This is a genomic window from Streptococcus urinalis 2285-97 (assembly GCF_000188055.2).
In the GTDB taxonomy this organism is placed as follows: Bacteria; Bacillota; Bacilli; order Lactobacillales; family Streptococcaceae; genus Streptococcus; species Streptococcus urinalis.
Genome location: NZ_AEUZ02000001.1, coordinates 1 through 115343 on the forward strand (window position 1 = coordinate 1; position 115343 = coordinate 115343).

Consider the following 115343-nt stretch of genomic DNA (forward strand, 5'->3'; position numbering starts at 1 on the left):
TTTACTGGGGCTTCAATTCATACCTTCGCTTACGCTAAGCACTCCTCTTAACCTTCCAGCACCGGGCAGGCGTCACCCCCTATACATCATCTTACGATTTAGCAGAGAGCTGTGTTTTTGATAAACAGTTGCTTGGGCCTATTCACTGCGGCTGACTTTAAGCCAGCACCCCTTCTCCCGAAGTTACGGGGTCATTTTGCCGAGTTCCTTAACGAGAGTTCTCTCGATCACCTGAGGCTACTCGCCTCGACTACCTGTGTCGGTTTGCGGTACGGGTAGAGTATAATTAACGCTAGAAGCTTTTCTTGGCAGTGTGACATCACTAACTTCGCTACTTAAATTTCGCTCCCCATCACAGCTCAATGTTAAAAAGATAAGCATTTGACTCATCTTACACCTCACTGCTTAGACATGCTCTTCCATTCGCATGCTTTAGTTAGCCTACTGCGTCCCTCCATCACTATATACTCTAGTACAGGAATATCAACCTGTTGGCCATCGGATACACCTTTCGGTCTCTCCTTAGGTCCCGACTAACCCAGGGCGGACGAGCCTTCCCCTGGAAACCTTAGTCTTACGGTGGACAGGATTCTCACCTGTCTTTCGCTACTCATACCGGCATTCTCACTTCTATGCGTTCCAGCGCTCCTCACGGTACACCTTCTTCACACATAGAACGCTCTCCTACCATGACACCTATGTGTCATCCACAGCTTCGGTAAACTGTTTTAGCCCCGGTACATTTTCGGCGCAGGGTCACTCGACTAGTGAGCTATTACGCACTCTTTGAATGAATAGCTGCTTCTAAGCTAACATCCTAGTTGTCTGTGCAACCCCACATCCTTTTCCACTTAACAGTTATTTTGGGACCTTAGCTGGTGGTCTGGGCTGTTTCCCTTTCGACTACGGATCTTAGCACTCGCAGTCTGACTGCCGATCATATCTCGTTGGCATTCGGAGTTTATCTGAGATTGGTAATCCGGGATGGACCCCTCACCCAAACAGTGCTCTACCTCCAAGAGACTTAACATCGACGCTAGCCCTAAAGCTATTTCGGAGAGAACCAGCTATCTCCAAGTTCGTTTGGAATTTCTCCGCTACCCACAAGTCATCCAAGCACTTTTCAACGTGCCCTGGTTCGGTCCTCCAGTGAGTTTTACCTCACCTTCAACCTGCTCATGGGTAGGTCACATGGTTTCGGGTCTACGTCATGATACTCTTTCGCCCTATTAAGACTCGGTTTCCCTACGGCTCCGTCTCTTCAACTTAACCTCGCATCATAACGTAACTCGCCGGTTCATTCTACAAAAGGCACGCTCTCACCCATTAACGGGCTCGAACTTGTTGTAGGCACACGGTTTCAGGTTCTATTTCACTCCCCTCCCGGGGTGCTTTTCACCTTTCCCTCACGGTACTGGTTCACTATCGGTCACTAGAGAGTATTTAGGGTTGGGAGATGGTCCTCCCAGATTCCGACGAGATTTCGCGTGTCTCGCCGTACTCAGGATACTGCTAAGGTTAATCAATCATTTTAAATACGAGGCTGTTACTCTCTTTGGCTTACCTTCCCAGGTAATTCTTCTATAATCATTAATCCTATATCGCAGTCCTACAACCCCGAGGAGTAAACTCCTCGGTTTGCCCTCCTGCCGTTTCGCTCGCCGCTACTCAGGCAATCGCGTTTGCTTTCTCTTCCTGCAGCTACTTAGATGTTTCAGTTCACTGCGTCTTCCTTCTCATAACCTTAACAGTTATGGATGACAACCATTAGTTGCCGGGTTCCCCCATTCGGACATCTCTGGATCAGCGCTTACTTACAGCTCCCCAAAGCATTTCGTCGTTAGTCACGTCCTTCTTCGGCTTCTAGTGCCAAGGCATCCACCGTGCGCCCTTATTAACTTAACCTTATTAACCTAGTTTCTTTAAACTAGAAAACTCATTAATTCACAGCGTTTTCGGTTTATTTTCTTGTTACTTTTCTACAATCTTTTTCAAGATCGTGGAATTTGATATAGATATTCAATTGTCAATGGACTATCCTAGAGTATCGCTACTCTATGGAGCCTAGCGGGATCGAACCGCTGACCTCCTGCGTGCAAAGCAGGCGCTCTCCCAGCTGAGCTAAGGCCCCACAAGACCTCTCAAAACTAAATAAGACGACCAATCGTTTCCATTTCCTTAGAAAGGAGGTGATCCAGCCGCACCTTCCGATACGGCTACCTTGTTACGACTTCACCCCAATCATCTATCCCACCTTAGGCGGCTGGCTCCTAAAAGGTTACCTCACCGACTTCGGGTGTTACAAACTCTCGTGGTGTGACGGGCGGTGTGTACAAGGCCCGGGAACGTATTCACCGCGGCGTGCTGATCCGCGATTACTAGCGATTCCGACTTCATGTAGGCGAGTTGCAGCCTACAATCCGAACTGAGATTGGCTTTAAGAGATTAGCTTGTCGTCACCGACTTGCGACTCGTTGTACCAACCATTGTAGCACGTGTGTAGCCCAGGTCATAAGGGGCATGATGATTTGACGTCATCCCCACCTTCCTCCGGTTTATTACCGGCAGTCTTGCTAGAGTGCCCAACTGAATGATGGCAACTAACAATAGGGGTTGCGCTCGTTGCGGGACTTAACCCAACATCTCACGACACGAGCTGACGACAACCATGCACCACCTGTCTCCGATGTACCGAAGTAAAACTCTATCTCTAGAGCGGGCATCGGGATGTCAAGACCTGGTAAGGTTCTTCGCGTTGCTTCGAATTAAACCACATGCTCCACCGCTTGTGCGGGCCCCCGTCAATTCCTTTGAGTTTCAACCTTGCGGTCGTACTCCCCAGGCGGAGTGCTTAATGCGTTAGCTGCGGCACTAAGCCCCGGAAAGGGCCTAACACCTAGCACTCATCGTTTACGGCGTGGACTACCAGGGTATCTAATCCTGTTTGCTCCCCACGCTTTCGAGCCTCAGCGTCAGTTACAGACCAGAGAGCCGCTTTCGCCACCGGTGTTCCTCCATATATCTACGCATTTCACCGCTACACATGGAATTCCACTCTCCCCTTCTGCACTCAAGTTCTACAGTTTCCAAAGCGAACAATGGTTGAGCCACTGCCTTTAACTTCAGACTTATAGAACCGCCTGCGCTCGCTTTACGCCCAATAATCCGGACAACGCTCGGGACCTACGTATTACCGCGGCTGCTGGCACGTAGTTAGCCGTCCCTTTCTGGTTAGTTACCGTCACGAAGTAGACTTTCCACTCCTACTTCCATTCTTCTCTAACAACAGAGCTTTACGATCCGAAAACCTTCTTCACTCACGCGGCGTTGCTCGGTCAGGGTTGCCCCCATTGCCGAAGATTCCCTACTGCTGCCTCCCGTAGGAGTCTGGGCCGTGTCTCAGTCCCAGTGTGGCCGATCACCCTCTCAGGTCGGCTATGTATCGTCGCCTTGGTGAGCCGTTACCTCACCAACTAGCTAATACAACGCAGGTCCATCTCATAGTGAAGCAGTTGCTCCTTTTAAGTTCCTAACATGTGTTAAAAACTCTCATGCGGTATTAGCTATCGTTTCCAATAGTTATCCCCCGCTATGAGGCAGGTTACCTACGCGTTACTCACCCGTTCGCAACTCCTTGGTCTTGTGCAAGCACATGACCTCAGCGTTCTACTTGCATGTATTAGGCACGCCGCCAGCGTTCGTCCTGAGCCAGGATCAAACTCTCATTAAAAGTTTGAGTATTCCTACTCTTTTCTTTCTGTCGCTGACAGATTTATTTCGTCTTTGACGGGTAATATGTCTCCATATCACCCTCACGTTTGGTTCGTCTTATTCAGTTCTCAAAGGTCTTTCGCCTCTTTCGAGACAACTATTTTATTCTATCAAATCATCACAAGCTTGTCAAGAACTTTTTTTACCTTTTCTTAACTGTCACTCGCCCGCTTCAACAGCCTATTTAGTATACTAAATCTACTTTACCATTGTCAAGGGATTTTTTCAGTTTCTTTTCAAAAAGATGACATTTTTATTTCTTAATTTCTTTTTGTGTCATTTCATTTAAATTTGAATGTTGAAATCCATATAAAAAGTAAATCATAATACCAATTAGAAGAGCAATTATAAAGCTAATCCATGTTTTTAAATTATATTGACTCATAAATGATAGACAAATGATAATTGACAATATAGGCAATATTGGGACTAATGGAGTTTTGAATTGTCCAGTTTCAGGACTTCCTTTTTCCTTCCTTAACACAATCAAAGCGATTGACATAATAATAAGATAAGTCATTGTCGAAATATTAACAAATTGAGCTAGGTAATCTAATGGAAATAAACCAGCACAAATAAGTGAAATACTTCCGACTAAGAGCGTTGCATTTTTGGGTATTTTCGTTTTTATTGAAACCTTTTTTAAAATTTTTGGAAGAAGACCGTCACGACTGATACTGAATACTGTTCTTGAAACAGCAAAAGTCATTGAAATACAAACTGTTATTAGCGTCAATATTGCAACTAAAGATACATAATCTGCTGCCCATGTTAAGTCAACTTGTCGGAGCGCGTAAGAAACAGCATCTGATACATTTAAATGTTGATAATTGATAATTCCAGTTAAAATTAATGTCACTATAATATAGAGAGAAGCTGTTATTCCTAATGATAAAATAATGCTTTTAGGAATTGTTTTTTGAGGATTATGAACTTCATCAACTGTCATTGAAATCGACTCGAATCCTAAAAACGCAAAAAACATAATAGATGCTCCAGCAAAAATTCCAGTTTTCCCAGCATATAATTGTCCCCAACCAAAAGGTGCAAAAGGTATCCAATTTGTAATCTTTATATGAAAAATGCCTACTATAATAAATAAAGCTAGAGCTGAGAATTTTAAAATAACTAATAGAGAATTAAATCTAAGAGCAGTTTTAGCATTTCGCATCACAATAAAAATAACAAAAACCATAACTAGCATAGGTAAGAGATCAATATACGTGCCTTTCTCTATATTAAAGCTTCCATTTAAAAAGTTTGGTAAGCAGATGTTATATTGTTGTAAAATTCCTTTTAAGTAACTACCCCATCCAACTGCTACACTAGATACAGCTGTAATAAATTCAAGAATAATACACCAGCCAACCAACCATGCAGGAAATTCTCCTAAAGTAGCATAGACATAACTATAGGCTCCTCCATTTTGAGGAATTCTTGACGCAAATTCAGCATAAAATAACGCCAATATCCCAATTGCCAAAGCTGATAGTAAAATCGAAACAACTAAAGCTGGACCGGCATAATTAGCTGCACCAATACCTGTAATAGTAAAAATACCTGTGCCAACCATTGATCCTAAGCCTAAAAAGACAAGATCTCTCATTTGTAAGTGTTGGTTAAGCTCATGCCTAAATATAATGTGTTGTTTTCTTCTGAAAATATTCATTTTAATATCTCTATCATTCTATATAATAAGCTTTCTCAGTTTATCACAGTTGATTATAAATGTAAATCTCATTATAAAATTAAAAGAAAATAAAAATGAAGAGCTAACTCTTCATTTTTATTTATCGTCATTTTCTGACATTTTTTCTTTGATTTCATCATATGATAAAGCATGGTTTTCAGAATCTTCATCATTCTCTTCAGGCATTTTTCCTGTTTCATAGATTGATTTAATTTGAGCAGCATCAAGGGTTTCATACTTAAGAAGTGCCTCAGCAATTAATTTGTGTGATTCACGATTACCATTGATAATATCTGCCGCTTTGTTTCTAGCTTCATTTAAAAGACTTCTCACTTCTTCATCAATCATTTGTGACGTTTGTGCAGAGTAAGATTTCTCTGGTGACATTTGACCAGCCATCATAGCATGATTTCCTTCATATTGCACTGGTCCAAGTTTATCACTCATACCATACTCAGTTACCATAGCTCTTGCAATTTGAGTTGCTTGCTCAAAGTCATTTGATGCACCTGAGGTTTGTGAGTTGAAGATAATTTCTTCAGCAACTCGACCACCCATTAAGCCAGCAAGTTGTTCTTTTAAGTCATTTTTAGACAGCAACATTTGATCTTCTTTAGGTAATGAAATCATGTAGCCACCAGCGCGACCACGTGGCACAATCGTTACTTTATGAACATCACGTGCGCTAGATAATACTAAACCAACAATAGTATGTCCTGCTTCATGATAAGCAACCATTTCACGTTCTTTTTGAGAAACTGTTCTATCTTTCTTAGACGGTCCAGCAATAACTCTATCTTCTGCCTCATCAATATCTGAAGCATCAATTTTAGTTTTATTACGTCTTGCAGCTACTAATGCTGCTTCATTCAATACATTTTCTAAATCTGCACCAACAAAGCCAGGTGTTTGTTGAGCAACTACTTTTAGATTGACATCGTCAGATAAAGGTTTGTTTTTAGCATGAACATTTAAAATCGCTTCTCTACCTTTAACATCAGGTCGACCTACAAGAACTTTTCTATCAAAACGTCCTGGTCTCAACAATGCCGGATCTAATACATCACTACGGTTAGTTGCCGCAATAACGATGATACTTTCATTGCCTTCAAAACCATCCATTTCAATTAAGAGTTGGTTAAGGGTTTGTTCACGTTCATCATTACCGCCGCCCATACCGGCTCCACGACGACGACCAACAGCATCTATTTCATCAATAAAGATGATTGCACGTTCTGCTTTTTTTGCATCCTCAAAAAGTGAACGAACTCGACTAGCACCGACACCAACAAACATCTCAACGAAGTCTGAACCTGAAATGCTAAAGAACGGAACACCCGCTTCACCAGCAACAGCTTTTGCTAGCAATGTTTTACCAGTTCCCGGAGGACCCTCTAAGAGAACACCTGATGGAATTCGAGCTCCTAAGGCTTTATATTTTTTAGGATTTTTCAAGAAATCAACAACTTCAACCAGTTCTTGTTTTTCTTCTTCAGCACCTGCAACATCAGTAAAACGAACTTTGACATCACCTTGACTTTGAGTTTTTGCTTTATTCTTAGCAAAACTCATTGCACCACGGGCACCGCCTCCACCTTGATTCATCATCATAATCATGAATCCGGCAAAAATAACTAATGGTAAGAAATTTATCAGATAACTAATCCAAGTACCACTAGAACTTTCTTGTTTTACAGTAATGTCTGTACTTGTTTTTTCAGCAGCTGAGGTAATATCTTTTAATGTTGAATCACTTGGTAATACAATTGCATTGAATTCTTTAACTTTCGTACTGCTAGCATTTCCAAAGAATGACACATTTGCTTTTGTATCAAGTTTTTTAGCAGTTTTATATTTACCTCTAACTTGGATAATACTGCCACTTGGTTGATAAGTTAGAGATTTTACATCGCCACTTTTTATTTGTTTAACTAATTTGGAATAGCTAATTTGTTGACTTTGTACACTAGTCCCTCTTAGATAATATTGAAAACCTGTAATAATAACAACAATCAATATTATATAAATAAAGGAATTTTTTATAAATCCATTATTTTTATTATTTTTCATATAGTTTTGAATAACCTTTTTCTATTTAGAATAGATTTCCTCTTTTAAAACACCAACATATGGTAAATTACGGTAATTTTCAGCATAATCTAAGCCATAACCAACAATAAATTCATTTGGTACGTCATAGCAAACGTAATCTGCATCAATATCTACGACTCTACCTTCAGGTTTGTCAAAAAGTGTTGCAATTTTAACTGACTTAGCCTTACGGTATTTGAACATGTCACGAAGATAAAGAAGAGTTCTACCTGTATCAATGATATCTTCAATAAAGACTACATCTCTTCCTTCAATATTAGTATCAACATCCTTAATAATTTTCACTTCACCACTGCTAGACATTCCACCGTGATAGCTTGATACAACCATAAAGTCCAACTCGACATGAGTATCAATATGTTTTATTAATTCAGCTATAAAAGGAACAGATCCCTTTAAAACACCAACTAATAAAGGATTTTTACCTTGATAATCTTCAGTTATCTGTTTACCAAGTTTCTTTGTTTCTTTAATAATATCTTCTTCAGAGAATAGAATTTTTTCAATATCTTGCTCAAGCATGCTGTCACCTTTTTTCTATTTTTTCAATATACAGTTTAGCTTTCATTATATCATCTTCGTTCGCTTTTCTCAAATAAGTTTTATCACCAATTAGAACAAAAATAATTTTCCCATCTTGTTCGGCAATAATACTTTCTCCTCTTTCTTTATTCGTAAATTTATTATCAATAAATAAACGTCGTAACTTTTTTTGAAAAGAACCAAAATCAATGACATCCCCTGGGCGTCTTGATCTTAATATAATGTCATTAGTGCTGTACAAAGTAATATAGGCATTTTCAGTATTTTTATTAAATGAAAAATGATAATTTTTGAAAAATTGATGACTGTCATATTGTAGCACTTGATTATCATCAACGATATAAGTTTTAGGTTGTATTTTTTCAATTTTGAATGTTTGATAATCAATTATCAATTGATAATTCTCTTTAATCGTTTTATGAAAATTATGTTTTTGATTAATTAACGTTATCAACTGTTCAAATTGAGACTTTTTTATTTGCAAATCTGGAAAATTAGTTAAATACTGCTGAAGCAAGGTATATTGAACAGGATAGGTTTGACTACGAAAAATTGAAAGGTTTAAATAATCAATAGTTTTTGTCAATTGTTCAAGAGCCTGTAAAAGGAGGTCACTTTCTTTTCCAAATTGAATCATGGTTTCTTTAAATTTCGGATTTTCATTTTCAAGCTGTGGAATAACAGTATTTCTAATTCGGTTTCTGAAATAATCATCCGTTTGATTACTATAATCTTCAAAGTGGAAGATATCTGGTAATTCAGATTTTTTAAAAGAAAGAAATGGACGAATTAATTCTCCTTGTCCAAATGGTTGTATGGCTTTGATTCCTGTTAATTGTCTTAACCGGCTTCCTCTAATAAAACGCATCAAGATTGTCTCAGCTTGATCATCCGCATGATGAGCAGTAACAAGTGCTGAATAATGATATTCACTCATAATTCTTTTGAATTCTTGATAACGAAACTCTCTTCCTTTTGCTTCAGTAAACACTCCTTCAAAATAAGATACATAACAAGGAAGCTTATGTTTTTGTGCCCAATCTTTAATGTAAGCCTCTTCTATTTTTGATTCACTTCTTTGTTGGTGATTAATATGAATAATTCCAATAGAAATCGCCAAATCGTTAGAATAAGAATGTAAAAAGTGCAGTAAATTCATAGAATCTACTCCACCTGATACTGCTATTAATACTTTAGAGTGCTTTGAAAAATAACCTTCTTTTTTTATTCTCTTTAAAATTGTTTCATATGTCATTTTAATATCTCATAGACATCATCAGCTATCGCAGTGATATCATCATATTCTGATTTATCCGTAAATACAGTTAAAATATAGGGTTCATTAGCATAAATAATAGCTACATCATGCTTGTAATCATAGGCATCACCAATCTTGTGAGCTACTTTAACATTGATGTTTTTTGAAATTCGTTGACTATCAAACTCTGTATTAGATAAGTAAGAAACAATGTCCCCATTTTGATAATAGATTGCTTCCATCATTTTTGTTGCTGCTGATGCAGGTAATTGCCTTTGCTCCATATCCCAACCAAATCCTGAAATAGCATTTATTTCTGATTGAAATTGGTTGTCATATTGATGTGCAACATAATAGCCTAGCATATTAGTAGCAACATTATCTGAATGTTGCGCAACTGCTTTTAAAAGATCTTCCACACTATATTCTTTGTTATCAGCTTTTTTAGGCATTTTGCCACTACCACTTGGATCGTAGTCGCCATTAAAATGGTTAACAGCATCAACATACTTATAAGTATCTGTTTTCTTGATGCTTCCATTTTGTAGCTGCTCTTGTGCATAGTACAAAATAGCTAGTTTTGCAACACTTGCGGAATACATGACTTTATCTTGATTGATACCAGCCACCGCCTGACTATTTAGTTGTTTTACAGATATGGCATATTGACTTTTATTATATTTCTGATTTAACATTTCTTGCACTTTAGCAATTCGGTTATCTGCAATTGATAAATCTGTTTGGGAAATCCACTGATTGTTTCCAACTTTAAAATAAACGCCATGTGCTGTTGTTGCTTTTTCAGTTACGGTCACTTGATTGTATGACTTCAACTGGGAGTCAACTTTTTTTGTTCCTGTAACATAAGGACTGTCAAATACTGTAAATTGTTTATTTAACCAAAATGTACCTTGTACAGAAATATCTTCTTGGACAACATCATCATAAATATTATATCGGCTAGCTTCAACAAAACTACCATCACTTAATTGGAATACAGGAATACGATTATCGTTGACCATTAGATTCGTGATCTTAAGACCTTGGTCCTTTTCCAATTGGTTCTTAATCATAGTAAGATTAACGTCTTGATAAGCATTAATCTCTTGAGATAAGGTAGGATTTGAAGGGATAATATCAAAGTAAGATGTTGATTTTACAACATCTTTACTTAATTGATATTGTGATGCATTGGTAAATTGAACATCTTTTTCGGTACTAATAACAGAAATAGGAGATATGAAAAAAAACATTAACATCATTGCTAAAACTTTTTTCACGGTTTCTCCTTTCTACTTCTGGTTTTCTTTACCATCATTTTCTCTTAATCTTTGATTTTTTTCACTTAACTCTTCTAACTTTTCATCAGAATATGCTAGAAAAGTTTCAATAGTTTTAATTAAATCTTCCATAATAACACTTTATTTTGGTAATAAACTTGGGATAGGATAGATTGTCTCTCCTTTTTTATAGAGATAATATTTAGCACGCGCATATTTTTTGACATAATCTTCATTTTTTAGACGATTAGCAAATTCCTGCTCACTTTTTGTATTTGAAGTTAAAGTATTATAATCCTTTGTCAATTTAGTAACTTGCTTGTGTTGATCTTGTAAATGAGCGTAACTTTTTATGAGATTGTATGTCGGTAAAATAAACAAAAGCATGATAACAATGAGAATCCAAGCCATAAAACGATTTTTCTTTTGATTTTCTTCTTCCAAAAATCGTTGACGTTGGTTTTCATCCTTTATATATTGATTATTTAATTGAACAATACTAGGCTTCTTCATTTCCATCTATCCTTGATTCACTAATGATCTTATACATTTTAACTGCATCTTCTTTTTTGGTACTATCTTTCATCTCCAAAGCTGAAACTGTTAACAATTTATTTCCAAATCTAATTTCAATTTGATCATTAACTTTGATATCAGTGGAACTTTTTGCTAGCACCCCATTAACTTTTATTCTTCCTTTATCAGCTACTTCTTTTGCAACAGGCCTTCTTTTTATAATTCGCGATACCTTTAAATACTTATCTAATCTCATAAATTACCTCACAGCCCCTTATATTCTATCATTTTTTAAAAAGATTGGATAGAAAAGACCTATGTCAATTTAATGACTGTGATTTTCTTTTCTATCTTTAATTGTTTTTAGCATATTACCAAATAGCATCAATTCTTCTAAGATGTTATAGGCTTTTTGATTTCGAACATCAAAAACAATTTCAATTTTACCTTGAAATTCACCAATTTTAGCTTTTAGATGAGTCTTGGAGAGTGCTTCAAAGTAATCTTGTGTCTTATAATACTGCAACGATACTTTCTCAAATCTCACTGTTACTTTATTCTCTTTTCGTTCAGCTAATTCAACAAAAGCATTATCAAAATAGGCTTTTAGTAATCCAATCTCTAACAAATAAGCTACTTGATCAGGATATTCTCCAAATCGATCAATTAATTCATCTTGTAAATCCTGATAATCTGCCACTTGATCAATTTCGCGAATACGTTTATAAATTTCTATCTTTTGCTTTTCATCATCTATGTAATCTGTAGGAATATATGCATCTATTTGTAACGATATCTCTGCATTTCCCTTTTGTCTAATGGTGGTTTTTCCTTGTTTCATAGCAATAGCTTGCTCTAACATTTGAGAATACATTTCAAAACCAACTGAGTCAATGAAACCACTTTGTGATGCCCCTAAAATATTTCCTGCACCACGAATAGATAAGTCGCGCATTGCTATCTTGAATCCAGAGCCTAATTCGGTGAACCCTTTGATAGCATCTAAACGTTTTTCAGATACTTCTGTTAAAATTTTGTCTGGTCTATACATTAAATAAGCATAAGCAATACGGTTTGAGCGACCTACCCTTCCTCTTAATTGATATAAAGTAGACAAACCCATATGATCAGCATTTTCAATAAAGAGAGTATTCACATTAGAAATATCAACGCCTGTTTCAATAATGGTTGTTGCAACCAAGAGGTCATAGTCGCCGTTGATGAAGTCTAATAGCGTATTTTCTAGTTGGATTTCACTCATCTGTCCATGAACAAAACCGATCGAAGCCTCAGGAACAAGTTCTTGTAATTCAGCAACCTTTTGGTCGATTGTCTCAACCTTATTGTAGACATAAAAGACTTGGCCACCCCTATCCATCTCTCTAATAATGGCTTCTCTGACAACACAAGGATTGACTTCTAGAACATACGTTTGAACGGGATAACGATTTGTCGGTGGAGTCTCTATTACTGAGAGATCTCTAATCCCTAAAATTGACATGTGTAAGGTCCTAGGAATTGGTGTTGCTGTTAGGGTTAATACATCAACTTTTGTCTTTAGCTCTTTCAAAGTTTCCTTATGTTTAACACCAAAACGTTGTTCCTCATCAATAACAATAAGTCCTAAATCAGCAAATGTAACATCTTTAGAAAGCAAACGATGTGTCCCAATAATGATATCAATCTGCCCTTTTTTGAGAGCATCTAGAGTTTCTGTTTGTTCTTTTTTACTTCTGAAACGGCTTAAAACATCTATGTTGACAGGAAAATTCTCAAATCTTTCTTTAAAGTTTGAGTAATGTTGTTGAGCTAAAACAGTTGTCGGTACAAGTATCGCAACTTGTTTGTGATCGTTAACAGCTTTGAAAGCCGCACGCATCGCTACTTCTGTTTTACCAAATCCAACGTCACCAACTAAAAGTCTATCCATCGGATGTGGACTTTCCATGTCTTTTTTAATTTCTTTAATTGATCTCAATTGATCTTCGGTTTCCACATAAGCAAAATCTTCATCAAATTCAGTTTGTAACTGATCATCGGGTGAAAACTCAAATCCTTTTTGCTGACTTCTTTCGGCATATAGCTTTATCAGATCATCTGCAATGTCTTCAACTTGTTGGTGAACTTTTTGTTTTGCTTTTTGAAAACGGCCATCATTTAGTTTGCTTATTCTAGGTTCTTTACCATCTGCTGAAACATACTTCGACAGCATCTCAATTTGTTCCACAGGAATTGAGATACGATCAGCATTTTGATACTGAATACTGACATAATCTCTGTGAACACCATTTATTTCAATCGTTTCAATTCCAATAAATTGTCCTATCCCATGGACATTATGAACAACATAATCTCCCTTAGATAGCTCATTATAATCCTTGAGTCGTTCAGCATTTGAAATATTCTTACGTCTTATTTTTCGCTTAACACGTTTATTAAATATTTCATGTTCTGTAATTAAAACGATTTTTTCATCAGCAAAATAGAACCCATTAGATAAATGTCCAATGATAAATTGTGGTGCTTTTTTAACAATGTCATCACTGTTTGAGATAGTCAACTCTAAATCATACTCATCTAATGTCTTTTTTAACTTATCAAGAGATTTCTGAGAATCCACTTGAACTAAAACAGTCGCTTTTGACTTTGAATACCGGTTGACTTCATCAACCAATAGAGGAAATTGATTGAAGAATTCTTGCATAGGGTATTGGGTAAATTGGTACATGAAATCGAATTTCAAATTTCCTAAACCCTTATGAAAATTTGAAAAGAATGTGACATGCTCACGATTTCTTAATAACTGATAATTTTCAATAAAATAATGTGCCGATGAGATAGATTTCCCGGCTTGTAAATCTGAAGTTAGTAGATTTGCGGTTTCTAATTCAAAATTAGCATTTTTATCCATGATCCGTTGAAAATCATCATAAAAAACTAAGCAGTCTTTATCTAAATAATCAAAAAGTGAGTATTCTTGATCATAAAATAATGATAAAAATTTTCGAATATCTTTATGATAATAACCATGATAACAAGTATCTAACAGTTCATCAACGTAAGCTTTCATATCTCCAGTTGCAATCTTTTGAGCTTTTTCAAAGGAATGAATTGCTCTTTGAAAATCAGCTTCAGTTAAAATCATGTCAGAAACTGGTGTCAATTTAATCATATTGAATGACTGAGTCGATTTTTGAGATTCAACTTCAAACTGTCTAATACCATCAACCTCATCACCAAAAAACTCAAGTCTATATGGATAGTCCTGATTAAAACCAAATACATCTAAAATATCCCCACGACGACTAAATTCTCCAGGCTTCAATACTTGAGATACTTGCTCATAACCTAATTTCCTTATTTGTTTAACCAAATCCAGTAAATCTACTTCATCTCCAACAGATAAATTAATCTGACTTTCCTTAAATATAGAAGGATTTTGTAGATGAATTTTAGTCCCTGCTACACTAACAACAACTATCCCTTTTTCTGCTTTATTTTGTAAAAATTGTAAGGTTTCAAGTCTAGAAATCGTTTTCTCATTTGACGAGAATACAAATTCTGCAGCAGCGACATCATCCGCAAAAAATTGATAGATGCTCTGATCTGGTAAAACTGCTGATAAATCATTTACCAACTTATCAGCTTCGTTTTGACTAGCTGTAACAATTACCAATTTCTGTTCTGTATGATTAAAAGCTGAAGCCATAGCTAACGATTTACTTGAGCCAGAAAATCCCATAACAAGTTGACGTTTGGCAGATTCAAGTTTAGAATACCAATCTTTTAATTTTTTATTCTCACCAAATAATTCAAATATATCCATTATTAACCATTGAATTTCTGCATTGTTTTTTCAAAATCATTTTCTTGTAAATAAAAGTTTACAGCTTTGTCAACTTTATCTAAAGCATTATCAATTGTGATTTTGTCTTCTTGGGAAAATTTTCCAAGTACATGATTGACGACTGTCATTCCTTTAATAGGGCGACCTATTCCAACTTTTATTCGATCAAATTCTTGAGAGCCTATATGAGCAATAATGGATTTAATTCCGTTATGACCACCCGCTGAGCCTTTTTGACGAAATCTTATTTTCCCGACTTCCATATCTAAATCATCATAGATTACGATTAAATCCTTGATGTTAATATTGTAATAAGTTAGGAGGGCTTTTACAGCAATCCCACTATTATTCATGAAAGTTGTTGGTTTAACAAAATAGACCCTCTCTCCATATAAAAAGGTTGAGGCCACCTGTGCTTTGAATGTTTTATCTTCTGTAAACTTGATGTTAAGTTCCTTTACAATAGTGTCAATTGCCATAAATCCAATATTATGTTTTGTTTGATCATATTTAGTACCTATGTTACCAAGTCCTATTATTAATTTAACCATTATTCTCCTTCTTTAGAAACACCAAAAGGACTGGAATTAACTTCCAGTCTATTAATAAAAATTATAATAGCTTACACATTAAATCGGAATTCCATCACGTCACCATCTTGAACAATGTATTCCTTGCCTTCTTCTCTTAGTCTTCCTGCTTCTTTTACTGCTTTTTCACTTCCATAAGAAATCAAATCATCATATGACATTGTCACTGCTCTAATAAAGCCACGTTCAAAATCTGAATGAATAATACCAGCAGCTTGTGGTGCTTTAATTCCTCTTTTAAAAGTCCAAGCTCTAACTTCTTTTTCTCCTGCTGTAAAGTAAGTTCCTAATCCTAACAAATGATATGCAGCACGTGTTAGTTTGTCAACTCCAGATTCTGTTAAACCAATAGCTTCCAAAAATTCCATTTTATCTTCATCATCTAATTCTGAAATTTCTTCTTCGGCACGAGCAGAAATAACAACAACTTCTGCATTTTCAGTACTAGCAAATTCACGAATTTGGTTAACATAATCAATACTATCAGGATCTGACACTTTATCTTCATCAACATTAGCAACATAAAGAACTGGTTTTGTTGTTAATAAAAAGAGACCTTTGACAATTTTTTGTTCTTCTTCATTGAAATCAATAGTACGTGCTGATTTTCCATCTTCAAGTACTGGCTTAATTTTTTGAAGAACATTAAATTCAGCTAGAGAATCTTTATCTTTTTGTGTACGTGCAATCTTTTCGACACGCGCGTAACGTTTGTTAACTGAGTCTAAATCAGCTAAAATCAATTCTAAATTAATCGTATCAATATCAGCAATAGGATCAACAAATGCGTCTTCACGACCTTGTTCACGCATGACATTTTCATCATCAAATGCACGGACCACATGAACAATGGCGTCAACTTGTCTGATATTTGCTAAAAACTGATTACCAAGTCCTTCACCTTTTGAAGCCCCTTTAACAATTCCTGCAATATCTGTAAATTCAAAGGTTGTAGGAACCGTTTTTTTAGGTTTGACCAACTCAGTTAGTTTTGTTAAACGTTCATCAGGAACCTCTACCATTCCAACATTAGGGTCGATTGTTGCAAAAGGATAATTAGCAGCTTCTGCGCCTGCTTTGGTAATAGCGTTAAATAAAGTTGATTTTCCAACATTTGGTAAACCAACAATACCTGCTGTTAAAGCCATGTTTTTATTCTCCGTTCAAAATTTTCAATCATTGTTATTATATCAAAAAATAAATGTAAAAGCTTATTATCTAACAAGCTTTTTCCAAATACTTTATTTAAAAAATAGCCATAAAGCCCAAATTATAGGAATAAGAACCCACCAATATTCTGATATTAAGTCTATAAAAATGGCCATGCCATCTCTTTTTTCATAATGACCAGTTTCTGGATTTATCACGTATTCTCTACTTTTCAATAAATGAAGGTTATCTTCATCTTCTTGATATTTGATCTTGATACTTTTTTTAAGCACTAGCTCATCTAATGAAACCTCTAAAATTTCTGCTAATTTTATCAAATTATCCAAATCAAGGGTGGCATCACCATTTTCCCACTTTGAGATAGCTTGTCTTGAAATATACAGTTTTTGGGCCAATGCCTCTTGAGAAAGATCCTTTTGGATTCTTAATTGTTTTAATTGATTTGAGAATATTGTCATCATTTTTTCCTACCTTCTTTTGATACATTTAATGTAGTCAAATTTTTAAAAATTGGCTAGCAATTTTTAGCGCAACCTACTGTTGCGTTGACCAATCATCGATGGTTTTTAGGACATTATTCTGGTTGCGACAGTACTTTTTTTAACTTTCTTTCAAAATCATGACGACTAAGCATGACAATATGTCGACAATTACAACACTGTATTTTAATATCTGCACCTACACGAAGTATCTTCCATTTATTAGCTTTCTTACCAGTACTTTTTATAATACAAGCATGAGGTTTTTTCATTTCAACTAAACTACCTACTTGATACATTCTTTCTCCTTTACCGATATAACTGTCTTATTTCTTGTTTTAAATGAAATTTTGTTTTAGTTACTATTTCTCCATCTATTTGGACTCTTGTTTTTTCTGGAAAAGTAATTTCAATATCTTGATAACTATCATGAATAATAGTTGTTGTTTCCTTTTGTTTTTTAAAAACTAAAGCTAGGAGATTTTTAATTTTTGTCATTAAACCTGAATTATAAAATAACACAACATCCAACTGTGGCTTCTTAACACTTGCTTCTGGCCAAATACTAATACCGCCACCAAAATATTGATTATTAGCAATTGAACAAAAAAATAAATGATCAAACTGTTTCTTTTCTTTTTGATTTTTAGTGATGATAACTGAAGTTGTTGGGGCAAAAAAGATACCAAGAATCCCAAATAATAAATAAATCAATTTTCCTATATGAAGATGGTTAAACAGTCTTTTTAATTTTGAAATAGATGATTGATAAATCACCCATGAAGCAAACCCAGTATCTAAACTATTTATTAAAAGCCCCGTTTCATGTCTATAAACATAGATGGTTTCTACTCTTTTTTGCTTGATAGCCTCTAAAATGGTATCTAAATCGGACATTTGTAAAGAATGTGCAAAATCATTTCCTGAACCAACAGCATAATAGGCTATTGGTAAGTTTTTTGGAAAATAAAATGCCACTTTAGCTAATGTTCCATCACCTCCAATGATTAATAACTGATCATTTTTTTCTTGGAAATGTTCTAATATTAATGATACCTGATTTTTTTCATCATCTATGCATTCAGTATAGTATGCTTTAACTTCAAATTCAGGATATTCTTTTTCTATTCTAGAGACAACATCTGCTGCCTTATGATTACCAGCATTTGGATTTGCAATAATATATAGTGCCATAATAAAAAATATTATAGCAAAAATAAAAGAGAATTGCTCAATCATTAGAATAAAAAACTACCTGTCATTAACAGGTAGTTCATTCATTTAATAGCTCTTTACGATTCCTAAAAGAATAGCTCCTGCAACAAAGCAAATTATTCCCAAAATTACCCACTTCATTTCTTTCTTTGTCTTTATTTCACCTAAGAAAAGAATACCACCAATAATTGAAATGATAACACCTAATTGTGAAAAACTAAAAGCAATGGCTAAACCAGCTTTTGCAGCAGCAAGCAACATAAAGACATTCCCAATCCCCCACATGAGACCAGTAAGCATATTTTTGACAACTACTGCTTCAAAATTGATATTAAATTTCATGAAACACATGGCACCAAAGCACATTCCCACAGCCATTGGAAAAATAACAGCCATAACATCAAACTTCATGATATTATTAAATAATATAGCATAAGATACATAACCAAGTGTTGAATAACTTATTGCACGAAACCCTTTTGGTAAGTCTAATGTACGCCTTTGATTAAGCATGTCATCAGAATCTTGTTTACTTGAAAAGTAAAAACCAATGATAAGCAATGCAATTGCAATAAAGCCTAATACAAATTGGATTGATTTTGTCCATTCATGAAAGATAAGAACACCTACTAGACTCCCTAAAACCAATTGTGAACCACTAGACAGAGGATTTGCCACAGAAACTCCCATATATTTCATAGATTTAAACTGTCCAGATTGTCCAACTGACCATAAAATACCACCTAAAATACCAAATAACCAAACTTTCCAAGATAAAGTTGGTTGAACGACTAGCCAAACACAAAATGCAAAGAGTAAAGCACCCATTGTCATTCCAAAGGTCTGCTGCTCTGGTCTACCTCCAATTTTATTACTAACAAAACCTATTGAACCCCAAGCAAACATTGGAATTAACGCTAATAAAATACCTTCCACTTTCTCTCCTTTATCAAATCTTATTAGAATAAATTATTGTTTGTGTTAGAAACACACAAAGGTCAATTATACCTAAAAGCTTTGGAAAGTTCAAGCTGATCTTAAATAAAAAAAGAAGATATTAATCTCTTCTTTTTTTAATGTGCTGAATAATTTGGTGCTTCATTTGTAATTTGAACATCATGAGGATGACTTTCAATCAAACCAGCTCCTGACATTTCAATGAATTGTGCTTTTTCATGTAGTTCGTTTATTGTTCCTGCACCAACATAACCCATACCTGAACGAATTCCACCTAGCATTTGGAAGACAATATCTGCTGCAGCTCCTTTATAAGCGACACGACCTTCAATTCCTTCTGGAACAAGTTTATTTGCTTCATTAACAGACCCTTGGAAGTAACGATCACTAGACCCTTTTTTCATGGCTGCAATAGAACCCATACCACGATAAGTTTTAAATTTACGTCCTTGGAAAATTTCTGTTTCTCCTGGTGCTTCATCAGTACCAGCAAACATTGAACCAAGCATGACGGCATTTCCACCAGCAGCTAAAGCCTTGACAATATCACCTGAATATTTAATACCACCATCAGCGATAATTGTTTTTCCATATTCACGCGCAACTGCAGCGGCATCATAAATAGCTGTAATTTGAGGAACACCAACACCTGCAACGACACGCGTTGTACAGATTGATCCAGGTCCAATACCAACTTTAACAATATCAACTCCAGCATCGTACAAAGCACGTGCTCCTTCAGCAGTTGCAATATTTCCTGCAATCAAAGTACGATTTGGAAAATGATTTCGGATTTCAGCAATTTTACGAAGCACACCTGCTGAATGACCATGTGCTGTGTCAATAACGATAGCATCTGCACCAGCTTCAAATAGAGCTTCTGCACGTTCGAAAGTATCAGAAGTTACACCAACTGCTGCTGCTACTAATAAGCGACCAAATTCATCTTTTGCAGCATTTGGAAATTCAATGACTTTCTCGATATCTTTTATTGTAATTAAACCTGAAAGACGTCCACTTTCATCTACAACAGGTAATTTTTCAATTCGGTGCTCATGAAGGATACGTTCTGCTGTGACTAAGTCAGTTCCAACTGGTGCTGTGACTAATTTTTTACTTGTCATATGTTCTGAAATTGGAGCATTATAATCAGAGATAAAACGCATATCACGGTTTGTAATAATCCCAACTAATTTGCGGTTGGCAAGTGTCTCAACGATTGGGACACCACTAATGCGATAGCGTTGCATTAATTCTTCAGCTTCAGAGACTTTATGTTCAGGTGTAAGGAAAAATGGATCAATGATAACCCCGTTTTCAGATCGTTTTACCTTACGAACTTCTTCAGCTTGGTCTTCAATTGACATGTTCTTATGAACAACACCTAATCCACCAGCACGTGCAATAGCGATAGCCATCTTACTATCTGTTACTGTATCCATAGCTGCAGTAATAATTGGAATATTCAGTGTCAAATTTTTGGCTAGTTTCGTTTTCATGCTAACTTCATTTGGCAATACATGACTTTCAGCTGGAATCAATAAAACATCATCAAACGTAAAGCCTTTTTTCAAAAATTTAGTGTCCCAATTTGACATTGAAAATTTCCTCTTTTCTTCTATAAGAATATTAGTAATTTTTATTGATTACTATCATAACAGACGAGACTTATTTGTCAACTAAATAATCAAAAAACATAAGCTTCTAGCTTATGTTTTTCTATTTTTTTGAAAAGAAAAATGGTGGGGTGTAATGACTTAGTTTTTCAAAACAAATTTGAGCCATTTTATCATCTTGACAAATAATAAGGCAAGTATCATCGCCACAAACTGTAGCTAAAATTTCGGGTAATAAAATACTATCCAAAATAGAACCAAAAGATTGAGCCAATCCTGGAAGTGTTTTTAAGACAATTTGATTTTGTACAGGAAAAAGCATAACCAGTGCATCTTCCATATAGAATCGTAATCTTTCTTCCCAGCGTTTTTGTGAAATATTATGAATTTCATAGTAGGTCTCATGAGCATTCTCATTCACTTTGATGAGATTGAGGTCTTTCATATCTCTAGACAAAGTAGCTTGAGTTACAGAGACACCATTTTTATGCAATAACTCACGTAACTCTTGTTGAGTATGAATTTTTGTTTCTGTTACTAATGATCGAATTAATTGGTGTCGCGTTTCTTTCTTGTTCATTCTTAATTTCCTCATTCAATAAATTGATTAAAATAGTTTCTATTAAGATAGACGAGTTTTTTACCTTTAAGTTGAATAATATTTTTTTCACGTAAATTTTTAATAACATGACTTACTGTTTCACGTGTTGTTCCACTCATATTAGCAAGATCAATAGTTGTTAGAGGAAATGGTATTTCCCCATTTCCAGGATTAATTTCTAACAATAAGGTTGCCAAAGACTGGACAACTCTCATACTAGCACTTGATGTCACCATATTTCGTAGTCTAATTTCATGAATTTCAAGTAATTTTGAATATTTTTGACATAAATGTTTCATTTGTTGTAAATTTTGTTGAGAATATTCTTCATACAATGACATAGGAATCATGAAGTATTGAATATCAGTAATAGCGATAGCTGAAAAATGATAGGTTTTATCTAAAAACAAACCACCATAAGGAAAAATAGTATTCTGTCTCACATAATCAGTGTAAATGAATGAGCCTGATAAATCAGATTGTTCTATCTTGACATGACCAGACTGAATTAAAAATAGATGTTCTCTATTATCTTCTTCAAAAAATAATGTGTGATTTTTTAGTGCTGTTCTAAATTTGATTTGGCTGACCAGTTGGTCAAACTGCTCAATAGTGAAATATTTAAAATCTCGGAGATTTCTTAAATACAAATATTGCTCTTTTGTAATCACGAAATGACCTTTCTAAGTTGTCTGTATTTGAATATTATTCAAATACTTATTTCTTTTCAATGGATAATATATAAAAAGTAGATGTCATCATCATTATATCAAAAAAAAGCTGACTTTTAAATTGAATTATGAAAGCGGTTGTGAAAAAATAACTTATAGCTATTATATTTAACTATTCAAAAAATAAGGAGGTCTTTATGAGTCAATTTATTGTTGATTCCTCATTTTGGAATCTATTCCCACAAGCAAAATTAGGTGTTGTTCTATTAAAAGACTATACTTTAAATGATGACTACCAACTTGAATTAACAAATTTATTAAAAGAAAGTAATGAGAAGGCTTTACAACACCTCACAGAAGAGACATTCAGTGAAAATGATGTTATTCAAATTTATCGTAAAGCTTTTCAACAATTTAAAACAAAAAAGGGAGCACGATCTAGTATTGAATCCCTATTAAAAAGAGTTTCAAATGGAAAACCTGTTTCTAACATAAATCCACTAGTAGATATTTATAATGCAGCTAGTCTTCAATTTGCACTTCCAGTAGGAGCAGAAGACAGTGATACTTTCGAAGGTGATTTACAGTTAACCATTACCGAAGGCGGAGACGATTTTTTCCTCATTGGCGAAGATGATAATAAGCCAACCTTACCAGGTGAACTTTGTTATCGAGACGACAATGGAGCAGTATGCCGCTGTCTCAATTGGCGTGATGGTGATCGTACAATGATTACAGAAAAAACTAAAAATGCCTTTCTCATTATTGAAGCTCTAGATCCATCTCAGTTTGAGTCACTTGAAAAAGCATTAAACTTTATCGAAGAAAAAAGTAAGCAATATCTTGGTGCAAAAACACAACAATTTATTTTGGACAAAGAACACACAACTATAACAATTTAAAAAAGAAGGTCATCCTTCTTTTTTTGATATTTTTTCACTTTTTTTGAATTAATAAATATTAATTTTCACTTCTATAACCGTTTTTTCTTTAAGAAAACAGTTACATTTTTATAAAGTTGCAAAATATAGTATAATAACGTGAAATACTTAACAGTAAAATCGTGAAATAAATCTTTTTTTCCGTATCAAAAAAGATAAAATGAAAACGTAAACAATGATAAAATTCTTGAGTAGTGAAAAATTCACTACTATTTGAAAGGAGGAGTCATAAAATGGCTCAAACAAGTCCAATTCATGTATTTTCCGAAATCGGAAAATTAAAAAAAGTCATGTTACATCGCCCAGGTAAAGAAATTGAAAATCTTATGCCTGACTATTTGGAACGTCTTCTCTTTGATGATATTCCATTCTTAGAAGATGCTCAAAAAGAACATGACGCATTCGCACAAGCACTTCGTAACGAAGGTGTTGAAGTTCTTTATTTAGAAGACTTAGCTGCTGAATCACTTACAAGTCAAGAAATTCGTGAACAATTTATTGATGAATATATCAGCGAAGCTAATATTCGTGGTCGTGCAACTAAAAAAGCTATCAGAGAGTTGCTATTAGGTATTGAAGACAACAAAGAACTTGTTGAAAAAACAATGGCTGGTGTTCAAAAATCAGAACTTCCTGAAATTCCAGCAGCTGAGAAAGGATTAACCGATTTAGTAGAATCAGATTATCCATTTGCTATTGATCCAATGCCAAATCTTTATTTCACTCGTGACCCATTTGCAACAATGAGTACAGGTGTTTCATTGAACCACATGTTCTCAGAAACACGTAACCGTGAAACGTTGTATGGTAAATACATCTTTACACACCATCCAGAGTATGGTGGAAAAGTTCCACTTGTATACGATCGTAATGAAACAACTCGTATCGAAGGTGGCGACGAATTAGTTCTTTCTAAAGATGTTCTTGCTGTTGGTATCTCTCAACGTACTGATGCTGCATCAATTGAAAAACTTTTGGTTAACATTTTCAAACAAAACCTTGGATTCAAAAAAGTTTTAGCATTTGAATTTGCAAACAACCGTAAATTCATGCATCTTGACACTGTCTTTACAATGGTTGACTATGATAAATTTACAATTCATCCAGAAATTGAAGGAGACCTTCGTGTTTACTCTGTAACTTATGAAAACGAAGACCTCCATATTGAAGAAGAAAAAGGTGATTTAGCAGAACTTCTAGCTGAAAACCTTGGTGTTGAAAAAGTTGAATTAATCCGTTGTGGTGGTGATAATCTTGTTGCTGCAGGACGTGAACAATGGAACGATGGATCAAACACATTGACAATCGCACCAGGTGTTGTCGTTGTTTACAACCGTAACACAATCACAAATGCTATCTTAGAATCAAAAGGATTGAAATTAATCAAAATCAACGGAAGCGAATTAGTTCGCGGTCGTGGTGGTCCACGTTGTATGTCAATGCCATTTGAACGTGAGGATCTATAAAAAAATAATTCAAAAAAAATCATTAAAGAGGTAACTAACTTATGACACAAGTATTCCAAGGACGTAGTTTCTTAGCAGAAAAAGACTTTACACGCGCTGAATTAGAATATCTTATTGACTTTTCAGCACATTTAAAAGATTTGAAAAAAAGAGGAATTCCTCATCATTATTTAGAAGGTAAAAACATTGCTCTTCTTTTTGAAAAAACATCTACTCGTACGCGTTCTGCATTTACAACTGCAGCAATCGATTTAGGTGCACATCCAGAATATCTTGGTGCTAATGACATTCAATTAGGTAAAAAAGAATCAACTGAAGATACTGCAAAAGTTTTAGGACGTATGTTTGATGGTATTGAATTCCGTGGTTTCAGCCAAAGAATGGTTGAAGAACTCGCTGAATTCTCAGGTGTTCCAGTATGGAATGGTTTAACAGATGAATGGCATCCAACACAAATGTTAGCTGACTTCTTGACAGTTAAAGAAAACTTTGGAAAACTTCAAGGAATTACTTTAGTATATTGTGGTGATGGACGTAATAACATGGCTAATTCTTTATTAGTTACTGGTGCAATCCTAGGTGTTAATGTTCGTATCTTCTCACCAAAAGAACTATTCCCATCAGAAGAAGTTGTTTCACTTGCTGAATCATATGCAAAAGAAAGTGGTGCAAAATTGCTTATCACTGAAGATGCTGATGAAGCTGTAAAAGGTGCTGACGTTCTTTATACAGATGTTTGGGTATCAATGGGTGAAGAAGACAAATTTGAAGAACGTGTTAAATTATTGAAACCATATCAAGTTAACATGGATCTTGTTAAAAAAGCTGATAACGAAAACCTTATTTTCCTACATTGCCTACCTGCATTCCATGATACAAACACTGTTTACGGTAAAGACATCGAAGAAAGATTTGGTGTTAAAGAAATGGAAGTTACTGATGAAGTCTTCCGTAGTAAATATGCTCGTCACTTTGATCAAGCAGAAAACCGTATGCACACAATCAAAGCTGTTATGGCTGCAACTTTAGGAAATCTCTTTATTCCAAAAGTTTAAAATCGAATGACTATAGGGAATTGACTATACGTCAATTCCCTATTTTTTGAAATGAGGTATAAAATGGAAGAAGAAAAAAAATTAGGGCTATTGCCACTAACAATGTTGGTTATTGGTTCTCTCATCGGTGGTGGAATCTTTGACTTGATGCAAAACATGAGTTCTAAAGCTGGTTTAGTTCCAATGCTTATCGCTTGGTTAATTACTGGAATTGGTATGGGAACTTTTGTTTTAAGTTTCCAAAACTTATCTGAAAAACGCCCAGATTTGACTGCTGGTATCTTTAGTTATGCTAAAGAAGGTTTTGGGAACTTTATGGGATTTAACTCTGCTTGGGGTTATTGGTTATCAGCATGGCTTGGAAATGTTGCTTATGCTGCACTACTATTTAGTTCACTAGGTTATTTCTTCAAATTCTTTGGTGATGGTAATAATATTGCTTCAATTCTTGGTGCAAGTATTGTTATTTGGGTTGTTCACTTCTTAATTTTAAGAGGTGTTAATACTGCTGCTTTCATCAACACTATCGTTACTTTTGCAAAATTGGTGCCTGTTGTTATTTTCCTAATTTCAGCATTATTAGCTTTCAAATTTAACATTTTTAGTCTTGATATCTGGGGAAATGGTCTCCATCAATCTGTATTCAATCAAGTAAACTCAACAATGAAAACTGCTGTTTGGGTATTTATTGGTATTGAAGGTGCCGTTGTCTTCTCAGGTCGTGCTAAAAAACATTCTGACATTGGTAAAGCAAGTATTCTAGCATTATTCACGATGATTTCACTCTATGTGTTGATTTCAGTATTATCACTTGGTGTTATGTCTCGTCCAGAACTTGCTAACTTAAAAACACCAGCTATGGCTTATGTTTTAGAAAAAGCTGTTGGTCACTGGGGTGCTATCTTAGTTAATCTTGGTGTTATTATCTCTGTATTTGGTGCCATTCTTGCTTGGACTTTGTTTGCAGCTGAATTACCATATCAAGCTGCTAAAGAAGGTGCATTCCCTAAATTCTTTGCAAAAGAAAATAAAAATAAAGCACCAATTAACTCTCTATTAGTAACTAATCTCTGTGTACAAGCATTCTTAATCACATTCTTATTCACACAAAGTGCTTACCGTTTTGGTTTTGCTTTAGCATCATCAGCTATCTTAATTCCTTATGCATTCACAGCATTGTATCAATTGCAATATACGCTTCGTGAAGATAAATCAACACCAGGTCATCAAAAGAACTTGATAATTGGTATTTTTGCTACAATCTATGCAGTTTATCTTATTTATGCTGGTGGTTTTGATTACTTACTTCTAACAATGATTGCCTATGCTTTAGGTATGATTCTCTACGTCAAAATGAGAAAAGATGATAAACTTCCTGTATTTGTAGGATATGAAAAAATTAGCGCCATTGTTATTCTAGTACTTTGTCTATTATGTATTATTGAAATTATGACTGGACAAATTGATCTTGCTGCTATTTTAGCTGGATAATTCATAGAAAGAGGAAAAAATTGGTAAAAGAACATCAAAAAATCGTAGTTGCCTTAGGTGGTAACGCTATTCTATCAACAGATGCTTCTGCAAAAGCTCAACAAGAAGCATTAATTAGCACATCAAAATCACTTGTTAAACTTATAAAAGAAGGCCATGATGTTATCGTTACTCATGGTAATGGTCCACAAGTTGGTAACTTATTATTACAACAAGCTGCTGCTGATTCTGAAAAAAATCCTGCTATGCCACTTGATACTTGTGTTGCTATGACTGAAGGTAGCATTGGCTTCTGGCTACAAAATGCACTTGATAATGAACTACAAGAACAAGGTATTGAAAAAGAAGTCGCAACTGTTGTTACTCAAGTCATTGTTGACGAAAAAGATCAAGCCTTCACAAACCCAACAAAACCAATTGGTCCATTCTTATCTGAAGAAGACGCTACTAAACAAGCTCAAGAAACAGGTTCAAAATTTAAAGAAGATGCTGGACGTGGTTGGCGTAAAGTGGTTCCTTCACCAAAACCAGTTGGAATCAAAGAAGCATCTGTTATCAGACGTTTAGTAGACTCTGGTGTTGTTGTTATTAGTGCTGGTGGTGGCGGTGTTCCCGTTATTGAAGATGCTAATACAAAAACATTACAAGGTGTTGAAGCTGTTATTGATAAAGACTTTGCTAGTCAAACCCTATCAGAACTAGTTGATGCAGACCTATTCATCGTCTTAACTGGTGTTGACAATGTCTTTGTTAACTTTAATAAACCAAATCAAGAAAAATTAGAAGAAGTTACGGTTTCACAAATGAAACAATACATTTCTGAAGACCAATTTGCGCCAGGAAGTATGTTACCAAAAGTAGAAGCTGCAATTGCTTTTGTTGAAAACAAACCTGAAGCGCGTGCTATCATTACGTCACTTGAAAATATTGATAATGTCTTAGCAGAAAATGCAGGAACACAAATTGTTGCTGGCTAATAAAAAAAGAAGCTGTTTCAGCTTCTTTTTTATTTGTAATAATTTAATCCCATTGCTGATTTCACTTCATCCAGAGTAGAAGAGGCTACAGCTTGAGCTCTCTCACTTCCATTTTTGAGCATTTGATATACCTGTCCCATATCTTTAGCATATTCTAAACGACGCTCTCTAATAGGCGATAACTCCCGTTCTAAGATATCAAGAAGATAACGTTTTGTTTTAACATCTCCAAGACCACCTCTTTGGTAGTGTTCTTTCATAGCATTAATTTCTTTTTGATCTTCAGCTCTTCCAAAAACATCAAGATAATGGAATACCATATTACCTTCAATTTTTCCTGGGTCTTCTACTTTGATATGATTTGGATCAGTATACATGCTCATTACTTTTTTCTTAACGGTATCCATATCATCAGCAAGAAAAATACCATTATTTAATGACTTAGACATTTTGGCATTGCCATCCAAACCAGGTAAACGTCCTGCAGCTTCATTATCTGGATAAATACCTTCTGGCTCAACTAAAACTTGACAATTATAGGCATGATTAAATGAACGAACAATTTCACGTGTTTGTTCAATCATTGGTTTTTGGTCTGTCCCTACAGGTACAAAATTAGCTTTAAATGCTGTAATATCAGCTGCCTGTGCAACTGGATAAACCAAAAAACCTGCTGGAATAGACTCTCCAAAACCTTTTTGAGCAATCTCAGTTTTGACAGTAGGATTGCGTTCTAATCGTGCTAGTGAGACCAAGTTCATATAATACATACTTAGTTCTGCCAATTCTGGAATTTGACTTTGAATAAATAAAGTTGATTTATTTGGATCTAACCCAACAGCTAAATAGTCAAGCGCCACATTTCCAATTGATTCTACAATGGTTTGTGGATCTTTAGCATGATCAGTTAAAGCTTGTTGATCAGCTAAAAAAACAAATAATTGATACTTACCTTCATTCTGTAGTGCAACTCTATTTTTTAAACTACCCACATAATGACCAATATGTAGTTTTCCAGTTGGTCTATCACCGGTTAAAATAATTGGTTTAGTCATCTTTGCTCCTTAATTATTCTTCATTTGCAAACTATATAGTTATATTATCATGTCACTACACTGATTGCAATTGGAATTACTGAAATCAACTGTTCTTAAGGACTAAATATTATGCATTTTCAAATCCTTTTTGACTATTTCGATACCATAATGAACCATAATAATTAACAAGGTCACTGTAACACCTAAAATAGCTTTATAGCCAACAAATTTAAATAATTCAGCTGCTACCAAAGCTCCTACAACAAAAGCTCCTACAACTAAAGAATAATTGATTGCTCTACGTTTTTGTTTTTCTGTTTTTTGTCGACTAACGATATATTCATACCAAAATTGCAACATCTTTCTATAGTTACCTGATGTCATTAAAATAGTATAGGGTTCAGATTCTATGCGACTTCCTGAAAATGTCAACATTAGTATACCAGTACCTAAGGCTAATAAAGCAACCCAAATATTATGATCTACTTTTGAAATAAAAGGAATAGCAATAGTTGAAAGTAATAAAGGAAGTAAAGCATATAAACGCCAATAAGCTGTTATTGCTCTTTCTTTTATCATTATGCCAATTAAAAAGCCAATTGAGAAAAAAGCTACTGAAAACAATTTCGTAATTAAAAAATGAAAATCATCTTGACCTAGATTAGTGACCATTAAAATAATATTCCCTGTTTGAGTTGCTACAAGGGTATGGAATTGCATTTCACTATAGACATCAATAAATCCCCCAATAAATCCCAATAATAATGCCATTGGTCTTCCATCTTGTGGCATTACTCGTTGATTTAATTGCATGAATCAAATTTCCTTTCTTATTTTCTCACGCATTCCATTATATACCAAATAAGCTTTCTTTCAAGAAATAATCTAAAATATAAATTCTTTTTCAAAAGACTTGACTAGTTTGACTTACTATAAGATAATAGATGGTAACGAATTGATATAAACACAAAAGTGTAAGGTTGTCGGTATTTTTACCGACAGCTTTCTCTTTTTTATTGTTGAAAAAAAATCGTATTAGTTAGGAGAAATGATGTCAAAGAAATTTAAAAATTTTTTGCTGTTAAATGTTGGAGCTTTCATAGCTGCTTTTGGTTTTAATGCTTTTTTTGTTCATAACAATATTGTTACTGGTGGTATTGGTGGACTTGCTATTAGCTTTCATCAAATTTTTGGTTGGGATTCTGCTAACTTTATGTTAATTGTAAATATTCCACTTTTACTACTGTGTTACTTTGGTTTAGGTAAACAAACTTTTATTAAAACCATCTATGGTTCTTGGGTTTACCCATTACTCATTAAATTGACACAAAATGTACCTACAATGACAAAAAGCCCTCTCCTTGCTGCAATTTTTGGTGGATTGGTCGTAGGTTTTGGATTAGGAATTATTTTTTGGAGTGATTCTTCAACTGGTGGTACAGGTATTCTTGTTCAATTATTAGGAAAATATACTCCGATCAGTCTTGGTCAAGGGGTTGTCCTTATTGACGGTTTAGTTACATTGATTGGTTTTTTAGCTTTTGATAGTGACACTGTTCTTTATTCTATTATTGGACTAGTTGTGATTAGTTATATTATTAATGCCATTCAAACTGGATTTACAACTTTGACAACAGTTCTTATTGTTTCTAAAAGACATCATCAAATTAAACATTACATTAATACTGTTGCTGATCGCGGTGTTACAGAAATCCCTGTTAAAGGGGGCTATTCAGGTAAAAATCATGTTATGCTCATAACTACAGTAGCAGGCTATGAGTTTGCTAAATTACAAGAAGCAATTGAAAAAATTGATGAAACAGCCTTTATCACTGTAATGCCAACATCACAAGTTAAGGGACGTGGATTTAGTCTTCAAAAGAATCATGCACAGATTGAAGATGACATCCTTATCCCAATGTAATTGATTGAAAATAGAGGCTTTTTCTAGTAAAATAACAGAGAAATTATATACAAGAGGTAACCAAATTTGCTAACTGTTTCAGACGTGTCGCTACGCTTTAGTGACCGTAAATTATTCGATGATGTTAATATAAAATTCAGTGCTGGAAATACTTATGGATTAATTGGTGCTAATGGTGCTGGAAAATCAACATTTTTAAAGATTCTTTCAGGTGATATTGAACCAACAACTGGTCATATTTCACTGGGAACAGATGAACGCCTTTCTGTTTTACGACAAAATCATTTTGATTACGAAGAAGAACGTGTCATTGATGTTGTTATTATGGGAAATGAACAATTATATAGCATTATGAAAGAAAAAGATGCTATTTATATGAAAGCTGACTTTTCTGAAGAAGATGGTGTCCGTGCCGCTGAATTAGAAGGTACATTCGCTGAACTTGGCGGATGGGAAGCTGAAAGTGAAGCTTCACAACTTCTTCAAAATTTAAATATTGCTGAAGAGTTACATTATCAAAATATGAGTGAATTAGCTAATGGTGATAAAGTAAAAGTTTTATTGGCTAAAGCTCTCTTTGGTAAGCCTGATGTTCTCTTACTTGATGAACCTACAAATGGTTTAGACATTCAGTCTATTTCTTGGTTAGAGGATTTCTTAATTGATTTTGAAAATACTGTGATTGTTGTCTCTCACGACCGTCATTTTTTGAATAAAGTATGTACTCACATGGCTGATTTAGATTTTGGTAAAATCAAACTCTATGTAGGTAACTATGATTTTTGGAAACAATCTTCTGAGCTAGCTGCTCGTTTACAAGCTGATCGTAATGCAAAAGCTGAAGAAAAAATAAAAGAATTACAAGAATTCGTTGCACGCTTCTCAGCTAATGCATCTAAATCTAAACAAGCAACATCTCGTAAAAAAATGCTTGATAAAATTGAATTAGAAGAGATTGTTCCATCTAGTCGTAAATACCCATTTATTAATTTTAAAGCTGAACGTGAAATGGGTAATGATCTTCTAACAGTTGAAAATCTTTCTGTCACTATTGAAGGTGAAAAGGTTATTGACAATATCAGCTTTATATTACGTCCTGGAGATAAAACAGCGCTTATTGGACAAAATGATATTCAAACTACAGCTCTAATAAGAGCTTTAATGAATGACATCGAATATGAAGGTACTATTAAATGGGGCGTTACTACAAGTCGTTCTTATCTACCAAAAGATAATTCAAAAGATTTTGCTTCAGGTGAATCTATCCTAGAATGGCTTCGTCAATTTGCTTCCAAAGAAGAAGATGACAATACTTTCTTACGTGGTTTCTTAGGTAGAATGCTCTTTTCTGGAGATGAAGTTAACAAGTCTGTCAACGTCCTATCTGGTGGGGAAAAAGTTCGTGTTATGCTGTCTAAATTAATGCTACTAAAATCCAATGTACTAGTTATGGATGACCCTACTAACCATTTAGATTTAGAATCAATTTCAAGCCTTAATGATGGTTTAAAAGATTTCAAAGAATCTGTTATTTTTGCGAGTCATGATCACGAATTTATTCAAACAATTGCAAATCATATTGTTGTTATTTCAAAAAATGGTGTCATTGATCGTATTGATGAAACATATGATGAATTCCTTGAAAATAATGAGGTCCAAGCAAAAGTTGCTGAACTTTGGAAATAAATAATAAGGCGGCAACGCCTTATTATTTTTAGTATTATCTATATTAAAGAAAGAATCTTATAAATATGAATCAATCCTTTAAAAAAGGGTTTTATTACTCACTTAGTTTTATTATTCCATTTTTCATTATATTTTTTAGCTTGTTAGCCAAAGGAATTAGCTGGGGAAGTCAAACAACAATTTTAGCTAGTGATTGTTTTCATCAATATGTTATTTTTGCACAAGTTCTAAGAAATATTTTACATGGTCAAGACAGTCTATTTTATACATTCACAAGTGGACTTGGTATAAATTTTTATGCTTTAATGAGTTATTATCTCGGCAGCTTTTTGGCACCCTTTTATTTCTTTTTTAAACTTCAAAACATGCCTGATGCCATTTATTTATTTACCTTAATAAAAATTGGATTAATCGGTTTATCAAGTTTTTACAGCATAAAACACCTCTACCTTAAGATACCTTATCTTTTAATACTCTGTCTATCATCTTCATATGCGTTGATGAGTTTTTCAGTTAGTCAACTTGAAATCAATATGTGGTTGGATGTTTTTATACTAATCCCACTAATCATTCTAGGTTTACATCAATTGATTAGCGAAAGACGATTTCTACTTTACTATGTATCGCTAAGTCTTCTTTTTATTCAAAATTATTATTTTGGCTTTATGAGTGCTATCTTTTTAGCAGGCTATTTTTTAGTTCAACTAACAAGATTTTCACACTTCAAATCTATTTGGCGTCCAATTTTAGACTTTACAGTGATGTCAATACTTGCTGGATTAACATCAGCAGTTATGTTACTACCCACTTATTTTGATTTATCAACACATGGTGAAACTTTTACTAGTGTCAAAAGTCTGTTGACAGAAAATACTTGGTATTTAGATTTATTTGCAAAAAATTTAGTTGGAGCTTATGATACAACTAAATTTGGAGCTATTCCTACTATATATGTTGGAATATTACCTCTAATTCTTGCTATTTCCTTCTTTACACTCAAAGAAATTGATTGGAAGATTAGAGTTGCTTATTTTTTATTTTTAGCTTTCATAATAGCTAGTTTTAGTTTACAACAGTTAGATTTACTTTGGCAAGGTATGCATTCCCCAAATATGTTCTTACACCGCTATTCTTGGGTATTTTCGACTCTGATTATTTACCTTGCAGCAGAGAGACTTGACAATAGGTTGACAAGTCAATATATCAAAAATGATTTAATCAGCTTATTGATTATTTCATCGGGATTCTTAGCTACTTATTTCTATAGAGATCATTATTCTTTTTTAAGTCAATTTAATTTCTTACTGACATTAGCATTTTTATCGGCTTATCTTATTTTATTAGTTAATATATCTAATAAAAAAATTCCTTCCTACTTTATTCTAGCTTTCACGTTACTTTTTTCAGTAATTGAACTTAGTTTAAATACCTACTACCAAGTCAACGCATTGGGTGATGAGTGGGTTTTTCCAACTAGAAATGGTTATAATAGTCATTTAAACAGTATTGAAAAATTAGTTAAATATGCTAAATCTGATAATAGTAATAGTTTTTATAGGACAGAAAGAATATTACCTCAAACAGGTAATGATAGTATGAAATACAACTACAATGGTATTTCACAATTTTCTTCAATTAGAAATAGAACTTCTAGTCATATAATGGATAGATTAGGATATAAATCTGATGGTACGAATCTAAATCTAAGATATCAAAATAATACACTACTAGCTGATAGTTTATTTGGTATAAAATATAATTTAAGTGAGTTTACAGTTAGAAAACTTGGATTTACTCTTTCTAACCAGACAAATGATATGAAATTGTATCAAAATCAAAATGCATCATCCTTAGGTATATTGTCAAGTAAGCTTTACAAAGATGTCAATTTCACTGTCAACACACTTGACAATCAAAAAAATCTTGTCAACCAGATTACTGGTTTAAATGAAAATTACTTTTCTCTTATTAATGCAAATCTTGTCAATGGTGCTCAAATACTGAATCAACGTGTTGTTTCAAATAATCAATCTAATGATTCAACTACTATTACTTATCAATTTAGAGTTACAAATAATGCACAAGTATACGTTAATATGTCTAATATTACCTTTTCAAATGACGCTAAAAAAGACATTTTTGCAACTGTCAATGGATTAACCAATCAGTATACTATAGATAATGCTTTTCCATTATTTGATTTAGGTCACTTTAAAGCAAATGATATCGTTACAGTATCATTTAATTTCCCTCAAAATAAACAAATTTCTTTTGATCAACCACAATTTTATGCTTTAGATCAGACCGCTTTTGAAAACGCAACAACTAAACTAAAAAAATCAAGTGTTTCTTCAAAAGTCAATGGGAATAAGATCTATTTTGACTATAAAATATCAAAAAATCGTTCATTATTAATCACTTTACCATATGATCAAGGTTGGTCTGCTAAAGTTAACGGTAAAAAAATAGCAATTACCAAATTCCAAGAAGGCTTTATGAAAGTAAATCTCAAAAAAGGAAAAGGACAGATTGTATTAACTTTCATTCCAAAAGGTTTTATTTTAGGAATGATACTTTCTATAATAGGAGTGTGTCTATTTATCCTTTATAACTTTTTAAGTAAGACTTCAATATTAACCCAAAAATCAAATCAAAAAGAAAAAGCTTACTCTTAAGAATAAGCTTTTTCAATTAAAAAATCCCAGAAACCTAGGAAATTTGTCTTATCACTCCGGCAGTAGGACTCGAACCTACGACATCATGATTAACAGTCATGCGCTACTACCAACTGAGCTATGCCGGAAAAAGAAAAAAATTGCTCATCAGCAATTATAATAGTCCGTACGGGATTCGAACCCGTGTTACCGCCGTGAAAAGGCGGTGTCTTAACCCCTTGACCAACGGACCTAGAAGTAATGGAAAGTATTTCCTTAACACTCTTATTATTATATCAGATTGTATAACTTTGTCTAGCTATTTTTTACTTTTTTATTCACTTTTTAGCATAAAATTTTAGTTTTGAGTGTTTTTTTTAATTTTTATTGCTTTTCTATTCTTATTTTTTATAACATAATATATATTGCATATTTCTTTATTTTTTGTTAAAATAATTAAAGTTGATGGTCTCATAGCTCAGCTGGATAGAGCATTCGCCTTCTAAGCGAACGGTCGCAGGTTCGAATCCTGCTGGGATCAAAAAACCTACCAATTGGTAGGTTTTTTTATTTATGATAAGGACTTCCTTGTTGAATCATAAAAGCACGGTATATTTGTTCTATTAATACTAGTCTCATTAATTGATGTGGTAAAGTTAATTGACCAAAACTCATCAAAAATTGAGCTCTTTTTTTTACTTCTGGTGACAAACCTAGACTTCCACCTATTATAAAAGTAATATCTGAATAACCATTCAAGGTTATTGTTTCTATTTTTTGACTAAACACTTCTGATGGAAATTGTGTTCCCTCAATTGCTAAAGCAATAACAAATTCCCTTTCTGAAATTTTTGAAAGAATACGATTTCCTTCTTTATTTAGAATAGCCTTATTCTCAGCTTGGCTAGCATTATCTGGTGTTTTTTCGTCTGGTAATTCAATTATTTCAGTTTTTGTAAAACGACTAAGCCTTTTTTGATATTCTGCTATACCTTCTTTTAAATACTTCTCTTTCAGTTTACCAACTGCAATTAATTTTATTTTCATATTGCTATTTTAGCATAGCTATACACATTTTATCCACACCCTTTTATATAAAAATACCTGACTTTTCCTTTGATACTATTGTATCTTTAACTATTTTAAAATAGTTTTCCACAGGTTGTGGAAACTTTATTTTTAAAAATTTTTAAGGTATAATTAAGCCAAGTTTTCTATTCTAACAAAAATGACTCATGGAGGTAGGAAAGGCTTGAATAAATTTAAATCAGGTTCGAAAACATTATTAAAATTACTTATTTTAATAATAGCAGGTTTTGTAGGTGGAATGATTGCAACTTTTACACTTAATTCCTCATCAAATTCAATTACAAGTAAAGGAAATGTAACAACAAGTAAAGTTGCTTACGAAAATACAACAAATACAACCAAGGCAGTTAAAAAAGTTCAGAATGCTGTTGTATCTGTTATTAATTATAAAAAACAATCCAGTACTGACAACGCTTATAGTCAATTCTTTGGTAATTCTGATTCTAATTCCAATTCAAATGATAACGAAATGTCAATTTATAGCGAAGGTTCAGGAGTTATTTATAAAAAGGATGGTAACTCAGCTTATTTAGTAACCAATAACCACGTTATCGATGGAGCAGATCGCATTGAGATTCAACTAGCTGATGGCAGTAAAGTTGTTGGTAAGCTCGTTGGTTCTGATACTTATTCTGATATAGCTGTCGTAAAAATTTCTTCATCCAAAGTGAAATCCGTTGCAGAATTTGCTAATTCAACAAAATTAAATGTTGGTGAAAGAGCTATTGCTATTGGTAGTCCTTTAGGAACAGAATATGCAAATTCAGTTACAGAAGGTATTGTTTCAAGTTTAAGTCGTACTGTCACGCTTAAAAATGAATCTGGTGAAACAGTTTCTACTAATGCTATTCAAACCGATGCTGCTATTAATCCTGGTAATTCTGGTGGACCACTTATTAATATTGAAGGTCAAGTTATCGGTATTAATTCAAGTAAAATTTCATCAACTTCATCAACTTCAAGTGGTGATAGTGTCGAAGGTATGGGATTTGCCATTCCATCTAATGATGTCGTGAAGATCATTAATCAACTTGAAAAGAATGGTGAAGTGACGCGTCCAGCTTTAGGTATTTCAATGGCTAGTCTAAGTGATCTTTCAACTAGTGCTTTAAGTCAATTGAATATTCCAAGTAGTGTCACAAATGGTATTGTTGTTGCATCAACTCAATCAGGAATGCCTGCCGATGGAAAACTTAAACAATATGATGTTATTACTGCTATTGATGGTGAATCTGTTTCATCAACTAGTGATTTGCAAAGTGTTCTTTATGGTCATAGTATTAATGACACCATCAAAGTTACTTTCTATCGTAAATCTGAAAAGAAAACTGTTGAAATTAAATTAACAAAGACAACTAAAGACTTATCAAGTAAAGAACAAACTAATCCTTAAAATTAGGCTTGATTGTCATAAAACAGCTATTGAGTAATAGCTGTTTTATGTATGTTTATGAGAGATTTTATGACTGAAACATTAAAAACAATTGCGATAAAAGATATCGTTCCAAATCCTTACCAGCCACGTCAAATCTTTAATGAAAAAGAGCTTTTAGAATTATCAAATTCTATTAAAGAAAATGGACTTATTCAACCTATTATCGTCAGAAAATCTGATGTCTTTGGTTATGAATTGATAGCTGGTGAAAGACGACTTAAAGCTTCTCAATTAGCTGGTTTTTCTGATATTCCCGCTATTATAAAGCCTATTTCAAATCAAGAAAGTATGAAACAGGCTATTATTGAAAATTTACAACGAGAAAATCTCAACTCAATTGAAGAAGCACTTGCTTACCAAAATTTGATTGAAAAAAATCAAATGACTCATGATGAATTAGCAACTTATATGGGAAAATCAAGGCCGTACATTACTAATATAATCCGTCTTCTTAATTTACCAAAAGAACTTAGGGATAGTCTTGAAAAAGGTGAGATTAGTACAGGTCACGCGCGTGCTCTTCTTGCTATTGAAGATCGTAAACAACAAGCTTATTGGCACCATAAAATTATCAATGATTCATTAAGTGTTCGTTCTCTTGAAAAGGCATTAAAACCAGGTAATAAGAAACCAAAACAAACTGAATCCATCTTTGTCAAATCAATCGAAAAAGAAATTTCTCAATCATTAGGTATTTCAAGTAAATTAATTTGTCATCAAAAAGGTAATGGTAAATTAACCTTAACATTTTCAAATATGGAAGAATTAAACAGAATTATCAACAAGTTAAAATAACTTGTTGATTTCTTTTTTTTCAAAAACATTTATTTCCACAGATTACATTTAGCTTTAGAGCCTAAAAATAAAGGTTTTTTCTCTTATCCACAAGTTGTGGATAAGTTTAGCTCACAATGTGAATACGTCATCCACAGCTTGTGGAAATCTTTTTGTTTTCTTTCCAATTTGATGGAAAACATTTCCTATTTATGTTAGAATATGTCTATCATTATCCACAAGAAGGGCAAAAACATGACTGAAAATGAACGCATTTTTTGGAATAGAATTTTAGAGCTTGCTCAAGGTCAATTAACACAAGCTACATATGAATTCTTTGTTTTAGATGCTCGTCTGATAAAAGTAGAAAATCAAGTAGCTACTATCTACTTAGACAATATGAAAGAATTGTTTTGGGAGAAAAATCTTAGAACTGTTATTCTAACTGCTGGATTTGAAGTTTTTAATGCAGAAATCTCAGTAGATTATGTATTTGAAGAAGATCTCTCTTCTTTAAATTCTAATACATCAAATAACGATTCTAATGCAACACTTCAACCTACTACACAGCAACAAACACAAATCTTACCAGTAATTCAGACAGATTTAAATCCAAAATATAGTTTTGATAATTTTATACAAGGTGATGAAAACAAATGGGCAGTTGCAGCTTCTATTGCTGTAGCAAATACACCAGGAACAACATACAATCCCTTATTTATTTGGGGAGGCCCTGGACTTGGGAAAACCCATCTTTTAAATGCTATTGGTAACTCAGTTTTACTTGAAAATCCTCATGCTCGTATCAAATATATCACTGCAGAAAACTTTATCAATGAATTTGTTATCCATATCCGTCTTGACACAATGGATGAACTCAAAGATAAATTTAGAAACCTTGATTTATTGTTAATAGACGATATTCAATCTCTAGCTAAAAAAACCTTATCTGGTACGCAAGAAGAGTTTTTTAATACCTTTAATGCTCTTCACAATAACAACAAACAAATTGTACTGACGTCAGATAGAACTCCTGATCAATTAAATGATTTAGAAGCAAGATTAGTGACACGTTTCAAATGGGGATTAACTGTTAATATAACACCTCCTGATTATGAAACCAGAATTGCCATTTTAACCAATAAAATTCAGGAATATAATTTTGATTTTTCTCAAGATACAATAGAATACTTAGCAGGTCAATTTGATAGTAACGTTAGAGACTTAGAGGGTGCTTTAAAAGATATCAGCTTAGTTGCTAATATTAAACAAATAGATACTATAACAGTAGATGTTGCAGCTGAAGCAATCAGAGCAAGAAAACAAGATAGTCCTAAAATCACTGTTATTCCTATTGAAGATATCCAAACACAAGTTGGAAAATTTTATGGTGTCACCGTGAAAGAAATAAAGGCGACGAAAAGAACCCAAGACATTGTTTTAGCTAGGCAAGTTGCTATGTATCTCTCTCGTGAACTAACCGATAATAGTCTTCCTAAAATTGGTAAAGAATTTGGTGGAAGAGATCATTCAACTGTACTTCACGCATATAATAAAATCAAAAATATGATAGCTCAAGATGATAGTTTAAGAATTGAAATTGAAACCATAAAAAATAAGATTCGTTAAACCCTGTGGAAAAAAGAAATTTTTAATAAAACTTATCCACAACTTGTGAACAAGTCTTGATCCTTATACCATATAAAACAAAGTTACTTTTCCACCTTATCCACAAGACCTACTACTACTACTAAATATTATACTTATAAAATAAAGGAGTTCCCATGATACATTTCTCAATTAATAAAGCACTTTTTCTTCAAGCATTAAATGCAACTAAAAGAGCTATTAGTAGTAAGAATGCTATTCCTATACTCTCTACAATAAAAATCGAAGTAACAACTTCTAGCATTACATTAACTGGTTCAAACGGGCAAATCTCTATTGAAAATACTATTCCAGTTTCAAATGAAAATGCAGGCTTATTAATCACATCAACAGGTTCAATTCTACTAGAAGCTAATTTCTTTATTAATATTGTTTCAAGCTTACCTGACCATACTCTTGACTTCAAAGAAATTGAACAACATCAAGTTTTACTAGTAAGTGGTAAATCAGAAATTACTCTAAAAGGAAAAGACATTGATCAATACCCTAGACTTCAAGAAGTAACAACTACTGATCCACTTATTCTTGAAACAAAATTATTAAAGACAATCATTGCAGAAACAGCATTTGCTGCAAGTTTACAAGAAAGTCGTCCAATCTTAACTGGTGTTCATCTTGTCTTAACAGAAAATAGTGATTTTAAAGCTGTTGCAACTGACTCTCATCGGATGAGTCAACGTAAAATACAGCTAGAACATAAAGCAAATAATTTTGATGTAGTTGTTCCAAGTAAATCTCTTCGTGAATTTTCATCTGTATTCTCAGAAGATATTGAAACAGTAGAGGTTTTCTTCTCCGCAAGCCAAATCCTCTTTAGAAGTGAAAATATTAGCTTCTATACACGTCTTTTGGAAGGTAATTATCCTGATACTGACCGTTTGTTAACAGATCAATTTGAGACAGAAGTTGTTTTCAATACAAGTGAACTCCGTTATGCTATGGAACGTGCACATCTTATTTCAAATGCTACTCAAAATGGTACTGTAAAATTGGAAATCACTTCAGATGTAGTTTCAGCTCATGTTAATTCACCAGAAGTTGGTAAAGTAAATGAAGAAATTGACGTTGTTAGTCAATCTGGAACAGATTTAACTATTAGTTTTAATCCAACCTATTTGATTGAATCACTAAAAGCACTAAAAAGTGAAACCGTTCGTATCCATTTTCTTTCACCAGTTAGACCATTTACCTTGACTCCAGGTGAAGAAAGCGAAAACTTTATTCAACTTATTACACCTGTAAGAACGAATTAAGATAAAAATAAAAAAGAGAATCTTTGATTCTCTTTTTTATTTTTTGTCATCTAATGTCATAATTCCTTTTTTAACATGAAAAAGTTTTATGTCATCTGGTAAGTCATTTAAATGACTTAAACTTGTTGTTGTAATAAATGTTTGGACATGTTCTTCGATAATTGCTTCAAGTAACTTGGTTTGTCGATGATTATCCAATTCACTCATGACATCGTCAAGTAACAATATTGGATTATCGCCTGTAGCTTCTTTGATAAGTGAAATTTCAGCAAGTTTTAGTGATAAAATGACACTACGGTGTTGTCCTTGACTCCCAAAATCAGCATTTATATGATTAATATAAAAAATTAAATCATCTCTATGAGGACCAACACCAGTATTTTTTGAAGATATCTCTTGATCTTTTCTGTTGTAATTGTTGTAAGAATTCTGTTTTAATGTCATTTTTGTCTGTAAAATGAACGGAACTATGATAATCAATAGTGATCTTTTCAAGTTGATTTGAAATTAATTGATGATGTCTATTAGCTTGTTCTTCTAACTTTTGAATAAAATCTAGTCGATGAGTCATGACACGACTTCCAAATTCAACCAACTGTTCATCTAATACATCTAAGAATGTATTGTCGATTTTTTCATTAGATTTAAGATAAGCATTACGTTGTTTTAAAACATGATTGTACTGGGTTAAATCAGATAAATACACCGGTTTTATTTGACCTAAGTCAATATCTAAAAATTTACGTCTGAGACTTGGTGCCCCTTTTATGAGTTGCAAATCTTCTGGTGCAAACAAAACAACAGTCATATGTCCTATATAATCTGATAAGCGAGCTTGTTTGAGATGATTCACCTTTGTAATACGTCCTTTATCAGAAAGTTGTATCTCTAGACTCAAAGAACCATTTTGACGTTCTATTTTTCCAGATAGAGAAACTTGTTTTTCTTTAAAATAAATTAAATCTTTATCTGAACGAGTTCTGTGACTACGTGTTAATGATAAAAAATATATAGCTTCTAAGAAATTTGTTTTTCCCTGTGCATTTTCTCCAATAAAGATGTTAAGACCAGGTGAAAATGTTGCTAAACTTTCTTTATAATTCCGATAATTTTTTAGTGATAATTCTTTAATCCACATAACTATATTCCTGGAAATCTGACAGGTTTTTTTGAATTTTTAGTTTTAGTTTTCTTAGAAGATCTATTATTTTTATTTTCTTGATTAAGTGTTTTAACTAATTTTGTAACTCTTTCTTTTTCTTTGATATCTTCTAGATGGACATGTTTTTCTTCTTGAGTAGGTTCAACAATATCTATTGTAGTTTGATTTTTAGTTAGAAAGATTTCATCACCAATTCTTATTTTTTTACCACGACGTTTTTCATCTTCTCCATTAAAAAGAACAGTATTTTCTGCAAGATAAGATTTTATAGCACCACCACTTTGGATAATACCAAGTTCTTTTAATAAAGATTGTAATGTAATGTATTCATCAAATAACTTATATTTCATATGATTCTCCAAATTATAATTCAAGTCATTATAGCATAATTTTAAAAACAACTTAAAATGGAATCATTAAAATGATATGTTTTTTGCATATCAATCCCTTTATATTACTAAAAATGGTATAATCGATTTTAGCAAATATAGTTAGGATTGTTTATGAAAATTGTAGACGGTGTTCAACTGCATCTTATAAAATCTAATAAATATAAAACAAATCATATTACTTTTCGGTTTTCTGGAGAATATAGTAAAAAAACGATTTCTCGAAGAGTTCTAATTGCTCAAATTTTAGAAACTGCAAATGCAGATTACCCAACAGCTCAACTGTTTAGGGAAAAATTATCTAATTTGTACGGTGCAAGTTTGTCAACATCAGTGTCAACAAAAGGATTAGTCCATATGATTGACATTGATATCACTTTTTTAAGAGATAAATACACATTATCTGGTGAAAAAATATTAGATGAGATCATTTTATTTCTAAAAAGTATGCTATTTGCACCACTTCTATCAGTTGCCCAATATCAACCTAAATTTTTTGATGTTGAAAAAACAAATTTAATAAATTATCTTGATGCAGATAAAGAAGACTCTTTTTATTATAGTAGTTTAGCTTTAAAAAAATATTTTTATTATAATGAATCACTAAAAGTGTCAAAATATAGTAAATCAGATCTTGTACAGCTTGAAAATGCATTTACTGTTTATCAAGAATTTCAAAAAATATTAAGAGAAGATAGAATTGATATTTTTGTACTAGGTGAGTTTGATGAGTATAGAACTTTACAGTTATTTCATCAATTTCCATTTGAACCTAGAAAAAAGGATTTACATTTTTTTTACCAACAAGAAGTTTCTAATATCGTTAATCAAATCATCGAGAAAAAAGACATTAATCAATCTATTATTCAATTAGCCTATCATCATCCAATCATCTATGGAAGTAAAGAACATTTTTCCTTGATTGTCTTGAATGGTATCTTAGGTTCTTTTTCTCATTCAAAATTATTTACAAATGTCAGAGAAAAAGAAGGATTAGCTTATTCTATTGGTAGTCGTTTTGATATTTACACAGGTTTACTTGATATCTATGCTGGAATAGATATCAAAAATCGTTCAAAAATGGTTCAGTTAATTTCTAAAGAAATTAATGATTTAAGAATGGGACGCTTTTCTGCAGATATCTTAAAAAAAACAAAGCAAATGTTAATTACAAATGCTCTTTTAGCAGAAGATCAACCTAAAGTATTGATTGATTTAGCTTATAATGAATCTTATTTACCACATTCAAATACTTTGTCAACTTGGATTGACAAGATTGACAACATATGTAAAATTGATGTTATGCGCGTGGCAAATTTATTAAAATTACAAGTAGTTTACAGTTTAGAAAGTGAAGATGAATGACTTTACAAAACTATTATTTTGAAGAAATTGATGAAACACTTTACACAGCAAAACTTAAAAATGGTTTGACTTTATATATTATTCCTAAAGAGAATTATGTTGAAAAGACAGCAATAATGACAGTATCATTTGGTTCACTTGACAGTAAATTGACAAGTGAACAAAATACAAATGAACTGCCTGAAGGAATAGCACATTTTTTAGAACATAAATTATTTGAAGATAAATATTCAGGTGATTTATCAATCTTATTTACAGAAAATGGAGCTGAAAGTAATGCTTATACAACTTTTGATCGGACAAGTTATTACTTTTCAAGTGCTAATCATTTTTCAAAAAACTTAAAATTATTGCAACGAATGATGGTTGACACTTACTTTACACCAAAATCTATTAATCGTGAAAGAGATATTATAACGCAAGAAATTGATATGTATCAAGACGATGCTGATTATCAAGCCTATCAAGGAATTTTGTCAAATTTATTTCCTGATAGTATTTTGTCAGTTGATATTGCTGGAACAAAACAGACTATATCAATCATTGATCAAAATAATTTAGAGTTTGCTCATCAACGTTATTATCACCCAAGCAATTTAACTTTAGTTTTAGTTGGTGATATTGATCCAATGATTTATTATCATGAAGTTACACAGTATCAAAAACAACTAGCAGAAAATAAACAAAAATTAAAAATTGAGAGAAATATTGAGTACCATCCAGTAATAACTTCAAGAACAATTCAAATGGATGTTGCTATGCCAAAATTAATGGTTGGTTATCGTCAAATAAAAAATCACAATCTAAAAACACCATTGAAAAATAAAATTGCCTTAAGATTACTATTTGCAATGTTATTTGGTTGGACTTCAAAGACCTATCAGGAATGGTACCAAGATAAAAAAATTGACGATTCATTTGATATTGAGATAGAAATTCAAAAAGAATTTCAATTTATTATTATTAGTTCAGATACAATGGAACCAATTGCGTTATCAAGTAGTATTCATAAAAAAATAAAGTTATTTAAAGAATCATCAGATTTATCAGAAGAACACTTAAAAACGGTAAAAAGAGAAATGTATGGTGACTTTTTAAGAAGTTTTGATTCCGTTGAGCAATTAGCTAATCAATTTGTTAATTATCTTTCTGATGAGGAACATTATTTTGATATTCCAAAATATATTAGAGAATTAACATTTGATATGATTATTAATATTGGAGAAGAATATTTTACTGAAGCTGATTCTTCAGACTTTACGGTCTTCCCAAAATAATCGAAAATTAACTAGTAATTTGATATAATAACTAATGTATTATTTTAAAAAAGGGATAAGAGATGAAAGAAAAAAGTTTAGGTCAAATTTTACGTGAAGCACGTATTCGTAATCGCATAAGCTTAGATGATCTTGAGAAAGAGACGGGAATATCTTCTCATTATCTTCTAGCAATTGAATTAGATCAATTCAAAATTGTTCCAGAAGATAAACTAAATCACTATTTTGCTCTTTATGGGCAAATGGTCGGTATTGATTTTCAATCAATTATGAAATTGTATGATCTTCAACAATCTCTGGAAGAAGAAAATCCAAGTTCATCTGTAACAAAGATGGTTGAGGAAAAACTAAGTACAAGACGGAAAACAAATCCCACTTACGAAGTGAAACCTTCAATTGTCGTTTCTGATTTTAGTAATCAAACTAGTGAGAAAAAGGTTTTGACAAAAGGAAAATCACGACACAAAAGACAAAAAGTTGATGCCATTTCAAGGTGGCCAATATATGTTATTTCTTGTCTAGCAGTTTTTATTTTATGTGGTGTTTTTTTTCTCATTTGGCATCAAAGTGGTCTTCATTCAAGTCAATCACAATTAAGTCATTCTAGTTCTAGTAAGAAAGTAACTCAATCAAGTAGTCAGTCTCAACCTACTAGTATTTTTAGTGGGACAAGTGTTGATGAAACTGGAAGTCAATTGACAGCAACAGTAACTAATAAACAAGATCAAGCTGAGATAGAAGTTTCTTTGACAGATGCTGAAAGTAGTTGGATTTCTATTTCAAATACAGATATTGTTCAAGGAGGGATGTTATTATCTCAGACTAATCCTAGTTATAAAACAACTCTTGCTACTGATATACAGTCAGTTGTCATCACTCTTGGTATTACGAAAGGTGTGTCTGTAAAAGTCAATGGTCAAGAGTTAGATTTGTCAGCTTTACAAAGTACTGATCTTACTTATATAACACTCAATTTTCAGAAAGGTGAGTAAACATTAATGTTTAAAATTGATTTTAGTAAAAAAGAAAATATTCCCAATCTCTTAACTGTTGGTCGTATTATCTTAATTCCTGTATTTTTAATATTATCTTCTATTTCAACTAGTATCATTTGGCATATTGTTGCTGCTATTGTATTTGCTATTGCAAGTTTAACTGACTATTTAGATGGTTATTTAGCAAGAAAATGGCATGTTGTTACAAATTTTGGTAAATTTGCTGATCCATTGGCAGATAAAATGCTTGTAATGAGTGCTTTTATCATGTTGGTTGGTTTAAATCTTGCACCAGCTTGGGTTGTTGCCGTCATTATTTGTAGAGAATTAGCAGTTACAGGTTTACGACTTTTATTGGTTGAAACTGGTGGAACTGTTTTGGCAGCAGCAATGCCTGGAAAAATTAAAACAGCTACACAAATGTTTTCAATTATTTTTCTTTTATGTCATTGGATTATTCTTGGTAATATTTTCTTGTATATAGCTTTATTCTTTACACTATACTCAGGTTATGATTACTTTAAAGGAGCAGGTTTCTTGTTTAAAGATACCTTCAAATAGCCTATGACTTCTATCATTGAATTAAAAAATATCTATTTTAAATACGAAGAGAATCAAGAAAACTATACTCTTGAAAATTTATCGTTTCACGTGAAACAAGGAGAATGGTTATCAATAATTGGGCATAATGGATCTGGTAAATCTACAACTGTTAGACTCATTGATGGCTTATTAGAAGCTCAATCAGGAGATATCATTGTAGATAGTCAACATTTAACTGAAGAGAATGTTTGGGAAATTCGTCAGAAGATTGGTATGGTTTTTCAAAATCCTGATAATCAATTTGTTGGTGCTACTGTTGAGGATGATGTTGCTTTTGGTTTAGAAAACAAGGGATTATCGTACAGTGAGATGAAACAACGTGTAATGCAGTCACTTGATCTTGTGGGAATGACTTCTTTTTTGACAAGAGAACCAGCACGCTTATCTGGAGGTCAAAAGCAGAGGGTTGCTATTGCTGGAGCAGTTGCTATGAGACCTAAAATTATCATCTTAGACGAATCGACAAGTATGTTAGATCCTGAAGGTAGATTAGAATTAATAAAAACAATACAATCTATCCGTGAACAATATGACATGACTGTTATCTCAATCACTCATGATTTAGATGAAGTTGCATTGAGTGATCGTGTTATTGTTATGAAAAATGGTCAAATAGAATCAAGTTCTACTCCTGAACAATTATTCAATAGGGGAAATGAGTTACTCACCTTGGGATTAGATATACCATTTACTTCAACTGTTATTCAATCATTAAAATCAAAAGACATTAAAATCAATCAAACTTATCTTACAGAAAAGGAACTAGAAAATAAGTTATGGGAATTACTCTTCAAGGCGTAAATTATACATATCAATTAGGGACACCTTTTGAAGGGCGTGCCCTTTTTGACATTAACCTTGAGATAAAAGATGGCTCTTATACTGCATTTATTGGACATACTGGTTCAGGAAAATCAACAATTATGCAACTATTAAATGGTCTACATATTCCAACAGAAGGAACAGTCAAAGTAGATGATATAGTTATTGAACCTAATGCTAAAAATAAGGATATCAAATCTGTAAGACAAAAAGTTGGCTTAGTATTCCAATTTCCAGAAAGCCAATTATTTGAAGAAACTATCCTAAAAGATGTTGCTTTTGGGCCACAAAATTTTGGTATTTCAAAAGAGGATTCTGAAAAAATTGCAAAAGAAAAATTAGCTTTAGTTGGAATTTCTGAAGATTTATTTGAAAAAAATCCCTTTGAACTATCTGGTGGTCAGATGAGAAGAGTAGCTATTGCAGGCATTTTAGCTATGAATCCAAAAGTATTGGTATTGGACGAACCAACTGCTGGATTGGATCCAAAGGGTAGGAAAGAATTAATGTCTTTATTTCATAAACTTCATCAAGATGGGATGACTATAGTTCTTGTTACCCATTTAATGGATGACGTTGCTAATTTTGCTGATTTTGTTTATGTTTTAGAGTCTGGACGGATAGTTATGTCTGGTTTCCCTAAAGATGTTTTTCAAGAACTATCAACATTAGAAAAAAAACAACTAGGTGTCCCAAAAATTACTAAATTTGCTCAACATTTAGTAAAAAGAGGTTTACAATTGGATTCATTGCCAATTACAATTGAAGAATTTTCAGAGGTGATTGCAAATGGATAAATTAATACTTGGTAGGTATATTCCTGGTGATTCTATTATTCATCGTCTGGATCCAAGAAGTAAATTATTAGCAATGTTTATCTACATTATTATTATTTTTTGGGCTAATAATCTTGTTACGAATCTTATTATACTAGTATTTACACTTGCAATAGTCCTTCTTTCTAAAGTAAAAATAAGTTTCTTTTTAAATGGTTTAAAACCTATGATTGGTATTATCTTATTTACAACCATGTTTCAAATGTTTTTTACACAAGGCGGGGAGATTCTATTTCAATTCTGGATTATTAGAATTTCTACATTTGGTTTAAGTCAATCTTTACTTATCTTCATGAGGTTTATTTTAATTATTTTCTTTTCAACTTTATTGACACTTACAACAACACCTTTAAGTTTAGCAGATTCTGTGGAGTCACTTTTAAAACCATTAGAGATATTTAAAGTTACAGCTCATGAAATTGGATTAATGCTTTCTTTAAGTTTACGTTTTGTACCAACTTTAATGGATGATACAACTAGAATAATGAATGCACAAAGAGCACGTGGTGTTGATTTTGGAGAGGGAAATATAGTACAAAAAGTAAAATCTATTATTCCTATCTTAATTCCTTTGTTTGCTTCTAGCTTTAAAAGAGCTGATGCACTAGCTATTGCAATGGAAGCTAGGGGTTATCAAGGTGGAGATGGTAGAAGTAAATATAGACAGTTGAGATGGTCTAATAAAGATACAATAGTTATAATTATTATGTTATTGACTGCGTTTATTCTATACTTTTTAAAAACATAATATAAAAAAGAGTTATTATTCCTAATTTTCTAAGGAAAGTAACCCTTTTTTGTTTAGATTTCAATACATTTGTAACATTTTTAATATATCTTAAATATCTAAGTAATAATTAAATTATATGATATAGACTGGAATAACGAAAGAGGTATATTATTAATATGTTATTTAAAAAATTAAAAGAAATAAACTTCAAATCAAGTTATATTAGCTTTGGTTTACTTGCAACACTTATTGCAGTAATTGCAGTTGTTTTTGCTTTTTCAAGTAAAAGTGTAACAACAGAATCATTTTCTAATAAAACAGATAAAAAAGTTACTAAAGTTACAAAAAAATCAGCAGCTTCAACAATTTCAGCTGTAAAGGTAAGTTCAACAGCAAGTTCTACTTCAACTTCAACTAGTTCAACTTCTTCAAGTCAACCAACTTTATCAAGTGAAGTTGAGGCTACATCTGAAAATCAAGAAGTTGTCGCTTCTACTGAACAAACTCAACCAGTAGCTACTGAAACTGTTGCTACGACACAACAAAATTATACAAATACTCAAGTCGCTACAACAAATACAGCTTCTAATGGTGTTGTCTTATCAAATGGTAATACAGCTGGTCGAGTTGGTAGTTCTGCCGCAGCTCAAATGGCTGCTGCTACTGGTGTTTCTCAAGCAACTTGGGAACAAATTATCGCTCGTGAATCAAATGGTAATCCAAATGCTGCAAATGCTTCTGGTGCTTCAGGTCTTTTCCAAACAATGCCAGGTTGGGGTTCAACAGCAACAGTTCAAGATCAAATTAATGCCGCTGTTAAAGCTTACAATGCTCAAGGTTTATCAGCTTGGGGTTATTAAAATAAAAAAAGCTTGATTAATAAATCAGGCTTTTTTCTATGTCTTTCGGATGATGACAAATTTTCTCAGCTCCAGCATTTAAAAGGTCTGTTTGGGAACCAAATCCCCATGTAACTCCTATTGTATGAATATTGGCATCATTGCCTCCAATCATATCAAATTTAGTATCTCCAATTATTACTGTACTTTCTTTTTTTAATTGATTTTCTTCTAAACAAGCATTTATAACATCAACTTTGTGAAATCGATTATTAATAGACCCATAGATACCATCAAAATAATCAGCAATTTGTAAATTTTCCAACATTTGATATGCCATTGGTTGAAATTTACTTGTTGTCACATATAGTGAATAACCTTTCATTGATAATTCACGAAGACTTGTTTTAACACCTTCATAAAGTGAAACTTGATGCACACCACTTTTTTTATAATTATCACGAAAAGCCAAAATAGCATCATCAAGGTCTTTACTTTCTGTGAAGTAATTTTGAAATGTTGTTTCTAATGGAGGACCGATATAAGTTCTGATAATTTCTATTGATGGTTGAGGATAAGAAAGTGAATTAAATGCATATTGAAAGGATTCAATAATTCCCTTACTGGAATCTACCAACGTACCATCAAGATCAAATAATATATTTTTCATAAATTACTAAATTATTCTCCAAAGATTTGTTTACTTAATTGACGACCTGTTGGAGTTGCAGCTAGTCCACCTTCTGCAGTTTCACGGAATACCGTTGGTAAAGCAGAACCTACTTGATACATTGCGTCAATAACTTCGTCAACTGGTATTTGAGATAATATACCTGATAAGGCCATGTCAGCAGCTATCATTGCAAAACTAGATCCTAAAGCATTTCTTTTAACACATGGTACTTCTACTAAACCTGCAACAGGATCACAGATTAGACCAAGCATATTTTTAATTACAAAAGCGACAGCTTGACTTGCTTGAAATGCTGTACCACCTGCTGCCATTACTAAAGCAGCAGCACTCATAGCTGATGCAGATCCAACCTCTGCTTGACAACCACCTTCAGCACCAGAAATAGAAGCATTATTTCCAATGACTAAACCGAAGGCACCAGCTGTAAAGAGAAAATTTAACTGTTCTTCTTCTGTTAGATTTAATTTTTCAATAGCAGTTGACAAGACGGCAGGAAGACAACCAGCACTTCCTGCTGTTGGAGTAGCACAAACAAGTCCCATTTTTGCATTTAATTCATTTACAGCCATTGCATTTCTAACAGCAGTTAGAATGGTAGTATCAGATAGAGTGTTACCTTTTTTTATATAATTATCCATCTTGACAGCATCACCACCAGTTAATCCACTAATAGATTTTTCAGTTGACAATCCGTTGACAACAGATTGTTTCATTACTTCTAAATTTCGAGACATAATAAAAATAATTTCTTCTCTAGATCGCCCTGTCATTTCAATTTCAGTTGCAATCATTAATTCAGAAATACTTCCATTATGAAATTGTTCAGCTTGTTCTACAAGTTCTTTAACAGAATAAAACATCTTATTCCTTTCTAATCAAAAAAATTAACATTATGTAAATAAGGAATTTTTGAAATTTGATTGACAGCATCTTGACAGTCTCTAGAATCAATTTCAATAATCATAATTGCTTTTTCACCAGCACTTTCTCTGGTAACATTCATTTGTGCGATATTAATATTATTATCTTGAAGAATATCTGTTACTTTTGCAATCATGCCAGGAATATCTTGGTGAACAATGATTAAGGTTGGGGTATTCATACTTAATGAAATTGAAAAACCATTTAACTCTGTAACTTGAATATTACCACCACCAATAGATACACCAGTAATACTCATTGTCTTTTCACCTTTTTTGACAGTGATTTTAGCAGTATTTGGATGTGGTGCATTACTATCTTTTAAGACATCCCAATAAATTCTGATTCCTCTTTGATGAGCAATTTCTAGGGCATTTTTAATTTCAGGATTATCAGTATCCATACCCATTATGCCTGCTACGAGAGCTTTATCAGTACCATGACCACGATAGGTTTTTGCAAAAGAATTGTATAAACTGAAAGTAACTTCTTCTGGAACTTCTCCAAAAATAGAGTGTACTACCTTACCAATTCTAACAGCACCTGCAGTGTGACTACTTGAGGGACCTATCATAACTGGCCCAATAATATCAAAAACTGATTGAAATTTGAGTGTGTTCATATCTTTCTCCACTATCGTATTATGGTTTCATTATAACAAAAAAATATTAAACTTTGCGAGTATTTAAGAGATTAGTTCTTGGCATTAAATTAGATTATTGCTATAATAATCTGTGCGCCATTAGGCGTCTTCGAAATCGACCTTCAAATCGACTTTTGAAAATATGAAAATCGACCTTCAAATCGACTTTTCTAATTGAACAAAAATATCTATTTTTGTATCTAAACTTTGATGGGAGAAAATGCTATGAATGACAATTCAAAAACAAGAGTTGTGGTAGGCATGAGCGGTGGAGTTGATTCATCCGTTACTGCGCTTTTACTTAAAGAACAAGGCTACGACGTTGTAGGTGTCTTTATGAAAAACTGGGATGATACAGATGAATTTGGGGTCTGTACAGCTACAGAAGATTATAAAGATGTCGCAGCAGTAGCTGATCAAATTGGGATACCTTATTATTCTGTAAATTTTGAAAAAGAATATTGGGATAGAGTTTTTGAATATTTTCTTGCTGAATATAGAGCAGGAAGAACTCCAAATCCTGATGTCATGTGCAATAAAGAAATAAAATTTAAAGCCTTTTTAGATTATGCGATGTCATTAGGAGCCGTCTATGTTGCCACTGGTCACTATGCACAAGTAAAAAAAGACTCTGATGGGACTGTTCATATGTTACGTGGAGCAGATAATGGGAAAGATCAGACTTATTTCTTAAGTCAATTATCACAAGAACAACTCCAAAAAACAATGTTTCCTTTAGGACATTTACAAAAACCAGAAGTCAGAAAGATAGCTGAAAAAGCTGGACTGGCGACGGCTAAAAAGAAAGACTCTACTGGTATCTGTTTTATTGGAGAAAAGAATTTCAAACAATTTTTAAGTCAGTACTTACCTGCACAAAAAGGTAGAATGATGACAATTGATGGTCGTGACATGGGTGAACACGCTGGTCTAATGTATTATACTATAGGTCAAAGGGGTGGTCTTGGTATTGGTGGCCAACATGGTGGCGATAATCAACCATGGTTTGTGGTAGGTAAAGACCTTTCAAAAAATATTTTATACGTGGGACAAGGTTTCTATCATGAATCATTAATGTCAACAAGTCTTGACGCATCTGTTATCCATTTTACAAAAGACATGCCTGAAGAGTTTTCTATGGAATGTACAGCTAAATTCCGATATCGTCAACCTGATTCAAAAGTTACAATAACTGTAAAAGGTGATAAAGCAAATGTCAAGTTTGACCAACCACAACGTGCGATTACACCTGGGCAAGCTGTAGTCTTTTATCAAGACGAAGAGTGTTTAGGTGGTGGGATTATTGATATGGCCTTTAAAGATGGTAAAGCATGTCAATATATTTAATTTTTAAAATTTACAGTAGTGTCAACTTATAAATTATAGGTACTTATAATCGTCAATTAAGGGTAATTTTTGAATTAAAGGTTTACAAAGAACTTTACTTTAATTTACAGAGTTGTAAAATGAAATAAAATTTATTATTGTTGACTTTTAGTTACAGTTTGCTAAAATAAAAAGTAATAAAACTATGAAATAACTATGATGGTCAAAGCTCATAGAAACTGTTCCAAAAGGTTACAGTTTCTTTAGCTTTGTCCATTTTTATATGGAGAAAAAAATGTCACATACATTTACAGAAGATTACGATGTTATCGTCATTGGTGCTGGACATGCTGGTGTCGAAGCAAGTTTAGCTGCCAGTCGAATGGGATGTAAAACCTTATTAGCTACAATTAATCTTGATATGTTGGCTTTTATGCCTTGTAATCCTTCTATTGGTGGTTCTGCAAAAGGTATTGTTGTTAGAGAAATTGATGCTCTTGGTGGAGAAATGGGTAAAAATATTGATAAAACCTATATCCAAATGAAGATGCTTAACACTGGTAAAGGACCTGCTGTTAGAGCGTTAAGGGCGCAAGCTGACAAGGCTCTTTATTCAAGAGAAATGAAAAAAACGGTTGAAAACCAAGAAAATTTAACATTAAGACAATCAATGATTGATGATATTTTGGTCGAAGATGGGAAAGTAATTGGTGTTTTAACTGCTACAGGTCAAAAATTCTCAGCTAAAGCCATTATTGTAACTACAGGGACAGCATTGAGAGGAGAAATTATTTTAGGTGAATTAAAATATTCATCCGGACCAAATAATAGTTTAGCCTCTGTTACTTTAGCAGATAACCTAAAAAAATTAGGTTTAGAAATTGGTCGCTTCAAAACTGGAACACCTCCACGTGTAAAAGCTTCTTCTATTGATTATACCCTTACAGAAATTCAGCCTGGAGATGAAAAGCCAAACCATTTTTCATTTTTATCTAAAGATGAAGATTATTTAAAAGACCAAATCCCATGTTGGCTTACTTATACAAATGCTAATAGTCATGATATTATCAATAAAAACTTATATCGTGCACCAATGTTTTCAGGTATAGTAAAAGGTGTAGGTCCACGATACTGTCCATCTATTGAAGATAAAATAGTGAGATTTGCTGATAAAGAAAGACATCAACTCTTTTTAGAGCCAGAAGGTAGGGACACTGAAGAAGTTTATGTGCAAGGTTTATCAACCAGTCTCCCTGAAGATGTACAAAAAGATTTATTACATTCTATAAAAGGTCTTGAAAAAGCTGAAATGATGCGTACAGGATATGCTATTGAATATGATATTGTTTTACCACATCAATTGAGAGCAACTTTAGAAACAAAAGTTATTTCTGGACTTTTTACAGCAGGTCAAACAAACGGAACTTCTGGTTATGAAGAAGCAGCTGGTCAAGGTATTGTGGCTGGTATTAACGCAGCATTAAAGGTTCAAGGAAAACCTGAACTCATTTTAAAACGAAGTGATGCTTATATTGGGGTAATGATTGATGACTTGGTAACAAAAGGAACTTTAGAACCATATCGTCTTTTAACTTCACGCGCAGAATATCGTCTTATTTTGAGACATGATAATGCTGATATGAGACTTACAGAGATTGGACGTCAAGTTGGTTTAGTTGATGATGAAAGATACTCAACCTATCAAATTAAAAAGAATAAATTTGATAATGAAATGAGCCGCCTTGAAAAAATAAAAATAAAACCTGTTAAAGAAACTAATGAAAAAGTGAAAGCATTGGGATTTAAAGCTTTAACAGATGCTATGACTGCTAAAGAATTCATGAGAAGACCTGAAGTTAATTATGAAGCCATAACACATTTTATTGGTCCAGCAGCCGAATATTTAGATACTAAAATCATCGATTTGTTAGAAACTGAGATTAAGTATGAAGGCTATATTAATAAAGCTTTAGATCAAGTTGCTAAAATGAAACGTATGGAAGAAAAACGGATACCATCTAATATTGATTGGGATGCAATTGATTCCATTGCAACTGAAGCCCGTCAAAAATTTAAAAAAATAAATCCTGAAACGATTGGACAAGCTAGTCGAATCTCTGGTGTCAATCCAGCTGATATTAGTATTTTAATGGTCTATCTAGAGGGCAATAATAAGGCTAGAAAAAAGTAATGAAATTGTAACTTTGAAGGTGATAACAGCTCTATATTTTTAGGGCTGTTTTATGGTATAATAATGGCTTAAGAGGTTATTAAATGAAAAAATTTCGTTTTGCAACAATCCATCTGATTATGATGGGGATGATATTATTTGGCTTATTAGCCATTTGTATAAAAGTTGTTCATTCAAATACATTACTTTTAGGTTTAATTTTTCTGGTCTTATTATTTGTTATTGGACTACTATGGTATCAAAAACAAACTTATGAACTTTCAGAATTGGAACAAATTGAGATTCTTAATGATCAGACTGAAGTCAGTTTAAAAAATTTATTAGATAAAATGCCAGTGGGTGTGATTCAGTTTGACCAAGAAACTCAAGATATTGAATGGTTCAATCCATATGCTGAATTGATTTTTACAACTGAATCTGGTGATTTTAACTCAGAATTAGTACAAGAGATCATTGATTCAAAGTGTAAGGGAGAAGCCAGCCCTAGCTTTCAAATTTCTGGAAATAAATACTCTTCTTACGTTGATATCAATGCAGGTATTTTCTATTTCTTTGATGTCTTTGTAGGAAATCGTGAAATTATTGATAATAATATGTTGAGACCTGTCATTGTAATTATTTCAATTGATAACTATGATGACGTTATTGATAATTATTCTGATACAGATGTTTCACAAATTAATGGTTTTATTGCCAATTTTATTTCAGATTTTGCTAGTGCTAGATCTATCTTTTATCGACGCGTAAGTACAGATCGCTTTTACTTTTTTACTGACTATCATATTTTAAAAGAATTAATGGATTCAAAATTTGATATTGTTGAAACATTTAGAAATGAATCTCAAGAAAAACAATTTCCTTTAACCTTAAGTATGGGTATTTCATTTGGTAACAAAAATCATTTACAAATCGGAAAAGTTGCTCTGGAAAACCTCAATATAGCCTCAGTACGTGGTGGAGATCAAATTGTTGTCAGAGAAAATGATGATAATAAAAAACCTCTTTACTTTGGTGGTTGTTCTGTATCAACAGTAAAACGGTCTAGAACAAGAACCAGAGCTATGATGTCAGCAATATCAGACCGTATTAAGATGGTTGATAAAGTTTTTATTGTTGGACATCGTAATATCGACATGGATGCTTTAGGTTCAGCGGTGGGAATGCAATTTTTCTCAAGTAATGTTATAGAACAAAGTTATGTCGTCTATAATCCTGAAGACATGAATCCAGATATCGAACGGGCTATTGATAGTATTCAAAAAGATGGAAAAACAAGACTTATAAGTGTTGCACAAGCTATGGGTATGGTAACATCACAATCTTTATTAGTAATGGTTGACCATTCAAAAATATCATTAACTCTCTCAGAAGAGTTTTACAGATTGTTTACTGATGTTGTTATTGTTGACCATCATCGTAGAGATAATGATTTTCCAGAAAATGCTGTATTATCATTCATTGAAAGTGGAGCAAGTAGTGCAGCTGAATTAGTCACTGAACTTATTCAATTTCAAAATGCAAAAACGAAATTAAGTAAAATTCAAGCCAGTGTAGTTATGGCTGGTATAATGTTGGATACAAAGAATTTTTCAACACGAGTAACAAGTAGAACTTTTGATGTTGCTAGTTATCTTAGATCACTTGGAAGTGATAGTGTCGAAATTCAGACAATTTCAGCAATTGATTTTGATGAGTATAGACAAGTTAATGAGTTGATTTTAAGAGGAAATCGTTTAACGAAAGACATTATTGTTGCCTCAGGTGATAATGAGATAATTTACACCAAAGTTATGGCTAGTAAAGCTGCTGATACCATGTTGTCAATGGCAGGTATCGAAGCTACATTTGTAATTGCCAGAATATCTGAACATAAAATCGCTATTTCAGCTCGAAGTCGTAGTAAAATAAATGTACAACGTATTATGGAAAAAATGGGAGGTGGCGGTCATTTCAATTTGGCAGCTTGTCAATTGGAAGACATAACCGCAGGTCAAGCAAAAGATTTACTCATTTCTACAATTGAAAATACTATGAAAGAAACAATGGAGGATGAATAATGAAAGTTATCTTTTTAACAGATGTAAAAGGTAAAGGAAAAAAAGGTGAAATAAAAGAAGTCCCAACTGGTTACGCTCAAAACTTTTTATTAAAAAAGAAACTTGCTAAAGAAGCAACATCTCAAGCAATTGGTGAGTTAAAAGGAAAACAAAAATCAGAAGAAAAAGCACAAGCAGAACTTTTATCTGAAGCAAAAACAACAAAAGCACTTCTTGAAAAAGAAGAAACTAGAGTTCAATTTAGTGAAAAAGTTGGACCAGATGGTCGTACCTTTGGTTCTATTACGGCTAAGAAAATTGCTGAAGAGTTACAATCTCAATATGAAATAAAGATTGATAAACGTCATATTGAGTTAGATCATCCTATTAGAGCAATTGGAAAGATTGAAGTTCCTGTCAAATTACATAAAGAAGTTACAGGACAAATAAAAATTCAAGTTAACGAAGCATAAAATTTTTTGTAGAGGAGGTGTTAGATTTGCCTGAAGTTTCAGAATTAAGGGTTCAACCACAGGACTTACTTGCAGAACAGTCGGTCCTAGGTTCAATCTTTATAGCACCTGATAAATTAATCACTGTTCGTGAATTTATTAGTCCTGAAGACTTTTATAAGTATTCGCATAAGGTTATTTTTAAGGCAATGATAACCCTCAGTGATCGTAATGATGCTATTGATGCAACAACAGTTAGAACAATTTTAGATGATCAAGGTGATTTACAAAATATTGGTGGACTATCTTATATTGTAGAATTGGTAAATAGTGTACCAACAAGTGCTAATGCTGAGTACTATGCTAAAATAGTTGCTGAAAAAGCAATGTTGAGAAATATCATTTCTAGATTGACAGATACTGTAAACCAAGCTTATGATGGTTCATTTGAGTCAGAAGATATTATTGCCAATGCAGAAAAAGCCTTAGTTGATATAAATGAACATAGCAATCGAAATGGTTTTCGAAAAATTTCGGATGTTTTAAAAGTCAATTATGAAAATTTAGAAGCAAGATCACAGCAAACTTCTGATGTGACAGGATTACCTACTGGTTTTCGTGATCTTGACAAGATTACAACAGGTTTACACCCTGATCAATTAGTTATTTTAGCAGCTAGACCCGCTGTTGGTAAAACTGCATTCGTTTTAAACATTGCACAAAATGTTGGAACAAAGCAAAAACGACCTGTAGCTATTTTTTCACTTGAAATGGGAGCAGAAAGTTTAGTTGATCGTATGTTGGCTGCTGAAGGCATGGTAGATTCACATAGCCTAAGAACAGGACAACTAACGGATCAAGATTGGAATAATGTTACTATTGCACAAGGAGCTCTTGCTGAGGCACCAATTTATATAGATGACACACCAGGTATCAAAATTACTGAAATTAGAGCAAGAGCTCGTAAGTTATCTCAAGAAGTAGAAGGTGGATTAGGCTTGATTGTCATTGACTATTTACAGTTGATAACAGGAACAAGACCTGAAAATAGGCAACAAGAAGTTTCAGATATATCGAGACAGTTGAAAATTTTAGCTAAAGAATTAAAAGTACCTGTTATAGCTTTAAGCCAACTTTCACGTGGGGTTGAACAAAGGCAAGATAAAAGACCAGTCTTATCTGATATTCGTGAATCTGGATCAATCGAACAAGATGCTGATATTGTTGCCTTTCTTTATAGAGATGACTATTATCGAAAAGAAGGTGAAGAAGCAGAAGACACTATTGAAGTTATCCTAGAAAAAAATCGTGCTGGTGCTCGTGGTACAGTTAAACTAATGTTTCAAAAAGAGTATAATAAATTTTCAACGATTGCACAGTTTGAAGAAAGATAGAATTGGAGAATAAAAATGAGTGATGCATTTGCTGATGTCGCAAAAATGAAAAAAATAAAAGAAGATATTAAGTCTCATGAAGGTAAATTAGTCGAACTAACTTTAGAAAATGGTCGAAAAAGAGAAAAGACGAAGGTTGGTCGTCTCACTGAAGTATATCCATCTTTGTTCATTGTTGAGTATAATGAAAGTTCAGATATTCCAGGTGCAATCAATAATTCTTATGTAGAATCTTATACCTATTCAGATATCTTAACTGAAAAAACCTTAATTCGATATCTAGATTAAAATAGCCTTTGGGCTTTTTTATTTACAGTTATTGACACTGTTGTAAAGCAGTATAAAATAGCTTTATTATTAAAATTTAAATGCTTAAACTCTTGTTTCCTCTGTATAGGTATGTTATAATGAAATTTGTGTGAAATAGCAGCAGAAAAATATGAAGCTCGTCAACAGGTGGTTATCTATTCTAGTAACCTTAGCTGTTTAGGCGAAAGCCACCTGCACGAATCAGAATTTTTTAAAAAGTTATTTCCTCAATTAATTTTAGAGGAGGACATTTAAATGTCACGTTATACTGGTCCATCATGGAAACAATCACGTCGCCTAGGTTTATCACTTACAGGCACTGGTAAAGAATTAGCACGTCGTAACTACGTACCTGGACAACATGGTCCTAACAATCGTAGTAAACTTTCAGAATATGGTTTACAACTTGCTGAAAAACAAAAATTACGTTTTTCATATGGTTTAGGTGAAAAACAATTCCGTAACTTGTTCGTTCAAGCAACAAAAGTTAAAGAAGGAACACTTGGTTTCAATTTTATGGTTCTTTTAGAACGTCGTCTTGATAATGTTGTTTATCGTTTAGGTTTAGCAACTACTCGTCGTCAAGCACGTCAATTTGTAAATCATGGACATATTTTAGTTGACGGAAAACGTGTTGATATTCCTTCATACCGTGTTGAAGTTGGTCAAGTGATTTCAGTACGTGAAAAATCAATCAAAGTTCCAGCTATTCTTGAAGCTGTTGAAGCTACAATTGGACGTCCAGCTTTCGTTTCTTTTGATGCAGAAAAACTTGAAGGTTCATTAAAACGCCTTCCAGAACGCGATGAAATTAATCCAGAAATTAACGAACAACTTGTCGTTGAGTTCTACAACAAAATGCTTTAATTTTCATATTGAATACTTAAAAAGCCTATTTTATAGGCTTTTTATTTTTTTTGTCTAATGGATAGTATTTATGAGTATAAGGAAAGTTTTAATTAAAAAAGTCACTAACATTTTGACTTTTTTAAGAATGTTTTTCGGTCCATTCTCTATTTAATTTTGGTTTTCTATTTGTGTCTAATAAAGGAATAAGGTGTGTTCTATTTTTGTAATATTCAATTCCTGTTTCATTATCCACGATAATTTGATCTCCTGGTCCACACTTAATATAAGTAAAGCGATATTTCATATCTTGACTCATTTGTATACCTCCTATTTTTAGATTATCATATCTTAGTTTCATAAGCAATAAAAGGTATCTAAGCTAAATTAATTGTTATTTTATCGTTGACTAGTATAATAATTATAGGAAAAGAAAGAAGGGTACTTATGTCTTTTATTACAATTGTGTTAGTTTTACTTGTTGCCTTGGAATTCATTTACATTATGTATTTGGAAACAATAGCAACTAGCTCTGAAAAAACATCTCAAATTTTTGGAATGTCTAAGGAAGAATTGCAAAGAGAATCTGTTCAAAATTTATTTAAAAATCAAGGTATATATAATCTTCTATTTGCTTTAGGACTTTTATACGGATTGATGACAAACCACTCTGATATTATTATTATGTTATTGATAGGGATAATACTGGTTGCTATTTATGGTGCAATCACTGTTAATAAAAAAATCGTGATTCAGCAAGCTGGTCTTGCTGTACTAGCTTTAATCAGTTTTTTCTTTTAGGGGAATATATTTGACTAATTAGTGATATTTAGATATGATGACTTTACATTATAATTCAGAAAGTCAAAATATGAAGGATACCTTTTTATCACAGTTTAGACGTTATCAACCTCATCCTTTAGGAGAAAAAATAGATACGCTGTTCTCATTCCATTAATAACAATTAATGATCAATATCACATTTTATTTGAGAAACGAAGTCAAAAGATTTCACAGCCTGGAGAAGTTTCACTTCCTGGTGGAAAAGTCGAAGCTAATGAAAGTTATGAAGAAGCTGCAATTAGAGAAACAATGGAAGAGCTATCTCTCTCAAAATCAGATATTCTTATTAGGAGAAATTGATTATATCGTTTTTTCAGATAGAACGATACATTGTTTTGTAGGAAAATTAGATATTACAAATACGTGTCAACTATCTGTAAATGATGAAGTTGACAAATTCTTTACAGTATCACTCAAATATTTTATAGAAAATAAACCTAAATATTATGATTTAAAGATGGATATAGTTCCCAATCAAGATTTTCCATTTGAAAAAATTAATGATGGTGTCAATTATAAGTTTACACATCATAATCGAGCAATACCATTTTATGAAGGTTTAGATGAAACTATTTGGTGGCTTACTGCACAGTTTATTGATTGTTTTACAAAGATCATAAAAAAATAAGGCTATGCCTTATTTTTTTGTGATTTCTTGAAATTGTTTGACTTCCATTTTGAGCTGGTATTTCTTTCTTAAGTCAGCAATTTGTGGCATCATTTCTGATTTATGATGAATGTCTATAGCTTCTTGATCAACCCATTCATCTATTAGTAAGAGTGCTTCAGGATCATCAAAAGATTTGAAATAATCAAATCTTAAATTTCCTTTTTGTTCTCTAATTTTAGTTACTAAACCTGATGAAATCATTTCATTGGCAAACTCAAATGCAGATCCATTTTTTCCTCTATAGATAATATTTACTGTTACCGTCATAGTAAACTCCTTTTTGATAATTATACCATGTAAATGACTGATATTTTTTTAAAAAGATGATAAAATAGGATTAGTTTTCTGTCATTAAAATTAGAATTTTTGGAGGTAAGATGTATCTAAGAAGCCATGATGGTTCAGCTATCTTTTTTAGATGTATTGGAAATGGTTTTCCTATCCTCTTTTTACATGGCAATAATTTGAGTAGTGATTATTTTCAAAATCAGTTAGAACTAGCTAAACAATATAAACTCATTTTTATTGATAGTAGAGCACAAGGAAAATCTGATCTTGTAACTAGTAGTATTTCATTTGAGAAGTTGACAGAAGATGTCAATCAAGTTTTGGAACATTTGTCTATCAATTCTTGTTTAATTGTTGGACACAGTGATGGTGCTAACTTAGCAATTTCATTTTGTCAAAAATACCCTAATAAAGTAAAAGGACTTATTTTAAATTCTGGAAACGTGACCTTTAATGGCCTTAGAATCTTAAGTAGAATAGGTATTTTGATAGAACTATTTTTTTTAAGACTTCTATCAAAACGATCACTTTATTTTAAATCAAAATTATTAGTAGCAAAGCTTATGAAAGAAGAAATCAAACTAGATAAAGAACGTCTTAGGATGTTAACTTTCCCAACATGGGTTGTTGTAGGTAGTTGTGATATTATTAAACTATCTCATTCTGAAGAAATATGTTTGTTATTTCCAAACAGTCGTTTAATCAAGATTAAAAGTCAAGGTCATAATGTAGCTAAGGAAGAACCATTAACTTTTAACAAGCTAATTGTAGATATGATGGACCTTATTCAAAGGAGAAACCAAAGTTGAAAAAAATAATTGCTAAACTAAGTCAATTGCAGTCATTAATAAAAACGATATTTTTTATTTCTGTCAGTATTTTAGTTATTTCAGAAATCATTAGACTTCGAAAAACAATATCAATGACTGATTTGAAAGCATCTCTCGGTCAAATTCCTATTTCCTCTGTTATTTTAATGCTGATATTGGGAATTATTGCAGTGTCACCAATGCTTTTATTTGATATTATTTTAAATCAAGAAATCAAAAGTAAACATTCACTTCGCTATATATTAGAAACAAGCTGGGTTATTAATACCATCAATAATATTGCTGGTTTTGCAGGTATTGTAGATATTGGGCTAAGATATTCATTTTATTCAAATGAAAAGGAATCTTCAAAAAGTATGCAAGGTATTTCAAGAATTATACCTTACTTTATGAGTGGACTTTCTATCTTTTGTGGTGTCTTATTTGTTTTCATTTGGTTTTTGCCAGTTGATTTAAGTATTAAAAAATATTGGTTTGTTCTTTTTGGAACTATGTTATATTTACCACTAATATTAATTATTTCAAGTAATAAAAAATTAACTTATTTTGGTCAAACAACCTTTAAAAGAGCTATTTCATTGATTGGTGCTTCTTTAGTTGACTGGTTTTTTGTAATTACTTATTTTTGCTTAATTGGTTATTTATTAGGTGTTAGAATTCCCTTATATAACATTGTACCTTTATTTTTAATTGCTTTAATAATAGGGATGGTTTCTATGATTCCTGGTGGGATTGGGAGCTTTGATGTTGTTATTATTACAGGTTTAACAAGTTTAGGACTTAATAATTCTATAGTTGTTACTTGGCTTCTTCTTTATAGATTATTTTACTATGTCGTTCCCTTTTCAATTGGAGTAATTCTTTTCTTTAAACATATGGGTGGGCGAATCAACGAGCGCTACCTTAATATACCTGGAAATATTTTAAAAACAATTGGACATCATTCAGAAATTATTAGCTTGAGAATTTTTGGTTTCTTTATGATATTATCTGCTTTAATTCCTGATAAGTTATCAGATGTGATCTTTTTAAACAGACTGGATCCTATTCAAGGTCAATTAATTTGGCAAATGCCAAGTGTTTTAATAGGATTACTCTTTATATTATTAGCTAGATTTGTAAAACGTAAGTTAAGAATCTCTTATCCATTTGCTTGGTGTTTATTTGTTGTCACAATAATATATGTTAATTTAGTCGAAATATCAGATTTTACCTCTATATTTCTAATTTTAATTATGTTCATGATGTTTATGATACGTAAACGATTGAATAGACATTCATTCATTTATAGTTGGGAAGATAAAACAAAAGATTTAGCCATTATTGTTTCCATTTTAATTGTATTATTAGTTATTGGAGGGAATAGTTTCTGGGATAGGTATTTTTTCTCAATTAGATACGTTCGATTAGATCAATTTATTATTTTATGGACTCACTTATTGATAGCTGTAGGATTAATCTATCTTGTTTATCGATTTGCTATTTTTTATGTTTCCCGTGAAACAAAGTATCAGATTGGTCAAAAATTTGAACAAAATCGTTATCTTGAGTTTCTTCAAACTTATGGTGGTAATACAGATAGTGGTTTAGCTTTTCTTAATGATAAACGTTTATATTGGTTCCAAGTTGACAAGGTTGACAAGGTTGTCTTCCAATTTTCTCTAAAAAGTAATAAATGTATCGTTATGGGTGATCCTGCAGGTGATACATATTATTTTAGAGAAGCAACAGAGCAATTTATTAAGGATGCTAATAATGAAAATTTAGATATTATTTTCTATGAAGTTGATCAGTCAACAACTTTAACTTTACATGAGTTCGGTTATGAATTTTTGAAATTTGGTGAGAGTGCTCTTGTTGATTTAAATCAATTTTCTACAGGTGGAAAGAAAGGCAAACAATTTCGTAATGTTGTCAATAAAGCAGAAAAATCTGGACTAAAATTTGAAATTATGACACCTCCTTTTTCTCAAGAATTTTTGGATCAAATAGAATTAGTATCTACAAAATGGTTAAATGGAAGACAAGAAAAGGGCTTTTCATTAGGTTTCTTCAATAGAGACTATTTACAAAATGCCCCAATTGCTGTTGTTAGAAATGAAGAAGGAAATATTATTGCTTTTGTAAACTTCCTAGCAAGTTACTGTAAAGATACTGCAACTATTGATTTAATGAGATACGAGTCAGCAGATAATAATCGTGGGTTGATTGATTTTATTTTCATCAAGTTATTCTCATATTTCAAAGAAGAAGGTTTACACTATTTTGACTTAGGAATGGCACCTTTATCTAATGTTGGAAATATGGAGAGTAGTTTTGTTTACGAAAAAATTGCTTATCTTATATTTGTATTTTCCACACATTTTTATTCATTTAGTGGTCTAAGACAATATAAACAAAAATTTACTCCAATATGGCAGTCAAAATACATTGCTTACCCTAAAAAGACCTGGCTCATTTATGATATGATTTTATTATTAATGAATGATAAAAAGCAGTAAAAAAGCCGATACATTGTATCAGCTTTTTTATTATGAATTTAGAGCAATCGCTAATGCATTTTGAAGATCATTTACAGCTCTGTCAACGTTAGCGACACTAACATTAGGATTCAGTTGAACACCAACAGCATGTGTTATAGATTGGTTTAGAGTATTGTAAACTGTAAAGCTCTTGACACCTAGGATTTTTTTATCTCTTTCAAATCTTGTATTCCAAATAGCCTTATCGAGGACAGCTTTTTTATAAATAGTAGCTCTATCTGTTGATTTTAAATCAGGATAAGTTAAGGTGGCTTGTTTTAGTGATTCAATTGTTTTACTTTGTTCCTTAATGGAATCAATAGAAGCGAAAGGATCAACAAGTCTAATGACAAGTTTAGTGATAGCAAACCCCATATCAATATGAGCTTTATCAATTTTGTTTGTTAACTGAGTTGTTGAAAATACAATCGCATTAATGACATCTGTTAATGCTTCAACACGAGCTCCAATAGTTCCTAAATCATAAATTGTTGTAGGATTGGCTGCTCTTAAGCTTGTTTTCATATTGTCAACTTTTGTAATAGCATCATTGACAGTTGCTTCTAATTCTGTCCCTTTGACACTTTCTTTTACAGAACGTAATTCATTCTCTTTATTCTCAATGACTGAAGCAGCATTGGTCGTTTCAGTTATATTAGTCACAGGTGTACTATTAATTGTTTCAGCTTTGATTACTGTTGTTGAAACAGTAGCTAAGAAGATGGTTGACAGAAAGGCAACTCCCATTGACACAACTTTTTTTGACATGTAAATTCCCCCTAAACATAGAAGATATATCTTTTGATAATTAACCGGTCAATTAGATTATAGTGTGTTCACTTTTATATTTCAACCGTTTTCATAATAAATTAGACATTTACACTAAATGTGTTTAATTAAATGTGTAAAAAATAAATATATAATGAAAATAATTTTAAAGATATTATTTTAAACTATAAATCTTAATAGCAATACAAAATAGCATCCCATTAATGCCATTATGTTAAATATTGGAGTTGACTGTGTAGAACTGTATCGGATAGTTCGGATCTGTAGATTGGTGATAATATTACGATTAATAGGGTTTAAGTGATGAAAATAACCTTGTGAGAATTTCAGAATCCTTATATCTGTATCTAGTTCTGATAATGTTCTTATTTTAGCTAATTTATGTAAAATAATAGTAGGAATAATAATAATGAAAAGTAATCATTATTTAAAGAAAAAAAGCGTATTTTTATAAAAGAGAAAGAAATAAAGGTTTCTCAAAAAGAAAAAGATAAAATGGTTTACAAATGTAATCAAATGATGTATGATAAACTTACAAATAAAAAATGAAGTCATTACATGTGACTTAAATTTTTAGTATTATTGTTTACAAATGTAAATATAAAGGAGTGAAGTGATGAAAATTGTAGTTGTATTACTAGGATTAGCCCTAATAGCATTTATTTTATGGTGGTTTTTTGGTAATCATCAAGCTTCTCAAGGCCGCGCTGAACTAAAAGGTGACAAACAAGAAGTTCATGTTAGTGTTAATGGAGGTTACAAACCAGAAACCATAGTATTAAAAAAGGGTATTCCAGCACAGTTAGTTTTTAACCGACAAGATCCATCATCTTGTCTCGATCAAGTTGTTTTTTCAGATTTTGGTGTTCATGCGGATCTTCCTTTAAAAAAGGATTATGTTATTAATATTAATCCTGAAGAGGCTGGTGAATATCAGTTTGCATGTGGAATGAATATGTTTCACGGAAAACTAATCGTAGAATAAAAATAAAGGAGAATAAAATGTCATTATTTAAAGCATTTAAAAAGAATTCAGTCAAAGTTGAAAATGGTGTTCAAAAAGCAACTATTACCGTTGATAAAGGCTACCAACCAGATCATTTAAATCTAGAAAAGGGAATGCCTGTTGAATTAACATTTCATCGCTTAAATCCATCAGGTTGCCTTTCAGAGATAGTTTTGAAAGATTTTAATATTCATGATGAATTACCTTTAAATGAAGATCATATTGTTCGTTTCACACCAAATGAAAGTGGCGAATATGGATTTGCATGTGGTATGGATATGTTTCACGGGAAACTAACTGTAAAATAACAATTAGAAAAGAAGGGATGATATGTCAGTAACAAAACGGTTTTGGATTGCCTTTATCTTCACGGTACCCCTAGTTTATATGATGATAGGAATGTATGGTGGTTTTGTTGAGCACAGTTTTATGAGATGGGCTACAGGTGTTTGTGTCGCACCAATTATGCTATTTTCAGGTTGGCCATTTATGAAGAGTGCTTGGGCATCTTTTAAAAATCATCATGCCAATATGGATACATTAGTAGCAGTAGGGACATTAGTTGCCTTTGTTTATAGTATTTACGCATTAATTGTCAATTTGCCAGTGTATTTCGAAAGTGCTGGGTTTATTATTACATTTGTTCTATTAGGACAAGTATTTGAAGAAAGAATGCGAAAAAATGCTTCTTCTGCGGTTGAAAAATTATTAGATTTACAAGCAAATTCAGCAAGAGTGCTTCGACAAGGTGAATATGTTGATATTCCTCTATCACAGGTTGTTGTCGGAGATATTATTCGTGTTTTACCAGGTGAGAAGATTGCAGTAGATGGAACTATTACAGAAGGTAAAACAAACATTGATGAGTCAATGGTAACTGGAGAAAGTATGCCAGCAAGTAAAACTATTGGTGATAAAGTTATCGGTTCTACCATTAATACAAACGGAACAATTGTTTTTGAAGCTGAAAAAGTTGGTGATGAAACAATGTTGGCTCAAATTGTAGACTTTGTTAAAAAAGCACAATCAAGTCATGCTCCAATTCAAGATTTAACAGATAAAATTTCAGGAATTTTTGTACCAGTCGTTGCTATCTTAGCTATTCTAACGTTCGTTGTTTGGTATAGTTTCCTAGGAAGTTCGGCTATTAAAGCAATGCTTTATGGAGTTGCTGTTTTGATTATTGCATGCCCTTGTGCACTAGGATTAGCAACACCAACGGCATTAATGGTTGGTACAGGTCGTTCTGCTAAAATGGGTGTTCTTATTAAAAATGGTAGTGTTTTACAAGAAGTTCAAAAGCTAAATACAGTCGTCTTTGATAAAACTGGAACTATTACAGTTGGTCAACCACGTGTAACTGATGTGGTTGGAGATAAAGAACAAGTGTTGAGTTTAGCAGCAGCTTTAGAATCAAATTCAGAACATCCTCTTGCTCAGGCTATTTTAGACTACGTCAAAGAACAAAATATTAATTTTAGTAAAGTATCAGAATTTGAAGCTGTTGAAGGTATGGGTGTTAAAGGTATTGTTAATGATCAAACAGTCTTCCTTGGAAACCAAAAATTACAAGGTCAAAAGGTAGTCTCTGATTCATTAAGAAAACAAATGACTCAGCTACAGTCTGAAGCAAAAACAGTTGTCATGTTGGCTCTTGAAAATAATGTTATTGGCCTTATTGCTATCCAAGATGTTCCTAAAGAAAGCTCTAAAAGAGCAATCCAAGCTTTAAAAGATCGTGGTCTGAAAACGGTTATGCTTACTGGTGACAATGAAGGTGTGGCTCAGGCTATAGCTAAAGAAGTTGGAATTGATACTGTGATTGCAGATGTTTTACCTCAAGAAAAAGCAAGTCAAATTCAAAAATTACAAGCAGATAATAGTAAAGTTGCCTTTGTTGGTGATGGTATCAATGATGCTCCTGCTTTATCAATTGCAGATGTTGGTATTGCAATGGGTGCAGGTACAGATATTGCCATTGAATCTGGTGGTATTGTCCTTATCCAAAATGATCTCATGGGTGTCGTTAGAGCTCTTGATATGAGTAAGAAAACTTTCCAACGTATCCTTTTAAATCTCTTCTGGGCTTCTATTTATAACTTAATTGGTATTCCAATTGCTGCAGGTTGTTTTGCTGCATTTGGATTAACTCTAAATCCAGAATTAGCTGGTCTAGCAATGGCATTTAGTTCTATCTCGGTTTTAACAAGCTCTCTTCTCCTAAATTACACAAAAATAGCTGACTAAAAATCTCCGAATAAAAAAACCTAGTTCAACTAGGTTTTTTTATTTTAAAATACAAGCTAAAAAATATGTTATAATAATCAAAAATTAAGAGGTATGGGCTTATATGACTGTTAAAAAAATTGGAATTATTAGTCTTTCCAGAGGTCTTCTTGGAGAAGAAATGGTTAATCATGAAATTAAGATTGGCTTAAATCGTCTACAACGGTATCCAATTGATGTCAGTTTTTTACCAAATGCACAAAAAGGAATAGACTATCTCAGAAATAATCCTCAAAAAAGAGCAGAAGATTTATTAATGGCATTTAAAGATCCAACTATTGATATGATTCTTTGTGCCATTGGTGGTGATGATACTTATAGGCTTCTACCTTATTTATTTGCAAATGATCAGTTAAAGAAGGTAGTCTCAGAGAAAATTTTCCTAGGCTTTTCAGATACTACCATGAACCATTTTATGCTTCATAAGCTTGGTTTAAAAACATTTTATGGGCAAGCTTTCCTACCTGATATCTGTGAATTGTCAAGTGATATGTTACCTTATAGTAGATCCTATTTTGATGAATTGCTAACGATAAAACAGATAAAAGAAATCCGTCCAAGTCAGATTTGGTACCAAGGAAGAATAGATTTTAGTAAAGCAGCTATTGGTGTTTCTATGCCTCATTATAAAGATAGAGGATTCGAATTACTTAGAGGGGAACCCATTTTTGAAGGTAAGATTTTAGGAGGTTGTCTTGACTCCATTTATGATATGTTTGATAATTCTAGATATGATAACACTGTTTATCTTTGCCAAAAATTCCAGTTATTTCCAAGTTTAGAAGAGTGGAAAGGGAAAATTTTGTTACTGGAAACAAGTGAAGAAAATCCTTCTCCAAAAAAGTATCGTACAATGATAAAAACACTTGAAGATTTTGGTATTTTCAATGTTATCAATGGTCTTTTAATTGGAAAACCGCAAAATGAGAATCATTATGGGGCCTATAAAAAAATATTACTCGAAGAAATAGATAATAAAAAGCTTCCAATTATCTATAATATTAACATTGGTCATGCGACACCAAGGTGTATCATGCCATTTGGTGTTCAAGCCACAGTTGATGTTACAAAACAAGTGATTCAGTTTAATAATGAATGAAGTTTAAATGAGATAAAATTGGGAGCTTAAATCATTGGTCAATAGCAAAATAAAAGCTTATAATGAAACCAAGGAGTACCATTATGACAAATTTTGTAGATTTAATGAAATCAGATCTTGAAGAAGCCTATCAACGTTTTGTTCGTGCTTTTGATGGTGTGACAAAAGAAGAAGCAAATGCATTTCCCGTTGCCAATCTATCAAGTCAGATAAAATCAATGACATGGCTAGCTTGGCATACAGCGCGTGAATTAGACTTTCAGATTGCTTTTTTAGCCAAAGAAGAACCTATATGGCATAGTCAAAAATGGGAAGAAAAATTTCCTTTTGATGTTGCTGATTGGAAACATAGTTTAGTTGATGCCCAACGAATTTGGGTAGATGATACTAGTATCTTATTGGCATATCTGAAAGCAGCAAAAGATTATGCAAAGAGCTATATTGATAAAGTAGATGAATCAGAATTAGCTGAAATTATTTCTTAATTATTATTAGTTTTTTTGAAAAATAATATAGAAAAGTTTACCAAATATTAAAGATAAAAGTGAGGCTTTCTGAAATTCCATTCTGGGTTATTAAACCGGTTATAGATATAAGTATTTTGTGACAAAGTAAAACTTTCGTTTGATATAACAAAATAATTTGCCGTATTAATTGTTGCCTCGTTTAAATAATCTATATGATATTTGGTTAATTTTAAAAATAAAGTTTTTGTTTCATCTAGAATTAAGTTACTTTTAAATAAATGAACTAAAAAAACTATGAAATGTTCATTCATAGTTTTTTTAGTTCATTTATTTAACTTCTGTAAAAACAACGTGTTTACGTAGTTTTGGTGAATATTTTTTCAATTGAAGACGGTCTGGAGTGTTACGTTTGTTTTTTGAAGTAAGGTACAAGCGTTCACCAGATTCTTTATGTTCAAGTGTAATATTTACGCGCATGGTATCTCCCTTCTATTATTTAGTATTTAGCTTCGTTAGCTTTAGCGATTTTACGTCCTTTGTAGTATCCTTTAAGTGATACACGGTGAGAACGTGAGTAATCTCCAGTAGTTTCGTCGAATTGAACAGATGGAGCTGTCAATTTGTAGTGTGTACGACGTTTGTTCTTTTTAGCTTTTGACGTGTGACGTGCAGGTACTGCCATTTTTTCTTTCCTCCAATTAATAATCTTAAATGTTCTTGATTTTGAATCAACTGTAACAGAATAACATATTTTTTTTGTAAAGTAAAGTTACTTGACACTTTTTTTCAAAATTATTTAGAAGACTTTACGTTGTGGATAAGCTATACTATTTTTAGGAGGATTTGAACGTGACCAAACAAATAAAAGAACGCTTTGATGCTTTAAGTGATGCTATTATAGCTATTATCATGACCATTTTAGTTTTGGAAATAAAAATTCCATCTTCTAGTAAAGAATTACCGTCTTTTGCTTATGCTATTGGTCTTTTTTTGATATCTTTTGTTATCGTTTTTAATTTTTGGTATCGTAGAACGCAAATTATGAGTGTTAATGATTCACTGTCATATAAAGCTTTCGTACAAGATGTCATTGCTCATATGCTATTAGCACTTTTTCCATTAGCAACAAAAATGCTTGTTGAATATCAAGATAAGTGGGTTGCTATATTATTTTATGGGACGGTTAACTTCGTTACGGCATTATTATTAAGTTGGATGACATTAAATTTGACCTTGCAAAATGCCAAAACAGATACCAAAAACCAAAAATATAATATTCGTGAATTTTATATGAAACGACTTATTATGGTTTCAGGAATGGATATATTTTCCATGGTATTAGCTCTATTATTTAATAAAGTTGGGATTTTTCTTTATTTAGTATCACCACTGATGGAATTTTGGATGAATTATAAGCGTGGTGTCATTTTTGAGACTGCTATAGCAAATGGTTATACTTTTGAAGACTATATTGGCGGGAAGAATCAAGGTGAACAAAGGAAGATAAGAACAAAAGAGCCAAAACACTAGTTTTTAGCTCTGCTTATTTTATGATAAAATAGAAGAAATTATGAGATGAAGAGGACGATTATGAAACTCCAAAAACCAAAGGGAACACAGGATATTTTGCCAGAAGAAACAGCAAAATGGCAATATGTAGAGCAACTGGTTAGAGAAACTTTCCAAAAATATCACTATGGTGAAATTAGAACACCGATGTTTGAACATTATGAAGTTATTAGTCGATCAGTGGGAGATACTACTGATATTGTGACAAAAGAGATGTATGATTTCTTTGACAAAGGGGATCGCCATATTACTTTGAGGCCAGAAGGAACAGCTCCTGTTGTTCGTTCTTATGTTGAAAATAAACTATTTGCACCAGAAGTTCAAAAGCCTGTAAAACTATATTACATTGGGTCAATGTTTCGCTATGAACGTCCACAAGCTGGTCGTTTAAGAGAATTTCACCAAGTTGGTGTTGAGTGTTTTGGTTCAAAAAATCCTGCAACTGATGTTGAAACAATCGCGATGGCTTATCAATTGTTCCAAGATTTAGGTATTAAAGGGATTACTTTACATCTCAACAGTCTTGGCAATACTGAAAGTCGCATGGCCTATAGACAGGCATTGATTGACTATTTAACACCACTTCGTGATAGTTTATCAAGTGATAGTCAACGTCGATTAGAGGAAAACCCACTACGCGTATTAGATTCAAAGGAAAAAGAAGATAAAGTTGCCGTAGAAAATGCCCCTTCTATTTTGGATTACCTTGATGAAGAAAGTCAAAATCATTTTAAAGCTGTAAAAGAAATGCTTGAAGTATTGAAAATTCCATATATTATTGATACTAATATGGTTCGTGGTCTAGATTATTATAATCACACCATTTTTGAGTTTATGGCACAAGTTGATCAAACAGAACTGACGATTTGTGCAGGTGGGCGTTATGATGGCTTAGTTGAGTATTTTGACGGTCCTCAAACAACTGGATTTGGATTTGGACTTGGACTAGAGAGATTGTTACTAATATTAGATAAACAAAATATAAGTTTACCAATTGAAAATAGAGTCGATGCTTATATTCTTGTTTTAGGTGAAGATGTTAATGCAAAAGCATTAGAAGTAGTTCAATCATTACGTCTACAAGGTTTTACAGCAGAACGTGATTACTTAAATCGTAAATTAAAAGCACAATTTAAATCAGCTGATAACTTACAAGCTAAGACGATAATAACTATAGGTAGTAGCGAAGTTGAATCAGGTCAAGTTATTGTTAAAAACAATCAAACTAGACAAGAATTAACAGTCACCTTTAATCAATTAGAAACGGATTTTGCAACTGTGCTAAGTGAATTAGAGAACTAAAAAAAGTAGTGATTATTCACTACTTTTTTAGTTTTTATGTTTAATAACTGTTAATGAAATACCCATTGCAACAATTAATGTCATAAGTCCTACAATAACAAAATATTGATTTGATTGTTCACCTGTTGTAGGTAAACCATGTTTATTGCTTGGTTTAGTTGAACTTGGTTTTGAAGGATCTGATTTAGCAGGAGTATCTGATTCTTCAGTTGAACTTGAAGAGGTAGATGAGCTAGACTCTTCCGTTGAGCTAGAAGAAGTAGATGAACTACTTGATGTGCTTGAAGAATTTTCAATATTACCATTGGCATCGCTGTAAAGAGAATTTACAGTTCTTGTTTGAGAATCAATGTTATTACCAGTTAAGTACGCATTATTAGCATATGTTCCTGATTTACCATTATCATTAACTTTTGTACGATAATGAACTTCAACTCGGCTAGTTAATGTGCCAAAATCAATAGTAAAACCAATAACTTTGCCAGAATCATCTTTTTGATAAGTGACATGGTTTGTAAACCAATCACTACCAGCTCGGTAATCGTTTACTGTAGTGCCACTAGCATCTTGGAATAATACGCGGATACCCCAGTTCAAGTCAATTTCTTGAGCTGAAGAATCTTCAGGGTTAAGTGTATCAACTAAAACAGCATTTTCAATAGTCGCACCTGATCTATTAACTCGGACTCCCCATTGAGTGTATAGACTACCATTCTCAACTTGAACAGTACTATTTCCCCATTTTGTAAGAAGTGAATCTGGCGTTGTTCCAGGATTTGCCACTAAAATTGCGGTATCCGAAAGCCCGGTTGGATAAGATGTATCATATTGGACTGTAGTTGTATCAACTGAAGTACGATAGTCAAATGTAAGTGGTTTTGAAATGGTAACAGTAGGATTATTATCATAATAATCATTAAAAGTTACAGTTGCTGTTTTACTACCTTTTGTCACTGAAATAGTTGCAATAACATTACCATTTTGATCTTTGATATCATTTGTGACAGTTGTACTTGCTATAAGTGGATTTGGTAAAGTCACAGTAATTGTGTCACCATTTGATGGTCTAACTTTCGTCAAATCTGCTTGATATTCAACTTTAACAGTATCTGTAACACCAATCTTAACATCACCTGTAGCTGGTGTTGTTGAATCTCCAACATAGATATTGACTAGAGAAGTCGAAGCCTGACTTGTAATATCTGCTGCTTTTACATTTGTAAAATTAATGACAAATGTAAAAAGCATACCAAGAAACACTAACGGTTTCAAAAACTTAATTTTCATGTAAAACCTCACTAAAATTTTTCAGGTATTATTATAAATCAAATCCTTTTAAAAATAAAATTAACTGACAAATTAATTTAATGCATTTATTCAATAATTGGATAACAACAATTATTGTTTTAAAATAGGCAATCAGAATTTAAATACTTGAATAAAGCTAGAATTAGAAATAATGTCAATTGTGAAACCTCACTCAAATGGGTGGGGTTTTTCTCATCTTTTTGTTATAATGGATAAGAATTAATAACTATCTATAATGGAGAAAAAAATGAATCGTACAATTTATGCAGGTCGTGTTCGTAAAGAACATATTGGACAAGAGATAACATTAAAAGGTTGGGTAGGAAAAAGACGTGACTTAGGAGGACTTATCTTTATCGACTTACGAGATAGAGAAGGTGTTATGCAATTAGTCATCAATCCAAATGATGTTTCTACTGATTTAATGGCGACAGCAGAAAGTTTACGAAATGAATATGTCATCGAAGTGAGCGGTCTAGTCGCCGCGCGGGAGCAAGAGAATACAAAAATTCCCACAGGATCTGTTGAATTAAAAGTTAGTAAACTTCTTATTTTAAATACAGCTAAAACAACTCCTTTTGAGATAAAAGATGGTGTTGAGGTCAGTGATGATAATCGTTTGAGATATCGGTATTTAGACCTTCGACGTCCAGAGATGCTAGAAAATTTTAAACTTCGTGCAAAAGTGACGCATTCAATTAGAAATTATCTAGATAATTTGGAATTTATTGATGTTGAAACACCAATGTTGACAAAATCAACCCCAGAAGGGGCGCGTGATTATCTAGTCCCATCACGTGTCAATCTAGGACATTTTTATGCTTTGCCACAAAGTCCACAAATCACTAAGCAATTATTGATGAATGCTGGATTTGATCGTTACTATCAAATAGTAAAATGTTTCCGTGACGAAGATTTACGTGGAGATCGTCAACCTGAGTTTACACAAGTTGACTTAGAAACATCTTTCTTAAATGAACAAGAAATTCAAGATATCGTTGAAGGTATGATTGAAAAGGTTATGAAAGATACAAAAGGTCTTGATGTAACCTTACCATTTCCAAGAATGACTTACGATAATGCAATGAACGTTTACGGTTCAGATAAGCCTGATACACGTTTTGAAATGCATTTACAAGACTTGACAAGTTTTGTAAAGAATGTTGACTTCAAAGTTTTTTCAGAAGCACAAGCAGTAAAAGCAATTGTAGTCAAAAATCATGCTTCTGATTATTCACGCAAAGATATCGATAAATTAACTGAATTTGCTAAACAATTTGGAGCTAAAGGTTTAGCATGGATTAAAGTATCTGATGGCTCATTTACAGGTCCAATTGCTAAGTTCTTAACTGAAATTGAAGTAAACTTGACAGAAGCTTTACAATTGACAGATAATGATTTGGTCTTATTTGTTGCTGATAAATTAGAAGTTGCAAATGATACACTGGGTGCATTACGACTTAAAATTGCCAAAGATATTGACATAATTGACAATACAAAATTTAATTTCTTGTGGGTTGTTGACTGGCCAATGTTTGAGTGGTCAGATGAAGAAAATCGTTATATGTCTGCTCATCATCCATTTACTTTACCAACAAAAGAATCAGAGAATGAATTAGAAGGTGATTTAGCAAAAGTTCGTGCCGTTGCTTATGATATTGTGCTAAATGGTTATGAATTAGGTGGTGGAAGCCTACGTATCAATCAAAAAGAAATGCAAGAACGCATGTTTAAAGCTCTTGGTTTCTCCCCAGAATCAGCCAATGAACAATTTGGTTTCTTACTAGAGGCGATGGATTATGGATTCCCACCTCATGGAGGTCTTGCAATTGGCTTGGATCGCTTTGTAATGTTATTAGCTGGAAAAGACAATATTCGTGAGGTAATTGCTTTTCCAAAAAATAACAAAGCAGTAGATCCTATGACACAAGCACCAAGTATTGTATCAGAGAAACAATTAGATGAATTAGCACTTAAAACAGAAAGTCATGATTAAAAAAACAAAATTTCCAAAAAGAGTAAAGTACGCTGTTAGTATTGGTGCAGAAAAAGTTGGTATATTAAATACGCTAAAAAGTATTTCAAAAGAAAAATATGCAGAGAAGATTTCCGCTTCTCTGCTTTATGGCTTACTTTCAAGTATTGCTGTAAATTTCTTTTTTCAACCTGGTCACGTATACTCAAGCGGAGCAACAGGGTTAGCACAAGTTATTTCAGCTGTCAGTCATCGTTTATTAGGCTATACTATTCCAGTTGCGATTGCTTTTTATGCGATCAACATCCCTTTGATAGTCCTAGCTTGGTATAAAATAGGACATAAATTTACTATTTTTACTTTTATAACTGTAACAGTTAGTTCCTTTTTTATTCAACTTATGCCGCAAGTTACTCTAACCACTGATCCTTTAATCAATGCTATTTTTGGTGGATTAGTAATGGGTACAGGAGTTGGATACAGCTTGCGTTCTCGGATTTCTAGTGGTGGTACAGATGTTATAAGTCTAGCAATACGTCAAAAAACTGGTCGTGATGTTGGGACAATATCTTTAGTTGTCAATAGTATCATCATGATTTTTGCAGGGTTACTTTTTGGGTGGCAATATGCTCTTTATTCAATGATAACCATATTTGTGTCAAGTAGAGTAACTGATGCTATTTTTACAAAACAAAAGAAAATGCAAGCGACGATTGTTACGAGCAAACCCAACAGAGTGATCAAAATGGTTCATAAAAAATTAAATCGTGGCGTTACATGTATCAACGATGCCGAAGGAACCTACAATCATGAGAAAAAAGCTGTACTGATAACCATAATTACACGTGAAGAATACAATGATTTTAAATATTTAATGTCAAAAGCTGACCCAAAAGCATTTGTATCAATTGCTGAGAACGTGCATATAATCGGACGTTTTGTTGATGAAGACTAGATAGGATTTTTGAAAATAGAAAGAGGTATGTTAGTGCATAATGAAAAATTAACAGAGGTAAAAGAGCTCATTTTAATTGCGTTTGGTGTAGCCATTTATACATTTGGATTTGTTAATTTTAATATGGCCAATCACCTAGCAGAAGGTGGTGCTTCAGGTATTACACTTATTTTGCACGCTATTTTTGGAATAAATCCAGCTTACTCATCATTATTTTTAAATATTCCTCTATTTCTTTTAGGAGCCAAAATTCTTGGTAAACGATCTCTAGCACTTACTATTTATGGGACGGTTTTAATGTCAGTTTTTATTTGGATCTGGCAGAAAGTACCATTTTATCTTGGTTTACAAGATGATATGATGTTAGTTGCTGTCACCGCAGGTATTTTTTCAGGAGTGGGTAGTGGTATTGTTTTTAGGTACGGTGCTACAACAGGAGGATCTGATATTGTTGCACGTATTGCTGAAGAACGACTTGGAGTAAAACTTGGACAGACCTTATTGTTAATTGATGCTTTAGTTTTAACTGCTTCTCTATCTTATATTGATTTAAAATTTATGCTCTATACGCTTATTGCCAGTTTTGTATTTAGTCAAATCGTGACGGTTGTTCAAAATGGTGGCTATCATATTAGAGGAATGCTCATCATTACTCGTCATTCTGAAAAAGCTGCTAAAGCTATTTTGACTAATATTAATCGAGGTGTTACCTTTTTAAAAGGACAAGGTGCCTATTCTGGATCTGAGTATAATGTGATGTACGTCACCTTAAATCCTAGTGAAGTAAGAGATGTAAAACATATCTTGTCAGAAATTGATCCAGACGCCTTTATCTCTATTCTGGATGTAGATGAAGTTGTCAGTTCTGATTTTAAGATTAGACGAAAAAATTATGATAAACCATTATAAAAAAAGACCATCATATGATGGTCTTTTTTTACATTTCGTTTGGTGCTTCAACACCTAATAAGCGAAGAGCTTCTTTTAAAACAGTACCAGTTGCATAGCATAAAGCGAGACGACTATCACGACCGTCATTGTCTTCTATAATACGAGTATGTGCATAGAATTTGTTGAATGTTTGTGCTAAGTTGATTGCAAATTTAGCCATGATTGAAGGTTCAAAGTTATCAGCTGCACGTTTGATAACTGCTGGGAATGATTGTATTAATTTGATAATTTCCCAACTTTCAACATCACTTAAAGCGTAGTTAGCAGTTGTCACTGGTGAAAATTGAGCTTTTCGTAAGATTGATTGAATACGAGCATGAGCGTATTGAACGTAAGGGCCAGTTTCTCCTTCAAATGAAACCATTGCTTCTAAATCAAAGTCATAGCCATTTCTGCGATCTGTTTTTAAATCATAAAACTTAATAGCACCAACACCTACAGCATGTGCAACTGCTTCTTTACCTGCAAGATCTGGATTTTTTGCTTCAATTTGATTTGCTGCACGATTAACTGCTTCTGCAATCGTTGGTTCAAGAAGGATAACATTCCCTTTACGAGTAGAAAGTTTTTTACCACCTTTAGTGACTAATCCAAATGTCACATGTGTCATTTGATCAGACCAATCATAACCCATTTCTTTAAGGACAGCTTTTAATTGTTTAAAGTGGGCAGCTTGTTCATTTCCAACAACATATAGTGCTTTAGCAAAATCGTATGTGCGTTTACGATATAAAGCTGCAGCAAGGTCACGAGTAATATAAAGGGTTGCACCATCAGATTTTTTGATTAATGCAGGGTGTTCGATACCATACTTTTCAAGATTAACAACTTGTGCACCTTTTGATTCTTGAAGAAGATTTTTACTTTCGAGTAGTTCAATAACTTCGTCCATTTTATCATTGTAAAAAGCTTCCCCGTTATAGCTGTCAAAAGTTACATTTAACTCATTGTAAAGACGGTTAAACTCGACAAGACTCTCATCACGGAACCATTGCCATAATTCAGTTGCTTCTGGATCATTAGCTTCTAATTTACGGAACCATTCACGTGCTTGATCGTCAATGCTAGGATCGTTTTCTGCATCGGCATTAATACGAACGTAGAGTTTTAATAGTTCATCAATAGGATGAGCACGAACAGCTTCTTCATCTCCCCATTTTTTGTAAGCAACAATGAGCATACCAAATTGTTTTCCCCAATCACCCAAGTGATTAATTTTAACAGATTGATATCCTAATTTTTCAAAGATTTTTGCTAAACTATCTCCAATAACTGTTGATCGTAGATGTCCAATAGAAAATGGTTTTGCGATATTGGGACTAGACATATCAAAGGCAACATTGCGACCTTGCCCTTCATTTTGTTGACCAAATTCTGAACCATCTGTAATGACTTGGTTCAGAACCTGTGCAGATATTACTGATTTATCTAAGAAAAAGTTAATATAAGGACCTACAGCTACTACTTTTTCAAATGGTTTTTGATCAACTTTTGCAACAATGTCACTTGCAATTGCTTGTGGAGCTTTTCGAAGAATTTTGGCAAGACTAAATGTAGGAAAAGCGATATCTCCCATATCTGATTTTTTAGGTTGTTCCAAAAGGTTTACAATAGTGTCAACTTCCAATTCAGGGACTGCATGATGGAGTTCCTGAGCAACTAATAATTTATTATCCATTTATAGCTCCTTTAATGTCATTAATTAAAAGAAAACCAATGACTTGATTTTAACGTCTATATTATACCATAAAGCCACTGTTTTTTCTGTTCAATTAACGAATTTTTATACGAAATAATGACTAATACTTTAAAAGTGTGATATATTTTTAGTTTTTTGATATAATATCACTGATATTTATACCAAAGAGGTTTACTGTAGTGAATAAAATTTTGCGTCAAAATCGTATTAAAGACATTATTCAATTAGGTCATGTTGGTACACAGGAAGAAATTAAACAGTATTTACAAGAAGAAGGAATCACTGTGACACAAGCGACCCTTTCTAGAGATTTAAGAGAAATTGGACTTTTAAAATTAAGAGATAAAGAAGGTAAGTTATATTATAGCCTTCCACAGATGGAAAATACAAAGTTCAGTCCTTTTGTGCGCTCATTTATTTTAAAAGTTTCACGAGCTGGTTTTATGCTTGTTTTGCATACCAATCTCGGAGAAGCTGATGTACTTGCAAACTACATAGACGCAGATAACATACCTGAAGTACTAGGAACAGTAGCTGGAGCAGATACCCTATTGGTTATTTGTCAAGATGAAGATACTGCAAAAACCTTTGAACAAGATTTAACTGTGACATATTAATTTTAAAATGAAAACGAAGAAAATGAGGAATTAATCTATGACAAAAGATAAGATTTCTCCCGGAATGCAACAGTATCTGGATATTAAAAAAGATTATCCAGATGCTTTTTTACTTTTTAGAATGGGAGACTTTTATGAACTTTTCTATGAAGATGCGGTAAAAGCAGCACAAATTTTAGAAATTAGCTTAACAAGTCGTAACAAAAATGCTGAAAATCCAATTCCCATGGCAGGTGTACCTTACCATTCAGCTCAACAGTATATTGATGTATTAATCGAACTAGGCTATAAAGTTGCTATCGCAGAGCAGATGGAAGATCCTAAAAAAGCTGTAGGAGTCGTAAAAAGAGAAGTCGTTCAAGTTATCACACCTGGAACAGTTGTTGATTCTAGTAAACCAGATCAAGCCAATAACTTTTTAGTAGCAATCGATAAGATAGATACTAATTTTGGATTAGCTTATATGGACTTATCAACGGGTGAATTTTTCACAACAGTCCCATCGGACTTTACTACTGTAACGAGTGAAATTTTAAATTTAAAAGCAAGAGAAGTTCTGGTTGGATATGAGTTGCTACCGGAAGAAGAAGCAATCTTGTCAAACCAGATGAATTTGTTGTTGTCTTATGAAAGTGACATTTATGAAGATCAAAAACTGATTCCTAATGACTTATCTATAGTTGAAAAGACGATTACAGGTAAGTTATTGCAGTATGTTTTTAAGACGCAAAAAAGAGAACTTAGCCATTTACAAGCTGTTCAACATTATGAAGTAAAGGATTACTTACAAATGTCCTACACGACAAAATCAAGTCTAGACTTACTTGAAAATAGTAGGACAGGTAAAAAACATGGTAGTCTTTATTGGTATTTAGATGAAACCAAAACAGCAATGGGTCTACGTTTATTAAGAACTTGGATTGATAGACCGCTTGTAACACCTGAAAAAATTGTTGAGAGACAAGAAATCATCACTGCTTTTCTAGAGCAGTTTATGGAACGGAGTGATTTAACAGAAAGTCTAAAAGGTGTTTACGATATAGAAAGACTTGCTAGTAGGGTTTCTTTTGGAAAAGCAAATCCTAAAGACCTTATTCAATTAGGCAATACTTTATCACAAATACCACTTATAAAATCAATATTAGCTACATTTGATAACCTCTACATTGACAAGCTTGTCAACCAAATTGACGCGCTTCCAGAATTAGAAGGACTGATTAACCAATCTATAGACCCTCAAGCACCTGCAACAATACAAGAAGGAAATATTATTAGAACTGGTTTTGATGACAAACTTGACAGCTATCGTCAAGTTTTGAAAGAAGGAACAAGGTGGATTGCTGAAATTGAAACAAAAGAACGACAATCAAGTGGTATTTCTAATTTAAAGATAGATTATAATAAAAAAGATGGTTATTATTTCCATGTTACAAATTCACATATTGATTTAGTGCCAGATTATTTTTTTAGAAAAGCAACCTTGAAAAATTCCGAACGGTATGGAACGGCTGAGTTGGCAAAAATTGAAGGGCAAATGTTAGAAGCGCGTGAAGAGTCAGCTAATCTTGAATACACCATCTTTATGAGTGTTAGATCTCAAGTTGAAAAGTTCATCATAAAACTACAACATTTAGCAAAAACAATTGCATCAGTAGATGTTCTACAGAGTTTGGCAGTTGTTGCAGAGAAAAATCATTTAACAAAACCACAATTTAATGATAAACAAGAAATTTCTATTATAGATGGAAAACACCCAGTTGTCGAAAAAGTAATGGGAACTCAGGAATATATTCCTAATGATATTTGTTTTGATAGAGAGACGAATATTCAATTGATAACAGGTCCTAATATGAGTGGGAAGTCAACTTATATGCGTCAACTTGCTCTTACAGTAGTCATGGCTCAAATGGGCTCATATGTCGCTGCAACTGAAGCAAACCTCCCCATTTTTGATGCCATATTTACACGTATCGGAGCTGCTGACGATTTGATTTCAGGACAATCAACTTTTATGGTTGAAATGATGGAAGCAAATCAAGCAATTAGAAGATCTACTAAGCAATCTTTGATACTATTTGATGAATTAGGACGCGGGACAGCGACTTATGATGGGATGTCTTTAGCACAAGCAATCATTGAACATATTCATCATTATGTTGGGGCAAAAACTTTATTTGCGACTCATTATCATGAATTAACTGCTCTTGAAAAAGAATTGCCACATTTAGTCAATGTTCATGTATCTACTATTGAAAATAATGGCGAAGTAACCTTCTTACATAAAATTGCAGAAGGTCCAGCGGATAAATCTTATGGTATCCATGTTGCAAAGATTGCTGGTTTACCTGATGATCTGTTAAATCGAGCAAATAAAGTCTTAAATCATTATGAAACACAATCAAAAAATCAAAAGATTTCTGATAATCATGATGAATCTGAAAGTCAATTTGTAAATGAACAACTATCATTATTTATAACAAATGAAGATGATAATCAAGAAGTCATCAGTCTGTTGAAAGAAGTAGATGTTATGAATTTAACACCACTCCAAGCGATGAATCTTATCTTTGAAATGAAAGATAAATTGAAATAATAAAAAGTTCCTTTTTTGGTACTTTTTATTATTATATTTTTATTTTGATTTTTTTCTTTTCTTTCGTTTTTTTAAGGTTATAATCTCAATATCTGTAAAGGGCATTATAGCCATATGCAAAAACGACTGTTATTAAAATGATTATTAATGCAGCCATAATTGTTGGACCTCCTTTTAAAATATATTATTTACCTGAATCATATCATATTTAGTGATAAAGAGAATAAAAAATTCATAGTGTTAAAGATATGACAAAAAAATGTTACAATAACCAATAGTAAAGCAAACTAAAAATGGTAAGGGATGAGTTTTAAATAAAGTTAAAATCGGAGTAGGATTTTTAAAGAATAATTCATTTAGAAGAGGAATCAAATAACAATGGCAAAAATTATTGAACTCCCAGAAGTACTAGCAAACCAAATTGCTGCCGGAGAAGTAGTTGAAAGGCCTTCTAGTGTTGTAAAAGAATTAGTTGAGAATGCTATTGATGCAGCTAGTACACAAATTACAATAGAGATTGAAGAATCTGGACTTAAATCTATTATTATTACTGATAATGGTGAAGGTATGAGTCCAGAAGATGTTGCGCTTAGTTTGAGACGTCATGCTACAAGTAAAATAAAGAATCAAGCGGATCTCTTTAGAATTCGAACATTGGGATTCCGTGGAGAAGCACTGCCTTCAGTAGCTTCAATTAGTGAAATAACAATAAAAACGGCCACTAGAGATTCAAAGTCTGGAACCTTGTTAAAAGCCAAAGGTGGGGAAATTACATTACAAGAAGTGACATCTACTCCAGTTGGGACAAAGATTAGTGTCGAAAATCTCTTTTATAATACCCCTGCAAGACTAAAATATATGAAAAGTTTACAGGCTGAGCTATCTCATATTGTTGATGTAATCAATCGTCAAAGCTTAGCACATCCAGAAATTGCTTTTAGACTAATCAATGATGGAAGAGAACTTACAAGGACTAGTGGCACGGGTAATTTGCGTCAAGCTATTTCTGGTATTTATGGTTTAAACACTGCTCGTAAAATGATTGAAATTTCAGCTTCAGATCTCGATCTTGAAATTTCTGGATACATCAGTTTACCTGAATTAACCAGAGCAAATCGAAATTATATTACCTTGTTAATTAATGGTAGATATATCAAAAACTTTTTGTTGAATCGTGCTATTCTAGATGGCTATGGATCAAAATTAATGGTTGGTCGTTTTCCAATTGCCGTAATAAATATTGATATTGATCCCTACTTAGCAGATGTCAATGTTCATCCAACAAAGCAAGAAGTAAGAATTTCTAAAGAGCGCGAGTTAATGGCATTAATTAGCCAAGCTATTCAAAATAGTCTCAGGGAACAAGCATTAATTCCAGATGCTCTGGAAAATCTTGCAAAATCAAGTACCAGAATTAAAAATAAAAGTGAGCAAACCAGCTTTTATCTCCCTACAGGAGATGGTGGAACTCATAATTATGAGGAAGATACTAGTAAAAGAGAGTTAACAGAAGTTCATGAAACTAAAGCAAATTATATAGCTTCTAATACAGAAGTTGACAATTACGTAAACGTAGTTGATAACAAGTTGACAGAGTCGTCAATTAAAATTGCTGAGAGACATCAGCAATATTCTCAGGAAAATCCTCAACATAGTGATTTAGATTTTTCAAATAATCGAAAAATAGACAAAATGATTGCATCTTTAGAAAATGAAGAAAAATCGAGCTTTCCTGAGTTGGATTACTTTGGTCAGATGCATGGGACTTACCTTTTTGCACAAGGGAAAAATGGGCTATATATTATTGATCAACATGCGGCTCAAGAACGTGTGAAATATGAATATTATAGAGAAAAGATAGGTGATGTTGATAGTAGTTTACAACAACTTTTAGTTCCTTATCTCTTTGAGTTTTCTACCTCCGACTTTTTAACGCTTCAAGAAAAGATGGCAAATCTCAATGCAGTAGGTGTTTTTTTAGAACCTTATGGTCAGAATACCTTTATTTTGAGAGAACATCCTATATGGATGAAAGAAAATGAAATTGAAATTGAAACTGCTATTTATGAGATGTGTGATATGTTATTACTAACAAATCAAGTATCAATCAAAAAGTACCGTGCTGAACTTGCCATTATGATGAGTTGTAAAAGGTCAATTAAAGCTAATCATCATCTAGATGACTACTCTGCTAGGCAATTATTAATCCAACTTTCTCAATGTGATAATCCTTACAATTGTCCACATGGTAGACCAGTATTGATCAATTTTTCAACTTCAGATATGGAAAAGATGTTTAGGCGTATTCAAGAGAATCATACAAGTCTTAGAGATTTGGGCAAATATTAGTGAGACATACGAAGCAGCTAAACAAATTCAGTTAAGGCAATTGGAAAGATTTCTAACATCAATTTTAGAAAGTAGTATTTTTTATTTTCAATGGGTTCATAAATTCTTAAAACAATTAACTCAACTGGTCGTAAGTTAAGTCATTTTTATAACTGGAATATTTTTTGTGATAATAGTTAGTCAATTTAGTGTTATAGTGATTTCTGTTATAATAGTTACAATTTGAGAAGTGATAAACGTCCCATCTAGTCAAGAAATGAAAGAAGAAATGAAGGTTCCAAATAAAATTGAATTATACAAAAATATGGTTTCCATGTCATAACGACTTGAAGTGATAATTACTGGTGAAATGGTATTTATCAGCCATTTTACTAGACAAATTGGTGCCTAATTAAGTTATTTGCTATAGTTTTTAGGTATTTATTTTACACTAAAACCTTAGCTACTAAAATGAAAGAGAAAAAGGTAATGTACGAGTATATTAAAGGAACGTTAACAAAAATTACTGCTAAATATATAGTTGTTGAAACATCAGGAATAGGCTATATGATAAATGTAGCAAATCCTTATAGCTTTACAGATAGTGTAAATCAATCTTTACAGGTGTATTTACACCATGTGGTTAGAGAGGACGCACAATTGCTTTTTGGTTTTCACACTGAAAACGAAAAAAATGTTTTTTTGAAACTAATATCTGTTTCAGGAATTGGTCCAACGACTGCTTTAGCCATAATTGCAGTTGATGATAATGAAGGTCTAGTAAATGCTATTGATCAGAGTGATATTAAGTATCTGACTAAATTTCCTAAGATTGGTAAAAAGACGGCTCAACAGATGGTACTTGATTTAGCTGGAAAATTTATTGAAGAAGAGACAAAAGTTAAAAATGCTGGTCAAACTAAATCTGATGTTAATGAACAGTTAGAAGAAGCAATGGAAGCACTGTTAGTATTAGGTTATAAAGCAAGTGAATTAAAGAAAATTAGGAATTTCTTTGATGGAACAGATGATACTGCGGAAAATTATATTAAGTCTGCACTAAAAATGCTTATGAAAGGTTAATGTTTCACATGAAACGTTGTAGTTGGGTACCAAAAAATAACACCTTATATTGTGATTATCATGATAATGAATGGGGAAAATTGGTGAAAGATGATAATAAATTATTTGAATTGTTATGTCTAGAAAGTTATCAGTCAGGCTTATCTTGGTGGACGGTCTTAAAAAAGCGTGAAGCTTTTAAATCTGTCTTCTACCATTATCAGATTGATCAAGTTGCTTTATTTACGGATGAAGAGATGACCAATGCACTTAAAAACCCTGACATTATTAGACACCGTTTAAAATTGGAAACTACTGTCAATAATGCAAATATGATTTTAAAAATACAATCAGAATTTGGTAGCTTTTTTGACTATATTTGGCATTTTGTTGGTAAAAAAGTAATTGTTCATTCTGTAAATGATAGTCAACAGGTATTATCACAAAATTTATTGTCACAAAGTCTTTCTAAAGATTTAAAAAAAAAGAGGTTTTAAGTTTTTGGGTCCTACAACAATTTATTCCTTTTTAGAAGCCTCAGGATTCATAGATGATCATGAGGATCAATGTGATTTTAAAAAGAAGGTTATTTAACCTTCTTCTTTTTAGGTAAAACAATTGAAAATTAGGTCAATTATATTTTTTAATGATAAAATGTAATTACATTTCGAATAGATAAGTGGGTGTGTTATGAAAGCAGAAATTATTGCAGTTGGTACAGAGATTTTAACAGGACAAATTGTAAATACAAATGCTCAGTTTTTATCAGAAAAGATGGCTGAACTAGGTATTGATATTTATTTTCAAACTGTTGTTGGTGACAATGAGACAAGATTACTGTCGGTTATTGAACTAGCGAGCAAAAGGAGTGACCTCATTATACTATGTGGTGGCTTAGGCCCAACAGAAGATGACTTGACAAAACAAACACTAGCTAAATACTTAAATAAACAATTAGTTTTTGATGAAGAAGCTAATCAAAAATTGGATGCATTTTTCGCTAGTAGAGATCAGTTTAGCAGAACACCTAACAATGAAAGACAAGCTCAATTAATAGAAGGGTCAATTCCTCTTCAAAATCGTACAGGACTAGCTGTCGGTGGCATAATTACATCATCAGATAGACAATATGTTGTATTGCCTGGACCCCCTAGTGAATTAAAACCAATGGTTAATGAACAATTGATTCCTCATTTATCAAAATCAAATACTAAACTCTATTCTAGAGTCTTACGATTCTTCGGTATTGGTGAAAGTCAATTAGCTACAATTTTATCTGACTTTATTGAAAATCAAACAGATCCAACATTAGCACCCTATGCAAAGATTGGTGAAGTCACTTTACGGATGTCTACTAAAGCAATTAATCAAGTTGAAGCTACTAAAAAGCTTGAGGCATTAGAAGGTAAACTATTAGCTACTAAAACACTAGACAATAAGTATCTATCTGATTTCTTTTATGGTTACGGTGAAAATAATTCTTTACCTGAAGTTGTCTTTAATCTTTTAAAAGAATCTCATACCACTATTTCAGTTGCAGAAAGTTTGACAGCAGGACTATTTCAGTCAACATTAGCCGATTTCCCAGGGGTATCTAAACTATTTTTTGGTGGGTTTATCACTTATAGTTTAAAAGAAAAATCAAAAATGCTTTCTATTAATAAAAAAGAGTTAGAAAAACATGGTGTTGTAAGTGCCTATACAGCTGAAAAAATGGCAAGTCAAGCAAGGTTATTAACAAAAACGGATATTGGTGTTAGTTTAACTGGTGTGGCTGGGCCAGAATCATTAGAAGGTCATAAAGCAGGAACTGTTTTTATTGGCATTGCGACAAAAGAAAAGACTGTATCTTATAAAGTAAATGTTGGAAATAGAACACGCTCAGACATACGCTATATAGCTTGTTTAAACGCATTTAATCTAGTCCGAAAAACTTTATTAAATCTTTAAAATTTGCTATAATTAGAGGACGTTAGAAATGAAGTTTGACATTGAAAGATGTTAACGAAGGAGACATAATTGGCAAAAAAAGTTAAAAAGACTGAAGAAATTAGCAAAAAATTTGGTGACGAACGTCGTAAAGCATTGGATGATGCCTTAAAAAATATTGAAAAAGATTTTGGAAAAGGTGCAGTTATGCGTCTTGGTGAACGAGCAGAACAAAAAGTTCAAGTAATGAGTTCTGGAAGTTTGGCACTTGATATTGCTTTGGGTGCGGGTGGTTATCCAAAAGGACGTATTATCGAAATATATGGTCCTGAGAGTTCAGGTAAAACCACAGTAGCTTTACATGCGGTTGCGCAAGCTCAAAAAGACGGCGGAATTGCTGCTTTTATTGATGCTGAACACGCACTTGATCCAGCTTATGCAGCAGCACTTGGGGTTAATATTGATGATTTGTTACTTTCACAACCTGATTCAGGAGAACAAGGACTTGAGATTGCTGGCAAATTAATTGACTCTGGTGCAGTTGATTTAGTTGTTATTGATTCAGTTGCTGCCTTAGTACCTCGTGCAGAAATCGATGGTGATATTGGTGATAGTCATGTTGGTTTACAAGCCAGAATGATGAGTCAAGCTATGCGCAAATTATCAGCATCAATTAATAAAACGAAAACAGTTGCAATCTTTATTAACCAATTGCGTGAAAAAGTTGGTATTATGTTTGGTAATCCTGAGACAACTCCTGGTGGACGTGCATTAAAATTCTATGCTTCAGTACGTTTGGATGTTCGTGGTAATACGCAAATAAAAGGTACTGGTGATCAACGTGATCAAAATGTTGGCAAAGAAACCAAAATTAAAGTTGTTAAAAATAAAGTTGCTCCACCATTTAAAGAAGCTTTCGTTGAAATTATGTATGGAGAAGGTATTTCTCGTACAGGTGAGTTAGTAAAAATAGCAACTGATTTGGATATTATTCAAAAAGCAGGTGCTTGGTATTCTTACAATGGTAACAAAATTGGACAAGGTTCAGAAAATGCTAAACGTTTCCTAGCAGATAATCAAGACATATTTGATGAAATTGATCATAAAGTTCGCGTTCATTATGGATTAATTGAAGATGATCAAATTGAAAAAAATGAAACAAAAACAGTAGAAGAAAATAATGAGTCTGAATTAACTTTAGATCTTGATGATGCTATTGAATTAGAAGATTAATAAAAACAACCTAAAGGTTGTTTTTTTATTCATATAAAAATGAGATTTATAAAAAATAAAGACTTATTTTTAGGTATTTTTTAGATTTTATTTTAAAATAGAGTGTATAAAAATAAATATTACCTAAAAAATAGGTCTAAAGACCTATGTTCTAAAAAATTGCCTGTGCTATAATGTATGTATCACGAAATAGAAAGTGAGAAACAACATGATTAAGATTTATACTATCTCAAGTTGTACTAGCTGTAAAAAAGCTAAAACATGGCTTAATTCCCATCAGCTACCATATAAAGAACAGAATTTAGGAAAAGAACCATTAACAAAAGAAGAAATTTTAGCTATTTTATCTAAAACGGAAAGTGGCGTAGAAAGTATTGTTTCATCAAAAAATCGTTATGCAAAAGCATTAAATTGTGATATTGATGAGCTTAGTGTCAGCGAGGTTATTGATTTAATTCAAGATAATCCACGTATTTTGAAAAGTCCGATATTAATTGATGACAAGCGATTACAAGTCGGTTATAAAGAAGATGATATTCGAGCATTCTTGCCTCGTTCAATTAGAAATGTAGAGAACGCCGAAGCTCGTCTAAGAGCAGCTTTATAAAATAGTAAAAAGAGTCCAGTTGGTCTCTTTTTATTTTAGAGAGAAATACTAGAATTCTTGTTTATTATTAAAAAATAAGCTATAATAAGTCGTAACTATTAATATAAAGAAAGTAGGTGTAAGTATGGGATTTACAGATGAAACAGTCCGCTTTAACTTGGACGATAGTAATAAAAAAGAAATCAGTGAAACACTTACAGCTGTTTACCACTCTCTTGATGAAAAAGGCTACAATCCAATTAATCAAATCGTAGGATATGTTTTAAGTGGAGATCCTGCTTATGTTCCTCGTTATAATGATGCTCGTAATCAAATTCGTAAATATGAGCGTGATGAAATTGTAGAAGAGCTTGTTCGTTATTATTTACAAGGAAATGGAATAGATCTTAAATGAGAATAATGGGATTGGACGTTGGCTCAAAGACAGTCGGAGTGGCTATTAGTGATCCCTTAGGCTTCACTGCACAAGGACTTGAAATCATAAAAATCAATGAAGAAGTCGGAGATTTTGGATTTGATCGTCTTTCTGAGCTCGTTGGTGCCTATAAAGTTGAAAAGTTTGTTGTTGGTTTACCTAAAAACATGAATAATACTAGTGGTCCAAGAGTAGAAGCTAGTCAAGCCTATGGTAAAAAAATAAAAGAATTATTCGATATACCAGTGGAATACCAAGACGAACGTCTAACAACAGTTCAAGCGGAAAGAATGTTAATAGAACAAGCTGATGTTAGTAGAGGAAAACGCAAAAAAGTCATTGATAAGTTGGCAGCGCAGCTAATTTTACAAAATTATTTAGATCGTATGTATTAAGGAGATATAATGGCACATAATCACGACCATGAACATAACCATGAACCAGAATTAATTACTCTTGTTGACGAAAACGGAAATGAAACATTATTTGAAATTCTTTTAACCATTGACGGTAAAGAAGAATTTGGGAAAAACTATGTTTTGTTAGTGCCAACTGGTGCTGAAGCTGACGAAGCAGGTGAAATCGAAATTCAAGCTTATTCATTTACTGAGAATGAAGATGGAACAGAAGGTGATTTACAACCAATTCCAGAGGATTCAAATGAAGAATGGGATATGATTGAAGAAGTCTTCAATAGTTTTATGGATGAAGAATAAAAAAGGTGCGTGTGCTCCTTTTTTTTATTTAAAAATCGAATATATAAGTGGGAGGACTTAATAAACATTTGAAATTAACAGAAGAGGAAAGACATTTTTTTAAAAGCTATAATAAAACCAAATATCATTATTTTAAATCTATTTACCAATATGCTAATCTCTTGAAGAAATTGACTAAATCTTAGATTCTGATATACTGTTATTAATATCATTCAAGGAGAAAAATAGTGAATCCAACTGTTGAAAATCACTTACAGGATAACAGTAAAATTGTATATCAAGAGGGACCTAAGCCGCACACCAATAAATATGAAACAAGAGTGCCTCGTTTACATCAAATATACTTATTGTTTTTTAGTATAGTGATAAGCCTGATATCTTTGGCATTACCAAGTTTACAAAACTTTGCAAATAGTTTTCAGTCAAATCAGTTAGCCATCGGATTATTGATAACAAAAGGACAATTGCCATATACTGATTTATTCGCAACAGGAGGAATTCTTTATTATGCATTGATTGGATTGAGTTACTTATTAGGAAATACACTATCTCTGATATTGATTCAATTTATAGCCTTTTTTATTTCAGGTATTTATTTTTATAAGATTATTAATTATTTTACATTGCACCAGAAATTTGCTTTAGTCTATACCATTTTATTGTATCTTTTTCAATTTACATTAGGCTTTGGCGGAATGTATCCAATTCAATTTTCATTACCATTTTTAATGATTTCATTATGGTTTTTAGTGAAATATTTTGCTGGTATTGTTAAAGATGAAGCTTTTATCTTATATGGATTTGCTGGTTCAGCTGCAATGTTAATTGAACCTAGGACGCTTATTTATTGGGGATTGTCTTTAATTGCTATTGCAATTTTTAATATAAAAGAAAAACACTTCGCAAGAGGATTTTATCAAATATTGTGTATTATTTTAGGAACAATTCTTGTTTTTTACACAGCTGGCTATTTTATTTTAAATCTTCAATTATTATTCCCTTATATTGCACAAGCAATTGTTTATCCCTTCACCTATTTTGCAAATGGTAAAGAAGATCTTTTAATGACACTGATTTATCAACTAGCTCTGTTAATGGTAACTGGTCAGTTAACAGGTATTTTGACATTTAAAACAATTTTAAGGGAAGCAAAAGATAATGCTATAAAATGGCTATTATTTATTCTAGTCATTGTTTATTCAGTTCTTGTGATGATTACGCGAGATTATCATGTCTATCACTTATTGACAGTGCTACCATTTGGTTTAATTTTAACTGCGATTTATTTAAATGAAAGATTTAATATTGCAAAACGAAAATCAACACATAGACGATTAAGAGTGCGTGGTGAGCAAAACAAAATTACTGTTCAATTTTTCAAAAGTCATTTCTATTTACCAATCATTATTATGATTGGGGCATTAGCTTTTCCGATTATTCAAACAATCCAACACCAAAGTGTCAACCAGGAAAGAAAAATCGTTTCAAACTATTTACAGAGTAAAGCTAAATCATCAGAAACGTTATATGCTTGGGATGATTCTTCAATTATTCATATCAAGACAGGTCTTAAAGGAGATTCACAATTTTTATCACCATTAGTTTATACGTCAAAAAAATCTCATTTAAAACTCTTAGAAGATGAATTGCTACAACATACAGCAAAATACATCGTCGTTAATAAATCCTTAGAAATGTCATCTACACTAAAAAAAGACATTAAAAAGCATTATAAAACCGTCAAACTTAGTCAGTTAGACCACTTAGAAATCTATATTAAAAAATAAAAAAATCAATATATTGTGTTTTAGAAAATTTATTGACACAATATATTGATTTTTTTGAAATCGGTGTTATAATAGTCGAGTAAGGAGAGATAATTATGATGATACTTGAAAAAGAAGATATAAAATTACAGCCTAGTATAAAAGTCATTAAACGTGACGGCAGATTAGTTGATTTTGATACTAATAAAATTTACAGTGCTCTGTTGAAGGCTAGTATAAAAGTTGATAAGATGTCTCCTCTGTTAGAAACAAAATTAAAAGCTATTTCTGAGCGAGTTGTATCAGAAATTGCAAACCGATTTAACGATGATATCAAAATTTATGAAATTCAAAACATTGTTGAACATGAATTATTATCAGCAAATGAATATGCCATAGCTAATGAATATATTCAATACCGTACTAAACGTGATTTTGCTCGTAGTCAAGCAACTGATATTAATTTTTCTATTGATAAATTATTAAATAAAGATCAAACGGTTGTTAATGAGAATGCTAATAAAGATAGTGATGTCTTTAATACACAAAGAGATTTAACAGCTGGAATTGTAGGTAAATCAATTGGATTAAAAATGCTCCCTGCTCATGTTGCTAATGCACATCAAAAAGGAGATATACATTATCATGATTTGGATTATAGTCCTTATACACCGATGACCAATTGTTGTTTGATTGATTTTAAAGGGATGTTAGCAAATGGATTTAAAATAGGGAATGCCGAAGTGGAAAGCCCAAAATCAATTCAAACTGCGACAGCACAAATTTCTCAAATTATTGCTAATGTTGCCTCTAGTCAGTATGGTGGTTGTACGGCAGACCGTATTGATGAATTCTTGGCACCATATGCAGAGTTGAACTATCAGAAGCATCTAAAAGATGCAGAAAAATGGGTCTCTGAAGAATTAAGAGAACAATATGCAAGGGAAAAAACACAAAAAGACATTTATGATGCAATGCAGTCTCTTGAATATGAAATCAATACTTTGTTTACTTCTAATGGACAAACCCCATTTACTTCCCTAGGTTTTGGACTGGGAACAAGCTGGTTTGAGAGAGAAATCCAAAAATCAATATTGACTATTCGTATTAAAGGATTAGGGAGTGAACATCGGACTGCTATTTTTCCAAAATTAATTTTTACAGTTAAACGAGGATTAAATTTAGAACCAGGTTCACCAAACTATGATATCAAGCAACTGGCAATTGAATGTGCGACTAAACGTATGTATCCAGATATGTTGTCTTACGACAAAATAATCTCTTTAACAGGTTCATTTAAAGCACCGATGGGATGTCGTTCTTTCTTACAAGGTTGGAAGGATGAAAATGGTCAAGAAATTAATTCTGGAAGAATGAATCTCGGAGTTGTAACGATTAATTTACCAAGAATTGCTATGGAATCAAATGGTGATATGGATAAATTCTGGACTATTTTCTCAGAACGTATGCAAATTGGAAAAGATGCTTTAGTCTATCGAGTAGAAAGAGTTAAAGAAGCAACTCCGGCAAACGCACCTATCTTGTATCAGTATGGCGCATTTGGAAAAAGATTAGCTAAAATAGATAATGTTGATGAACTTTTCAAAAATAGAAGAGCTACGGTTTCATTAGGTTATATAGGTTTATATGAAGTTGCAACCGTTTTTTATGGTGGACAATGGGAATCTAACCAAGACGCTAAGAATTTTACAGTTGAAATTGTTAAACAAATGAAAGACTTATGTGAATCATGGTCACAAGAATATGGCTATCATTTTTCAGTTTATTCAACACCATCTGAAAGTTTAACAGATCGTTTTTGCCGACTAGATACTGAGAAATTTGGAATTGTGGAAGATATAACAGATAAAGAATACTATACCAATTCTTTCCATTACGATGTTCGCAAAAATCCAACACCTTTTGAAAAGTTAGATTTTGAAAGTATATATCCTGAGTCTGGCGCGTCAGGTGGTTTTATACACTATTGTGAATACCCCGTTTTACAACAAAATCCAAAAGCATTAGAAGCAGTTTGGGATTATGCTTATGATAGAGTTGGCTATTTAGGAACGAATACTCCAATTGATAAATGTTATAAATGCCAATTTGAGGGAGATTTTACACCAACTGAAAGAGGATTTACTTGCCCAAATTGTGGGAACAGTGATCCTAAAACAGTAGATGTTGTTAAAAGAACTTGTGGTTATCTTGGTAATCCTCAAGCAAGACCAATGGTTAATGGTCGCCATAAAGAAATTTCTGCGCGTGTAAAACATATGAACGGATCAACTATAAAATATCCAGGCCTCTAAGTTTATATTAGCTAATATTATGATAAAATATGATAAGTTAACTATATCTATTAGTTAATGAATCATAGAAAGAGGAATGATAAGATGGGAAAATATCAATTAGATTATAAAGGTATGCAACAAGTGGATCGATTCCATGAAAAACACTCTAAAGGCAGTTCAACAACACCTAAAGAGCGTGCAAAATTGTTGAAAGAGCAATTTTTACAAAAATCAAAAGCAAAATCAAAGAAGTGAGTTAAAGAATGTTACAAATTGGTTTAATTGGTTTAGGAAAAATAGCAGAAAAAGCTTATCTTCCCTATATGAGACAACTCCCTGATGTCAAATGGCATATCTCGACAAGAGATAAGACTGTTCGTGAAACAGTTAAAGGATTATTTTCTAGTGCAAAAACTTATCAAGATATTGATCAATTATTAGCTCAAGAATTAGATGGTGTGTTTATTCATGCAGCAACCAAAGTTCATTTTGATTTAGCGTCACGCTTTTTATCAAGAGGCATTCCTGTCTACATGGATAAACCCGCTACAGAATCTTTTGACACAACAAAAAAACTTTATGATATTGCAGAAAAACATGACACTTTTTTAATGATTGGTTTTAATAGAAGATTTGCACCGAGGGTTCTAGAATTAAAATCGTTATCAAATAAAAAACAAATACATGTTGAAAAAAATGATATTGACAGACCAGGAGAACGATAATTTAAACTATTTGATTTCTTTATTCATCCATTAGATACCGCTTTATTTTTAATAGATGGAGAGTTAAGAGAAGGTTACTTTAATTATAGGTTAACTGAAAATGGTCTGTTAAGCAGAGTAAGTGTTTTGTTAGAGACTAGTCATGAGACTGTCAATGTATCGATGAATCTATCCTCGGGAAGTAGACGTGAAATCATGGAAGTTCAGACACCAAAAGAAACCCTCTTAGTTGAAAATTTGGAAAATCTTACAGCTTTTGAAAATACAAAAGCGATCCATAAGTCATTTGGTTCTTGGGATTCAACCTTGTATAAAAGAGGCTTTGAGACGATTATTGACAGCTTTATAGCTGCAATTGAAGGTGAAGTTGACAACCCTGTGAACCCAGTGTCAAGTTTGATGAGTCATTGGATCTGTCAACAAATTAATCAATCAACAGGGCAATGTGGACAATTAGAATTAAAACTACCTCGATAAAGGAGAATTATGGAATTAAGAAGACCAACAGCTGATGATGAAATGGCTATTATAGAAATGATTCATGAGTTTGAAAGTCATGAAAGTCCTCATGATGGTGGTTTTTGGAATTCTGATGAATTTGATTATACGACTTGGTTAGAGAATAATATGAAAAGTGAAGCCGGTATTGATATAGCTGACGGGTGGGTTCCAGCTATACAATTAGTTGCTTTTGTGGATCAAAAAGCAATTGGCTTTTTAAATCTAAGACTCAGATTGAATGATTTTCTTTATGAAAAAGGTGGTCATATTGGTTACAGTGTCAGACCAAGTGAACGTCAAAAAGGATATGCTAAGGAAATGTTAAGACAAGCGTTGGTATTAGCAAGTCAAAAAAATATTAATCCAGTACTAGTCACTTGTCATGTTGACAATCTTGCCAGTAGGGCAGTAATACTAAGTAATTATGGTATTTTTGACAGTACTATTGAGGAAACGGAACGATACTGGATAGATACTGAGTAGAGTAGGTTAGGTTGAAAATGAAACAAGAGAATTGGAATAATCCTAAAGCAAAAGAATGGAAATCTCAAGAACTTAGTCAGGGACGTGTTATAGATTATAAAGCATTTAATTTTGTTGATGGCGAAGGAGTACGCAATTCATTATATGTTTCGGGCTGTATGTTTCACTGTAAAGGATGTTACAATGCTGCGACTTGGTCCTTTAAAGCAGGAATTCCATATACTCAAGAACTAGAAAATCAGATCATGGAAGATTTAGCACAACCTTATGTCCAAGGTCTAACCCTACTAGGTGGTGAACCTTTTTTGAATACTGGTATTTTAATCCCATTAATTAAAAGAGTTCGAAAGGAATTACCAACTAAAGATATCTGGTCTTGGACTGGATATACTTGGGAAGAATTAATGAATGAAACTGATGATAAATTGGAGATGCTACATTTAATTGATATATTGGTTGATGGTCGGTTTGATATTACAAAAAAGAATTTAATGCTTCAATTTAGAGGTTCATCTAATCAACGTATAATAGATGTTCAAAAATCTTTATCATCTAAAGAAGTCATCATTTGGGATAAATTGAATGATGGAGAGACACATTTTGAGCAAGTTTCTCACCATCTTTAAAATAGTTATCCACAATATAAGGACCAATTAAAGCTTTTAATTGGTCCTTATGTGATAAAATGATGTAGTTATCCTCTATTTATCCTCATACTTACCCACAACTTGTGGATAAAATATGAAAAAAGGGGATTAATTCCCTTTTTTTAAATATATTAGCTCTTTTGGTGTCGATTTTTCAACAGAATAAGTGTAACCTTCAAAAGAAATAGCTCTGAGTTCATCTAATGTTTGAATTTGTTTTGTGAGGATTTGAGTTAGGAGGTCGCCACGACCTTTCTTAGAAATGGTTGAGTGTGATTTTAGTTGTCCTTCTTTTTCTTCATAAAACTTTACTCTAATAAATTTTGCTGATATATTAGGTGAGAAAACAGATTCAAATTCTGAAGATAAAAGAGATACAATGGTATCTTGTTGTGCTGCAAAATGATCATAGTCTTCTCGCCATAATTGTGATAACCGTTTATCATGTATTTTAAAAGCATTATGAAAATCTAGTCGATGTGGTGCAATTGGAAATAAAGCTGGAATGATGCCATAAAGTGAAGAAGTGATAAAAACATGTTTATTGAGGAATTGTCTCTCTATTGATGATAAGTTATCTCTATTGATATGACGATACATTAGTCCATTAAAGAGTGATAGTGCCGGAAAAGATTGATTTTGTCTCTGAGCCAAAAGTTCCCATCTCTGTTTTTCGGTTTTAGCAGCCTCCTCTTTTATCTTATATCCTTTTTGTAGCTTATCCACAGAAAAGGAACTCATCTCATCGATGAGTTCTTTTGTTTTTTTCGCTAAAGGTAGAGTTGTTTTTTCAATAGACTGTGTATTAGAAAGTTCTTTTGCGGTCGGTATTAGAAATGTAATCATAGGTTTATTCTATTAAAGAAACAGTACTATTGTCAAGTTATTCTGTTATGTAGCTATTTTTAAATCTAATCCCGTCAGAATCTTCGGTTATAAAATAATTGTCTCCAGTTTCAAGAATGTTAAGTCCATAAAGTCTAGCTTTTTTTCACTTGCTTTAAAGATAACAGCATCTTTATATTCTAAACTGACTAGTGCAAGACCTGGCATTCCTTCATTATGTTTGTTTAAACCTTTACCTGCCCAATGATTAAATGCAAAATGATGATGATACTCACCAGAAGCAACCCAACTAGCCGTTGGGACAGTCATTTTATTGGTGATTGGGAAGATTTTTTGATAGAGCTGACTAGAGGCAATAGCATCTCTGACACTAAAGTGGACATGACCAATTCTCGTGCCTTTTGGTAATTGATAAGGTTCCTCAATTGATGAGACACTATCAATGAGTGATTGAGCATCTAATTCTTCAGTGACTCCGATGATGCGACCATCTTCACGAATATCCCAAACAGACATATCTTTATCATGATAAATTTCGATACCATTCCCTTCAGGATCATTGAGATAAATAGCTTGGCTATAGCCATGATCTGCTCCACCAATTAGTTCAGCATGTTGATAAACGAGATGATATAGAACTTGAGCGAAACTGTCTTTGTCTGGCACTAAAAAAGCAGTGTGATAAAGTCCATAACTAAAGTGATCACCCTTTTTAACTTCAACTAACTGTAAGATGCTGTCTTTTCCATTTGTCGTCAAATCCATGGTTGTATCTGTTGCTGATAAGATAGAAAATCCAAAAATATCAGAGTAAAAACTTGTCATTTCTTTTAGGTTTTCAACATTTAAAGTGACTTGGTTAATTTGGATATCTGATTGATAAGGATATGTCATCATGAACTCCTTTTAAATATTACTAATTATTGATAATTCATTATAACGCGCTATACCTATATAATTCATAGTAAATTGATTATAAGCTATTTTGGGTGACGTCTTGCCATATCAATAAATTTGAATTTTTCTAACTTATGACGACTTTCAGTAAACTGAAATTGTTGGTTATTTGATAAGTATACTTTTGATTTGACAGAGACAACATGATTTTCACTACCAAGGTCAAGCAAGATTTTGTCTTTATCAGAAATATGATCAATTGTGATTTCCTTTAAAGCAAAATCGATGGGTAACCCCAAATCTGATTCTAGATAAGCATAAATGGAGTGTTCAGCTATTTCTCTGGTCATTTTTGGAATTAATTCTTTATCAAGGTAATCAATATCAAGAACAGATGCAATGCCATCAACAACACGTTGACGAGTGACACGCCAAACGATTTGATGTAGTCTAAACCCAGTTATTTTAGCAAGTGATTCATCAATAATGACTTTGTCGATAGCAATCACATTCGTCTTAGAATTCATACTAAATGTAGCTACTAACTCTTGGTAACTTGTTAGTTCAGCAACAGGAAATAAGATTCGTTCATTTTTGGTTATTTGACTTCCTCTCCCTTGAGTTTTAGTAATTAAACCAGTGTTTTCAAGTAATTTTAAAGCTTTTCGAATAGTATCTCGACTGACCTTATACTTTTGACTTAAGTCATGTTCAGTTGGTAGAAAATCACCATCTTTATAGTTTTCTGTCAGGATATCTGTTTCAATTTGTTGGTAAATGTGTTGGTATTTTTTCATCATAATCTTTCATTTTAGTAATTTGTCTATAAAAAGACGGACAACCTTACTTATTTTAGCAGAAAATAAGTTAAATTTCACCAAACAACTTGCATACAAATTTGAAATCGATTACAATTTTCTTATAAGAGCTTTATACCTATTGAAGCTCAAACGGACGTTGTTCTTTTGATAAACGTATCACAAAAAAAGGAGCTAGGGTGACCTAGGGTAAAAAAATGGGTAAATATGAAAATGATGCTCGCCAATTACTAGAGTCAGTTGGTGGGAAAGAAAATATTAAGGCAGTTACACATTGTGCAACGCGTATGCGCTTTGTCTTAAATGATAATGATAAAGCAAATGTCAAAGCAATTGAAAAATTGTCTTCTGTAAAAGGAACTTTTACTAATGCAGGTCAATTCCAAGTTATTATTGGTAATGATGTTCCAATTTTCTACAATGATTTTACAGCAGTTTCAGGAATTGAGGGCGTCTCAAAAGAAGCAGCAAAATCTGCAGCAAAAAGTAATCAAAATCCAATTCAACGTGTTATGACGATGCTGGCTGAAATCTTCACACCAATTATTCCAGCAATTATTGTTGGTGGTTTGATTTTAGGTTTTAGAAATGTCATTGATAGTGTTCCAATGGGATTTTTACATGGAAAAACGATTGTTGAAGTTTCTCAATTTTGGTCTGGTGTAGATGCCTTCTTATGGCTACCAGGGGAAGCTATTTTCCATTTCTTACCTGTAGGAATTACTTGGTCAGTAACACGAAAAATGGGGACAACACAGATTTTAGGTATTGTTTTGGGGATCTGTTTAGTTTCACCTCAATTATTGAATGCCTATTCTGTTGCTAGCACGCCTGCATCAGAAATTGCTAAAAAATGGGTATGGGACTTTGGTTATTTTACTGTTAATCGTATTGGCTATCAAGCTCAAGTTATTCCAGCTTTATTAGCAGGTCTATCTCTTTCTTACTTAGAAATCTTTTGGCGTAAACGTATTCCAGAAGTGATATCAATGATATTTGTACCATTCCTATCTTTAGTTCCCGCTATTATCTTAGCACATACTGTTTTGGGACCAATTGGATGGACAATTGGTAAAGGTATTTCATTTGTTGTTCTTGCTGGTCTTACTGGTCCAGTTAAATGGTTATTTGGTGCTATTTTTGGTGCCCTATATGCGCCACTTGTTATTACTGGTTTACACCATATGACAAACGCCATTGATACACAATTGATTGCTGATACTGCAACAAGTACTACGGGTCTTTGGCCAATGATTGCTTTATCAAATATTGCTCAAGGTTCTGCCGTTTTTGCCTTCTACTTTATGAATCGTAAAGACGAACGTGCTGCAGAAGTATCACTTGCTGCAACTATCTCAGCATATCTTGGTGTCACTGAACCAGCACTTTTTGGGGTTAACTTGAAATACGTTTACCCATTTGTAGCTGGTATGATTGGTTCAGGTATTGCAGGTCTTTTATCGACATCTATGAATGTACAAGCTAATGCTATTGGTGTTGGTGGTTTACCAGGATTTATCTCAATTAATACAAAATACATGCTTCAATTTTTCATTTGTATGATTGTAGCTATAGTTGTACCATTCTTATTAACTTTCTTCTTCCGTAAGTCAGGTATTATGACAAAAGTTGAAGACGAAGAAAAACAAGATGACTTACTTCAAGAAGACACGGTTACACCAGTTTCTTCACCAGTAACAAAAGAAACTCAAAGTTTGAAAGAAACTATTATCAAAAGCCCACTAACAGGTCAAGTCAAACCATTAAGTGATGCCGTTGATCCAGTTTTTGCTCAAGGTGTTATGGGAAAAGGTGTCTTACTACAACCAACTAATGGAGAATTAGTATCACCAGTTGATGGACAAATAACAGTGTTGTTCCCAACAAAACATGCTATTGGACTGGTTACAAATGATGGTTTAGAATTATTAATGCATATTGGTATGGACACAGTTAACCTTGATGGAAAAGGATTTACTGCTCATGTTAAACAAGGTGATCTTGTAAGTGCAGGTCAAAAATTAATCTCATTTGATATTGCAGCTATTAGTGAAGAAGGTTACCCAACTGAAACACCATTAGTTATAACAAACCAAGAAGATTACAATCTTGACTATGTTATTGAATTACCAAATCAAGTGACAGTTGGTCAAGAAGTGATGACTGTAAAAAGTTCATAAGCCAATTGAATGACAATAGAATCAGGAACTGTTTACAGTTCCTGAACTTATTTAAGGAGAAAAATTGAAATGACAATAGATAAACGAAAAGTTGTATATCAAATTTATCCAAAATCTTATAAAGATACAACAGGAAATGGTGTTGGTGATCTCAGAGGTATTATTGAAAAATTGCCATATTTAAAAGAGCTAGGTATTGATATGGTTTGGCTAAATCCCTTTTATCCAAGTCCACAACGTGATAATGGCTATGATATTTCAGATTACACAGCGGTGAACCCTGATTTTGGTACAATGGAAGACTTTGAAGAGATGATTGCCAAAGGACGTCAATATGGTATTGAATTCATGCTTGATATGGTTTTGAATCATTGTTCAACAGAACATGAATGGTTAAAAAAAGCACTAGCTGGGGATCCCTATTATCAAGATTTCTTTATCTTAAGAGATCAACCGACAGATTGGGTTTCTAAATTTGGTGGAAATGCTTGGGCACCATTTGGAGATACTGGAAAATATTATCTACACCTTTTTGACATTACACAAGCAGATTTAAATTGGCGTAACCCAAATGTTCGTGAGGAATTATTTAAAGTCGTCAATTTCTGGCGTGATAAAGGTGTCAAAGGTTTTCGATTTGATGTGATTAACTTAATCGGAAAAGATGCTGAATTAAAAGATTGTCCAATTAATGATGGAAAACCGGCATATACAGATAGACCAATTACGCATGACTTTTTGAAAATGCTGAATAATGCCAGTTTTGGTGAAGATGATTCATTTATGACTGTAGGTGAAATGTCAGCAACTACGATTGAAAATTGTATTTTGTATACCGCACCAGAACGTGAAGAGTTGTCAATGGCCTTTAATTTCCATCATTTGAAGGTTGATTATCAAGATGGACAAAAATGGACCATTATGGATTTTGATTTTGTAACCTTACGTGATTTATTCCACTCATGGGGTGAAGGCATGAGTCAAGGAAATGGTTGGAATGCACTCTTTTATAATAATCATGACCAACCACGAGCACTAAATCGTTTCGTAGATATCAAAAACTTCAGAAATGAAGGTGCAACGATGTTAGCTGCTTCGATTCATTTATCTCGTGGAACACCTTATATCTACATGGGTGAAGAAATTGGGATGATAGACCCAGATTATGATTCAATGTCTGATTATGTTGACATTGAAAGTCTAAATGCCTATCAAATCCTTTTAGACCAAGGAAAGAGTTCTGAAGAAGCTTTTACTATTATCAAAGCAAAATCAAGAGATAATGCTAGAACACCTATGCAATGGGATGATAGTCAAAACGCTGGATTTACAAGTGCTACACCTTGGCTAAAACCAGCAAAAAGTTATCAAGATATCAATGTTCAAAACGAAAAAAATGGGAAAATCTTCCCATTCTATCAACGTTTAATTCAATTGCGTAAAGATTTACCAATCATTGCTGAAGGCGATTACAAAGCTGCTTATAAAGATAGCAAATCTGTCTATGCCTTTGAACGTCAGCTTAATGACCAACACTTACTTGTGTTAAATAATTTTTATGGCGAAGTTATTTCACTAGACCTTCCAGAAGAATATCAAAATGGTTCAGTTTTGATTTCAAATTATGAAGATATAAAACCAATTGGTAAGCAAATTGAATTGCAACCTTATCAAACTATAGCAATTAGTAATAAATAAAAAAACAACCTTTGAGTTGTTTTTTTATTCTTCTTCTGGATAAGTCATTTTCCAGTCTTTTCGTAATCTTGTCATAATATTCATAACATCTTGTGTATAGTTAAGATGCATTTGATTGCTATTTGTTAAGACAGCTTTTTCCATGTCGGCAATTTCATATGCTAAGGCATTTGAGGTATTACCAGCTTCAATTACTTCTTGGTGATTATCTTCTGTATAAGTGATGATAGCTTTATCACCTCTAGGGTATTCAAAAATCTCAATGTACCCCTTATCAAAAGCAATTGTTCCACGTTTGGGTTGTTTAGCATGGAGACTCAAGGCAATGGTTGCCATTTCACCTTTAGGATTTGCTAATAGGATTCCAACTTGTTCGTCAACACCAGTTGGTGCTAATGTTACTTGGGAACTAATCTGGGTGGGTGTTTCTGACATAAACCATCTAACAAATGAAAGTGCATAGACACCAATATCAAGTAATGCACCACCAGCAAGTTGACGATTAAAGAAACGATTTGACATGTCATATTCTTTATAGCTACCAAAATTGAGCTGAATCATTTTTAAAGGACCAAGTTTATCAGAATCTATGATTTCACTTAATTGCTTGTAGATTGGCATATGAAAAATGGTCATTGCTTCTGCTAAAATAACCTGATTTTCTTTTGCTAGCTGAATAGCCTCTGCTAGCTCATCGGAATTTAGTGTAATCGACTTTTCACAAAGAACATGTTTGCCATGGCTTAAGGCTTGTCTCAAAAAGCCAATATGTGTATTATGTGGCGTTGAAATGTAGATGATATCAACCTCTGGGTCTGAAAAAACATCTTCAATCTGGTCATAAACTTTTTCAATTCCATATTTTTTGGCAAAAGCAATTCCTTTTTCATGTGTTCTATTCGCTACAGAGTAGAGTTTTTGTCCTTTACTTTCTAAAGCTTGTGCTAATTCATTTGCAATAACACCTGTCCCTAATGTAGCCCAATGTAAGTTCTTTTGATTCATGTGATGTCTCCTTTTTTATTAGTATAACAAATAAATATGTTTTATGTACTACTTGGAAATAAGTTGTTTAGAGCTTTTCCAAATCATTTTTGGTACAATAAGAACACTAAAAATATTTTAGAATGGAGATATTAATGACAAGATACCAAGATAATTTTTATGAAGCTGTCAATGGCGAGTGGGCTAAAACAGCCGTTATTCCAGATGATAAACCAAGGACAGGAGGATTTTCTGATCTTGCTGATGAAATTGAAGCATTAATGCTGTCAACCACAGATCAATGGCTAGCTGATGAAAATAAGCCTAGTGATACGATATTAAATCATTTTATTGCCTTTCATAAAATGACTGCCGATTATCAAAAACGTGAAGAAGTAGGAGTATCACCAGTATTACCATTAATTGAGGAATATAAAAATCTACAATCTTTCTCAGAATTTGCATCAAAGGTTGCAGAGTTTGAGTTAGATGGAAAACCAAATGAATTTCCATTTGGAGTTGCTCCTGATTTTATGAATGCACAATTAAATGTTCTTTGGGCTGAGGCTCCAGGTATTATTTTACCAGATACAACTTATTATAATGATGATAATGAAAAAGGAAAAGGAAAAGAACTTCTAGCACTTTGGCGAAAAAGCCAAGAGGAATTACTTCCTTTGTTTGGCTTTACAGAACAAGAAATTAAAGATATTTTAGATAAGGTCTTAACTTTAGATGCAAAATTGGCACAATATGTCTTATCTCGTGAAGAAGGTTCTGAGTATGTAAAACTTTATCATCCTTACAATTGGGATGATTTTACAAAATTAGCACCTGAACTTCCATTGGATACTATTTTCCAAAAGATTCTGGGACAAAAACCAGACAAGATTATTGTTCCTGAAGAACGTTTCTGGACTGAGCTTGCATCTGACTATTACTCAGAATCTAACTGGGAACTATTAAAAGCTGAGTTGGTTTTATCAGCAGCTAATGCCTATAATTCTTATTTAACAGATGAAATTCGTATTAAGTCAGGAGCTTATAGTAGAGCTTTATCAGGGACACCACAAGCAATGGATAAGAAAAAAGCAGCCTATTACCTTGCTTCTGGTCCTTATAATCAAGCACTAGGATTGTGGTATGCTGGAGAAAAATTTTCACCAGAAGCGAAAGCTGATGTCGAGCATAAGATTGCAACAATGATAGATGTTTATAAGTCACGCCTAGAGAAAACAGATTGGTTAGAAAAGTCTACTCGTGAAAAAGCTATTGTTAAGCTAAATGTTATCACGCCACACATTGGGTATCCTGAGAAATTACCTGAAACTTATGCCAAAAAAGTCATTGATCCAACACAATCACTAGTTGAAAATGCTAGGAATTTAAGTAAGATTTCAATTGCACATAGTTGGAGTAAATGGAATAAGCCAGTTGATAGAAGTGAGTGGCATATGCCTGCACATATGGTCAATGCTTATTATGACCCACAACAAAATCAAATTGTTTTTCCAGCAGCCATTTTACAAGCTCCTTTTTACTCATTAAATCAAAGTTCTTCTGCTAACTATGGAGGTATAGGAGCGGTTATTGCTCATGAGATATCGCATGCCTTTGATACAAATGGTGCTTCGTTTGATGAAAATGGGAGTCTAAATAACTGGTGGACGGATGAGGACTTTGCTGCATTCAAAGAAAAAACAGATAAAGTAGTGGAACAGTTTGATGGTTTAGAAAGTCATGGGGCAAAGGTAAATGGTAAGTTAACAGTATCAGAAAATGTTGCAGATCTTGGAGGGGTTGCTTGTGCTTTAGAAGCAGCTAAGAAAGACCACGATTTTTCTGTCAAAGATTTCTTTATTAATTTTGCGACAATATGGCGAATGAAAGCGCGTGATGAGTATATGCAAATGCTTGCTAGTGTTGATGTTCATGCACCAGCACAGTGGAGAACGAACGTCACGGTTACAAACTTTGAAGAGTTTCATAAAGAATTTGATGTCAAAGAAGGGGATGGTATGTGGCGTCCGGTAGAAAAACGGGTTATCATTTGGTAAAAGCATAAAAAATATCTAAAAATAAGTTGGTATAAATTTGAATTTAATTAGAAAAAATCTAATAAAAAGCTTGACAAATTAATAATATTACTATATTATTGTATTATGTTGGTGATACATTAGAAATAATGTATGATAAACATCATTAAGAACACTCATAATTTCCATCCCCAAAAAGAAATTATGTTGAACGTTAAGAAGGGTCCCCTCCCAGCATTAACGTGATAATAATTACCCCCTTAATTATTATCAGTTAAACATCATCTTCCCCAAAGGTGGTGTTTTTAATTTTTGCATAGAAAAAAAGCTAGTTTCATTTGAAACTAGCTTTTAGTTACTATTAATTGTTAAGAGCAGCAGCCATTGTTGCAGCAACTTCTGATTCAAAATCATTAGATGCTTTTTCAATACCTTCACCAACTTCAAAACGAGCAAATGCAACTGCTTTTGCGTTTACTGAGTCAAGGTAAGCTTCAACTGTTTTGCTGTCATCCATAATGTAAACTTGCGCAAGTAAAGTATAAGCTTGGTCCACTTTAGTGTTATCAAGCATGAAGCGATCCATTTTACCTGGAATAATTTTATCCCAGATTTTTTCTGGTTTGCCTTCTGCAGCAAGTTCAGCTTTGATATCTTCTTCAGCTTTAGCAACAACGTCATCAGTTAATTGTGCTTTTGATCCATATTTTAAGAATGGAAGTGCTGGTTTATCAACCATAGCACGACTTTCATTGTCAAGTTCGATAGCATGGTTTAATTGTGCTAATTCGTCATGAACAAATTGAGGGTCTAATTCTGTATATGAAAGTACAGTTGGTTTCATTGCAGCGATATGCATTGAAATTTGTTTTGCTAATGTATCGTCTCCACCTTCAATAACTGAAATAACACCAATGCGACCACCATTATGTTGGTATGCACCAAAGTGTTGCTCGTCAGTTTTTTCTAAAAGAGCAAAGCGACGGAATGAAATTTTTTCACCGATTGTAGCAGTAGCATTAACATATGCATTTGCTAAAGTTTCACCACTTGGCATGACAAGAGCAAGTGCTTCTTCGTTGTTAGCTGGTTTACCTTCAGCGATTACTTTTGCAGTTTCGTTAACAAGGTCAACAAACTGTGCATTTTTGGCAACAAAGTCTGTTTCGGCATTAACTTCAACAACAGCAGCTGAATTACCATGAACATAAACACCAGTTAAACCTTCAGCAGCAACACGGTCAGCTTTTTTAGCAGCTTTAGCCATACCTTTTTCGCGAAGCAATTCAATTGCTTTGTCCATGTCACCATCAGTTTCAACAAGTGCTTTTTTTGCGTCCATAACACCAGCACCAGATTTTTCACGCAATTCTTTAACAAGTTTTGCTGTAATTTCTGCCATGAGAGTTCTCCTTATAAATATAATAGAAGATCTAAGATTGTCATCTATAGCTTCTTTTGTTATTTCAAATAAATTGTAAAAAATAACGAGACAGAGCGGTTTGCTTTTCTGCCCCGTTAGTGATTAAAATTGTGATTATTCGTTTGAACCTTCAACAACTTCAACGATTTCTTCGATTGAATCAGCTTTTCCTTCTGTTTCAAAATCTGCACCTGCATCTTCACCTTGACGGCCTTCGATAACAGCATCTGCTAATTTAGCAGTGATTAATTTAACAGCACGGATAGCATCGTCATTTGCTGGGATGATAACATCGATATCATCTGGATCAGCATTAGTATCAACCATTGCTACAACAGGGATACCAAGTTTTTTAGCTTCTTTAACAGCGATTTGTTCTTTATGTGGGTCTACAACGTACATAACGTCTGGGATACGAGGCATATCTTCGATACCACCTAAGAATTTTTCAAGACGTGCACGTTGTTTGTTAAGAAGTGCAACTTCTTTCTTAGGTAAAACTTCGAAAGTTCCTTCTTCTTCCATACGTTTAATTTCTTTCAAACGAGCGATACGTTTTTGGATAGTACCCCAGTTTGTAAGAGTTCCACCTAACCAACGGTGGTTAATGTAGAATTGACCAGCACGAGTAGCTTCGTCTGCAACTGCTTCAGCAGCTTGTTTTTTAGTACCTACAAATAAGATAACAGCATCGTTAGCAGCTGCATCACGAACGAATTCGTATGCTTGATCAGCTAATTTTACAGTTTGTTGTAAGTCGATAACATGGATACCATTACGTTCAGTAAAGATGTATTTTGCCATCTTAGGGTTCCAGCGACGAGTTTGGTGACCAAAGTGAACACCAGCTTCAAGAAGTTGTTTCATTGAAATTACTGCCATGAGTAGTTTCTCCTTTAAAATGTTTTTTTCCTCTCTTAAACGTCGACTTGCAAGCTAACCAAATTGGCAACAAGCTCACAATTGATTTAAGATGAGTATTTGCCGATAACACGACTTTGCAAGTATAACATAAAAATTGAAAAATAACAAGTTTAACAATGGTTTTTAGAGATAAAAAAAGCCTGAAAAAACAGGCTTTCTATTATTGTCGAATAAGGTAATCAAATGCACCAATAGCGGCGGTAGCCCCCGAACCTAATGAAATTACAATTTGTTTATAGGCAGAATCAGTACAGTCACCAGCGGCAAAAATACCATCAATATTTGTTGAACCATATTTATCGACAATAATTTCACCTCGCTCAGTTAAATTGATTCCGCTATCTTTTAACCAAACAGTATTTGGGACTAAGCCAATTTGAACAAAAACGCCTTCTAAAGCAAGATGTTCTTCTTTTCCAGTGTCACGGTCTGCGTAATTAATACCTTCTACATGCTCATTACCCACAATCTCTTTAGTGGCAACGTTTGTGATAACACTAATATTTTTTGTTTTTGCAACACGTTCTTGTAAAACACGGTCAGCTTTTAATTCTGGTAAGAATTCTAAAATATAGACATGTTTTGCAATTCCTGCTAAATCAATAGCTGCTTCTAAGCCTGAATTTCCACCACCAATTACAGCGACGTCTTTTCCTTCAAAAAATGGGCCATCACAATGCGGACAATAGGTAACACCTTTGTTGCGAAATTCCTCTTCTCCAGGAACATTGATGTTACGCCATTTGGCACCTAAAGCTAAGATGGTCGTCTTAGCATGTAAGGTAGCTCCGTTAGCTAAACTAACCTCAATATCATCTTTTTTAGTGATAGCGGTAGCTAATTGTGACTTGATGATATCAACTTGATAAGATTTAGTGTGCTCTTCTATTTGTGCCATTAGTTTTGGACCTTCGGTGTATAAAGTTCCAATCATGTTTTCGATACCAACAGTATCCATAACTTGTCCACCGAAAGTTTCTGCCAATAATCCAGTCTTAAGTCCTTTTCTAGCAGCGTATATGGCAGCACTATTTCCTGCTGGACCTCCCCCAATAACAAGGACATCATAAACACCTTTATCTTCAAAAGCATCTTGTGAAAGAGGGCCACTTATTTGTTCAAGTAATTGTTCTATGGTAGCACGACCTGATGTAAATTCTTCACCATTCAAATAAACCGTCGGAACAGACATGATATTTTTTTGGGTTACCTCATCCTGAAACATGCTTCCTTCAATCATTGTGTGTGAAATGTTTTTATTTAAAACAGACATGATGTTTAATGCTTGAACAACATCAGGACAATTATGACAAGTTAAGCTAGCATATGTTTCAAAATGGAGTTTCTGATCAATTGCTTTGATACGGTTGACAATATCCTGTTCAATTTTTGGTGGTCTTCCAGAGACTTGTAAAAGTGCTAAAATAAATGATGTGAATTCATGTCCCAGTGGAAGCCCTGCAAATCCAACACCGCTTTCATTGTCTTTTTGATTGATAGTGAAACTAGGTTGACGGCTTAATGTCGTCTCTTCCATTGTAATACGATTGGACATGTCAAGGATTTCATTGATAAAATCTTTTACTTTTTGTGAGTTCTCATCATTACCCAAATCAGCTTTTATAACGATATCAGATTCTAATAGATCAAGGTATTGGCCTAATTGCTGTTTAATTTCATTATTTAATGCCATTGAAATCCTCCTTTGAAATCCTGTTTATTATATTTTACCAACTAGGTCTAGGCTAGGAGTTAAGGTTTCAGCCCCTTCTTTCCATTTAGCAGGGCAAACTTCACCTGGATGTTTACGAACATATTGGGCAGCATGAATTTTATCAATCAATGTACTTGCATCACGTCCGATACCATCTGCATTGATTTCCATCATTTGGATAACGCCATCTGGATCAATGATAAATGTACCACGTTGAGCCAGGCCATCTTCCCCTAAAACGTCAAATTGTTGAGAAATGGTATGAGAAGGATCACCTATCATAGGATATGTGATTGTTCCAACAACATCAGAATCATCATGCCAAGCTTTATGTACAAAGTGAGTATCAGTTGAAACAGAGTAAACTTCAACACCTAAAGATTTTAAAGTTTCATATTGTTCTTGCAAATCTCCTAGTTCAGTTGGGCAAACAAATGAAAAATCAGCTGGGTAGAAGCAAAAGACTGCCCATTTCCCTTTAACATCCTGATCAGTAACTGTAATAAATTTACCGTTATGATATGCTTGTGCTGAAAACTCAGCAATTTCTTTTCCTACTAATGACATTTCTATGTCCTCCTTTGAAATTTATTAAAGTCATTATAAAAAAACTAGATTTAAAAGTCCAAAATAAAAAAGCTCAATTTCCTTTGTTTTATTACTATTTATCTGACAATTCATAGTTTTAGAATAATTAGTTATTTAAAATGATTATAAATAATGAAAAAAATACCCTCCAATATAAAGTATCTATAATATTAATTTATTAGAAAATATAATTAAATTAAAAATTGTTTTTCTTATCAATTTTTTAAAAGAACGATAAATAGATGATAATTGTAGACAGTATGTCGAAAAAATAAATTTACTATTCTTAAATGATATAATCATAGTCCTAATTTTGTCTTGACTAATTGTTGTAATTAAGTTAAAATGATTACTGTTGTGGCGGTATAGCCAAGTGGTAAGGCACGGCTCTGCAAAAGCTTGATCGTCGGTTCAAATCCGTCTACCGCCTTTTTAAATACTTTTAGTCAATTAAAGACATTGAAAAAACCTTGTTCAAACAAGGTTTTTATTTTTTTGAACAGATAAAAAAAGTTAAAAATAAAAATAATTTTGGGCGAATTTGGGGCGAGACTAAATTGTTCCGAAACTATTTTTGATCATTCTATTGAATAACCCGTTAATACAAATCAAAAAACTAGTAATGAGATTAAATTAATTGCTGAAGAAGGAGAGTTTACTCTTGAAGTTCAAGAAATTAATGTAAGACGTTCACCAAACTTAAAAGGTGAGATTGCAGCAAGCTATAAAAAAAGTCAGACTGTTAAATACGATAGTAAAATCTCAGCAAATGGTTACCGTTGGATTAGCTATTTAGGAAAATCTGGAAATAGAATTAATATTTGAGGACATTTGAAATAAAACAAAGCAGTTCAAATAATTATTGAACTGCTTGTATTAATGGTTGTCAGGTCTTAATCTGGTAATTTGTTCATTGTTCATTACCACACATTTTGATTTCAATCATGAAAGGTTGTGACTCTCACTTGTTTTCAATATAAACAAAATAGTATTTGTCATTATAATCAATGACAGAATGATATATTGGTTAAATCAATTATTTCATTATTAAATAACTAAATGGATTTTTTTCGTTCTTTAATTAGTAATTCCAGCTCATCCAAATCTTCAAGAGTTGCATTATTCCTGATAAAACTTCGGGCACTAGACCTCTTAGTTAAA

97 protein-coding genes, 5 tRNA genes, 2 rRNA genes and 6 pseudogenes (1 of these 110 running past the window's edge) are annotated in these 115343 nt (G+C 32.9%); 63 read left to right on the forward strand and 47 right to left on the reverse strand.

Annotation, left to right across the window (positions count from 1 at the left end; genetic code table 11):
• The 21 genes from STRUR_RS00005 to STRUR_RS00105 form a co-directional block, all read right to left on the reverse strand.
• Nucleotides 1–1905, reverse strand: a 23S ribosomal RNA gene (locus STRUR_RS00005); the annotation flags it as partial.
• Nucleotides 1906–2058: 153 nt separating this feature from the next.
• Nucleotides 2059–2131 (reverse strand) — tRNA-Ala (locus STRUR_RS00010).
• Nucleotides 2132–2182: 51 nt separating this feature from the next.
• Nucleotides 2183–3730, reverse strand: a 16S ribosomal RNA gene (locus STRUR_RS00015).
• A 294-nt stretch (nucleotides 3731–4024) separates the two neighbouring features.
• Nucleotides 4025–5440, reverse strand: a complete 1416-nt coding sequence (locus STRUR_RS00020; protein WP_006740617.1) for an amino acid permease — start codon at nucleotides 5438–5440, stop codon at nucleotides 4025–4027.
• A gap of 117 nt (nucleotides 5441–5557) precedes the next feature.
• Complete coding sequence (ftsH, locus tag STRUR_RS00025; RefSeq protein ID WP_006739301.1) at nucleotides 5558–7531, reverse strand: ATP-dependent zinc metalloprotease FtsH; 1974 nt, start codon at nucleotides 7529–7531, stop codon at nucleotides 5558–5560.
• Between the two features lie 21 nt (nucleotides 7532–7552).
• Nucleotides 7553–8095: a hypoxanthine phosphoribosyltransferase gene (hpt, locus tag STRUR_RS00030; RefSeq protein WP_006738693.1), complete on the reverse strand. Its 543-nt coding sequence runs from the start codon at nucleotides 8093–8095 to the stop codon at nucleotides 7553–7555.
• A gap of 4 nt (nucleotides 8096–8099) precedes the next feature.
• On the reverse strand, nucleotides 8100–9371 hold the full coding sequence (gene tilS / locus STRUR_RS00035; RefSeq protein ID WP_006740031.1) for a tRNA lysidine(34) synthetase TilS: 1272 nt from the start codon (nucleotides 9369–9371) through the stop codon (nucleotides 8100–8102).
• Nucleotides 9368–10654, reverse strand: coding sequence for a serine hydrolase (locus tag STRUR_RS00040; protein WP_006739694.1), 1287 nt, complete (start codon nucleotides 10652–10654; stop codon nucleotides 9368–9370). Before STRUR_RS00040 ends, tilS begins: the two co-directional genes overlap by 4 nt.
• A 12-nt stretch (nucleotides 10655–10666) precedes the next feature.
• Entirely contained in the window at nucleotides 10667–10786 is a 120-nt protein-coding gene (locus tag STRUR_RS00045; RefSeq protein WP_006738850.1) for an SP_0009 family protein, read from the reverse strand.
• A gap of 9 nt (nucleotides 10787–10795) precedes the next feature.
• Nucleotides 10796–11167 carry an FtsB family cell division protein gene (locus STRUR_RS00050; RefSeq protein WP_006738524.1) on the reverse strand — a complete coding sequence of 124 codons (372 nt, stop codon included), beginning with the start codon at nucleotides 11165–11167 and terminating at the stop codon, nucleotides 10796–10798.
• On the reverse strand, nucleotides 11154–11426 hold the full coding sequence (locus STRUR_RS00055) for an RNA-binding S4 domain-containing protein (protein ID WP_006739839.1): 273 nt from the start codon (nucleotides 11424–11426) through the stop codon (nucleotides 11154–11156). Before STRUR_RS00055 ends, STRUR_RS00050 begins: the two co-directional genes overlap by 14 nt.
• A gap of 69 nt (nucleotides 11427–11495) precedes the next feature.
• On the reverse strand, nucleotides 11496–14996 hold the full coding sequence (gene mfd / locus STRUR_RS00060; RefSeq protein ID WP_006739242.1) for a transcription-repair coupling factor: 3501 nt from the start codon (nucleotides 14994–14996) through the stop codon (nucleotides 11496–11498).
• Between the two features lie 2 nt (nucleotides 14997–14998).
• Nucleotides 14999–15568: an aminoacyl-tRNA hydrolase gene (gene pth, locus STRUR_RS00065; protein WP_006738740.1), complete on the reverse strand. Its 570-nt coding sequence runs from the start codon at nucleotides 15566–15568 to the stop codon at nucleotides 14999–15001.
• A 71-nt stretch (nucleotides 15569–15639) separates the two neighbouring features.
• On the reverse strand, nucleotides 15640–16755 hold the full coding sequence (gene ychF / locus STRUR_RS00070; protein WP_006740274.1) for a redox-regulated ATPase YchF: 1116 nt from the start codon (nucleotides 16753–16755) through the stop codon (nucleotides 15640–15642).
• 93 nt (nucleotides 16756–16848) lie between these two features.
• On the reverse strand, nucleotides 16849–17235 hold the full coding sequence (locus STRUR_RS00075) for a helix-turn-helix domain-containing protein (RefSeq protein ID WP_006739153.1): 387 nt from the start codon (nucleotides 17233–17235) through the stop codon (nucleotides 16849–16851).
• Between the two features lie 116 nt (nucleotides 17236–17351).
• The gene (locus STRUR_RS00080; RefSeq protein ID WP_006738542.1) at nucleotides 17352–17555 is read right to left on the reverse strand and encodes a DUF951 domain-containing protein; all 204 of its coding nucleotides are present in this window, start codon (nucleotides 17553–17555) and stop codon (nucleotides 17352–17354) included.
• 10 nt (nucleotides 17556–17565) lie between these two features.
• Nucleotides 17566–18450, reverse strand: a complete 885-nt coding sequence (locus STRUR_RS00085; protein WP_231288883.1) for a diacylglycerol/lipid kinase family protein — start codon at nucleotides 18448–18450, stop codon at nucleotides 17566–17568.
• A gap of 87 nt (nucleotides 18451–18537) precedes the next feature.
• Nucleotides 18538–19407, reverse strand: coding sequence for a GRP family sugar transporter (locus STRUR_RS00090; RefSeq protein WP_006740195.1), 870 nt, complete (start codon nucleotides 19405–19407; stop codon nucleotides 18538–18540).
• Between the two features lie 137 nt (nucleotides 19408–19544).
• A complete protein-coding gene (guaB, locus tag STRUR_RS00095; protein ID WP_006739913.1) occupies nucleotides 19545–21026 on the reverse strand; it encodes an IMP dehydrogenase in 1482 nt (493 codons plus the stop codon).
• A gap of 121 nt (nucleotides 21027–21147) precedes the next feature.
• Complete coding sequence (locus STRUR_RS00100; RefSeq protein WP_006739010.1) at nucleotides 21148–21624, reverse strand: arginine repressor; 477 nt, start codon at nucleotides 21622–21624, stop codon at nucleotides 21148–21150.
• An 11-nt stretch (nucleotides 21625–21635) separates the two neighbouring features.
• On the reverse strand, nucleotides 21636–22316 hold the full coding sequence (locus tag STRUR_RS00105) for a Crp/Fnr family transcriptional regulator (RefSeq protein WP_006739219.1): 681 nt from the start codon (nucleotides 22314–22316) through the stop codon (nucleotides 21636–21638).
• A gap of 197 nt (nucleotides 22317–22513) precedes the next feature.
• On the opposite strand from STRUR_RS00105, the gene STRUR_RS00110 reads away from it, so the two are divergent.
• The 5 genes from STRUR_RS00110 to arcC all read left to right on the forward strand — a co-directional run bounded on the left by STRUR_RS00110 (nucleotide 22514) and on the right by arcC (nucleotide 28246).
• Entirely contained in the window at nucleotides 22514–23218 is a 705-nt protein-coding gene (locus tag STRUR_RS00110) for a B3/B4 domain-containing protein (RefSeq protein ID WP_006738742.1), read from the forward strand.
• Between the two features lie 272 nt (nucleotides 23219–23490).
• A complete protein-coding gene (gene arcA / locus STRUR_RS00115) occupies nucleotides 23491–24723 on the forward strand; it encodes an arginine deiminase (RefSeq protein WP_006739718.1) in 1233 nt (410 codons plus the stop codon).
• 41 nt (nucleotides 24724–24764) lie between these two features.
• A complete protein-coding gene (gene argF / locus STRUR_RS00120; protein WP_006740184.1) occupies nucleotides 24765–25778 on the forward strand; it encodes an ornithine carbamoyltransferase in 1014 nt (337 codons plus the stop codon).
• A 63-nt stretch (nucleotides 25779–25841) separates the two neighbouring features.
• Nucleotides 25842–27269, forward strand: a complete 1428-nt coding sequence (gene arcD, locus STRUR_RS00125) for an arginine-ornithine antiporter (RefSeq protein WP_006738731.1) — start codon at nucleotides 25842–25844, stop codon at nucleotides 27267–27269.
• A gap of 20 nt (nucleotides 27270–27289) precedes the next feature.
• Nucleotides 27290–28246 carry a carbamate kinase gene (gene arcC, locus STRUR_RS00130; protein ID WP_006739251.1) on the forward strand — a complete coding sequence of 319 codons (957 nt, stop codon included), beginning with the start codon at nucleotides 27290–27292 and terminating at the stop codon, nucleotides 28244–28246.
• Between the two features lie 29 nt (nucleotides 28247–28275).
• Here arcC and trpS read toward each other — a convergent pair whose 3' ends face one another.
• Together trpS and STRUR_RS00140 are read right to left on the reverse strand one after the other, a co-directional pair.
• Nucleotides 28276–29301, reverse strand: a complete 1026-nt coding sequence (gene trpS, locus STRUR_RS00135) for a tryptophan--tRNA ligase (protein WP_006739974.1) — start codon at nucleotides 29299–29301, stop codon at nucleotides 28276–28278.
• Nucleotides 29302–29403: 102 nt separating this feature from the next.
• Entirely contained in the window at nucleotides 29404–30096 is a 693-nt protein-coding gene (locus STRUR_RS00140) for a YoaK family protein (protein ID WP_006739548.1), read from the reverse strand.
• Between the two features lie 238 nt (nucleotides 30097–30334).
• Between STRUR_RS00140 and STRUR_RS00145 the strand changes: the two genes are divergently transcribed.
• The 3 genes from STRUR_RS00145 (at nucleotide 30335) to STRUR_RS00155 (ending at nucleotide 35568) form a co-directional block, all read left to right on the forward strand.
• Complete coding sequence (locus STRUR_RS00145; RefSeq protein WP_006740002.1) at nucleotides 30335–31207, forward strand: YitT family protein; 873 nt, start codon at nucleotides 30335–30337, stop codon at nucleotides 31205–31207.
• Between the two features lie 66 nt (nucleotides 31208–31273).
• Nucleotides 31274–32893, forward strand: a complete 1620-nt coding sequence (locus tag STRUR_RS00150; RefSeq protein ID WP_006738660.1) for an ATP-binding cassette domain-containing protein — start codon at nucleotides 31274–31276, stop codon at nucleotides 32891–32893.
• 65 nt (nucleotides 32894–32958) lie between these two features.
• Complete coding sequence (locus STRUR_RS00155; RefSeq protein WP_006739110.1) at nucleotides 32959–35568, forward strand: YfhO family protein; 2610 nt, start codon at nucleotides 32959–32961, stop codon at nucleotides 35566–35568.
• Between the two features lie 54 nt (nucleotides 35569–35622).
• Here the strand turns inward: STRUR_RS00155 and STRUR_RS00160 are convergent.
• Nucleotides 35623–35696, reverse strand: a tRNA-Asn gene (locus tag STRUR_RS00160).
• Between the two features lie 32 nt (nucleotides 35697–35728).
• Nucleotides 35729–35800, reverse strand: a tRNA-Glu gene (locus tag STRUR_RS00165).
• A gap of 214 nt (nucleotides 35801–36014) precedes the next feature.
• Between STRUR_RS00165 and STRUR_RS00170 the strand changes: the two genes are divergently transcribed.
• A tRNA-Arg gene (locus tag STRUR_RS00170) sits at nucleotides 36015–36088 on the forward strand.
• 26 nt (nucleotides 36089–36114) lie between these two features.
• On the opposite strand, the gene rlmH is transcribed toward STRUR_RS00170, so the two are convergent.
• On the reverse strand, nucleotides 36115–36594 hold the full coding sequence (gene rlmH, locus STRUR_RS00175; RefSeq protein ID WP_006739842.1) for a 23S rRNA (pseudouridine(1915)-N(3))-methyltransferase RlmH: 480 nt from the start codon (nucleotides 36592–36594) through the stop codon (nucleotides 36115–36117).
• 181 nt (nucleotides 36595–36775) lie between these two features.
• Here rlmH and STRUR_RS00180 point away from each other — a divergent pair, with 181 nt between their 5' ends.
• The 4 genes from STRUR_RS00180 (at nucleotide 36776) to dnaN (ending at nucleotide 41766) form a co-directional block, all read left to right on the forward strand.
• A complete protein-coding gene (locus tag STRUR_RS00180) occupies nucleotides 36776–38029 on the forward strand; it encodes a S1C family serine protease (protein WP_196792571.1) in 1254 nt (417 codons plus the stop codon).
• Between the two features lie 69 nt (nucleotides 38030–38098).
• Entirely contained in the window at nucleotides 38099–38866 is a 768-nt protein-coding gene (locus STRUR_RS00185) for a ParB/RepB/Spo0J family partition protein (protein WP_006739949.1), read from the forward strand.
• A gap of 234 nt (nucleotides 38867–39100) precedes the next feature.
• Nucleotides 39101–40474 (forward strand): chromosomal replication initiator protein DnaA, encoded by a 1374-nt coding sequence (dnaA, locus tag STRUR_RS00190; RefSeq protein ID WP_006740388.1) that lies wholly within the window; start codon nucleotides 39101–39103, stop codon nucleotides 40472–40474.
• A 155-nt stretch (nucleotides 40475–40629) separates the two neighbouring features.
• The gene (gene dnaN, locus STRUR_RS00195) at nucleotides 40630–41766 is read left to right on the forward strand and encodes a DNA polymerase III subunit beta (protein WP_006739136.1); all 1137 of its coding nucleotides are present in this window, start codon (nucleotides 40630–40632) and stop codon (nucleotides 41764–41766) included.
• Nucleotides 41767–41802: 36 nt separating this feature from the next.
• Here the strand turns inward: dnaN and recF are convergent.
• Nucleotides 41803–42904, reverse strand: a pseudogene (recF, locus tag STRUR_RS00200) (DNA replication/repair protein RecF).
• Between the two features lie 2 nt (nucleotides 42905–42906).
• A complete protein-coding gene (gene yaaA / locus STRUR_RS00205) occupies nucleotides 42907–43278 on the reverse strand; it encodes a S4 domain-containing protein YaaA (RefSeq protein WP_006738841.1) in 372 nt (123 codons plus the stop codon).
• Nucleotides 43279–43431: 153 nt separating this feature from the next.
• Here yaaA (STRUR_RS00205) and yfmF point away from each other — a divergent pair, with 153 nt between their 5' ends.
• The 8 genes from yfmF (at nucleotide 43432) to STRUR_RS00245 (ending at nucleotide 50805) form a co-directional block, all read left to right on the forward strand.
• Complete coding sequence (gene yfmF, locus STRUR_RS00210) at nucleotides 43432–44682, forward strand: EF-P 5-aminopentanol modification-associated protein YfmF (protein ID WP_006739442.1); 1251 nt, start codon at nucleotides 43432–43434, stop codon at nucleotides 44680–44682.
• On the forward strand, nucleotides 44679–45959 hold the full coding sequence (yfmH, locus tag STRUR_RS00215; RefSeq protein WP_006739802.1) for an EF-P 5-aminopentanol modification-associated protein YfmH: 1281 nt from the start codon (nucleotides 44679–44681) through the stop codon (nucleotides 45957–45959). The genes yfmF and yfmH overlap by 4 nt, the downstream gene beginning before the upstream one ends.
• A 62-nt stretch (nucleotides 45960–46021) precedes the next feature.
• On the forward strand, nucleotides 46022–46951 hold the full coding sequence (locus STRUR_RS00220) for a helix-turn-helix domain-containing protein (RefSeq protein ID WP_006738554.1): 930 nt from the start codon (nucleotides 46022–46024) through the stop codon (nucleotides 46949–46951).
• A 6-nt stretch (nucleotides 46952–46957) separates the two neighbouring features.
• The gene (gene pgsA, locus STRUR_RS00225; RefSeq protein WP_006738798.1) at nucleotides 46958–47515 is read left to right on the forward strand and encodes a CDP-diacylglycerol--glycerol-3-phosphate 3-phosphatidyltransferase; all 558 of its coding nucleotides are present in this window, start codon (nucleotides 46958–46960) and stop codon (nucleotides 47513–47515) included.
• 3 nt (nucleotides 47516–47518) lie between these two features.
• On the forward strand, nucleotides 47519–48358 hold the full coding sequence (locus tag STRUR_RS00230; RefSeq protein WP_006740338.1) for an energy-coupling factor ABC transporter ATP-binding protein: 840 nt from the start codon (nucleotides 47519–47521) through the stop codon (nucleotides 48356–48358).
• Nucleotides 48334–49176, forward strand: coding sequence for an energy-coupling factor transporter ATPase (locus tag STRUR_RS00235; RefSeq protein ID WP_006739737.1), 843 nt, complete (start codon nucleotides 48334–48336; stop codon nucleotides 49174–49176). The genes STRUR_RS00230 and STRUR_RS00235 overlap by 25 nt, the downstream gene beginning before the upstream one ends.
• Entirely contained in the window at nucleotides 49169–49963 is a 795-nt protein-coding gene (locus STRUR_RS00240; RefSeq protein ID WP_006739053.1) for an energy-coupling factor transporter transmembrane component T family protein, read from the forward strand. Before STRUR_RS00235 ends, STRUR_RS00240 begins: the two co-directional genes overlap by 8 nt.
• A 158-nt stretch (nucleotides 49964–50121) precedes the next feature.
• The gene (locus STRUR_RS00245; protein WP_006740341.1) at nucleotides 50122–50805 is read left to right on the forward strand and encodes a transglycosylase SLT domain-containing protein; all 684 of its coding nucleotides are present in this window, start codon (nucleotides 50122–50124) and stop codon (nucleotides 50803–50805) included.
• Nucleotides 50806–50821: 16 nt separating this feature from the next.
• On the opposite strand, the gene STRUR_RS00250 is transcribed toward STRUR_RS00245, so the two are convergent.
• The 3 genes from STRUR_RS00250 to sdaAB are packed head-to-tail and all read right to left on the reverse strand — an operon-like array spanning nucleotide 50822 to nucleotide 53021.
• A complete protein-coding gene (locus tag STRUR_RS00250; RefSeq protein ID WP_006740127.1) occupies nucleotides 50822–51454 on the reverse strand; it encodes an HAD hydrolase-like protein in 633 nt (210 codons plus the stop codon).
• Nucleotides 51455–51465: 11 nt separating this feature from the next.
• A complete protein-coding gene (sdaAA, locus tag STRUR_RS00255) occupies nucleotides 51466–52338 on the reverse strand; it encodes an L-serine ammonia-lyase, iron-sulfur-dependent, subunit alpha (RefSeq protein WP_006739677.1) in 873 nt (290 codons plus the stop codon).
• 11 nt (nucleotides 52339–52349) lie between these two features.
• Nucleotides 52350–53021, reverse strand: coding sequence for an L-serine ammonia-lyase, iron-sulfur-dependent subunit beta (sdaAB, locus tag STRUR_RS00260; RefSeq protein ID WP_006738868.1), 672 nt, complete (start codon nucleotides 53019–53021; stop codon nucleotides 52350–52352).
• Between the two features lie 246 nt (nucleotides 53022–53267).
• On the opposite strand from sdaAB, the gene mnmA reads away from it, so the two are divergent.
• From mnmA to rpsD, 7 genes are all read left to right on the forward strand, one after another.
• A complete protein-coding gene (gene mnmA, locus STRUR_RS00265) occupies nucleotides 53268–54389 on the forward strand; it encodes a tRNA 2-thiouridine(34) synthase MnmA (protein ID WP_006740121.1) in 1122 nt (373 codons plus the stop codon).
• A 274-nt stretch (nucleotides 54390–54663) separates the two neighbouring features.
• Nucleotides 54664–56559, forward strand: a complete 1896-nt coding sequence (gene mnmG, locus STRUR_RS00270; protein ID WP_006739817.1) for a tRNA uridine-5-carboxymethylaminomethyl(34) synthesis enzyme MnmG — start codon at nucleotides 54664–54666, stop codon at nucleotides 56557–56559.
• 83 nt (nucleotides 56560–56642) lie between these two features.
• Complete coding sequence (locus STRUR_RS00275; RefSeq protein WP_006738629.1) at nucleotides 56643–58616, forward strand: DHH family phosphoesterase; 1974 nt, start codon at nucleotides 56643–56645, stop codon at nucleotides 58614–58616.
• Nucleotides 58616–59068, forward strand: coding sequence for a 50S ribosomal protein L9 (gene rplI / locus STRUR_RS00280; protein WP_006738666.1), 453 nt, complete (start codon nucleotides 58616–58618; stop codon nucleotides 59066–59068). The genes STRUR_RS00275 and rplI overlap by 1 nt, the downstream gene beginning before the upstream one ends.
• Nucleotides 59069–59094: 26 nt before the next feature.
• Nucleotides 59095–60441, forward strand: coding sequence for a replicative DNA helicase (gene dnaB / locus STRUR_RS00285; protein ID WP_006740332.1), 1347 nt, complete (start codon nucleotides 59095–59097; stop codon nucleotides 60439–60441).
• A 15-nt stretch (nucleotides 60442–60456) separates the two neighbouring features.
• Complete coding sequence (locus tag STRUR_RS00290) at nucleotides 60457–60729, forward strand: Veg family protein (RefSeq protein WP_006739886.1); 273 nt, start codon at nucleotides 60457–60459, stop codon at nucleotides 60727–60729.
• Nucleotides 60730–61005: 276 nt separating this feature from the next.
• Nucleotides 61006–61617, forward strand: a complete 612-nt coding sequence (gene rpsD / locus STRUR_RS00295; protein ID WP_006739406.1) for a 30S ribosomal protein S4 — start codon at nucleotides 61006–61008, stop codon at nucleotides 61615–61617.
• A 121-nt stretch (nucleotides 61618–61738) separates the two neighbouring features.
• Here the strand turns inward: rpsD and STRUR_RS11650 are convergent, their stop codons facing one another.
• Nucleotides 61739–61915 (reverse strand): hypothetical protein, encoded by a 177-nt coding sequence (locus tag STRUR_RS11650; protein WP_006738656.1) that lies wholly within the window; start codon nucleotides 61913–61915, stop codon nucleotides 61739–61741.
• A 128-nt stretch (nucleotides 61916–62043) separates the two neighbouring features.
• On the opposite strand from STRUR_RS11650, the gene STRUR_RS00300 reads away from it, so the two are divergent.
• Together STRUR_RS00300 and STRUR_RS00305 are read left to right on the forward strand one after the other, a co-directional pair.
• The gene (locus STRUR_RS00300; RefSeq protein ID WP_006740622.1) at nucleotides 62044–62397 is read left to right on the forward strand and encodes a DUF1304 domain-containing protein; all 354 of its coding nucleotides are present in this window, start codon (nucleotides 62044–62046) and stop codon (nucleotides 62395–62397) included.
• 70 nt (nucleotides 62398–62467) lie between these two features.
• Nucleotides 62468–63067 (forward strand): annotated as a pseudogene (locus STRUR_RS00305) (NUDIX hydrolase).
• Between the two features lie 9 nt (nucleotides 63068–63076).
• Here the strand turns inward: STRUR_RS00305 and STRUR_RS00310 are convergent.
• On the reverse strand, nucleotides 63077–63376 hold the full coding sequence (locus tag STRUR_RS00310; protein ID WP_006739356.1) for a putative quinol monooxygenase: 300 nt from the start codon (nucleotides 63374–63376) through the stop codon (nucleotides 63077–63079).
• 110 nt (nucleotides 63377–63486) lie between these two features.
• On the opposite strand from STRUR_RS00310, the gene STRUR_RS00315 reads away from it, so the two are divergent.
• Nucleotides 63487–64206, forward strand: a complete 720-nt coding sequence (locus STRUR_RS00315) for an alpha/beta fold hydrolase (protein ID WP_006739822.1) — start codon at nucleotides 63487–63489, stop codon at nucleotides 64204–64206.
• Entirely contained in the window at nucleotides 64203–66728 is a 2526-nt protein-coding gene (gene mprF, locus STRUR_RS00320) for a bifunctional lysylphosphatidylglycerol flippase/synthetase MprF (RefSeq protein WP_006740492.1), read from the forward strand. Before STRUR_RS00315 ends, mprF begins: the two co-directional genes overlap by 4 nt.
• A gap of 30 nt (nucleotides 66729–66758) precedes the next feature.
• Here mprF and STRUR_RS00325 read toward each other — a convergent pair whose 3' ends face one another.
• A complete protein-coding gene (locus tag STRUR_RS00325) occupies nucleotides 66759–67517 on the reverse strand; it encodes a CAMP factor family pore-forming toxin (RefSeq protein ID WP_006738848.1) in 759 nt (252 codons plus the stop codon).
• A 634-nt stretch (nucleotides 67518–68151) separates the two neighbouring features.
• On the opposite strand from STRUR_RS00325, the gene STRUR_RS00330 reads away from it, so the two are divergent.
• The 4 genes and pseudogenes from STRUR_RS00330 to STRUR_RS00350 all read left to right on the forward strand — a co-directional run bounded on the left by STRUR_RS00330 (nucleotide 68152) and on the right by STRUR_RS00350 (nucleotide 72414).
• The gene (locus STRUR_RS00330) at nucleotides 68152–68523 is read left to right on the forward strand and encodes a cupredoxin domain-containing protein (RefSeq protein ID WP_196792572.1); all 372 of its coding nucleotides are present in this window, start codon (nucleotides 68152–68154) and stop codon (nucleotides 68521–68523) included.
• A gap of 17 nt (nucleotides 68524–68540) precedes the next feature.
• Nucleotides 68541–70791 (forward strand): annotated as a pseudogene (locus STRUR_RS00340) (copper-translocating P-type ATPase).
• A gap of 103 nt (nucleotides 70792–70894) precedes the next feature.
• On the forward strand, nucleotides 70895–71929 hold the full coding sequence (locus tag STRUR_RS00345) for a S66 family peptidase (RefSeq protein ID WP_006739577.1): 1035 nt from the start codon (nucleotides 70895–70897) through the stop codon (nucleotides 71927–71929).
• A gap of 83 nt (nucleotides 71930–72012) precedes the next feature.
• Nucleotides 72013–72414: a DinB family protein gene (locus tag STRUR_RS00350; protein WP_006740477.1), complete on the forward strand. Its 402-nt coding sequence runs from the start codon at nucleotides 72013–72015 to the stop codon at nucleotides 72412–72414.
• 309 nt (nucleotides 72415–72723) lie between these two features.
• On the opposite strand, the gene rpmG is transcribed toward STRUR_RS00350, so the two are convergent.
• Together rpmG and rpmF are read right to left on the reverse strand one after the other, a co-directional pair.
• Nucleotides 72724–72873 carry a 50S ribosomal protein L33 gene (gene rpmG / locus STRUR_RS00355; RefSeq protein WP_001265622.1) on the reverse strand — a complete coding sequence of 50 codons (150 nt, stop codon included), beginning with the start codon at nucleotides 72871–72873 and terminating at the stop codon, nucleotides 72724–72726.
• A 19-nt stretch (nucleotides 72874–72892) separates the two neighbouring features.
• Nucleotides 72893–73078, reverse strand: coding sequence for a 50S ribosomal protein L32 (gene rpmF / locus STRUR_RS00360; RefSeq protein WP_006738684.1), 186 nt, complete (start codon nucleotides 73076–73078; stop codon nucleotides 72893–72895).
• Between the two features lie 167 nt (nucleotides 73079–73245).
• Between rpmF and STRUR_RS00365 the strand changes: the two genes are divergently transcribed.
• Nucleotides 73246–73926 carry a TMEM175 family protein gene (locus STRUR_RS00365; RefSeq protein ID WP_006738726.1) on the forward strand — a complete coding sequence of 227 codons (681 nt, stop codon included), beginning with the start codon at nucleotides 73246–73248 and terminating at the stop codon, nucleotides 73924–73926.
• Nucleotides 73927–73986: 60 nt separating this feature from the next.
• Complete coding sequence (gene hisS, locus STRUR_RS00370; RefSeq protein WP_006740152.1) at nucleotides 73987–75267, forward strand: histidine--tRNA ligase; 1281 nt, start codon at nucleotides 73987–73989, stop codon at nucleotides 75265–75267.
• A 27-nt stretch (nucleotides 75268–75294) separates the two neighbouring features.
• Here the strand turns inward: hisS and STRUR_RS00375 are convergent, their stop codons facing one another.
• A complete protein-coding gene (locus STRUR_RS00375; RefSeq protein ID WP_006739978.1) occupies nucleotides 75295–76554 on the reverse strand; it encodes an LPXTG cell wall anchor domain-containing protein in 1260 nt (419 codons plus the stop codon).
• Between the two features lie 268 nt (nucleotides 76555–76822).
• Here STRUR_RS00375 and aspS point away from each other — a divergent pair, with 268 nt between their 5' ends.
• From aspS to STRUR_RS00390, 3 genes are read left to right on the forward strand one after another with little or no spacing between them, the layout of a single operon-like run.
• Entirely contained in the window at nucleotides 76823–78571 is a 1749-nt protein-coding gene (aspS, locus tag STRUR_RS00380) for an aspartate--tRNA ligase (protein WP_006739215.1), read from the forward strand.
• Nucleotides 78564–79505, forward strand: a complete 942-nt coding sequence (locus tag STRUR_RS00385) for a YitT family protein (RefSeq protein WP_006739759.1) — start codon at nucleotides 78564–78566, stop codon at nucleotides 79503–79505. Before aspS ends, STRUR_RS00385 begins: the two co-directional genes overlap by 8 nt.
• A gap of 27 nt (nucleotides 79506–79532) precedes the next feature.
• Nucleotides 79533–80414: a YitT family protein gene (locus tag STRUR_RS00390; RefSeq protein ID WP_037595677.1), complete on the forward strand. Its 882-nt coding sequence runs from the start codon at nucleotides 79533–79535 to the stop codon at nucleotides 80412–80414.
• 28 nt (nucleotides 80415–80442) lie between these two features.
• Here the strand turns inward: STRUR_RS00390 and argS are convergent, their stop codons facing one another.
• Complete coding sequence (argS, locus tag STRUR_RS00395) at nucleotides 80443–82134, reverse strand: arginine--tRNA ligase (RefSeq protein ID WP_006738815.1); 1692 nt, start codon at nucleotides 82132–82134, stop codon at nucleotides 80443–80445.
• A 200-nt stretch (nucleotides 82135–82334) separates the two neighbouring features.
• Here argS and argR point away from each other — a divergent pair, with 200 nt between their 5' ends.
• The 17 genes and pseudogenes from argR to nrdG all read left to right on the forward strand — a co-directional run bounded on the left by argR (nucleotide 82335) and on the right by nrdG (nucleotide 100053).
• Nucleotides 82335–82772: an arginine repressor gene (gene argR, locus STRUR_RS00400; protein WP_006738465.1), complete on the forward strand. Its 438-nt coding sequence runs from the start codon at nucleotides 82335–82337 to the stop codon at nucleotides 82770–82772.
• Between the two features lie 37 nt (nucleotides 82773–82809).
• Nucleotides 82810–85365, forward strand: a complete 2556-nt coding sequence (mutS, locus tag STRUR_RS00405; RefSeq protein ID WP_006740233.1) for a DNA mismatch repair protein MutS — start codon at nucleotides 82810–82812, stop codon at nucleotides 85363–85365.
• 378 nt (nucleotides 85366–85743) lie between these two features.
• On the forward strand, nucleotides 85744–87714 hold the full coding sequence (mutL, locus tag STRUR_RS00410) for a DNA mismatch repair endonuclease MutL (RefSeq protein ID WP_006739521.1): 1971 nt from the start codon (nucleotides 85744–85746) through the stop codon (nucleotides 87712–87714).
• Nucleotides 87715–88182: 468 nt separating this feature from the next.
• Complete coding sequence (ruvA, locus tag STRUR_RS00415) at nucleotides 88183–88776, forward strand: Holliday junction branch migration protein RuvA (protein WP_006739095.1); 594 nt, start codon at nucleotides 88183–88185, stop codon at nucleotides 88774–88776.
• A gap of 8 nt (nucleotides 88777–88784) precedes the next feature.
• Nucleotides 88785–89349: pseudogene (locus STRUR_RS00420) on the forward strand (DNA-3-methyladenine glycosylase I).
• A 96-nt stretch (nucleotides 89350–89445) separates the two neighbouring features.
• Nucleotides 89446–90705, forward strand: a complete 1260-nt coding sequence (locus tag STRUR_RS00425; RefSeq protein WP_006740047.1) for a competence/damage-inducible protein A — start codon at nucleotides 89446–89448, stop codon at nucleotides 90703–90705.
• 69 nt (nucleotides 90706–90774) lie between these two features.
• Nucleotides 90775–91917 (forward strand): recombinase RecA, encoded by a 1143-nt coding sequence (gene recA, locus STRUR_RS00430; RefSeq protein ID WP_006739035.1) that lies wholly within the window; start codon nucleotides 90775–90777, stop codon nucleotides 91915–91917.
• A gap of 208 nt (nucleotides 91918–92125) precedes the next feature.
• The gene (spx, locus tag STRUR_RS00435) at nucleotides 92126–92524 is read left to right on the forward strand and encodes a transcriptional regulator Spx (RefSeq protein WP_006739023.1); all 399 of its coding nucleotides are present in this window, start codon (nucleotides 92126–92128) and stop codon (nucleotides 92522–92524) included.
• Nucleotides 92525–92648: 124 nt separating this feature from the next.
• Entirely contained in the window at nucleotides 92649–92918 is a 270-nt protein-coding gene (locus STRUR_RS00440; RefSeq protein ID WP_006738453.1) for an IreB family regulatory phosphoprotein, read from the forward strand.
• Nucleotides 92915–93334, forward strand: coding sequence for a Holliday junction resolvase RuvX (gene ruvX / locus STRUR_RS00445; protein WP_006740248.1), 420 nt, complete (start codon nucleotides 92915–92917; stop codon nucleotides 93332–93334). Before STRUR_RS00440 ends, ruvX begins: the two co-directional genes overlap by 4 nt.
• Nucleotides 93335–93343: 9 nt before the next feature.
• On the forward strand, nucleotides 93344–93655 hold the full coding sequence (locus tag STRUR_RS00450; protein WP_006739290.1) for a DUF1292 domain-containing protein: 312 nt from the start codon (nucleotides 93344–93346) through the stop codon (nucleotides 93653–93655).
• A 227-nt stretch (nucleotides 93656–93882) separates the two neighbouring features.
• Nucleotides 93883–95442, forward strand: a complete 1560-nt coding sequence (locus STRUR_RS00455) for a hypothetical protein (RefSeq protein WP_006739923.1) — start codon at nucleotides 93883–93885, stop codon at nucleotides 95440–95442.
• Nucleotides 95443–95537: 95 nt separating this feature from the next.
• Nucleotides 95538–97736, forward strand: coding sequence for an anaerobic ribonucleoside-triphosphate reductase (nrdD, locus tag STRUR_RS00460; RefSeq protein ID WP_006739258.1), 2199 nt, complete (start codon nucleotides 95538–95540; stop codon nucleotides 97734–97736).
• Between the two features lie 84 nt (nucleotides 97737–97820).
• The gene (locus STRUR_RS11655; protein WP_006739610.1) at nucleotides 97821–97973 is read left to right on the forward strand and encodes a hypothetical protein; all 153 of its coding nucleotides are present in this window, start codon (nucleotides 97821–97823) and stop codon (nucleotides 97971–97973) included.
• A gap of 8 nt (nucleotides 97974–97981) precedes the next feature.
• A pseudogene (locus tag STRUR_RS11795) lies at nucleotides 97982–98920 on the forward strand (Gfo/Idh/MocA family protein).
• Between the two features lie 9 nt (nucleotides 98921–98929).
• Nucleotides 98930–99427 (forward strand): GNAT family N-acetyltransferase, encoded by a 498-nt coding sequence (locus STRUR_RS00475; protein ID WP_006738530.1) that lies wholly within the window; start codon nucleotides 98930–98932, stop codon nucleotides 99425–99427.
• Between the two features lie 17 nt (nucleotides 99428–99444).
• Nucleotides 99445–100053 (forward strand): anaerobic ribonucleoside-triphosphate reductase activating protein, encoded by a 609-nt coding sequence (nrdG, locus tag STRUR_RS00480; RefSeq protein ID WP_006739155.1) that lies wholly within the window; start codon nucleotides 99445–99447, stop codon nucleotides 100051–100053.
• 129 nt (nucleotides 100054–100182) lie between these two features.
• On the opposite strand, the gene yaaA (STRUR_RS00485) is transcribed toward nrdG, so the two are convergent.
• The 3 genes and pseudogenes from yaaA (STRUR_RS00485) to treR all read right to left on the reverse strand — a co-directional run bounded on the left by yaaA (STRUR_RS00485) (nucleotide 100183) and on the right by treR (nucleotide 102614).
• Complete coding sequence (yaaA, locus tag STRUR_RS00485) at nucleotides 100183–100920, reverse strand: peroxide stress protein YaaA (RefSeq protein ID WP_006740489.1); 738 nt, start codon at nucleotides 100918–100920, stop codon at nucleotides 100183–100185.
• A gap of 37 nt (nucleotides 100921–100957) precedes the next feature.
• Nucleotides 100958–101814: pseudogene (locus tag STRUR_RS00490) on the reverse strand (VOC family protein).
• Nucleotides 101815–101900: 86 nt separating this feature from the next.
• A complete protein-coding gene (gene treR / locus STRUR_RS00495; RefSeq protein ID WP_006740627.1) occupies nucleotides 101901–102614 on the reverse strand; it encodes a trehalose operon repressor in 714 nt (237 codons plus the stop codon).
• Between the two features lie 218 nt (nucleotides 102615–102832).
• Here treR and treP point away from each other — a divergent pair, with 218 nt between their 5' ends.
• Together treP and treC are read left to right on the forward strand one after the other, a co-directional pair.
• On the forward strand, nucleotides 102833–104815 hold the full coding sequence (gene treP, locus STRUR_RS00500; protein WP_006740135.1) for a PTS system trehalose-specific EIIBC component: 1983 nt from the start codon (nucleotides 102833–102835) through the stop codon (nucleotides 104813–104815).
• Nucleotides 104816–104884: 69 nt separating this feature from the next.
• The gene (gene treC / locus STRUR_RS00505) at nucleotides 104885–106513 is read left to right on the forward strand and encodes an alpha,alpha-phosphotrehalase (RefSeq protein ID WP_006738831.1); all 1629 of its coding nucleotides are present in this window, start codon (nucleotides 104885–104887) and stop codon (nucleotides 106511–106513) included.
• 24 nt (nucleotides 106514–106537) lie between these two features.
• Here the strand turns inward: treC and STRUR_RS00510 are convergent, their stop codons facing one another.
• Nucleotides 106538–107518 (reverse strand): Gfo/Idh/MocA family protein, encoded by a 981-nt coding sequence (locus tag STRUR_RS00510; RefSeq protein WP_006740242.1) that lies wholly within the window; start codon nucleotides 107516–107518, stop codon nucleotides 106538–106540.
• A 134-nt stretch (nucleotides 107519–107652) separates the two neighbouring features.
• Between STRUR_RS00510 and STRUR_RS00515 the strand changes: the two genes are divergently transcribed.
• On the forward strand, nucleotides 107653–109554 hold the full coding sequence (locus tag STRUR_RS00515; RefSeq protein ID WP_006739761.1) for a M13 family metallopeptidase: 1902 nt from the start codon (nucleotides 107653–107655) through the stop codon (nucleotides 109552–109554).
• 340 nt (nucleotides 109555–109894) lie between these two features.
• Here STRUR_RS00515 and tsf read toward each other — a convergent pair whose 3' ends face one another.
• The 4 genes from tsf to ahpC all read right to left on the reverse strand — a co-directional run bounded on the left by tsf (nucleotide 109895) and on the right by ahpC (nucleotide 114161).
• Entirely contained in the window at nucleotides 109895–110935 is a 1041-nt protein-coding gene (gene tsf, locus STRUR_RS00520; protein WP_006739435.1) for a translation elongation factor Ts, read from the reverse strand.
• Nucleotides 110936–111070: 135 nt separating this feature from the next.
• Nucleotides 111071–111838: a 30S ribosomal protein S2 gene (rpsB, locus tag STRUR_RS00525; RefSeq protein WP_006738963.1), complete on the reverse strand. Its 768-nt coding sequence runs from the start codon at nucleotides 111836–111838 to the stop codon at nucleotides 111071–111073.
• A gap of 202 nt (nucleotides 111839–112040) precedes the next feature.
• A complete protein-coding gene (gene ahpF / locus STRUR_RS00530; protein ID WP_006740379.1) occupies nucleotides 112041–113573 on the reverse strand; it encodes an alkyl hydroperoxide reductase subunit F in 1533 nt (510 codons plus the stop codon).
• A 27-nt stretch (nucleotides 113574–113600) separates the two neighbouring features.
• On the reverse strand, nucleotides 113601–114161 hold the full coding sequence (ahpC, locus tag STRUR_RS00535; protein WP_006739942.1) for an alkyl hydroperoxide reductase subunit C: 561 nt from the start codon (nucleotides 114159–114161) through the stop codon (nucleotides 113601–113603).
• Nucleotides 114162–114541: 380 nt separating this feature from the next.
• Here ahpC and STRUR_RS00540 point away from each other — a divergent pair.
• A tRNA-Cys gene (locus STRUR_RS00540) sits at nucleotides 114542–114612 on the forward strand.
• 206 nt (nucleotides 114613–114818) lie between these two features.
• On the forward strand, nucleotides 114819–115007 hold the full coding sequence (locus tag STRUR_RS12070; protein WP_406874634.1) for an SH3 domain-containing protein: 189 nt from the start codon (nucleotides 114819–114821) through the stop codon (nucleotides 115005–115007).
• A 230-nt stretch (nucleotides 115008–115237) separates the two neighbouring features.
• On the opposite strand, the gene STRUR_RS00545 is transcribed toward STRUR_RS12070, so the two are convergent.
• On the reverse strand, nucleotides 115238–115343 hold the 3' portion of the coding sequence (locus tag STRUR_RS00545) for a hypothetical protein (RefSeq protein WP_006739661.1). Its footprint extends 74 nt past the window's final position; only the last 106 of its 180 coding nucleotides appear in the window; its start codon lies beyond the right edge, outside the window — the gene reads right to left on this strand; its stop codon occupies nucleotides 115238–115240.

What these genes read in the sequence shown, in the direction of transcription:
- STRUR_RS00020 (WP_006740617.1), bottom strand. Translation starts at nt 5,440, where the DNA reads ATGAATATTTTCAGAAGAAAACAACACATTATATTTAGGCATGAGCTT.
- ftsH (WP_006739301.1), bottom strand. Translation starts at nt 7,531, where the DNA reads ATGAAAAATAATAAAAATAATGGATTTATAAAAAATTCCTTTATTTAT.
- hpt (WP_006738693.1), bottom strand. Translation starts at nt 8,095, where the DNA reads ATGCTTGAGCAAGATATTGAAAAAATTCTATTCTCTGAAGAAGATATT.
- tilS (WP_006740031.1), bottom strand. Translation starts at nt 9,371, where the DNA reads ATGACATATGAAACAATTTTAAAGAGAATAAAAAAAGAAGGTTATTTT.
- STRUR_RS00045 (WP_006738850.1), bottom strand. Translation starts at nt 10,786, where the DNA reads ATGGAAGATTTAATTAAAACTATTGAAACTTTTCTAGCATATTCTGAT.
- STRUR_RS00050 (WP_006738524.1), bottom strand. Translation starts at nt 11,167, where the DNA reads ATGAAGAAGCCTAGTATTGTTCAATTAAATAATCAATATATAAAGGAT.
- STRUR_RS00055 (WP_006739839.1), bottom strand. Translation starts at nt 11,426, where the DNA reads ATGAGATTAGATAAGTATTTAAAGGTATCGCGAATTATAAAAAGAAGG.
- mfd (WP_006739242.1), bottom strand. Translation starts at nt 14,996, where the DNA reads ATGGATATATTTGAATTATTTGGTGAGAATAAAAAATTAAAAGATTGG.
- pth (WP_006738740.1), bottom strand. Translation starts at nt 15,568, where the DNA reads ATGGTTAAATTAATAATAGGACTTGGTAACATAGGTACTAAATATGAT.
- ychF (WP_006740274.1), bottom strand. Translation starts at nt 16,755, where the DNA reads ATGGCTTTAACAGCAGGTATTGTTGGTTTACCAAATGTTGGAAAATCA.
- STRUR_RS00075 (WP_006739153.1), bottom strand. Translation starts at nt 17,235, where the DNA reads ATGACAATATTCTCAAATCAATTAAAACAATTAAGAATCCAAAAGGAT.
- STRUR_RS00080 (WP_006738542.1), bottom strand. Translation starts at nt 17,555, where the DNA reads ATGTATCAAGTAGGTAGTTTAGTTGAAATGAAAAAACCTCATGCTTGT.
- STRUR_RS00085 (WP_231288883.1), bottom strand. Translation starts at nt 18,450, where the DNA reads ATGGCACTATATATTATTGCAAATCCAAATGCTGGTAATCATAAGGCA.
- guaB (WP_006739913.1), bottom strand. Translation starts at nt 21,026, where the DNA reads ATGTCAAATTGGGACACTAAATTTTTGAAAAAAGGCTTTACGTTTGAT.
- STRUR_RS00100 (WP_006739010.1), bottom strand. Translation starts at nt 21,624, where the DNA reads ATGAACAAGAAAGAAACGCGACACCAATTAATTCGATCATTAGTAACA.
- STRUR_RS00110 (WP_006738742.1), top strand. Translation starts at nt 22,514, where the DNA reads ATGAGTCAATTTATTGTTGATTCCTCATTTTGGAATCTATTCCCACAA.
- arcA (WP_006739718.1), top strand. Translation starts at nt 23,491, where the DNA reads ATGGCTCAAACAAGTCCAATTCATGTATTTTCCGAAATCGGAAAATTA.
- argF (WP_006740184.1), top strand. Translation starts at nt 24,765, where the DNA reads ATGACACAAGTATTCCAAGGACGTAGTTTCTTAGCAGAAAAAGACTTT.
- arcD (WP_006738731.1), top strand. Translation starts at nt 25,842, where the DNA reads ATGGAAGAAGAAAAAAAATTAGGGCTATTGCCACTAACAATGTTGGTT.
- trpS (WP_006739974.1), bottom strand. Translation starts at nt 29,301, where the DNA reads ATGACTAAACCAATTATTTTAACCGGTGATAGACCAACTGGAAAACTA.
- STRUR_RS00140 (WP_006739548.1), bottom strand. Translation starts at nt 30,096, where the DNA reads ATGCAATTAAATCAACGAGTAATGCCACAAGATGGAAGACCAATGGCA.
- STRUR_RS00145 (WP_006740002.1), top strand. Translation starts at nt 30,335, where the DNA reads ATGTCAAAGAAATTTAAAAATTTTTTGCTGTTAAATGTTGGAGCTTTC.
- STRUR_RS00155 (WP_006739110.1), top strand. Translation starts at nt 32,959, where the DNA reads ATGAATCAATCCTTTAAAAAAGGGTTTTATTACTCACTTAGTTTTATT.
- rlmH (WP_006739842.1), bottom strand. Translation starts at nt 36,594, where the DNA reads ATGAAAATAAAATTAATTGCAGTTGGTAAACTGAAAGAGAAGTATTTA.
- STRUR_RS00180 (WP_196792571.1), top strand. Translation starts at nt 36,776, where the DNA reads ATGACTCATGGAGGTAGGAAAGGCTTGAATAAATTTAAATCAGGTTCG.
- STRUR_RS00185 (WP_006739949.1), top strand. Translation starts at nt 38,099, where the DNA reads ATGACTGAAACATTAAAAACAATTGCGATAAAAGATATCGTTCCAAAT.
- dnaA (WP_006740388.1), top strand. Translation starts at nt 39,101, where the DNA reads ATGACTGAAAATGAACGCATTTTTTGGAATAGAATTTTAGAGCTTGCT.
- dnaN (WP_006739136.1), top strand. Translation starts at nt 40,630, where the DNA reads ATGATACATTTCTCAATTAATAAAGCACTTTTTCTTCAAGCATTAAAT.
- yaaA (WP_006738841.1), bottom strand. Translation starts at nt 43,278, where the DNA reads ATGAAATATAAGTTATTTGATGAATACATTACATTACAATCTTTATTA.
- yfmF (WP_006739442.1), top strand. Translation starts at nt 43,432, where the DNA reads ATGAAAATTGTAGACGGTGTTCAACTGCATCTTATAAAATCTAATAAA.
- yfmH (WP_006739802.1), top strand. Translation starts at nt 44,679, where the DNA reads ATGACTTTACAAAACTATTATTTTGAAGAAATTGATGAAACACTTTAC.
- STRUR_RS00220 (WP_006738554.1), top strand. Translation starts at nt 46,022, where the DNA reads ATGAAAGAAAAAAGTTTAGGTCAAATTTTACGTGAAGCACGTATTCGT.
- pgsA (WP_006738798.1), top strand. Translation starts at nt 46,958, where the DNA reads ATGTTTAAAATTGATTTTAGTAAAAAAGAAAATATTCCCAATCTCTTA.
- STRUR_RS00230 (WP_006740338.1), top strand. Translation starts at nt 47,519, where the DNA reads ATGACTTCTATCATTGAATTAAAAAATATCTATTTTAAATACGAAGAG.
- STRUR_RS00235 (WP_006739737.1), top strand. Translation starts at nt 48,334, where the DNA reads ATGGGAATTACTCTTCAAGGCGTAAATTATACATATCAATTAGGGACA.
- STRUR_RS00240 (WP_006739053.1), top strand. Translation starts at nt 49,169, where the DNA reads ATGGATAAATTAATACTTGGTAGGTATATTCCTGGTGATTCTATTATT.
- STRUR_RS00245 (WP_006740341.1), top strand. Translation starts at nt 50,122, where the DNA reads ATGTTATTTAAAAAATTAAAAGAAATAAACTTCAAATCAAGTTATATT.
- STRUR_RS00250 (WP_006740127.1), bottom strand. Translation starts at nt 51,454, where the DNA reads ATGAAAAATATATTATTTGATCTTGATGGTACGTTGGTAGATTCCAGT.
- sdaAA (WP_006739677.1), bottom strand. Translation starts at nt 52,338, where the DNA reads ATGTTTTATTCTGTTAAAGAACTTGTAGAACAAGCTGAACAATTTCAT.
- sdaAB (WP_006738868.1), bottom strand. Translation starts at nt 53,021, where the DNA reads ATGAACACACTCAAATTTCAATCAGTTTTTGATATTATTGGGCCAGTT.
- mnmA (WP_006740121.1), top strand. Translation starts at nt 53,268, where the DNA reads ATGAATGACAATTCAAAAACAAGAGTTGTGGTAGGCATGAGCGGTGGA.
- mnmG (WP_006739817.1), top strand. Translation starts at nt 54,664, where the DNA reads ATGTCACATACATTTACAGAAGATTACGATGTTATCGTCATTGGTGCT.
- STRUR_RS00275 (WP_006738629.1), top strand. Translation starts at nt 56,643, where the DNA reads ATGAAAAAATTTCGTTTTGCAACAATCCATCTGATTATGATGGGGATG.
- rplI (WP_006738666.1), top strand. Translation starts at nt 58,616, where the DNA reads ATGAAAGTTATCTTTTTAACAGATGTAAAAGGTAAAGGAAAAAAAGGT.
- STRUR_RS00290 (WP_006739886.1), top strand. Translation starts at nt 60,457, where the DNA reads ATGAGTGATGCATTTGCTGATGTCGCAAAAATGAAAAAAATAAAAGAA.
- rpsD (WP_006739406.1), top strand. Translation starts at nt 61,006, where the DNA reads ATGTCACGTTATACTGGTCCATCATGGAAACAATCACGTCGCCTAGGT.
- STRUR_RS11650 (WP_006738656.1), bottom strand. Translation starts at nt 61,915, where the DNA reads ATGAGTCAAGATATGAAATATCGCTTTACTTATATTAAGTGTGGACCA.
- STRUR_RS00300 (WP_006740622.1), top strand. Translation starts at nt 62,044, where the DNA reads ATGTCTTTTATTACAATTGTGTTAGTTTTACTTGTTGCCTTGGAATTC.
- STRUR_RS00310 (WP_006739356.1), bottom strand. Translation starts at nt 63,376, where the DNA reads ATGACGGTAACAGTAAATATTATCTATAGAGGAAAAAATGGATCTGCA.
- STRUR_RS00315 (WP_006739822.1), top strand. Translation starts at nt 63,487, where the DNA reads ATGTATCTAAGAAGCCATGATGGTTCAGCTATCTTTTTTAGATGTATT.
- STRUR_RS00325 (WP_006738848.1), bottom strand. Translation starts at nt 67,517, where the DNA reads ATGTCAAAAAAAGTTGTGTCAATGGGAGTTGCCTTTCTGTCAACCATC.
- STRUR_RS00345 (WP_006739577.1), top strand. Translation starts at nt 70,895, where the DNA reads ATGACTGTTAAAAAAATTGGAATTATTAGTCTTTCCAGAGGTCTTCTT.
- STRUR_RS00350 (WP_006740477.1), top strand. Translation starts at nt 72,013, where the DNA reads ATGACAAATTTTGTAGATTTAATGAAATCAGATCTTGAAGAAGCCTAT.
- rpmG (WP_001265622.1), bottom strand. Translation starts at nt 72,873, where the DNA reads ATGCGCGTAAATATTACACTTGAACATAAAGAATCTGGTGAACGCTTG.
- rpmF (WP_006738684.1), bottom strand. Translation starts at nt 73,078, where the DNA reads ATGGCAGTACCTGCACGTCACACGTCAAAAGCTAAAAAGAACAAACGT.
- hisS (WP_006740152.1), top strand. Translation starts at nt 73,987, where the DNA reads ATGAAACTCCAAAAACCAAAGGGAACACAGGATATTTTGCCAGAAGAA.
- STRUR_RS00375 (WP_006739978.1), bottom strand. Translation starts at nt 76,554, where the DNA reads ATGAAAATTAAGTTTTTGAAACCGTTAGTGTTTCTTGGTATGCTTTTT.
- aspS (WP_006739215.1), top strand. Translation starts at nt 76,823, where the DNA reads ATGAATCGTACAATTTATGCAGGTCGTGTTCGTAAAGAACATATTGGA.
- STRUR_RS00385 (WP_006739759.1), top strand. Translation starts at nt 78,564, where the DNA reads ATGATTAAAAAAACAAAATTTCCAAAAAGAGTAAAGTACGCTGTTAGT.
- STRUR_RS00390 (WP_037595677.1), top strand. Translation starts at nt 79,533, where the DNA reads ATGTTAGTGCATAATGAAAAATTAACAGAGGTAAAAGAGCTCATTTTA.
- argS (WP_006738815.1), bottom strand. Translation starts at nt 82,134, where the DNA reads ATGGATAATAAATTATTAGTTGCTCAGGAACTCCATCATGCAGTCCCT.
- mutS (WP_006740233.1), top strand. Translation starts at nt 82,810, where the DNA reads ATGACAAAAGATAAGATTTCTCCCGGAATGCAACAGTATCTGGATATT.
- mutL (WP_006739521.1), top strand. Translation starts at nt 85,744, where the DNA reads ATGGCAAAAATTATTGAACTCCCAGAAGTACTAGCAAACCAAATTGCT.
- ruvA (WP_006739095.1), top strand. Translation starts at nt 88,183, where the DNA reads ATGTACGAGTATATTAAAGGAACGTTAACAAAAATTACTGCTAAATAT.
- STRUR_RS00425 (WP_006740047.1), top strand. Translation starts at nt 89,446, where the DNA reads ATGAAAGCAGAAATTATTGCAGTTGGTACAGAGATTTTAACAGGACAA.
- spx (WP_006739023.1), top strand. Translation starts at nt 92,126, where the DNA reads ATGATTAAGATTTATACTATCTCAAGTTGTACTAGCTGTAAAAAAGCT.
- STRUR_RS00440 (WP_006738453.1), top strand. Translation starts at nt 92,649, where the DNA reads ATGGGATTTACAGATGAAACAGTCCGCTTTAACTTGGACGATAGTAAT.
- ruvX (WP_006740248.1), top strand. Translation starts at nt 92,915, where the DNA reads ATGAGAATAATGGGATTGGACGTTGGCTCAAAGACAGTCGGAGTGGCT.
- STRUR_RS00450 (WP_006739290.1), top strand. Translation starts at nt 93,344, where the DNA reads ATGGCACATAATCACGACCATGAACATAACCATGAACCAGAATTAATT.
- nrdD (WP_006739258.1), top strand. Translation starts at nt 95,538, where the DNA reads ATGATGATACTTGAAAAAGAAGATATAAAATTACAGCCTAGTATAAAA.
- STRUR_RS11655 (WP_006739610.1), top strand. Translation starts at nt 97,821, where the DNA reads ATGGGAAAATATCAATTAGATTATAAAGGTATGCAACAAGTGGATCGA.
- STRUR_RS00475 (WP_006738530.1), top strand. Translation starts at nt 98,930, where the DNA reads ATGGAATTAAGAAGACCAACAGCTGATGATGAAATGGCTATTATAGAA.
- nrdG (WP_006739155.1), top strand. Translation starts at nt 99,445, where the DNA reads ATGAAACAAGAGAATTGGAATAATCCTAAAGCAAAAGAATGGAAATCT.
- yaaA (WP_006740489.1), bottom strand. Translation starts at nt 100,920, where the DNA reads ATGATTACATTTCTAATACCGACCGCAAAAGAACTTTCTAATACACAG.
- treR (WP_006740627.1), bottom strand. Translation starts at nt 102,614, where the DNA reads ATGAAAAAATACCAACACATTTACCAACAAATTGAAACAGATATCCTG.
- treP (WP_006740135.1), top strand. Translation starts at nt 102,833, where the DNA reads ATGGGTAAATATGAAAATGATGCTCGCCAATTACTAGAGTCAGTTGGT.
- treC (WP_006738831.1), top strand. Translation starts at nt 104,885, where the DNA reads ATGACAATAGATAAACGAAAAGTTGTATATCAAATTTATCCAAAATCT.
- STRUR_RS00510 (WP_006740242.1), bottom strand. Translation starts at nt 107,518, where the DNA reads ATGAATCAAAAGAACTTACATTGGGCTACATTAGGGACAGGTGTTATT.
- STRUR_RS00515 (WP_006739761.1), top strand. Translation starts at nt 107,653, where the DNA reads ATGACAAGATACCAAGATAATTTTTATGAAGCTGTCAATGGCGAGTGG.
- tsf (WP_006739435.1), bottom strand. Translation starts at nt 110,935, where the DNA reads ATGGCAGAAATTACAGCAAAACTTGTTAAAGAATTGCGTGAAAAATCT.
- rpsB (WP_006738963.1), bottom strand. Translation starts at nt 111,838, where the DNA reads ATGGCAGTAATTTCAATGAAACAACTTCTTGAAGCTGGTGTTCACTTT.
- ahpF (WP_006740379.1), bottom strand. Translation starts at nt 113,573, where the DNA reads ATGGCATTAAATAATGAAATTAAACAGCAATTAGGCCAATACCTTGAT.
- ahpC (WP_006739942.1), bottom strand. Translation starts at nt 114,161, where the DNA reads ATGTCATTAGTAGGAAAAGAAATTGCTGAGTTTTCAGCACAAGCATAT.